This is a genomic window from Bisgaardia hudsonensis, from assembly GCF_004345785.1.
In the GTDB taxonomy this organism is placed as follows: Bacteria; Pseudomonadota; Gammaproteobacteria; order Enterobacterales; family Pasteurellaceae; genus Bisgaardia; species Bisgaardia hudsonensis.
Map to the genome: position 1 here is coordinate 1 of NZ_SLXI01000006.1, position 96,725 is coordinate 96,725.

Genomic DNA, 96,725 nt, shown 5'->3' on the forward strand with positions numbered 1-96,725 from the left:
ATTCACAACGTGGTCCTGCAGCAATTGATGTTGCTGTTATCTAAATCAAATAAGATTTTAGATTAATTAGATAAAAGCTCCTTATTGGAGCTTTTGTGGTTTTAGGTATTGTTAATATAAAAATTATTAACCTTATTAATATATATAAGATCAGGCTTATAGTAATTGGTTCAGGCTATTTAATTTTTTTGATAAAAAAGAAAAAATATCTTATTGATACTAATGAAAAATTATTAATTTTTAGCTATCTTTTTTATTTTGGAATGTTTCTTCTATCTTTTATTGTTCATAGAGGAAACGCAAGTGAATTAGATAATCCAAGTCGTTTAATTCTACTTCTCCCATTGTTACTGTTGTTTTACCAGTATCAAATCCGTTTTAAAGTTTTACTTTATAGTATTCCTATTGGCTCTGTCATTGTGGGGCTAGTAGCATTGTATGATCGATTTTATTTAAATGTCCCTAGAGCTTTCTCTCCTAGAATTATGGCTATTCAAGGAGGGGATATAGCTATGTCTTTAGGAATGTTTTCTTTGGTAATTGCACTTTATTTTCTATCAAAAAAAGAATATCGTTTTACAGTATTTTGCCTTATTGCTACTTTGTTTGGTATGTTAGGTAGTTTTTTATCTACCGCAAGAGGCGGTTGGATTGGCTCACCTTTTATTATTGGGTTTATTTTATTTACATATAGAAAAACTTTATCTAAAAGATTTTTTATTATTATTGGTAGTTTAATGATTATTTCTGTTGTTAGTATATCGTTAATACCAAAGACACAGGTTATATCAAGGATTAATTTAGCTAAGAATGAAATGGTTGCTTATTTTGAGAAGGATAGAGCGAATACTTCTTTGGGGGCTCGTTTTGAAATGTGGAAAAGTGCTGTTCTAATGGCGAAAGAAAAACCTATATTAGGTTGGGGGCAGCAGGGGGTCATTGAAAAACGTAAGCAACAAGCAAAAGAGAAAATTATTCATCCGACAGTCGCAAGATTTGATCATGCCCATAATCAATATTTAGATGATCTATCAAAACGAGGAGTTTTAGGATTATTGGCGTTATTAGGCATTTTACTTATGCCACTCTGGTTTTTTATAAAAAGCTCAAAGTCTCATAATTTAGAAATACGTAGTGTGGTAATATTAGGAATTGTGCATATTTCATCAGTGATGTTCTACAATCTTAGTCAAGGATTTTTTACGCATAACTCAGGGAATATTTTTTATTTCTTTTTAATTATTGTATTTTATGCAATGATAAAAACATTAAATTTAAAGTCAGAAAATAACTGAATAAATTAGGGGAATATTCCCCTTATAATATTTCTTTCAACAGATTAAATACTTCATTAACACTAATCAGTTCCATTTTTTCTTTTTTTAAATGAATTTGGTTTTTTCCGTATGTACCTATTAATTGGGGATCTGTTGCACCGTAAAGAGTAATATTTGTTTTATCTAATGCGGCTGCTAAATGTGCTAATCCCGTGTCAACTGAAATGATTGCTTGAGCATTAGCGATTTCATAAGCTAGTTGAGTGAGCGTTAATTTATTTAATACATGAGTATTTTCTATTTTTTCTGCAATTAAGTTTGCTTGTTGTTTTTCCTGCTCATTTCCCCAAGGAAGTTTTATATGAAAACCAAGTGCGGTAATATTTTGGGCTAATTCTTTCCATTTAGTATTCTGCCAATGTTTATCTTCACGTGTTGTCGCATGAATAAACATAATATAGGGGGGCTGTTCAATATTAGCTTGTTGAAATTGATTGAGAATTCCATAATCTGCCGCCGTATTTGGTTTTATATAATTCAGGCTTGATGCAAAAAGTTGTCTAATTCGTTCAACAGCGTGCTGTTGATAATCAATATAAAATTTTTTTTGATAGAAGCAACTAGCTAAGGGTTCTCTAGCACAATGCCTATCGTAACCATATTTTTTCCCCTGTGCTAACCTTGTGGCAAATAAAGCACTTTTAATTAATCCTTGTGCATCAATAATTACATCATATTGTTGTTGCTGAATCAAAGTGCGGTAGTTTTTCCACTCATTTTTTGTATTTACAGAAAAAATTTTTTTCCGCCAACGGCGTAAAGCAATAGGAATAACTTGATTAACGATCCCAGCATTTTGAAGACTATGCCAAAGAGGAATTTCGGTGAAATTTTCTTCTACAACCCAATCTACTCGTAGATTAGGTATTGCATTTTTCGCATCAGTGAGAGCAGGAAGCGTGTGAATAATATCTCCCATTGATGATGTTTTGATTAAACAAATGTTCATAGAATTAATTTCTCAAGTTTTTCCATTACCATTTCAGGCGTAATATCAATTAAACTTTGATGGTAACCTTCTTGACTATCTTGTCCTTTTCGTACTTTTATTAATCCCCCTTTGATTAGTCGGATAATTTCTGCGGTATCTGATAATGGAGGGGTATATTGAGGGCTTGTCGGTCCATATAGCGCCACTAAAGGGCATTTTAATGCCGCAGTAACATGCATTAATCCACTATCATTGGTTACAACTGCACGACAATCACCAATTAAATCTACCGCTTGATTTAATGAGGTTTGCCCCGCAAGATTGATACAATATGACTGTAACTCGTTTGCTAGGCTAAGGCGAATAGCCTCAGCAACTTGATGATCTTTTTCAGAACCAAATAATCGTATGCTATAACCTTTTTCTATTAATAATTGAGCTAATTTTCCATAATGGTAATGTGGCCAGCGTTTTGCTGGACCAAATTCAGCACCAGGACAAAATCCAATAGCGAGGCGATTATTTGTTAGTTGAAGTTGTTCCGAAAAATAGTTTTTAGTATTTTCTATTTCTTGTTTATCCAATATCAAATAGGGGGCGGGTATAGTTAAATCTTCCGAATTTGGTACCGCACTTTTTTCAAAACCTAAGGCAATATAACGTTGTACCATCATTGGATAATCATTTTTATTACTACGCAGATCATTTAAGAAACCGTAGCGACTTTCTCCTTTCCATCCTCGACGAATAGGGATTTTCGCAAAAGTAGGAATAAAAGCAGATTTTAATGAGTTAGGGAGAACAATCGCCATATCATATTGATTACGTAAACTTTTACCTATTTTATAACGTTCCATTAAGCCAAAAGTACCATGTCCAATTGGCATGGTTAATGCTTTGCGGATTTCTGGCATACGAGCTAATAAGGGTTTACACCAGTTAGGTGCGAGTACATCAATTTCACAATGTGGGTATTGTTGTTTTAGTACTTGATATAGGCTGTGGGACATTATCATATCACCAACCCAAGAAGGTCCAATAATTAAGATATTCATTATTTTAATAGTACTGTCAATTATTAATAAGGTCGATTATAACCAAAAAAAAGTAACTATCACACTCAATAGTTACTTGATCGTTAAAAAGTTAAATATGTTATTTAATTTTTAAAATGAAGAGCAGTTTTTTATCATAATAAGCTCTATTTACGATACTCTACCATTTTCAATTTTAATAACCTGATCACAAATTGCCATTGTAGAATTCCTATGGCTGACTAAAATAATTATTTTATTTGCTTTCTCTGTTAACAGCGATTGTAAAATAATCGCCTCATTTAAGCTGTCTAGGTTACTTGTAGGCTCATCAAGTAAAATAATTGGTGCATTGTGTAAAAAGGCTCGAGCAATACCGATACGTTGTTTTTCTCCGTCCGATAAGCTATTCCCTAATTCTGTTACTTTTGTATCGTAGCCCTCAGGTAAGCTCATAATAAACTCATGAATAGAGGCTTTTTTCGCAGCTTCTACGACTTGCTCTTTCGTTGCTTGACGGTTTGCCATGATGATATTTTCATAGATACTTTCATTGAAAATATAAGTTTGCTGGGTAATATAAGCTATGTTTTCGCGTAAATTATGGGTATTGATCAGTTTTAAATCAATACCACCAATTTTAATATTTCCTTCTTGAGGATCATAAAAACGCATCAATAATTTGAGCAATGTACTTTTCCCACTACCGCTACGTCCATGAATACCAAGAATTTGTCCTTTATTTAAGGTAAACGAAAGATGAGAAAGGATTGCTTCATTTTCATAAGCAAAACTAATATTTTCTACGATAATTTGATCCGCACTTTTCAAATTCTGACCATTTTCAACATCTTCTAAATCAGGTAATTCTGAAAGTAAACTTAGAACACGTTCTCCGCTTGCTAGGGTTTGTAACAGATTATTAGATAAATTACTTAAAGCAATGACAGGACCATAGCTAGACATTAATAAGATCACAGAAAGAAGCAAGCCTGTAAAGTTAATTTGTTGATAGTAAAATAAAATTAAGCCAATGAATAGAATAAGAATATTAAAAATCGAAACCGCAATTTCTGTATAGGAACGTACTTTCCCTTCTTGTAATTTAATTTTTAAAAAGGCTTTATCAATATTTTCACTACGTTGATTGATTTCTTTTAAACGTTCATTTTCATTACCAAATAACTGAATTTCTTTCATTCCTCGAATACTATCAAGAAAATAATCATTCATTTCACCCACTAATTCACGGTATTGGCGTCCATCTTCTCTAGCCATTTTTGTGGTAAAAACAGGTAGTAGAAAGCCAATAGTAAGATAGGCTAAAAGTGCAATAAAAGCTAACCATAGGGAAATATGGCTAAATACAGTTAATAAAATTAACGAAGTTAAGATTGCAATCATTACGGGGGCGATGGTATGAGCATAAAAAACTTCTAATAATTCAATATCATTGGTAACTAGAGATAAAAGTTGCCCAGATTGTTTTCCTTGTAATTTTACAAATGCTAGTTTTCTTAAAGAGGTAAATACTTTATCTCGTAATAGTGCTAGTAATTTAAAGGCAATATAATGCCCTGACATTTGTTCAAGGTAACGTAAAATACCACGAGCTACAGCAAGCACTACAAGTGCGGTCAAAATTGTTGAAAAACTGAGATGTGTTGGAAGATTCAAAAGATCAATCAAGCCCATAGCACCAAGAACCATAATGAAAATAGCTGAAAGAAAGCCTAATACGCCCATAATAATTGTAAATGCCATGATATGAGCAAGTGGTGTAACCAATTTCATTAGTTGCCACATAATGACAAAACCATTTTTACGCATGGCTTCCCCCTTTTCTGATATTTTCTAATTCTTTTTGTTGACTGAACATATTCTCATAAATTCCATTTTGTTCCATAAGCTGTGTATGGGTACCGTGCTCTGCTACCTGTCCTTTATCTAAAACATAAATCTGATCAGCTGAAACGGCATTGGCAAGGCGATGTGAAATCATAATGATAGTTTTTTCTATTTTTAAACGTTGTATAAACCCAAGAATGATTTCTTCGCTCTCAATATCAATGTTGCTAGTGGCCTCATCAAAAATATATACTTGAGCATTGTGTAATAAGGCTCTAGCTAAAGCTAAACGTTGGATTTGACCACCAGATAAATTACTACCACGACTGAGTAGTTTCATTTCTAAATCACCATTCTGGCGAACAAAATTACCTAGGTTTACTTCTTCTAATACTTGATAAATTTGCTCGTCAGTTGCATTAACTTGAGCCATTAACATGTTTTCTCGTAATGTACCTTTAAAAATATAGCTATTGTGGCTAACAAGAGAGACTGTTTTATAGAAAGAATGACGATTAATTTGAGTTAATTCTTGTTTATTAAATAGAATTTTTCCTTGTTGAGCTTGATTAAATCCCATTAATAAAGACACTAATGTTGATTTTCCACAACCACTTTTACCAACAAAAACGGTTAAGTTTCTAGGTTTTATATCTAGGCTTAAGTCACTAATGGCTATTTTTTCTGAAGAATAAGCAAATTGTAAGTTTTCAATTCTAATTGCTATTTCATTTTCGTTTAAAAAATCTACCGCACTTTTATTTTCTTCTACTGGTGCATCTAATAATGTAAAGATTTTTTCAGAGGCTGCTTTACCATTCATTGCTACGTGAAAGAAAGAGCCGAGTAAGCGTAATGGAATAAAAAATTCTGATGAAAGTAAAATAAATAAAATCACGCCAAAAATTGTTATGCCATCATTTTGGAATTGTAATAATGCAGTAATAATACCTATTGCAGCACCACCATAAGCTAATAAATCCATAAGTGAAACGGAGTTTAATTGCATGGTGAGAACTTTCATGGTAATAGTACGAAAGTTTTCTGCTTCAATATCCATTTGTTTTGCTTTATAAGCATCATCTTGATAAATTTTTAAAGTTACTAATCCTTGTAAATTATCTAAAAAGCTACTACCCAACCCTACATAAATTGCCCAATATTTTTTTAGTAAGCGTTTGGCTATTTTATTCACCGCAATAATTGACATTGGAATAAGTGGTACACAAATAAGTAAAATAATTGCCGTTGGTGCATTAAAAAATACAAGAAAAATGAAAAGGGTAAGGGGAGCAAGTAAGCTATAAAATAGTTGCGGTAAATAACGTCCAAAATAAATTTCAAGTTGTTCTACTCCTTCTGATGCAACCTGAATAATTGAAGAAGTAGATTGTTGATTAACTTGATTTAAAGGCATTGATGAGATTTTTTGATAAATCAATGTACGAAGTTGATGTTTAACTTGTGTACTAGCTTTGTAAGAAGCTTGAACTGCTTTTTTACCTGCGAATGCTCTTAATGCAAGAGAAAGCAATAAAATAACCAAAAAAAAGACCGCACTTGATAAGTTTAAGGTATGATAAAAAGCTTGTTGCAAGCTGTATGCAAAAATAACTGCACTAATAATACCACCAATCAATGCTATCCAGTTCCATAGTACATTAATAGCGATCCATTTTTTACTATTAGAAACTGTATTAATAAGACGTTTATCTATCATCATAGAATCTTACTCCCAAATTTTATATTTATATTAAAGATAAAATAAGTTAGTGGATAAATTATCAATATATTTTAGTAGAAGAGTAAATGATATAGTTAACTAGAACTTATTTCAAATAAAAATAATTCTTGTTTAGTGTTTTGGTTGGCTTTAGAGATAAAAAAACGCACTTACATTTTATAGTAAGTGCGTTCTTAAGAATTCTATTGTTTAGGTCTAGATAACCATAACATCAATAGCGGCAGGTCCACGTTGTGAATCTTGTACATTATATTCTACGCGATCACCTTCATTTAAAGTTCTGTAGTTGTCACCGATAATACCTGAAAAATGAACGAATAAATCTTTACCGCCATCTTCTGGAGTGATGAAACCAAAACCTTTATCAGAGTTGAACCATTTTACTGAACCGTTTAATTTAGACATGTTGTCTTCCTTATATAATTAAATCTTAATTTGTACTTGAAAAATTTCAAGTGATAGTGCTAATAATTAGAATTTTAAATAGAGATGATATTGCGAGTACTTTCAAGAACAAATTTAAAACTTGTAAAACGAGGAAGAACTTTAAATAACGAACTTATCTAAACTGCTTTAGCTGTTAGTTATTAGAACACGTATAATAAAATAAAGCAAACTTTATTTTATATTTATTTTATCCCAGAGATTTTTAATAAAAAAAAGAGTGTTCTAATATATTCATATTAAACACTCTTTTTAAAGTTTTATTTAGATAAAGTCGCTAAGAAACTACATTATTCCTGAAATATATCTTAACATTACACCTGCTGCTATGGCAGAGCCTATAACACCTGCAACATTTGGTCCCATTGCATGCATTAATAAAAAGTTTTGATGATCCGCCTCTAAGCCGACTTTATTCGCTACTCTCGCTGCCATCGGCACGGCCGATACTCCAGCTGCGCCAATAAGAGGATTAACAGGATTCTTAGAAAAGCGATTTAATAATTTAGCCATTAAAATTCCACTTGCTGTTCCGATACCAAATGCAATGACGCCTAATAGTAGAATACCTAATGTTTGTGGTTGTAGGAATTTATCAGCCACTAATTTTGCACCGACAGAAAGTCCTAAGAAAATAGTAACGATATTGATTAGGGCATTTTGTGCGGTATCGTTTAAGCGTTCAACAACACCACTTACGCGCATTAAGTTTCCAAAGCAGAACATACCAAGTAATGGGGCTGCATCAGGAAGTAAGAGTGCAACTAAAACCAATAGTACAATAGGAAATAAGATTTTTTCACGATTGCTTACAGTACGCAATTGTACCATTTTGATTTTTCGTTCTTCTACTGATGTTAGTGCTTTCATTATTGGCGGTTGAATTAGGGGGACTAATGCCATGTAAGAGTAAGCCGCTACTGCAATTGCGCCTAGTAGTTCTGGGGCAAGTTTACTTGCAAGATAAATGGCTGTTGGACCATCAGCACCACCAATAATTCCTATTGCAGCTGCTTGTGGTAAAGTAAAATCAATAATACCCAGCCAGTTTAATCCCAATGCACCTAAAACGGTGGCGAATATTCCAAATTGTGCGGCAGCACCTAAAAGTAGTGTTTTCGGATTCGCAAGCAAAGGACCGAAATCTGTCATTGCGCCCACTCCCATAAAGATAATTAAAGGAGCAACTCCATAACCGATAGCAACTTTGTAAAATAGTGCTAAGACGCCAGAATTATATCCCATATCGCCAGCAAGCACTTCCAATTCATTTTGCAATGAAGGTACTGCGTTATTAAGTGCATGTTTTATTGCAATGGGATCGGCTATAGCGCCAAGTTTTCCTGCAATAATCGCAATTTGTTCTGCCGAGCCACTATGCAATAAATTATCTAAGGCAGTCATTGCCAGACCTGCTTCAGGAATATTGGATAATAAGCCACCAAATCCTATGGGTAAAAGCAACAATGGTTCAAATTTTCGAGCAATGGCAAGCCATAATAATACTAAACTAACAGCAATCATAATTGCTTGTCCTAGTTCAATATGCATTATGCCCATTCCTCGTATTAACGAGAATATACTTTCCATAATTGCCACCTATGCAAGAGTCAGTAACGTGTCACCTACAGCCACTGCGTCTCCAGCTTTTACAGTTATATTTTGTACTGTACCAGCTTGTGACGCACGAATTTCTGTTTCCATTTTCATTGCTTCTAGAATTAATAATACATCACCTTCTGCGACTTTTTGCCCTTCTGTTGCTACAACTTTCCAAATATTACCCGCCATTGGCGCGGTAACTGGTATGGTATTCGCTGCTGGAGAGGTAGCGGCAGTTGGTTGTGTTACCGTTGGTGTTGTAACTGGTGTAATATTACTAATATCACCACCTTCACTCACTTTCACTACAAAGGCTTTACCTTCTAGTTCTACTGTATAAACTGAAGCTCCACTCGTTGCTACTGGTGCTTTTGTTGGTGTTGTCGGTTTAGCTTCTTGTTTTTGAATGGTTGGAGCTGGTTCAAAGGCATCTGGATTACCACGGTTTTCTAAGAATTTTAATCCAACTTGTGGGAATAATGCCATGATTAATACGTCGTCAATCTCGTTTTCAGATAATGTAATACCTTTTTCTTTAGCTGTTTGTTTTACTTCTGCGACTAATTTATCCATTTCGGGCTCTAAATGGTTTGCTGGTCGATCAGTAATTGGTTGTTCTCCATTTAGCACTTTGGCTTGTAATTCAACGTTTACTGGTGCTGGTGTACGCCCATATTCCCCTTTTAGAATACCAGCTGTTTCTTTAGCGATAGTTTTATAGCGCTCACCCATTAATACGTTAATTACTGCTTGAGTCCCAACAATTTGAGAGGTCGGGGTAACTAATGGAATATAACCTAAATCTTCACGCACTTTAGGAATTTCTTGTAAAACAAGATCTAATTTATCCGTTGCATTTTGTTGTTTTAATTGGCTTTCTAAGTTTGTAAGCATTCCACCTGGAACTTGAGCAACTAAAATACGACTATCAACACCTTTTAGTTGACCTTCAAATTTATGATATTTTTTACGGACTTCACGGAAATAAGCTGATATTTTTTCAATTTCAGAAATATTTAATTCGGTATCGTATTGTGTGTTTTGTAATGCGGCAACAATAGATTCTGTCGCAGGGTGTCCATAAGTACCACTCATAGATGAAATTGCAGTATCAACATTATCAATGCCAGCCTCAATTGCTTTTAACAAGGTCATTTCAGAAAGTCCCGTGGTTGCATGGCAATGTAAATGAAGACGTATATCATAGCGTTTTTTGATTTCACTCACTAATTTATAAGCTTCAACTGGAGTTAAGATACCAGACATATCTTTAATAGCGATAGAGTCAACTCCAATTTCAAGTAATTGTTCGGTCACATCTAACCAAGTTTCTAATGTATGAACAGGACTTGTGGTGTAGCTTAATGTTCCTTGTGCATGAGCACCATTTTTGCGAACAGCTTTTAATGCTTGTTGCATATTTCTTGGATCATTCATCGCATCAAAGACACGGAATACCGACATACCATTGGTTACAGCACGTTCTACAAAGCGATCTACAACATCATCAGCATAATGACGATAGCCTAACAAGTTTTGACCACGTAGTAACATTTGTAGCGGGGTATTTGGAATGGCTTTTTTTAATTCTCTTAAACGAACCCAAGGATCTTCGCCTAAAAAACGAATACAAGCATCAAAGGTTGCGCCTCCCCATGCTTCTAACGACCAGTAGCCGATCTTATCTAACTCTGCAGCAATAGGTAGCATATCATCTAAACGTAATCTTGTCGCAAAGAGCGATTGATGTGCATCTCTTAAAACAACATCGGTAATTGCTATTTTTTTAGGTTGAGTAGTCATTGTTTTCTCCAAATAAATTAGTTAAGGCCTTTTTGGCGACGATGATGAGCTATTGCAGCAACTATAATTGGACGTAAGTGATCTACGTCATTTTCTACTATAGACTGTGTTGGTTTAGCTGTAGGAGTCGGCGAGATTGGCTCTGGGAAATATTGATTAATTATTTTTGACATTAATCCTATTGCAAAGATCAATATAAGCAAAAAAACTAAAACAAATCCCATACCTGAGATCATTAAATTTATGCCTTCTTGCATTAGTTGTGCATTTGTCATTGTTATTTTTTCCTCTAGTATTTGAAAATAACAGGAGATATATTACCTCTTTTTAATAAAAAAATAATTGAACTAGATCACGTTGTAGCTAGCTATTTGATTGTGCAACAACACAATGATAATCTTTTTTTATTCGGATAGTATAGTAAAATAACATTTATTTTCTTTATTTTAGGTTATTTATGCTTATTTCTTTTATTTTTATCGCTTTTTTTGCGGGGCTTGCTTTTGCTACTCAGTCAGCAATAAATAGTCAATTAGCAAGTACTTTTTTAAATCAACCGATTGTTGCTGCCCTGATGTCTTTTTTAGTTGGAACCATTGTATTGTTAATTATATGTTTAATTAAGGTCGATTTCATTTCTACATTTCAACATTTCCCAAGACAATCTTGGTGGAAATTAATTGGCGGTGTTCTTGGTGCATTTGCAGTTATTGCAACAATTTTTTTAGCACCCAAAATGGGTATTACTAATATGTTATTTTTCATTATTATTGGTCAGCTAATTGGTGCTTTGGTTATTGATCATTTTGGGTTGATAGGTATGCCAAAACGCCCAATGGATTTATGGCAATTATTGGGGTTTTTTACTGTTGCATTAGGACTAGCTATTTTCTTTTTTGGGAAAAAATGGTTTATATAAAACCATTTTTTTATGTTGAGATTAAGCAGAAGTGCGGTCGTATTTTGTTAAATTTACCTAGTTTTCTAAATCAATACTGAGTACACCGGATTTTTCCCTTAATAATGTATAAACCCCTTGAATCATTGCTTTACTTGATATGTTACATTTTATGGTTAATTTTAAATTATTATTAGTTTGATCCTTAATGGATATATTTTCTATCAAGTAATTATTTTCCGTTAGAATTGATATTATCTCGCTAATTAATAATGGTGTTTCAATATGTAATATAATTTTGCTTTTATTCGTTGATTTTTTCCCACTTCTCACCAATTTACGGATTCTCGGGCTAATTCTAATTGCCATTAATATGATAATTGTTGCAATGAAGGCATCAAAAAAGAATCCTGCACCAGTTGCAATTCCAACACCTGCGGCAGCCCAAATAATGGCAGCTGTGGTTAAACCTGATATTGCATCATTAGTTTTTCGTAAAATAACACCCGCACCAAGAAAACCAATGCCACTGATAACTTGAGCAGCTAAACGCATTGGGTCAGTTCGTATATTTTCTGATACTTGAGCATAATGTTCTGCCGATTTAATGGATACTATGGTTAATATGCAAGTTGTTACAGCAATAATAATACAAGTTTTTATACCTACGGGCTTATGCTTTAACTCCCTTTCTAAACCAATAATCCCACCTAATGTCATTGCAAAAAACATTTTCATTAGAATATAAATATTTTCACTATGAATTAAGTAATCAAGCCAATAATTAATGTTTAACATCTTGTATCTCTGTATCGTAAAATTTTTATCCATTGTATCAGTCGTATTTTTTTTCGCTAGGCGAATTAATCAATCTTGTTTATTTTTTATCAATGAATTTATTTAGAGATAATATGATAAATGTCGCAATTTATGGTTATTTTTTGTAGAATTAGCCACTTTAATTATTATTGAGATATTTTTATGCGTTCTTCACCTAATATTGGCTTTGTTAGTCTTGGCTGTCCTAAAAACTTGGTTGATTCTGAAAGAATTTTAACAGAACTACGTGCTGATGGTTATAATATTATTCCTACCTATGAAGGGGCAGATTTAGTTATTGTAAATACTTGTGGGTTTATTGATAGTGCAGTTCAAGAGTCTTTAGAATCAATAGGAGAGGCTCTTGAAGCTAACGGTAAAGTAATCGTAACGGGTTGTCTCGGGGCAAAAGAGAATCAAATTCGTGAAGTGCATCCAAAAGTATTAGAAATTACTGGACCACATAGTTATGAGGCTGTAATGAAACACGTTCATAAGTATGTTCCAAAGCCAGAATATAATCCCTATGTGAACTTAGTACCTAAGCAAGGTGTTAAATTAACACCTAAACACTATGCTTATTTGAAAATATCAGAAGGTTGTGATCATCGTTGTACATTTTGTATTATTCCTTCTATGCGTGGCGATTTAGATAGTCGTTCTATTGTACAAGTTTTAGATGAGGCTAAACGTTTAGTTGATTCTGGGGTAAAAGAGATTTTAGTGGTATCTCAAGATACTTCAGCTTACTCTCTTGATAAAACCAAAGACAATAAATCTAAAACGGTATTCTGGAATGGTATGCCGATCAAAAATGATTTACTTACATTATGTGAAAAATTAGGTGATTTAGGTGCTTGGGTAAGATTACATTATGTTTATCCGTACCCTCATGTAGATAAATTAATACCATTAATGGCGAAAGGTAAGATATTACCATACCTAGATATTCCGTTACAGCATGCTAGCCCTAGGATTCTGAAAGCAATGAAACGTCCAGGCTCAATAGAGAGAACGTTAGATAGAATTAAACAATGGCGTGAAATATGCCCTGATTTAACCTTACGTTCTACATTTATTGTGGGATTTCCAGGAGAAACCGAAGAAGATTTTCAGCAATTACTTGATTTTTTAAAAGAAGCACAATTAGATCGTGTGGGATGTTTTAAATTTAGTCCTGTTGATGGGGCTATCGCAACGGATATGCCTGATCAAATACCTGAAGATATAAAAGAAGAACGTTATCATCGATTTATGCAATTACAGCAACAAATATCAGCAGAGCGTTTACTACAAAAAGTGGGACGTACATTAGATGTTATTATTGATGAGATCGATAATGAAGGAATAATAGGTCGTTCAATGGCTGATGCGCCAGAAATTGATGGTGTTGTCTATATTGATAATGTTTCAAATAAAAAAATACAGGTAGGTGAGATTATTTCAGTAAATATTATCCAAGCGGATGAATATGATTTATGGGCAACTTATTGATAATAGAAATGATTATCTGATATTTTATGTAGGTTAATTGGTTATATTTATTTCTAAGTAAATATGACCTTTTTTATTTTTAGAATATAGTAATTTGTGATCTGTCGCACGGTTATTAATTTTGAATTTTATTACAATCAATACCAGTTCAATTCGTAACTATTTAATAATAAGGAGTTATTATGTTTCCAGAATTTCGTGATCTGATCAGCAAATTAAAAAATGAAGATGCGCATTTTTCACGTTTGTTTGATAAACATAATGAATTAGATCAAAAAATTAAAAATTTTGAGGCAAATCTTGAATTAGCCACTCCAACTGAAATTGAGGATTTAAAAAAAGAAAAGCTACGATTGAAAGATGAACTGTATAGTATTTTGAAAAAGGCTGAATAGTTTAGTATCGGAATGTCTCTCGTTTATCGTATGGTGAGAGACATTCCTTTCTTTATTCAGCTATAAATTTTAGTGCAGTTTCAATAACTTCGAGACCTGCGTTTGGCTTGTGTGCATTTTCGCTAATATGTCGTCTCCATTGTCTAGCACCTTTGCATTTTTGAAAAGCACCTAGCATGTGCCTGACTATATGGTTTAAATAGACACCTTTTGAAAGTTGTTGTTCTATATAAGGGTACATCTTTTCAATGGCTTCCCTTGGCGATATTATTGGTAGATTTTCATCAAATAGTACGTTATCTATATAACCCAATAAAGAAGGGTTTTGATAAGCCTCACGTCCCACCATTACGCCATCGACATATTGTAAATGCTGTTTTATTTCTTCTATTGTTTTTATTCCTCCATTAATACTAATCATTAAATGGGGAAAATCTCGTTTTAACTGATACACTCGTTCATAATTTAGTGGTGGAATTTCTCGATTTTCTTTTGGGCTTAATCCAGATAACCACGCTTTTCTAGCGTGGATAATAAATTCGTTACAACCAGCTTGATGTGTTGCGTGAACAAACTCACAAAGAAATTCATAATTATCTTGCTCATCAATACCTATTCTTGTTTTGATCGTGACAGGAAGTGCGGTGGTATTTTTCATTGTTTTTATACAATCTGCCACTAACTCTTTTTTTGCCATTAAACAAGCGCCGAACATACCATTTTGTACTCGATCGGAGGGGCAACCAACATTTAAATTAATTTCGTTATAACCATATTTTTCAGCTAGCTTGGTGCAATATTCAAGTTCTTGTGGATTTGATCCACCTAATTGTAAAGCGACTGGTAATTCTTGTTGATGATAAGTGAGATGATCATACTTGGAATGAATAATTGCACCCGTTGTGATCATTTCAGTATAAAGTAGAGTATGTTGAGTAAATTGCCTATGAAAATAGCGACAATGCTTAGTTGTCCAGTCTAGCATTGGTGCAACGGAGAAACGTCCCCTATATAAAGTGTTACTTTGTGATGGCTTTTCCATAAAGTTGTATTATGAGTATTGAAAACGATGAATTGTACTATGAAATAGCTTAATTATCACTTCTATTATTTTCTTCTTTATTATTTTCCTGAACAAGCTGTCTAAAACGCATTGCCATAAAATGATAAAATGGTTTTGGATTAAATTGGCGAGAGGTAGTTGATGAAAATAAGCTACAAATGAGTAACCAAAATAATACTGGTTGTGAACCTGTCATCTCCATCACGACAACACTTGCTGTCACTGGTGATTGGGTTGCCCCAGATAAAAATGCTGCCATACAAAGTAATATTAATAAACGTTGATCAACTATACCACCAGTTAAAGTATGTATTTGTATGCCAATTCCTGCTCCCGTTGTTAATGCAGGAGTAAAGATACCACCAGCAATACCTGTCCAGTAAGTTACAACTGTTGCAAGTAACTTCATAATTCCAATGTTAGCATCAAGCTGTTCTCCAGCTAGGGCAGATGATACTACATTATATCCTGTTCCATAGGTTTGTCCTTTGGCACAGCTACCAATTAAAGCAAGAACTAATCCTAAAATAAATGATATATAAATAGGATGACGTCGAATAAATCCTCTTATTTTTGTTGGAGAAAATCCGGCAAGGCCTTTAGTTAATAGTCTGGCAAAGATTCCGCCTAATATTCCACAAGTTAATCCGCATAAGAGTATCCATAAAAACATATAAGGGACAGAAGTTTCTCCCTTATAATGAGGAAAATAAGGATTATTACCAGCAATAGCGATAATAATAAAACCACAAGCTAAAACACCTAATAATACTTTTCGCTCCCAGCGTAATAAAACCCCTCTTGCTAATTCTTCAATGGCAAATATAACACCTGCCAAAGGAGCATTAAATGCCGCAGCAAGACCACCAGCTGCACCGGTTGCCATCAGCTCATTTGCTCTTAAGCCAACAAAGGCAATTCCATATTTTCGGCATAAATTTCCCCAAGCAAGCATTGTTGCTGCCCCAACTTGAACAGAAGGTCCCTCACGTCCAACAGACGCCCCAAATAGCATTGCTAGAAAGGTCAGTGGTATTTTCCATAAGGTTTGTAAAAATGAGACTAATCGTGTTTTATTTGCACTGTGAGGTAAATTTATGGAGGCGATTACTTGAGGTATTCCACTACCAGCAACGTAAGGAGTATATGTTGTAGTAAACCAAGTAAGAAAAGACAATCCTAATGGAAGAATTATCCATATTGCATAAGGGTACTTATTCGTCCAATATATATTTAATTCTAATCCAAGATCAGCAAGTTTTGCAAAGCCAAAAGATAATAAAGCAACGAGTGATGAGCCTATTAGTAGGCAAGTAAATTCAATTGTTTTATGGGATATTCTATGTGTTTGGCGTAATTTTTTATGTAGTAAATAGCGGATCTTTGGAACGATATTAAGCATTTGTTACAAATTAAATAAATAGATATTGACTGTGATATGTGAGTGGTAATTATACAAGAAGATATATTGATTCGACAATTAAAAATTAATTATTAACTTAGGATTAGTTTGTTAGTTTGATAAAATAGATTTGCAATTTGTGAAATATATTGTATAATCCCAAAGCTATCAATATAAAGATAGGCATTCAATGTAATCATTTATTGAATGAGTGTTACGATAAGTAACACTAACAATGTTTTCAATTTGAAAACTATAAAAAGGTTAACTGCACTTCACTTGTTTGTTTTATTGTAAATACAAGTTGATGGTGTCGGTTTTTTTATTAGCTAATTTATTGGAGCTCTGGTCTAATGCAGAACCAAAGAATTCGAATCCGCTTAAAAGCATTTGATCATCGTTTAATTGATCAATCAACAGCGGAAATCGTTGAAACAGCTAAACGTACAGGTGCACAAGTTCGTGGTCCAATCCCTTTACCTACTCGTAAAGAACGTTTTACCGTGTTGATTTCTCCACACGTAAACAAAGATGCCCGTGATCAATATGAAATTCGTACACACAAACGTTTAGTAGATATAGTTGAGCCAACAGAGAAAACTGTTGATGCATTAATGCGTTTAGATTTGGCTGCCGGCGTTGACGTGCAGATCAGCCTAGGTTAATTAAGAGGTTATTACAATGATTGGTTTAATCGGTCGTAAAGTTGGTATGACTCGCATCTTTAATGAAGATGGTGTGTCCGTACCAGTTACAGTTATCGAAATTGAATCCAACCGTGTGACTCAAGTTAAAACTCTTGAAAACGATGGCTATACTGCAGTTCAAGTTACAACAGGTTCGAAAAAAGCGAGTCGTGTAACTAAGCCTGAAGCAGGTCATTTCGTTAAGGCAGGTGTTGAAGCTGGTCGCGGTTTATGGGAATTTCGTACAGAAGGTGAAGAATTCACTTTAGGTCAAGAAATTAACGTAGACATCTTCACAGATGTTAAAAAAGTTGATGTTACAGGTACATCTAAAGGTAAAGGTTTCCAAGGTGGTGTTAAACGTTGGAATTTCCGTACTCAAGATGCTACACATGGTAACTCTTTATCACATCGTGTGCTTGGTTCTATTGGTCAAAACCAAACTCCAGGTCGTGTGTTTAAAGGTAAAAAAATGGCAGGACATTTAGGGGCTGAACGTGTAACTGTTCAATCACTTGAAGTTGTTCGTGTAGATGCTGAACGTAAATTATTATTAGTTAAAGGTTCTGTTCCTGGTGCAACTAATAGTGATGTTATCGTAAAACCAGCAGTAAAAGCATAGTCTAGGAGATAGAGATGGAATTAGTAGTAAGAGATGCACAAAGTGCATTAACTGTTTCTGAAACTACCTTCGGACGTGAGTTTAACGAAGCATTGATTCACCAAGTTGTTGTTGCTTATGCAGCAGGTGCTCGTCAAGGTTCTCGTGCACAAAAAACTCGTGCTGAAGTGTCTGGTTCAGGTAAAAAGCCTTGGCGTCAAAAAGGTACTGGTCGTGCACGTGCTGGTGATGTTAAATCACCAATCTGGCGTTCAGGTGGTATTACTTTTGCAGCTAAGCCACAAGATCATAGCCAAAAAGTAAACAAAAAAATGTACCGTGGTGCAATTAAGAGCATTCTTTCCGAACTTGTTCGTCAAGATCGTTTAGTTGTTCTTGAAAAATTTGAAGTTGAAGCACCTAAAACTAAAGTTTTAGTACAAAAGTTAAAAGAATTAGCGCTTGAAGATGTGTTAATTATCACAGCAAGTTTAGACGAGAATTTATTCTTAGCCGCACGTAATCTATATAAAGTAGATGTTCGTGATGTTCAAGGAATTGATCCAGTTAGCTTAATCGCATTTGATAAAGTCGTTGTAACTGTTGATGCTGTGAAACAAATTGAGGAGATGTTAGCATGATTCACCAAGAACGTTTGCTAAAAGTGTTAAAAGCACCACATGTCTCTGAAAAAGCAACAAATAATGCTGAAAAATCAAATACTATCGTTTTCAAGGTTGCTTTAGATGCAAATAAAGTTGAAATTGCAAACGCTGTATCGCAATTATTTGAAGTAAAGGTTGACTCTGTCCGTACAGTGGTTATTAAAGGTAAAACTAAACGTCACGGTGCTAAATCAGGTCGTCGCAGTGACTGGAAAAAAGCTTATGTTACTCTTCAAGAGGGCCAATCATTGGACTTCGTTGAAGGTGCAGCAGAGTAATTTCGGAGGAGAAAAAATAAATGGCTATCGTTAAATGTAAGCCGACCTCCGCTGGTCGTCGTCACGTTGTTAAAATCGTAAACGCTGAATTACATAAGGGAAAACCTTACGCTCCATTATTAGATACTAAATCTAAAACTGGTGGTCGCAATAATTTAGGACGTATCACTACTCGTCATATCGGTGGTGGTCACAAGCAACATTACCGTTTAATCGATTTTAAACGTAACAAGTTAGATATCCCAGCGGTAGTTGAGCGTCTTGAATATGATCCAAATCGTTCTGCAAATATTGCTTTAGTGCTTTATAAAGATGGTGAACGCCGTTATATTTTAGCACCTAAAGGTCTAAGTGTAGGCGATCAAATCCAATCAGGTATTAATGCGCCAATTAAAGCAGGTAATTCATTACCTATGCGTAATATTCCTGTTGGTTCAACAGTGCATAATGTTGAATTAAAACCAGGTAAAGGCGGTCAAATTGCTCGTTCAGCTGGTGCCTATGTACAAATTATCGCTCGTGAAGGTAATTATGTAACTTTACGTCTTCGCTCAGGTGAAATGCGTAAAGTATTATCTGAATGTTCAGCTACTATTGGTGAAGTTGGTAATTCAGAGCATATGCTTCGCGTACTTGGAAAAGCTGGTGCTACACGTTGGAGAGGTATTCGTCCAACAGTTCGTGGTACAGCAATGAACCCTGTTGATCACCCACATGGTGGTGGTGAAGGTCGTAACTTCGGTAAACATCCAGTTACTCCTTGGGGCGTTCAAACCAAAGGTAAGAAAACTCGCCATAACAAACGTACTGATAAATTTATCGTACGTCGTCGTGGTAAATAATTTTAATTAGATAAAGAGGATAAGCCATGCCACGTTCTCTCAAGAAGGGTCCATTCCTTGACCTACACTTGTTGAAGAAGGTAGAGAAGGCGGTGGAAAGCGGGGATAAAAAACCAATCAAAACTTGGTCCCGTCGTTCAATGATCATTCCGTCAATGATCGGATTGACCATCGCAGTCCATAATGGTCGTCAGCACGTCCCAGTTTATGTATCAGATGAAATGATTGGTCATAAATTAGGTGAATTTGCACCGACTCGTACTTACCGCGGTCACGCTGCGGATAAGAAAGCTAAGAAGTAAGGGGTAAAAGATGGAAACAATAGCTAAACATCGTTACGCTCGCACTTCAGCGCAAAAAGCTCGCTTAGTTGCGGATTTAATCCGTGGTAAAAAAGTTGCTCAAGCTTTAGAAATTTTAACTTTCACTAACAAAAAAGCATCTGCTTTAGTTAAGAAAGTGCTTGAGTCTGCTATTGCTAATGCTGAGCACAATGATGGTGCAGATATCGATGATCTTAAAGTTACGAAGATTTTCGTAGATGAAGGCCCTAGCATGAAGCGTGTTATGCCACGTGCTAAAGGTCGTGCAGATCGTATTTTAAAACGTACAAGCCACATTACTGTGGTTGTGTCAGATCGTTAATAAGTAGAGGAATAGCAATGGGTCAAAAAGTACATCCACATGGTATTCGCCTTGGTATAGTTAAGCCTTGGAGCTCTACTTGGTTTGCGAATACACAAGATTTCGCTGATAATTTAGACGGCGATTTCAAAGTACGTCAATTCTTATATAAAGAATTAGCGAGTGCTTCAGTTTCACGTATTACAATTGAACGCCCTGCTAAGAGTATTCGTGTGACAATTCACACTGCTCGCCCAGGAATCGTAATTGGTAAAAAAGGTGAAGATGTTGAGAAATTGCGTAATGCCGTTGCAAATATTGCCGGTGTTCCAGCTCAAATCAATATTGCTGAAGTTAAAAAACCTGAATTAGATGCAAAATTAGTTGCAGATAGTATCGCTTCTCAGTTGGAACGTCGTGTTATGTTCCGTCGAGCTATGAAACGTGCAGTACAGAACGCAATGCGTTTAGGTGCTAAAGGTATCAAAGTTGAAGTAAGCGGTCGTTTAGGTGGTGCAGAAATTGCACGTTCTGAATGGTATCGCGAAGGTCGTGTACCATTACATACATTACGTGCGGACATCGATTATAACACTGCTGAAGCTAACACTACATACGGAATTATCGGTGTGAAAGTGTGGATCTTCAAAGGTGAAATTTTAGGTGGAATGGCTGCAATTGCACAACAACCAGAACAACAACCTACCGCGCCTAAAAAGGCACATCGCGGTAAAGGTCGTAAGTAAGGAGAATTGCTAAATGTTGCAACCAAAACGTACAAAATTCCGTAAAGTCCACAAAGGTCGTAATCGTGGTATTGCAAGTGGTACAGAAGTTAGCTTCGGTACCTTCGGTTTAAAAGCAATTGGCCGTGGTCGTTTAACAGCTCGTCAAATAGAAGCCGCTCGTCGTGCGATGACACGTGCTGTAAAACGTCAAGGAAAAATCTGGATCCGTGTATTCCCAGATAAACCAATTACAGAAAAACCATTAGAAGTCCGTATGGGTAAAGGTAAAGGTAACGTTGAGTACTGGGTAGCTTTAATCCAACCGGGTAAAGTACTTTATGAAATGGATGGAGTGTCTGAAGAGATCGCAAGAAATGCATTTGCATTAGCTGCTGCGAAATTACCTATCAAGACCACATTCGTAATTAAAACGGTGATGTAATGAAAGCTCAAGAACTACGTACAAAATCTTTTGAAGAGCTGAATGCTGAATTGGTTAACTTGTTAGGTGAGCAATTCAAATTGCGTATGCAAGCAGCCACCGGTCAGCTTCAACAAACCCATCAGTTAAAACAAGTGCGTCGTAGTATTGCACAAGTTAAAACTGTGTTAACCGAAAAGGCGGGTGAGTAATGACTGATAAAATTCGCAGTGTGCAAGGTCGTGTTATAAGCGATAAGATGGAAAAATCTTTTGTTGTCGCTATCGAACGTAAGGTTAAACACCCACTATATGGTAAGTTTATCCGTCGTACAACTAAATTGCACGTACATGATGAAAATAATGAAGCTAAGTTAGGTGATGTAGTAGAGATTCGTCAATGTCGTCCTCTATCAAAAACCAAATCTTGGACTTTAGTTCGTGTAGTTGAAAAAGCAGTTATTGCTTAATTTTCAGTTACAATATTAAAAAGCTCAGCTTAGGCTGGGCTTTTTTATTTTATAAATATTTTAAATTTACCACCGCGCTTTTTAAACTCTCCTTTTCTAAAATTCTCAAATTTTTAACCAGTATACTGGTTTTCTCTTTTATTGACATAAAAGAGAAACTAATTCTGTTAAAAAATATTTTAGGAGAATATATATGGATTATTTTAGTCGATTTAATATGCGTTATGGAACTGAATATATAGAACCAAATAATTATCTATCTCAAAAAGTACCCTTAGTATATTTTTGTGATTATCTTAGAGCTAAAGAACCTAGTAATCCTAATTTTCTTTTAGTGTTTAAAAATAAAGATAATATACAACCAATTCCGATGCTTGAAAAAGCATCATCTATTTTAAATTTAATTTTAGAATTTACGTTTTCTGTTCATTTTGGCAAATTGAATTATACTCAGAAAGCTTCTAAGAATAATCTTGTAATGGTTTGTGTTCCTCGTTCAAGAAAAGAAGGCGAATTAACTGATACACAGAAATATTTTAGGAAAACAGTCTCAGATTTTGCAAAAAATCATCCATTAATAGGGGATGCAACATCAGCTATCATAAGAATTAAAAATACAGCGACGACTCATTTGAGTCGTGGTGCATATGCCACTGATGGTAATATGCCTTATCCAGGTATAACAAAAGATACTTGTTATATAGATGAATCTCAAATTAAGGGAAAATATGTAATTTTAGTAGATGATATATATACTAAATCAGTGAATGTTGTAGAGGATTGTGCTCAAGCATTGTTGGATTATGGTGCTTATAAAGTTATGGTTTTTACAATTGCTAAAACTAAAAAATTTGAGGTGAATTTAGATGAATTATTCTGATTTAGCGTTAAAAGTATTAGTTGCTAAAGAACGCGGTATTATCACATCAAAAGCGGATTTTTGGAAAAATTATATAAATGAATGTGATTTTTTAGAAAAAATTAGTAACGACTTTAGTTTTAATGAGAAGCTTGAAGAATTACAGTTGGCATTAGTTGATGACAGAAGTATGGATGGATTTATTTGTTATTATGACGATGATTTTCCTGTAATAAATAAAAAAGTAACAAAAAATAGCGAAAAACCATTTTTGTTATTCTATAAGGGAGACATTTCGTTATTATCTGATCTTAATAAAAATGTAGCTGTAATTGGTTGTATAGATCCAACTGAAAATATTATTAATCGAGGACGCCGTTTTGTTGAAAAGTTAATTGAGCAAGATTTAGTGGTTTTAAGTGGTTTAGCTTTAGGATGCGATACAGTTGGTCATCAAGTGTCTGTCGAAAATAATAAAAAGACGATAGCAGTGTTACCAAGTCGATTAGCAAATATTTTACCTGTAGAAAATAGAGAATTAGCTAATAATATTGTTGAAAAAGGAGGATTATTAATTACTGAGTATTACAAAGAACCTAAGAATAAGTATGAAGCAATTAATCGATATATTTCTAGAGATTATTTGCAAGCAATGTTTTCTAAATCTGTTGTTTTAATAGCAAGCTATCAACAGGGGGAAGGTGATAGTGGTTCAAGGCATGCAATGGATGCTGGATATAGGTATGGTTTACCTTGTTATGCAATGTTCAATATCGCAACTGATAAAAATTCTCCTCACTTTGGGTTAAATAGAGAGTTAATAGAAAATAAAAAAGCACAAATACTATTACCCAGTTCTGTTTTAGACATTGTACATACTCAAAATTATAGTCTTACTAAAGAATTATCTCTATTTTAGGAAAATCTTTATGCTTTATATTTTTGATTTGGATAATACTTTGGTGTTCACTGATACTCTTAATAATATCGGATATAATCAAGCATTACAAAATATGAAGTTATCACCAATTATAGATAAAAAGAGAATTACTAGAAAAGATTTGGATAAATATTCTATAGATGAAAAAACAAAGCAAAAAATAATCCAATTTAAGTTAGATTATTTTTTATCTCATTTGTTTAAAACAGAATTAAATAGGCTCTTATATAGAGTAGTGATTTCATCTGCGGTAAAAAAAGTATTGTGGACAAAAGCGGAGCCTAAACGAGTTATTGCTATTTTAAAATACTATAAAATAGAACGTTGTTTTTCTAAAATATATTTTTTTAAAAAGGAAAATATTCAAAAAGAACTAGTTATTATTTGCCAAGAAAATAATCAAAAAACAGTGAGAGACATAATAGTTTTTGAAGATGATAGTTGGATTCTTCATCAGCTTGCATTACTTAAAATTAGATATGTAATTTGCAAATAGTTTTATTGTTTTAGGGATTTTAATTAATAAATTGAGGAGAGTTATAAAACAAATATTAATTGTAGAAGATCGAACTTAATCTGAAAGTTTCCCATTTGAAATAGTATGACTGGCAGATAAATTTGAGTCTAAATTCGTTTTCCATTTATAATATGTTCATCAGTGTTCTACTACAACATATTTTCTCTTGATGAGTTCGATGATGGATTATAATAGACTAACTATTCATCAAAGTCAGTTTGTAAATCTGTTTTCTAATAACCTGATAAAACTTTTGTAAAATCGTCTTATGAAAAGGTTCACAGATTTTCTTTTTTGTTGGAGCATATCAAAATTAGAGAATTTTATCATTTAACATATTAGAAATTACAGTCACTATTTTCATTGTATAGAATTTAGCAAAAGAAACACTTTGCTACAAGTATCCACGTTGATAAATCTGCCCGATACCTTTCAGGTTACTTATATAGAACATATTTTGTGAACCTAAATAGTTAGGATGAACGATATTAATTAGCAATATTGTCTTTTTTCTTACACTTTAAGGCTTATACTTGCTGTTCATTTAAGAGCATTCCTTTTTCTACATTTCTTTTTCAAGAGAGTTAAAAGTTGTTTAAGGTTAGCAAAATTATGGTGAATCTAAATAGAACGAATACAGCCTGTTAAAATTTTATTACACCATTCATTACTTATTCTTGCCTGTTTATAAGCGGAGAAGTCCAATGCAAATTTTATTAGTGTTTATTCAATGTTTTCATCGATACAATTTTTAAGGTTGAGGACTTTCCGATTTTAGGTTAATTAAAACATGCTATACTGATTGCTTACAGCGATAGAAAGTATCTGACTTAAAATTTTTCCTTCTTTACTTCGTCCCACAATAGATCCATTTCAACTAATGATGTCTCTTCAAAAGATTTTCCTGAATTTTGTAATTTTTTTTCAATTTTTCTAAAACGGTTTTCAAATTTTATGTTGGCTTTTCTTAGACTCTCTTCTGGATCGCATTTTAAATGGCGACTTAAATTTACGACGGAAAATAATAGGTCCCCTATTTCTTCTTCAATTTTATTTTGTACTTTCTCTGGTTGTTTTAGCTCTTCTTTTACCTCTTCTAATTCTTCCTCTACTTTAGCAAAAACATCTTTTATATCATTCCAATCAAATCCTATTTTGGAACAACGTTTTTGTAATTTTTCGGCTCTAGTTAATGCAGGAAAGGCAAAGGGGATATTATCTAAAATAGATGTGTATCCTTTTTGTTTATTTTCTTGAGATTTTACAGTATTCCAATTTTCTAATGCTTCTATCTCATTGTTTGCCTTATTTGTACCAAAAACATGGGGGTGACGACGAATAATTTTTTCATTGATATTATGAACGACATCTTCAAAATTGAAGATATTATCTTCTGAGGCAAGCTGGCTTAAAAAAACAACTTGTAATAATAGATCGCCTAGTTCTTCTTTTAATTCACCATAATTGTTTTTTCTTATTGCTTCTACAACCTCATAGCTTTCTTCTAATAAATATGGAATCATAGTTTGATAATTTTGTTTTAGATCCCAAGGACAACCATCATTTGGATCTCTTAATTTTGCGATTGTTTTAATAAAATCTTGAATTGAGTAATACATTATCTATATCCTTTGCTATAAAAATTGTTAGATAGTATAGACTTCATTTGATAAAAAAAGAAAAGTTTTTTAAAACGTGATCTACTGCATACTTTTTGATAAAAAGGAATGTTATCATAATTAAAACACAGAAATATAATCCCTGATAATAAGGAGTTAGCTATGTATAAACATATATTAGTTGCAGTCGATCTTTCAGAAGAGAGCAAGTTTTTATTAGAGAAAGCTGTAGGAGTAGCAAAACGTAATGATGCTAAGTTATCTATTATTCACGTTGATGTTAATTTCTCTGATCTTTATACAGGATTGATTGATGTTAATATGTCATCAATGCAGGATCGTATTTCAAATGAAACCCATCAGGCATTAATTCAACTTTCAGAACAAGCAAATTATCCTATTACAGAAAAATTAAGTGGTAGTGGAGATTTAGGACAAGTACTAGTAGATGCTATTGAGCAATATGATGTTGATTTATTGGTCACAGGTCACCATCAAGATTTTTGGAGTAAATTAATGTCGTCTACTCGACAAGTGATGAATACGATTAAAATTGATATGCTTGTTGTGCCGTTAAGAGATTCGGAATAGGCTTGTAGTTTGTCATATTTAGACCCGAAATATTAAGGATCGAAAATAATATAAGATTTTCGATCCTTTTTGTTTTTTAGAAAATCCTTATGTTTGATTTAAGTAGATTAAATTAGCAGATCAGAAAAAATTATTTTTATAAAAATATAAAAATATGCAACAATAGAAAGAATTTGTATATCGTTAAATTTAATAGAAAAACAAGGTTTATAAATGAAAACAACAGCAGATATTAGACAATCTTTTCTGGATTTTTTTCACAGTAAAGGACATCAAATCGTAGAAAGTAGCTCTCTTGTACCTGATAATGATCCGACATTATTATTTACTAATGCGGGAATGAATCAGTTTAAAGATGTTTTTTTGGGAGCAGATAAACGTAACTACACAAGAGCGACAACTGCACAGCGTTGTGTTCGTGCTGGGGGTAAGCATAATGATTTAGAAAATGTAGGCTATACTGCTCGTCATCATACATTTTTTGAAATGTTAGGTAATTTTAGTTTTGGTGATTATTTTAAACAAGATGCGATTACTTTTGGCTGGGAATTTTTAACCTCTCCTAAATGGCTTGGTCTACCTAAAGAAAAATTGTGGGTAACAGTGTATCAGACTGATGATGAAGCATATGATATTTGGCATAAACAAGTAGGTATTCCTGCTGATCGTATTATTCGTATCGGTGATAATAAAGGTGCGCCCTATGCTTCAGATAACTTTTGGCAAATGGGGGATACCGGTCCTTGTGGTCCTTGTACTGAGATTTTTTATGATCACGGTGATCATATTTGGGGAGGACCTCCTGGCTCGCCAGAAGAAGATGGTGATAGATATATTGAAATTTGGAATATTGTCTTTATGCAATATAACCGTTTTTCTGATGGCACAATGGAAAAATTGCCAAAACCATCTGTTGATACAGGAATGGGATTAGAACGTATTACTGCTGTAATGCAACATGTTAATTCAAATTATGAAATTGATATATTTCAGACTTTAATTAAAAAAGTTTCAGAATTAACAGGAGAAAAAGATTTAAATAATAAATCCTTACGAGTTATCGCAGATCATATTCGTTCTTGTGCTTATTTAATTGCTGATGGAGTTATTCCTTCTAATGAAGGGCGTGGGTATGTGCTTCGTCGTATTATTCGTCGTGCTGTTCGTCATGGAAATTTATTAGGTGCTAAAGAAGCATTTTTCTATAAATTAGTTCCTACATTGATAGAAGTAATGGATAGTGCAGGTAAAAATGTTAAGGAAAAGCAGGCGGATGTTGAAAAATTATTGCGTTTAGAAGAAGAACAATTTGCTCGTACTTTAGAACGCGGATTAGTTTTACTTGATGAGGCATTAGTAAATGTTAAAGATAATACATTATCAGGTGAAGTCGCATTTAAACTATATGATACATATGGTTTTCCATTAGATTTAACTGCTGATGTTTGTCGTGAGCGAAATATAAAAATTGATGAAGTTGGTTTTGAAAGAGAAATGGAAGCTCAGCGTCAAAGAGCTCAATCTGCAAGCCAATTTGGACTAGATTATAGTAATGTTATTCGTGTTGATGGCACAACAAAATTCGAAGGTTATACGGAATCAGAAAGTCTTGCGAAAATTACCGCACTTTTCTGTGATGGCAAATCTGTTGATAGTATTGCGCTTGGACAAGAAGCTGTTGTTATTTTAGATAATACACCTTTTTATGGGGAATCAGGCGGACAAGTAGGGGATAAGGGAACACTATCTGGACAACAATTTATCTTTGATGTAAAAGATACCCAGAAATATGGTCAAGTATTTGGACATATTGGCGTATTAACAGAAGGTGAATTAAAAGTTGGACAATCTGTCAATGCCGTAGTTGATATAGAACGACGCCAGAAAATTTCATCAAATCATTCAGCGACGCACTTGTTACATGCTGCATTACGTCAAGTTTTAGGAGAACACGTTGCACAAAAAGGCTCGTTAGTTGCCGACAATGTATTGCGTTTTGATTTTGTTCAACCTGAAGCAATTACAAAATCACAGCTTATTGAAATTGAGCATTTAGTGAATAAACATATTCGAGCGAATCATCTTGTACAAACAGAAATTATGCCAATTGATGAAGCGAAGAAACGTGGTGCAATGGCATTATTTGGTGAAAAATATGGCGATATGGTTAGAGTGTTAACTATGAGTGATTTTTCAGTTGAGTTATGTGGTGGTATCCATGTTAAGCGAACTGGTGATATAGGATTGTTTAAAATTATTTCTGAATCGGCGATCTCGGCTGGAATTAGACGAGTAGAGGCGATTACTGGTGAAGCTGCAATAGACTGGTTACATCAACAACAACAATTACTTAACCAAAGTGCTGAATTACTTAAAACAGATAATCATTCTATTGTTGATAAAATTCGCCAATTGCAAGAAAAATCGAAGAAAGCTGAAAAGGAATTACAACAATTACAGCAAAAATTAGCATTACAAGCAGGTTCTGTTCTTGTTAAAAGTGCGGTTAGAATTAATGGTGTTTCTGTTATTTTACAACAATTAGACGGAATCGATTCTAAGGCATTACGTGTAATGGTTGATGATCTAAAAAATCAATTAGGATCTGGTATTGTTGCTTTTGCTTCTGTTGTTGATTCAAAAGTGAATTTAATTGTTGGTGTAACATCAGATCTTACGAATCGGATAAAAGCGGGAGAAATTGTCAATATTATGGCGCAAGAAGTTGGTGGAAAAGGCGGTGGTCGTCCTGATATGGCGATGGCTGGCGGATCTCAGCCAGAAAATGTGGCAAAATCATTATCATCTTGTTCTAAATGGTTGCAAGAAAAATTAATCTAATAAAAATTTGTGGGATACATCACAACTTTAATGTTTAGTCATGATTTTTTTTATAGATTAAGTAAACTACTATAAGTTGATGAAAGTAACACTAATTGAAATATGATAGAGAAATGTTCTCATATCATAAAAATATAAGGGGGAATAATGCTTATATTAACCAGAAAAGCAGGTGAAAGTTTGCTTATCGGTGATGATATTTCAATTACAATATTAAATATACGGGGCAATCAAGTAAAGATAGGTGTTAATGCACCAAAAGAGGTCTCTGTTCATCGAGAAGAAATTTATCAAAAAATTAAAGAATTGCAAGATGAAGAGAATTGCTAATCAGCTTTAGTATTTATTTTAGAATGGAGAAATTATGAATAAACTAACTTGTTTTAAAGCCTATGATATTCGAGGTCGTTTGGGTGATGAACTTAATGTTGATATTGTTTATCGTATTGGTAGGGCTTTTGGTGAATTTTTAAAACCTAAAACAATTGTTGTTGGTGGTGATGTTCGTTTAACCAGTAAAGAACTAAAAAGCGCGGTTACAAATGGATTATTAGATTCAGGTGTTAATGTTATCGATCTTGGTGAAACTGGCACAGAAGAAGTTTATTTTGCTACTTCATTCTTAAAAACTGATGGTGGAATTGAAGTTACCGCTAGTCATAACCCTATGGATTTTAATGGTTTAAAACTTGTTAGGGAAGGTTCTCGACCAATTAGTGCAGATACTGGTTTAGCGGATATTCAACGTCTTGCTGAAGAAAATAATTTTTCAGAAGTAACTAAGAGAGGAGAATATAAGCAGTTGTCTGTATTAGGTGATTATGTTGAACATTTACTCTCTTATATTAATTTAAATCATTTAAAGCCTATGAAGTTAGTGATTAACTCTGGCAATGGTGCGGCAGGTCATGTAATTGATGCTATTGAAGCGCAATTTAAAGCAAAGCAGGTGCCAGTAGAGTTCATTAAAGTACATAATAATCCCGATGGGACATTCCCTAATGGTATTCCTAACCCAATTTTACCTGAAAATCGTCAAGATACCATTGATGCTGTATTGAAACATAAAGCAGATATAGGGATTGCTTTTGATGGTGATTTTGACCGCTGTTTTTTATTTGATGAAAATGGTGGCTTTATAGAAGGATACTATATTGTTGGTTTATTAGGACAAGCATTCTTACAAAAGAATAAAGGTGCTAAAATTATCTACGATCCACGTTTAATTTGGAATACAGTGAAATTAGTAGAGGAAAATGGTGGCACAGCAGTAATGTCTAAATCAGGTCACTCATTCATTAAAGAAAAAATGCGTGAAGTTGATGCGGTTTATGGCGGTGAGATGAGTGCGCACCATTATTTCCGAGATTTCTTCTACTGTGATAGTGGCATGATTCCTTGGTTATTAGTTATTGAGTTACTTTCTACTACAGGTAAAACATTAGGTGAACTTGTTGGTAATAGTATAGATACTTATCCATCACCAGGTGAAATTAATAGTAAATTAACTGATGCAAAAGCTTCTATTGCTCGTGTACTTGCAGCTTATGAAAAAGAAGCGTTAAGCGTGAATGAAATTGATGGTATTAGTGTTGAATTTCCTAATTGGCGTTTTAATTTGCGTAGTTCAAATACTGAGCCCGTCGTTCGTCTTAATTTAGAAACTCGAGGTGATAAGAAATTAATGGACGAAAAAACAAATGAAATATTAGCACTATTACTATTGCGTCAATAAATTACCTCAAAAATAACCCCACTTAGTTGTACTGAGTGCGGACTTTGTTATCAAGATTTAAGGATACATAATGAAAGCAATTATCCCTGTCGCTGGACTTGGTACGCGAATGCTCCCTGCGACGAAAGCAATTCCCAAAGAGATGCTTACATTAGTGGATAAACCATTAATTCAATATGTTGTCAATGAATGTGTTGCAGCAGGAATTAAAGAGATTGTTCTTGTAACGCATTCTTCAAAAAATGCTATTGAGAACCATTTTGATACTTCTTTTGAATTAGAAACAATGTTGGAAAAGCGAGTTAAGCGACAGTTACTTGATGAAGTGCGTTCTATTTGTCCTAAAGATGTAACTATTATGCACGTTCGACAAGGGCATGCAAAAGGATTGGGACATGCTGTTCTATGTGGTAAACCTTTGGTTGGGCGTGAGCCTTTTGTTGTTGTATTACCTGATGTTTTATTGGCCGATTTTTCCGCAAACCCAAAAAATGAAAATTTAAGTGCTATGGTAAAACGTTTTAAGGAAACTAACCTGAGTCAAATTATGGTTGCACCAGTAGCAAAAAATGAAGTAAGTAGCTATGGTATTGTGGATTGTAATGGAGCAGAATTATCGGGTGGAGAGAGCATAAGAATCCAATCTATAGTCGAAAAGCCAAGTATTGAAGATGCTCCTTCTAATTTAGCTGTTGTTGGTCGTTATGTCTTTTCTGAAAAGATTTGGGATTTATTAGAGAAAACACCTATAGGTGTAGGAGATGAAATTCAATTAACTGATGCTATTGATATGCTGATAGAAGAAGAGTCAGTAGAAGCTTTTCATATGACTGGTAAAAGTTTTGATTGTGGCGATAAGATAGGTTATATGGAAGCTTTTGTAGAATATGGCTTACATCATCCATCCTTGTCAGAAAAATTTAAAACTTATTTAAAAGAACTTGCTAAAACTTTATAACGTTATATTAGATATCTAGGTATCTAGATTGCTAATTTTTAAGTTTTTTATTAAAATGCTGGTTTCATTATTATTACTTATAAGGTTATTAATATGGTAGATTGGGACGGTAAATATATAAGCCCTTATGCAGAGCACGGCAAGAAAAGCGAGCAAGTAAAAAAGGTGACAGTTTCTATTCCTCTCAAGGTATTGGAAATTTTAACAAATGAACGTACTCGCCGGCAAATTCAAAATTTGCGTCATGCTACCAATAGTGAGTTGTTATGCGAGGCTTTTTTACATGCGTTTACTGGTCAACCTTTACCTACAGATGAAGATCTATTAAAAGAAAGGCATGATGAGATTCCTGAGGAAGCTAAAGAAATTATGCGATCTTTAGGAATTGAGCCAGATAAATGGGAATATTAGTGTAAACTGATGATATGCGATCTTAGTAGGTCGCATTTTTTATTCGTATTAGTTAGTGAGAAATATGGATTAGAGTGCTACAATTCAGCACATTAACGTAATAAATCAAAAGAGATAATAATTTATGGCTCGCCAGAAAAAAACAAGACGCGTTACTGATGTTATGCCTGCTCGTAAGGCTGATAATCAAAAAGAAACACCTAAACGTCTAGGTAGTAAATCAACTCGTTATGAATTAGATATGTTAGCTAGAGAAGATAAGAAAAAGAAAAAACATAAGGGATTAGCCTCAGGATCACGTCATAATGTGATGGATACTACACAAAATGTTCAATCTAGTTTAAATAAAGATCCTCGTGTGGGAAGTCGTAAGAAAATTCCTTTATTTGTTGAGTTTATTAATAAGCCAGAAAAAGGGATGGTTATCTCATCAGAGCAAAAAAATATTAAGGACAATATTCTTGATCCTATGTTGGAACTAGAGCAATTAGAAAATAATGAATGCTTAAATCAATTATTAGATGATTTAGATAATGGCAAAAAAATTACGCAAGATGATCAGAAATTTGTTGATGAATGTTTAGAACGTATTGCTAATTTAATGAATGAATTGGGTATAGAAGAAGAAAGTGAGGAAGATTTATACCGCACTTTTGAAAAAATTGACATCAATCAGTTTAAATAATTATGTGGATAAAGATTTTACTTATTTTAGGAATAGCCATCATTGTGGCTATGATAGGTTATACTGTTCGTTTGTTATCAGCATTACAAAAACAGAAAAAGAAATTTAAAGATGCTCAACAAGCGAGAATTTTAAGATTAAAAGAAAGTATTGTCATTATAGCTAAAGCTATGCAGACTAATGAATGTAATCATTCGGAGGGGGTTATTCGTCTAAAGATGCTATTAGACCCTCTAGGTAAGAGATTAAGCGATTATCAAGCTATGTTTAGCTTATATGAAGTTGTAATGGATATGCCTACTCATGAGGCTCGTAGAGAGTTAAAGAAAAATGAGCGTATGCGTTTAGATATAAAACGTGAAAATGCAGAGGCTAGTCTTGAAGAAAGCATTATGTTGGAGTTACGTCAATTATTAATTGATATAGAAAATTATTAAGGAAGCAATATATGTCAGATATTACTTGGGATTTAGAATTAATTAAAAAATATAATAATTCTGGACCAAGATACACGTCCTATCCTACCGCATTAGAATTTAGTGATAGTTATACGAATGAAGATTTTAAAGAGGCAGTAAATCGTTATCCAGAACGTCCCCTTTCGTTATATGTACATATTCCGTTTTGTCATAAGCTTTGTTATTTTTGTGCATGTAATAAAACTATTACAAGACATCAGCATAAAGCAGATATTTATCTAGATTATGTAGAAAAAGAAGTGAAACAGCGAGCTAAATTATTTCAGAATAGGCTAGTTACTCAAATTCATTGGGGAGGTGGAACACCTACTTATTTGACAGAAGAACAGTCGGCTCGTTTAATGAATATGTTAACCGATAATTTTAAAATTGCTGATGATGCCGAAATTAGTATTGAAATGGATCCTAGAGAAATTGAACTTTCAATGTTGGATCATTTACAAAATATCGGTTTTAATCGAATTAGTATGGGTATCCAAGATTTTAATAAAGCGGTTCAACAAGCAATTAATCGTCAGCAAGATGAAGCTTTTATTTCTCTACTTATTGAAAGGGCAAGAGCGTTAGGCTTTCAATCTATTAATTTAGATTTAATTTATGGATTGCCATTGCAGGATGTGGAAAGTTTTATGTTTACTTTAAAAAAAGTAATCGATCTTAATCCTGATCGTTTAAGTGTATTTAATTATGCTCATTTACCATCAAGATTTGCAGGGCAAGCAAAAATTAAAGATGCACAATTACCTAGTCCAGAAACAAAATTAATTATTTTACAAAAGACTATTGAAACCTTGAGAACAGCAGGTTATCGTTTTATTGGTATGGATCATTTTGCGAAACCTGATGATGAATTAGCCATTGCTCAAGAGAAAGGTATTTTACATCGTAATTTCCAAGGCTATACCACACAGGAAGAATGTGATTTGTTGGGATTGGGTGTTTCTGCTATTAGTTTACTTGGTGATCATTATGCTCAAAATCAAAAAGAATTAAAGCACTATTATGCAAGTATTGAAGCAACGGGAATTGCTTTGCATAAAGGGTTAAAAATGACTAATGAAGATTGTTTGCGTCGTGATGTGATTAAACAATTAATTTGTAATTTTAAACTTGATTACAAATCAATTGAAAATTTATATCATATTAATTTTAAAGAACATTTTAAAGAGGACTTAGCATTACTTGCTCCACTAGTTGAAGATGATTTGTTATCAATTAGTGATGAAGGTTTACAAGTATCTTCAAAAGGGCGGTTGTTAATTCGGAATATTTGCTTATGTTTTGATACTTATTCAAGACAGCAAGCAAAGAGACAACAATTTTCAAGAATTATTTAGTTTTTATTTATATAAAATAGCACTTAATATTAAGTGCTATTTTCTAAAGTAGTATACTGTTTGAAATTATATATTAGTTATCATTAATAAAACATTGGTTCATTTCGAAGGCTGGCTTTGCCGTTTCCTCTTTTCTAATAACTTTGGCTGGAACACCTGCAACCGTGGTATATTCTGGAACCTCTTGTAGCACAACTGAATTTGCGCCAATTTTAGCATATTTACCTATTTCTATATTTCCTAATACTTTAGCTCCAGCACCAATCATCACACCTTCTCTGATTTTGGGATGTCTATCACCTGTTTCTTTTCCGGTTCCTCCAAGTGTTACACCTTGTAGAAGAGATACATCATTTTCAATAACAGATGTTTCTCCGATAACAATTCCTGTTGCATGGTCAAACATTATTCCATGACCAATTTTCGCTGCTGGGTGAATATCAACATCAAACGCAACAGATATTTGGTTTTGCAAATAAATAGCGATTGCTTTGCGACCTTGTTGCCAAAGATAATGCGTTATTCGATAACTTTGTAGTGCTTGATATCCTTTTAAATAGAGGAGTGGTGTAGAATAGCGATCAACAGCGGGATCTCTATGTCGTACAGCGTGTATATCATAAGAAGCACTGATAATAATACTTGGTTTAGATTGATATGCCTCCTCAATAATCTCACGTAGTGCGATTGCAGGCATAATTGGGTTTGCCAACTTATTCGCTAGAATATAGCTTAACGCATTACCTAGATTATTATGTTTCAGAATTGTAGAATGGTAGAAACTTGCTAGCATTGGTTCTTCTTTGACTAACTCTTCAACTTCTTGACGAATTTCCTCCCAAAGCTCAATAGGCATATTGCTATTCTCCTTTTTTCTCTCTTGATAACAACGATTTTGCTACATCTTGAGCATTTTTACCACAAAATAGCACTTGATATATTTGTTCTGTAATTGGCATTTCAATTCCTTGACGTTTTGCAAGCAAATGGGCTTCCTTTGTATTGTAAAATCCTTCAACAATCTGACCTATTTCCTCCATTGCTTTTTGGGTATCAATACCTTGTCCTAACATTAGTCCAAATCGACGATTACGAGATTGATTATCTGTACAAGTTAGTACTAAATCCCCAAGACCAGACATACCCATAAAGGTTTTAGGATCAGCACCTAAAGAAAGCCCTAGACGACTAATTTCTGCTATACCTCTTGTAATTAATGCTGTTCTTGCATTAGCTCCAAACCCCATTCCATCGGACATTCCCGCACTAATTGCAATGACATTTTTTATTGCACCACCTAGTTGAACGCCGATCATATCGTTGTTGATATAAACTCTGAAATTTTTACTACAATGAATGCGATGTTGTAGTTCAAGTGCAAATTCTTGATTATTTGATGCTAAAGTTATTGCTGTTGGCATACCTATTGCAAGTTCTTTTGCAAAGGTTGGACCCGATAAGACTGCAAGGGGATAGTTTTTACCCAACTTATCCTCTACGACTTCTTGCAATAATCTGCCAGTATTTCGCTCAAGTCCCTTTGTTGCCCAAGCAATACGATGATCTTTGTTTAAGTGCGGTTTTATTTTGTCAATTATTTCACCAAATACATGGCTTGGAACAACTATTAGTAAATCTCGAGAGGCTTGGATTACCGAACGGAGATCTGACTCAATGACTAATTCATCGGGGAAGATGATATCGGGAAGAAAAGCTTGATTTTTACGGGTTTTAGATAATTGCTTGCAAGTTTCGGGATTATGACCCCATAGATATGTAGTTCCGCCATTGCGAGAAAATGCAATAGCTAACGAAGTACCATAAGATCCTGCCCCTAAAATACTAATAGGTGTTGGTATTACTCTATTTTCTGAATCCATTTTGGTCTTCCAAATAGTCGATATTGCATGAGAGAGTTAGTTTCTCTCATGCTTTAGCAAGATTAATGAATTTCTTTGCTATTTTCTTCTTTCTCTTCTACTTTTTCAGCTTGATCTTGTTGGCGTTGTAAATAGTCTAGAAATAACGCATCAAAATTGACTGGAGAAAGATTTAGTGCAGGAAACGTTCCTCTGTTAACAAGATTTGCAATTAATTCTCTTGCATAAGGGAATAACATATTTGGGCATTGTGATGTTAAACAATGCGCCATTTGCATATCATCTAAACCACTAATTGTGAATACACCAGCTTGTTTTACTTCACAAATAAATGCAACATCTCCGCTATCTTCTAATGTTGTTTCTGTTGAGATATTTAAGCATACCTCATATAGATCTTCGCTTAATTGAGTTGCTTCCGTATTTAAATCAAATTTTAATTGTGGTTTCCATTCTTGTTGGAAAATATGGGGTAAATTAGGCGCTTCAAAAGAGATGTCTTTTACATAAATACGTTGAATTTCTAAGGTTGCTTGTGTACCTGAATCTTCACTTTCAGTTGCTACGTTTTGTTCATTTTTTTCAGACATGATTTTTCCTTATTTATGTTTTCTTGTTAATGGTAAGTTTGCAGTATTCCAACCATTAATACCTTCTTGCAGAGAATAAACATGGTTAAAACCTTGTTTAGCTAATAATTCTGCAGAGGTTTTTGCTGATAAACCTGTTGCACATACCACGATAACAGGCTTTTCTTTATGGTGTTCTATTTTACCTATATTATGGTTTTTGATCTCTGTTGGTAATATATTTAGACTATTGATGATATGTCCTTTTTGAAATTCCTCGATACTGCGTAAATCAATAACAATAGCATCTTCATTATTAATTAGTGAGATTGCTTCATTATTGTTGATGGTTTTAGTTTTACTCATTGCTGATTGTACAAAGGTATAAATAACAGCAAAAAATACAGCGAACCAACAAATAACCATTAAACTATGATTTTTTGCAAAATTGACTACCAAAGGTAAATATTCTTCCATGTTTTTTCCATACTTTAAAGTGATTAGAATAGAGAGACTAAGTATAACCGCTCTTTAGTTATCTTTCAAAATTTTTCAGAAAAACTATTCCTATTTAATTTGATCTATATTATAGCGACTGTATTTATTTGCTGTTATATTTGCAATAAAATTAGCCCACTTGTTACATTGATTGTTTGTATTATATAACAAGCTAATTAAATTTATGTGTTATGAATAAGTTACGATTATTCGTAATGTGATTATTGGTTCAACAAGCAGGAGAGTATTATGTTTTTTCTTCAATTTGCAATTGTATTAATTTGTATTTTAATCGGTGCCAGAATTGGTGGTATTGGATTAGGGGTAATGGGTGGTGTTGGACTTTCCATCTTAGCGTTTGGATTTGGTTTAGAACCAGGCGGATTGCCTATAGACGTTATGTTAATGGTAATGGCTGTTGTTGCAGCCGCTGCTTCTATGCAAGCTGCTGGAGGCTTAGATTATATGATCAAAATTGCTGCCAGTATCTTACGTAAGCATCCAAAATATATTACTTTTATGGCACCTGCGGTAACTTGGATTTTTACCGTTTTTGCAGGGACAGGACATGTCGCTTATTCAGTATTACCTGTTATTGCTGAAGTGAGTCGTCATAATGGTATTCGTCCTGAACGCCCATTATCAATGGCAGTTATAGCTTCTCAATTTGCGATTGTTGCTAGCCCAATCGCTGCTGCAGTGGTTTCTGTTGTTGCATTTTTGGAACCACAAGGTATCACGTTAGCTGATATATTAATGGTAACAATGCCATCTACTGTATTAGGTATCTTTTTTGCTTGTATTTTTGTTAATAAAATGGGGAAAGAGTTAAAAGATGATCCTCATTATCAAAAATTATTACAAGATCCTGAATATGTTAAAGAAAACCATATTGATACAAATCCAATTGAAGCTGAAGTCTCTAGCTCAGCTAAAGTTTCTGTCGGATTATTTTTATTTGGTGCATTATTAGTTGTTGTGATGGGAGCGTTTCCATCTTTAAGACCTGAATTCAATGGTAAAGCGATGGCGATGGCTCATACTATTGAAATAATTATGTTAGCTATTGGTGCGTTAATTATTTTAGTATGTAAACCAAATGGTAATGCGATTACGCAAGGTTCAGTATTCCACGCTGGAATGAGAGCGGTAATTGCTATTTTTGGTATAGCTTGGTTAGGTGATACCCTAATGCAAGCACATATGGGAGAGTTAAAAGAAGCAGTTAAAACATTAGTTGAAACCGCTCCATGGACTTTTGCATTTGCATTATTTTTACTTTCTGTGTTAGTAAATAGTCAAGGCGCAACAGTAGCAACATTATTCCCTGTTGGTATCGCATTAGGTATTCCCGTACCTGTTTTAATTGGTGTATTTGTTGCCGTAAATGGCTATTTCTTTATTCCCAATTATGGACCAATTATTGCCTCTATTGACTTTGATACCACAGGAACAACAAGAATTGGTAAATACATCTTTAACCACAGCTTTATGTTACCAGGTTTATTGAGCATGGCATTTAGTATCGGTTTTGGATTATTGTTTGCTAATTTATTTTTATAAAAATTAAAAACTAATTTAAAAATTACCGCACTTTATTTGAATAATGAGCAAAGTGCGGTATTTTTTTATTTTGCAATCTATATCAATAAAGTACACAATATTGATCAATCCTATTTTTAATAACATTTACTATTTATTTTATAAAATTAACATAATGATATTTTTTACAAATTTAACGTTGAAACGTGGACAAACATTATTGCTAGAAGAAGCGAGTGCTTCGATTAATCCTGGGCAAAAAGTGGGATTAGTGGGTAAAAATGGTTGTGGTAAATCCTCCTTATTCGGTTTATTAAAGAATGAAATGGTGGCGGAAGGTGGTGAAGTTAATTTTCCTAACCATTGGAAATTATCTTGGGTAAATCAGGAAACCCCAGCATTAGAAACTCGTGCTGTAGATTATGTTATAGAAGGGGATAGAGAATATTGTCGCTTACAAAAAGAGTTAGAACTCGCCAATATCAATAATGATGGCAATGCCATTGCTCATATTCATGAACAACTCGATAATATTGATGCTTGGACAATACAAGCAAGAGCCTCAGCTTTATTACATGGTCTAGGTTTTGAACAAGAACAGTTACAATATCCTGTTAAATCTTTTTCAGGAGGATGGAGAATGCGTTTAAACTTAGCGCAAGCATTACTCTGTCCATCAGATTTATTATTATTAGATGAGCCGACAAACCATTTAGATTTAGAAGCGGTGGTTTGGTTAGAACGTTGGTTGGTACAATATCAAGGTACTTTGGTACTGATTTCTCATGACCGTGATTTTCTTGATCCCATTGTTAATAAGATCCTACATATTGAAAATCTAAAATTAAATGAATACACCGGAGATTATTCGTCTTTTGAAATTCAAAGGGCAACCAAGTTAGCACAACAATCGGCATTATATCGTCAGCAACAACAAAAAATTGAACATTTACAACAATATATTGATCGTTTTAAAGCTAAAGCTACAAAAGCAAAGCAAGCTCAAAGCCGTGTTAAAGCATTAGAACGAATGGAGTTAATAGCCCCAGCTTATGTAGATAATCCATTTACATTTAAGTTTAGGGATCCTATTTCCTTGCCAAATCCTTTAGTATCAATGAACAAGGTTGCTGCAGGTTATGGTGAACAACAAAGTGCGGTAGAAATTTTACAAAAAATTAAGTTAAATCTTGTTCCTGGCTCTAGAATTGGATTATTAGGTAAAAATGGAGCTGGTAAGTCAACACTTATTAAATTATTAGCACAAGAATTGCAACCATTATCAGGTGAAGTAACTTTAGCAAAAGGTGTTGAATTAGGTTATTTTGCTCAACATCAGCTAGATACTTTGAGAGCAGATGAAAGTGCATTGTGGCATTTGCAACACATTGCACCAGAGCAAACAGAACAGCAAGTGAGAGATTATTTAGGAAGCTTTGCTTTTCATGGTGACAAAGTTAAGCAACAAGTGGCTTCTTTTTCAGGTGGTGAAAAAGCACGTTTAGTATTGGCATTAATAGTTTGGAAACGTCCGAATTTATTACTACTTGATGAACCTACAAACCATTTAGATTTAGATATGCGTCAGGCATTAACGGAGGCGTTGGTCGATTATCAAGGATCTTTAGTTGTGGTTTCCCATGATCGCCATTTATTGCGTAATACAGTGGAAGAATTTTATTTAGTGCATGATAAGCAAGTAGAAGAATTTAAAGGGGATTTAGATGATTATCAAAAATGGTTAAGTGAAATTGACATAAGATCTACATCAAAAGATATAGAAAATACAATCAATAATAACGAGAATACTAACTTAAATCGCAAGGAACAAAAGCGTAAAGAAGCGGAGTTCCGTCAACAAACAGCACCATTACGCAAGAACTTAGAAAAGTTAGAAAAAGAATTAGATAAACACTCATCATTGTTGAATGACATAGAAGTACAATTGGCAGATCCATTATTGTATGATACAGAAAATAAAGAAAAATTAACCGCACTTTTAGCTGAACAAGTGAAGTGTAAGAAAAGTCTAGAAATAATAGAAACAGAATGGATGGAAACACAAGAAATTTTAGAAAATATGCAACAAGCATAATTATAAATTTTGGAATGAGTATCACAAAATTTAAAAAAGATAAAAAATATGCTTGATACTGTATATTAATACAGGTATTATTATTTGAAAATTTATATAAACAAATTCTGAGGTATTGAAATGGCAACGGCAGAAGAAAAAGCAAAAGCACTTGAAGCAGCATTAGGGCAGATTGAAAAACAATTTGGTAAAGGATCAATAATGAAATTGGGGGAAACTCAAACTCTCGATATTGATGTGGTTTCCACTGGTTCTCTTGGGCTTGATGTTGCGTTGGGTATTGGTGGATTGCCAATGGGGCGTATTGTTGAGATTTTTGGACCTGAATCTTCTGGTAAAACAACCCTTACTTTATCAGTTATTGCTCAAGCACAAAAAGAAGGAAAAACTTGTGCATTTATTGACGCAGAACACGCATTAGATCCGATTTATGCTGCGAAACTAGGAGTCGATGTTAAAAATCTTCTTGTTTCTCAACCGGATAATGGTGAACAAGCATTAGAAATTTGTGATGCCCTTGTTCGTTCTGGTGCTGTTGATGTGGTTATTGTTGATTCTGTTGCAGCTTTAACACCAAAAGCTGAAATTGAAGGGGATATGGGTGATTCTCATATGGGATTACAGGCTCGTCTTATGTCACAAGCCTTGCGTAAGTTAACTGGACAAATTAAAAACTCGAACAGCTTGGTTATTTTTATTAACCAAATTCGTATGAAAATAGGGGTAATGTTTGGTAATCCTGAAACGACAACTGGTGGTAATGCACTAAAATTCTATGCTTCTGTGCGTTTAGATATTCGTCGTGTCGGTGCAGTAAAAAATGGTGAAGAAATCATTGGTAATGAAACGAGAGTCAAGGTGGTTAAAAATAAAGTGGCCCCTCCATTCCGTCAAGTTGATTTTCAAATTCTTTACGGGGAAGGTATTTCTAAATATGGTGAGCTAATAGATTTAGGGGTAAAACATAAATTAGTCGGAAAAGCTGGGGCTTGGTTCTCTTATGAAGGAGAAAAGATTGGGCAAGGTAAAGCGAACGCTAAGGTATGGTTAATGGAACACCCAGAGAAAGCGCAGGAAATAGAAACAAAATTACGGGCGGAGTTATTAGCAAATCCAGATCAGACTTTATTGGCTGATATAGAGGAAGTTGTACAAGATGATGCATCAGTTAAAGATTTAGATACTGATTTTTAATTTATTTTGTGCTCTCAGTTTTTAAAAGTGTGGTTGAAAAGTGGATAATTTTAACCGCACTTTTTTATAGCACTAATTTCTCTATACTCGTATATCAACAATGATAGAAATATTTTATATGACATATTGATGAAACATAGGAAAAAGAAATGTCGTCATTAGCTCTTGGATATGTATTAGGATTGCTTGCTAGAAGAGAATATAGCGAGTTTGAAATTCGTTGTAAAATGCAAGAAAAGAATTTTACAGAACAAGAAATAGAAGAAACACTTTTGCATTGTCAACAAAAGAATTGGCAGAATGATAAGCGATTTACCGAAAATTACCTTTATTCGAAATCTAAAAAAGGTTATGGACTTAATCGTATTAAACAAGAATTAACTCAGTTAAAAGGTATTCAATCTGAAACAATTAACAAGGCAATCATGGAAAGTGATATTGATTGGGGTAATATTGCCTTTGCTGTATTAAGTAAAAAATTTCCTTCCTTTCAAGAAAAACAAGATCTAAAAAGTAAGCAAAAAATTTGGCGCTATATGCTTTCGAGAGGATTTACAAAGGATGAATTTGCTCATTTCATTAATGAGGAACAAGATGATTGGTAGTGCCAAATTAGTTTAATAAATATTAACAGCAATACCTCTATTATTCTTCTTTATGCCCGCTCATCTCAATGGTAAACTAGCAACAATTTTTTATTTAAAAATACTTTTACAATTTTATTGAATATAGGAATAACAATGAGAGCAAGTAAATATTTATTCTCCACTTTAAAAGAAACACCAAATGATGCACAAGTTGTTAGTCATCAATTAATGTTAAGAGCAGGGATGGTTCGCCCATTAGCCTCAGGACTTTATAATTGGCTACCAACGGGACTGAAAGTCTTAAAAAAAGTTGAAAATATTGTGCGTGAGGAAATGAACAAAAGTGGTGCGATTGAAGTTGAAATGCCAGTAGTACAACCTGCTGAATTATGGCAGGAATCTGCTCGTTGGGAGCAATATGGACCAGAATTATTGCGTTTCAAGGATCGTGGAAATCGTGATTTTGTTTTGGGACCAACTCACGAAGAAGTGATTACTGATTTAGTTCGTCGTGAAGTCAGTTCTTATAAGCAGCTACCATTAAATTTATATCAAATCCAAACTAAATTTCGCGATGAAGTTCGCCCTCGCTTTGGTGTAATGCGTGGTCGTGAATTTTTAATGAAAGATGCTTATTCTTTTCATACAACAAAAGAATCATTACAAGAAACCTATGAGGTAATGTATCAAACTTATAGCAATATTTTTAATCGTTTAGGATTGGATTTCAGAGCGGTTCAAGCAGATACTGGTTCTATTGGTGGTAGTGCCTCTCATGAGTTTCAAGTATTAGCACAAAGTGGCGAAGATGATATTGTTTTCTCTACTGAATCTGATTATGCCGCTAATATTGAATTAGCAGAAGCAATTACTGTTGGTGAGCGTCAAGCTGCAACAGCGGTAATGGAATTAATTGATACGCCAAATGCAAAAACCATTGCAGATTTAGTTGAGCAATATAATTTGTCTGCCGATAAAATTATTAAAACGCTTGTAGTTAAAGGTGCAACAGAAGCACAACCTTTGGTCGCATTAATTATTCGTGGTGATCACGAATTAAATGAGGTAAAAGCACAAAAATTACCAGAAGTTGCCGAACCATTAGAATTTGCTGATGAAGTAGTAATTAGAGAAAAAATAGGTGCTGGCGTGGGTTCATTAGGACCAATTAATTTAACTATTCCAGTTATTGTTGATCGTTCGGTCGCTATTATGAGTGATTTTGTTACAGGTGCAAATATTGATGGTAAACATTATTTCAATGTAAATTGGGAAAGAGATGTTCCTTTACCTAAAGTAGCTGATTTAAGAAATGTTGTTGAAGGTGATCCTAGTCCAGATGGTAAAGGTACCTTATTAATTAAACGTGGTATTGAAGTTGGACATATTTTTCAGCTTGGTGATAAATATTCAAAAGCAATGAATGCTACTGTTCAAGGGGAAGATGGTCGTTTAGAAACGATGATTATGGGCTGTTATGGTATTGGCGTTAGCCGTGTAGTTGCGGCTGCTATTGAGCAAAGTAATGATGACAGAGGAATTATTTGGCCTACCGATGCTATTGCGCCATTCACAGTAGCTATTGTTCCAATGAATATGCAAAAATCAGAAAGCGTTGCTAAATATGCAGAAGAATTATACCGCACTTTATTATCTCAAGGTGTAGATGTTATTCTAGATGACCGTAAAGAGCGTCCAGGCGTAATGTTTGCGGATATGGAATTAATTGGTGTTCCGCATATGATTGTTATTGGTGAAAAGAATTTAGCTAAGGGTGAGATTGAATATAAAAATCGTCGTATTGGCGAAAAACAAATGATCAGTAAAGATCAGTTGTTAGATTTTATTAAATCACAAATTAATAAGTAATATTTCATTATAAAAAAGTCCAATATATTTACAAAAGATATATTGGACTTTTTGTCAGTTGTATTATTTTGTTGTATCAAATAATTCGTTATATTTTTTCTGTAATTTTACTATATCAGGTTTAAATGTCATATTTTGATTTGCTCTTTCAAGGAGTTGTTCTGCCATTGATTTTGCAGCAGAACAAATCTCTGGCTCTATTGGCAAATGATAAATACCTGAAAGTACTTTTAACATAACTAAGTTTATTTCTAATATTGAAGATCCATCTCTTGAAATTGGTGAAAAGCTATCAAAAATGAGATTTTTAGTTTTTAGAGGGATAATAGATAAGCGGTTATAGTCTTTTTGCCCAATATCTTCTGGGTCAGGTTTTGCATCAGCTAAGATCGACATTATTCCGGTCATCACTCGCATAGCCGTACCAGGATCATTGATAGCAGGTGATAACGCACGTTGTGCAGCCTCACTTAAAACAATAAATCCCCAATTAGGATCTTGGCTAAAATTTCTTTCTCTTTCAACGATAAAACTATTGGTTATTTTTTCGGTATTTTCTGGTTTATCTTGTAGATAAGCTAGAACAGTATGCGGCATAATAAAATCACCCGGACGTACAAGTATATGAATATAAGTTTCTTCATCTTCTGCATAGCGTTGTAATGATGCCATATCAATATGCGTAAGATAACCATTTTTATCTGAAATAATCGGTGTGATATTACCTGTTAGCTGAGCTTTCCAAGTTGCCCCCATATTAGGTTCTTCACGATAATGTGTTAATGATTGTTGTACAATATTCTGAATTTTATCTAAGGTGTTACTTAATCTTCCTAGTTGAGATAATGTAGAAACCCAACGGATTAAGGTTACAATTAAATAGACTAGTACAATAATTGTACTGATAAATAGTACAAATTTCCCATTCTGTTCATAAAAACCTGTACCTAAAGCTGTTTTGGCAATGATTGCATAAATAAAAGCGGAAATAAAACTTGCAATAGCTTGTCTTGTCGCTCCGTCATTCATCAAGACATCTGTTGCTCTTGGGGTCACGCTATTTGCAGCAGAGGAAAAAGCAGAAACCATAATAGAAAGTGAAAAGGTGCTTACTGCTAGCATACTGGATGCAATTATTGCTAAAAGATCATCGAGAGTAGAGAGTTTTATCAAGGGTAAAATATCTTGAGGGAGAAAAATACCGGCTAAACGAGCAGCGAAGGCAAAAAAGACCGCAAAAATAGCGGAATAAGTTGGTGTTACCCAAAGTTTATTACTTGGTTTTTTTAGAATTAATAGTAAACGATACATCATATTTTATTTCTCAGTAATAATAATGTTGATATTTTAGAAGATTATATATTTAATTACTATCAAGCCACATATTAAATAGGAAATGTAGGAGGGATATTGGTATTTTTATAGAATATCTGCAATATATTATAAAAAAGAGTGATAATTTTGACTATTATCACTCTGATACTATTTCAGTCTATCTTAAAGAATAAAACGACTTAAATCTTCGTTTTCTATAATTTCACCGAGTGCTTCTGTTACATAATTAGCATCAATAATAACTTTCTCACCATTCATATCACTCGCATTAAATGAAATTTTATCCATAATGCGTTCCATTACAGTGTGTAAACGTCTAGCGCCAATATTTTCTGTTTTCTCATTTACTCTAAATGAGGCCTCAGCAATTTTTTTAATCGCATCTGGTGCAAACTCAATATCAACACCTTCAGTTTTCATTAATGCTTGATATTGCTCCGTTAAAGAGGCGTGTGGTTCAGTTAAGATTCGTTCAAAATCATTTGCGGTTAATGCTGAAAGTTCAACACGAATTGGTAAGCGTCCTTGTAACTCTGGAATTAAGTCTGACGGACGAGCAACCTGAAAAGCACCTGATGCAATGAATAGGATATGATCAGTTTTTACCATACCGTGTTTAGTATTAACAGTTGAACCTTCAACTAATGGCAATAAGTCCCGCTGTACACCTTCACGAGAAACATCCGCACCACTATATTCCCCTTTTTTACAAATTTTATCGATCTCATCAATAAATACGATACCATTTTGTTCTACTGCCGTGATAGCTTGTTGTTTTAGTTTGTCTGGATTAATTAATTTAGCCGCTTCATCATCAATTAACACTTTTAACGCATCTTTTATTTTCATTTTGCGTTTTTTAGTTTTACCACTAGAAAGATTTTGGAACATTGATTGTAGCTGGTTTGTCATATCTTCCATTCCTGGGGGGGCCATTATTTCTACTCCAACAGATGGGCTAGCAACATCAATTTCTATTTCTCTGTCATCAAGTTGTCCTTCGCGTAATTTTTTTCGGAAGATCTGACGAGTAGTATTATTGCTAGAATCTTGAGTTTCCTCTACTTCTCCCCATTGATTTTTAGCTGGGGGAATGAGGGCATCAAGTACTCTTTCCTCTGCCATTTCCTCTGCTCGAAAACGATTTTTTTCGATCTCTGTTTGACGAACGAGTTTCATCGCACTATCTGTTAAATCTCGAATAATTGAATCAACCTCTTTTCCCACATAGCCAACTTCAGTAAATTTAGTTGCTTCAACTTTAATAAAAGGTGCGTTAGCTAATTTTGCTAAGCGACGAGCAATTTCAGTTTTACCGACACCAGTTGGTCCTATCATTAGAATATTTTTAGGTGTTACTTCGTGGCGTAATGGTTCTTGTAACTGCATTCTTCGCCAGCGATTTCTTAATGCTATAGCCACAGATCTTTTTGCTTCTGCCTGCCCGATAATATGTTGATCAAGTTCAGAGACGATTTCACGAGGGGTCATTTCAGACATAATTTATTCCTTTTTTATTTATTGCGAAGCCAATTTTAAGGTAATTACACCCGCAATAATCATTAATACACCAATAGTACGCCAGAAAGTTATTGCATCGTTATAGAACAATATTCCGACAATAAATGCACCAGCGGCACCTATACCTGTCCAAACAGCATAAGCTGTTCCCATAGGAATTGATTTTTGAGCAATCCACAGTGCTATTCCACTACCTGTAATACAAGTGATAGCAATAACTGTACCGATAATACGTGTTTCAATATTGCCCGCTATTTTTAAACCAATAGGCCAACCGATTTCGAGTAGCCCAGCAATAATTAAGTATATCCATGCCATTATTTAAGGTAAAACTTCGATAGTAAAGTTAGTATTGGTAAATACGCAAATATCACCAGCAATTTTTAGTGATTTTTCTACTATTTCTTTTGCAGATAATTCCGTATTATCAACTAATGCTCGAGCTGCGGATAAAGCAAAATTTCCACCTGAGCCAATCGCAAGAATTTGATCTTCTTCAGGTTGAACTACATCGCCATTGCCAGTAATAATAAGACTTTCTTTTTCATCAGCAACAATTAGCATTGCTTCTAATTTACGCAATGCTCTATCCGTTCGCCATTCTTTTGCTAATTCCACCGCACTTTTCAATAAATGCCCTTGATGCATTTCTAATTTTCTTTCGAATAATTCAAATAAGGTAAAAGCATCTGCTGTTCCTCCAGCAAAGCCTGCTAAAACTTTATTATTATATAAACGGCGTACTTTTTTGGCATTCCCTTTCATCACTGTATTGCCGAGTGATACTTGACCATCTCCTCCTACGACAACTTGCCCATTACGGCGTACGCTGACTATTGTAGTCATAATTTCTTCCTTTTTAATTTATAAACTTGTTTATCTATATGAGTGTAAAAATAGTATTTTCAAGATAATGTTAATTTATTTTTTATGTTAAGTATAATTTTCGATACGATAATTTTATTGAAAGTTGTTAAATATTCGCTAAATTTTTTGGAAAACTTTATAATAAAATTCTCTTTTTTATGATGGTAGAATAATATGGAAATAATTAAACAAGATGATATAGGATTTTGGTTATTCACTCGCGATTTTCATATTTATTTAGTAAATGGTAATTTACCTCAAGGAAGAGCAGATGATTTTGAGCTAGTGAATCGAAAAGCAATGTGTATTGGTAAGTGGCAAGGGTTACCATTAATGCTTGTTGAGGAAATAGAAAATGATAATCGTGAATATGTTTCATTAAGGGATTTGCTTTATCTGCCTGAAAAACAATTTAATTTGTTAAATCGTGGCATCGAATTAAATTATTTTTTAAAAAGTCACCAGTATTGCGGAAAGTGTGGTAGTAAAAATAATCTTACCCAAGATGAATGGGCGGTTCAATGTAGTAATGTAAGCTGTAATTATCGTTGTTATCCCGTTATTTGTCCTTCAATTATTGTTGCTATTCGTCGTAATCAAGAAATTTTATTAGCAAATCATGTTCGGCATATTGATGGAATGTACACGACTTTGGCTGGATTTGTTGAGGTTGGTGAACGTTTTGAGGATACGGTAGAACGGGAGATTTTTGAAGAAACGGGATTAAAAGTTAAGAATATTCGTTATTTTGGTAGTCAGCCTTGGGCATTTCCTAATTCTGAGATGGTTGGGTTTTTGGCGGATTATGATAGTGGTGAAATTTGTTTGCAAAAAGAAGAGTTACGAGATGCAAGATGGTTTCGTTATGATGAAGAATTGCCAATATTACCACCAGAGGGTACTATTGCATTAAAACTGATTCAAGCTACATTAGAAATTTGTAAAAAAGAAGATAAATTAAGTTAATTACACTATGTGCTGAACAATTTTCATTCAGCATAAACTAAAAAGGATATATAAAAGAATGGCAACATTAAAAAATGATCGTTATATAAAAGCATTATTACGTGAACCGGTGGATATGACGCCTGTTTGGATGATGCGTCAAGCTGGTCGATATTTACCAGAGTATAAAGCAACGAGAGCAGAAGCTGGTGATTTTATGTCATTATGTCGTAATGCTGATCTTGCTTGTGAAGTTACTTTACAACCTTTACGCCGTTATGATCTTGATGCTGCAATTCTTTTTTCAGATATTTTAACTATTCCTGATGCAATGGGATTAGGCTTAAGTTTCGGTGTCGGAGAAGGTCCTAAGTTTGCTCATCCTATTGAGACTAAAACTGCGGTTGAAAATTTACCTATTCCTGATCCTGAAGTTGAATTGCAGTATGTAATGAATGCGGTACGAACTATTCGCAGAGAGTTAAATGGTGAAGTGCCATTAATCGGTTTTTCTGGTAGCCCATGGACGCTAGCTACTTATATGGTAGAGGGTGGAAGTAGTAAAGCTTTTACAAAAATTAAAAAAATGATGTACTCTGATCCAAAAGTATTACACCAGCTATTAGATAAGCTAGCTTACTCAGTAAGCCTATATTTAAATGCTCAAATTAAAGCAGGCGCTCAGTCTGTGATGATTTTTGATACCTGGGGAGGCGTGTTGGGACATCGTGAGTATTTGGATTTCTCGTTGCAATATATGCATAAAATTGTGGATAATTTAATTCGAGAGAATGAAGGAAACAAAGTACCTGTTACATTATTTACTAAGGGTGGTGGATTGTGGCTTGAAGCTATTGCTGATACAGGTTGTGATGCGATAGGTTTAGATTGGACAGTCAATTTAGCTGATGCGAAAGCTAGAGTGGGTCATAAAGTCGCGTTACAAGGAAATATGGATCCTTCAGTTTTATATGCACCAGCAGAAAGAATTGAGCAAGAAGTAAAACAAATATTGGCTGATTTTGGTAAAGGTTCTGGTCATGTATTTAATCTTGGTCATGGAATTCATCAAGATGTACCAGAAAATAGTCCTCATATTTTTGTTGAAGCTATTCATCAGTATTCTCAACCTTATCATAAATAAGAGAGGGGAATTAAAATGATAAAAAATCCAATTCATAAGCGTTTAGAAAAATTAGAAAGTTGGCAACATATTACATTTATTACTTGTTTATGTGAAAGAATGTACCCGAATTATCATTTATTTTGTCAAGTTACTAATCAGCAAGAAAACGCTAGGATTTATCATAATATCCTTAATCTTGTTTGGGAATATTTAACAGTAAAAGATGTAAAAATTAACTTTGATAATCAGTTAGAAAAATTAGAAAATATCATTCCTGATATTAATGATTATGATTTTTATGGTATTGTTCCTGCTGTAGATGCTTGTGAGGCATTATCAGAATTGCTTCATACCATTATTGCAGGTTCTACATTAGAACAAGCCGTTAAAGTCAGTCAACTCTCAATTCAAACTGTTGCCATATTTTTAGAAACAGAGTTGGAAAGAGAATTATCAGAGCAAGAGCTTAAAAATTCAGATGAAATTGAACAAGAATTAGATATACAGTGGCAAATATATCGTTTGTTAAATGAATGTGAGAAAAGAGATATTTCATTAATTAGTGGTTTAAAAACTGACCTAAGAGAGCAGATGATATCTAATATAGGGATTAAAATTGACTGCTAATATGATTTAGTTAACAATTTTTAAATATATTGCTTTGTTTTATTTGAAACTTAGATTATCCTTTAGGCACTGTGCTAACAGTCTTTAAGAGCAATAAGAATAAAAATTTATTTTATTCTATCTTATTAATTTTTTTGAATAGAAGGTACTAATTTATGAACAAAACAGATTTAGTTGATGCTATTGCAAGTGCGGCAGATTTAAATAAAAAACAAGCTAAGGCCGCTTTAGAGGCAACTTTAGAGGCTATTGGTGGTAGCTTAAAAAAAGGTGAACCAGTACAATTAATAGGTTTTGGTACGTTTAAAGTAAATGAACGTAAAGCTCGTGTTGGTCGTAATCCAAAGACTGGTGCTGAAATTAAAATTGCTGCATCTAAAGTTCCTGCGTTTGTTGCTGGTAAAGCATTAAAAGATTCTTTAAAATAATCTACAATTCCTCATTTATGTAAAATTATAATCCTATACATATGTATAGGATTTTTTTTAGTTTACAAATACCTAAAATGTTATATAATTTCGTTTCGAAACTTAAATTTACTTTTTATTATGAAACGAAATAATCAACAAAGGCGACATCTTATTATGCAACTTCTCCAAAAAGAAGGAGAAGTAACAGTCGAAGCGCTAGTTAAACATTTTAATACATCCGAAGTGACTATTCGTAAAGATCTTAGTGCATTAGAAAGTGATGGTTTTTTATTACGCCGTTACGGTGGCGCAGTGTTAATGCCAAAAGAATTTATTGAAGAATCAACAGATAATTATCTTTCGGAACGAAAGTTTGCGATTGCTAAAGCCGCTGCTGAACGTATTTTGGATCATAATCGAATCATTGTTGACAGTGGCAGTACCACCGCTGCATTAATTAAGCAATTAAATCATAAACAAGGTTTGGTGGTGATGACAAATTCCTTATATGTCGCCAATGAGTTACGTTCCTTAGAAAATGAACCCACGTTATTGATGACAGGGGGAACTTGGGATAGTGGATCTGAATCTTTTCAGGGAAAAATAGCTGAACAAGTATTGCGTTCTTATAATTTTGATCAATTATTTATCGGGGCTGATGGGCTAGATTTAGCACGAGGCACAACAACCTTTAATGAGTTGGTGGGGTTAAGTCAAGTAATGGCGGAAGTTTCTCGTGAAGTTATTGTTATGGTGGAATCACATAAAATTGGTCGAAAAATGCCTAATTTAGAGCTTGTTTGGCAACAAATTGATGTGTTGATTACCGATGATTTATTGTCAGAAGATATAAAAAAACTAATAGAACAACAAAATGTTGAAGTAGTTTGTGCAAACACGGATTGACATCATTAAGATGAAAAGTGCGGTTAAAAAATAATTAGATTTTAGAAAAGGAATAATTATGTGTGGAATAGTTGGGGCGGTCGCTCAGCGAGATGTTGCTGAAATATTAATTAATGGATTACATCGTTTAGAATATCGAGGATATGATTCGGCGGGGATTGCGGTTGTTAATAATAAAAAACAATTACAACGTGTACGCAGTCTTGGAAAAGTACAAGAATTAGAAAATACACTTGAGAAACAACCACTTTTAGGGGGAACAGGTATTGCACATACTCGTTGGGCAACCCACGGTGAACCTTCTGAAAATAATGCCCATCCTCATATTTCAGGCAATTTTGCCGTTGTTCATAATGGTATTATTGAAAATTACGAGATACTACGTCACAGATTACAAGAAAAAGGTTATATTTTTTCATCACAGACTGATACGGAAGTGATTGCTCATCTTATTGAATGGGAAATGCGTTCTTCAGAAACATTGTTGGATGCGGTTAAAAAAGTCGTGCCACAATTAATTGGTGCCTATGGTATGGCTGTGATTGATAGCAATGATCCAGAGCATTTGATTGCAGCACGTTCTGGCAGCCCATTAGTGATAGGATTAGGAATAGGCGAAAATTTTCTTGCCTCTGATCAACTAGCACTCTTAAGTGTAACTCATCGTTTTATTTTTTTAGAAGAGGGGGATGTTGCCGATATTTCTCGTCGTCAAATTAATATTTATAATCGTAATGGTGAAAAAGTAGAACGTCTAGCTCATAATGCAAATATAGAAGCAGATGTCGCTGATAAAGGTCAACATCGACACTTTATGCAAAAAGAAATTTTTGAGCAACCGACCGCACTTATTAATACTATGGAAGGACGTTTGAATCACGATAGTATTATTGTTGAAAGCATTGGTAATGGTATAAATGAGATTTTAAAAAATGTTGAAAATATTCAAATTGTAGCCTGTGGCACTTCATATAATGCCGGTATGGTGGCACGTTACTGGTTTGAAAATTTAGCGGGTATTAGTTGTAATGTAGAAATTGCTTCAGAGTTTCGTTATCGTCAATCGGTATTGCGACCAAATAGTTTATTAATTACTCTTTCTCAATCCGGCGAAACAGCGGACACTTTGGCTGCTTTACGTTTGGCAAAAGAAAAAGGATATATGTCCACTCTCGCCATTTGTAATGTGGCTGGCTCATCTTTGGTTAGAGAGTCTGATTTTGCATTTATGACAAGAGCTGGTGTTGAAATCGGTGTCGCTTCAACAAAAGCATTTACTACACAATTGGTTACAATGCTTATGTTAGTAACCGCAATGGGAAAACTAAATGGGCATATTTCTGTTGAAAAAGAAAAATTAATTATTAAAGCATTACAAGCTCTTCCAAAAGATATTGAAAATGCTTTAGGAATTGATGAACAAATTAAGATTTTATCAGAAGATTTTGCCGAAAAACACCATTCACTTTTCTTAGGGCGTGGAGAATATTATCCTATCGCAATGGAAGCAGCATTAAAATTAAAAGAGATTTCTTATATTCATGCAGAAACTTATGCAGCAGGTGAATTAAAGCATGGCCCATTAGCACTTATTGATGCCGATATGCCTGTAATTGTGATCGCACCGACCAATGACCTACTGGAAAAATTAAAATCCAATATTGAAGAAGTCGCTGCTAGAGGGGGGCAATTATATGTCTTTACAGATAGAGATGCTAATTTTAAAGAGAGTGAAAATATTAAAGTAATTACTATGCCAGAAGTAAACAATATAACGGCACCAATTTTTTATACAATTCCAATGCAGTTATTGTCTTATCATGTCGCTTTAATCAAAGGAACAGATGTGGATCAACCTAGAAATTTGGCTAAATCGGTTACTGTCGAGTAAATTTTATTATCAATTTAAAGGCTAATATATCTTTAGCCTTTATCATAAATGTGTTAAAAAAGCACCGCACTTTATTTCATTGTTATTTGTATTGCCTTATACTTATTTACCTTAATATTGTTGAGCTATTATTCTAATAATAGACAAGAAGGCTTATATGGAATTATTCAAATCAGCAAAAAACTATATCCCAAAACGACCGCACTTTTTAGGAATCGTTGCCACATTAGTTTGGGGCTTATTTTGTTTATGGATTAATCAAAATTTATCAAATTGGACAAATGGGCATACCTTTGGAATGTCTTCTTTAACCTTGGCTATTTTGATTGGTATTTTAATTGGTAATACTTTTTATTCTGGAATAGAAAAGCCGCTTAGTGCTGGTGTTGGCTTTGTAAAAGGGCAAATCTTACGTTTAGCGATAATGCTTTATGGTGTTAAATTAACGTTCATTGACGTGGCTAGTGTAGGAATGCCCGCTATTTTTAGCGATGTTCTCATTTTATCCTTTACTTTTTTACTCACTTATTGGCTTGGGATAAAGCTGTTAAAAATGGATAAACAGATCACTATTTTAATGGGAGCGGGTGCAAGTATTTGTGGAGCAGCAGCGGTAATTGCAACTGAACCTGTTGTAAAACCTGAACCTTATAAAGTGACTATTGCTGTGGCAACGGTGGTTGTATTTGGTACCATCGCAATGCTTGTTTATCCAATGTTATACCAAATAGGGTGGTTGCAACCTTGGTTGAGTACGCAAGATTATGGGATTTATATTGGCTCAACAGTACATGAAGTGGCACAAGTGGTGGTAGCTGGGAATGCCGTTGATACCAGTGTTACTAGTACTGCAGTGATTACTAAAATGATTCGAGTGATGATGTTAGCCCCTTTTCTACTTGTTTTATCTTTTGTTTTGGTAGGGAATCAGCAATCTCAGGAAATCGCATTTAATCAAAGAGTGAAACAGCTCCAAGTGCCTTGGTTTGCTTTTATTTTTATCTTTATTGTGCTACTAAATACTTGGTTATCTTTACCAAAAAATATTTTGTCTGTCTTAGTATTTATTGATAACCTACTGCTGACTATGGCAATGTTTGCTTTAGGGTTAACCACTCATTTGAGTGCGATTAAACAGGCGGGAATTAAACCCTTAATTTTAGGGGCGATAATTTTTGTTTGGTTAGTTGTTGGTGGTGGATTAGTGAATGTAATTATTCAAAGTATATTCGGTTAACATAGAAAATTCGGCTCATATTATGTGAGCCGAATGTCAAATGAATTATAGGGTAATCACTAATTTTTCATAAGCACGTTTTACTTTTTCCAAAGCTAATTCAGCACTTTCATCTCTTGCGAGAATAATGCCCATACGACGATGTCCATCAACTTCACCTTTACCAAACAAACGAATATTGGTATTTTCTTCACTTAATACTTGTTCTAAATTACCAAATTGCACTTGGTTAGATTTACCTTCTACAACAATGGCTTTCGAGGCTGAAGGACTAATTAGGTTAATATTTGGAATAGGTAAACCTAAAATTGCACGAGCGTGTAGTGCAAATTCAGATAATTCTTGTGAAATTAAGGTTACCATACCTGTATCATGTGGACGTGGAGAAACCTCGTTGAAAATAACGTCATCGCCACAAACAAACATTTCTACTCCAAAAATACCACGACCACCAAGTGCGGTAGTAATTTTTTCAGCAATTTGTTGTGCTTTTGCTAAAGCGATATCCGACATTTTTTGTGGTTGCCAAGATTCACGATAATCGCCATCTTCTTGTCTATGCCCAATTGGTGCTAAGAATGACGTGCCACCAATATGGCGAACAGTAAGTAAAGTAATTTCATAATCAAATTTAACAAATCCTTCGACAATAACTCTACCAGCGCCTGCTCTGCCACCTTGTTGAGCGTAATCCCAGGCTTTTTGTATATCATCTAAGGATTTTAAAATACTTTGACCGTGGCCAGATGAAGACATAATTGGTTTAACCACGCAAGGAATACCAATTTTTTCGACCGCACTTTTGAAGTCTTCAAAATTATCAACAAATTGATAGTTTGATGTTGGTAATCCCAATTCTTCAGAGGCTAAACGGCGAATCCCTTCTCTATTCATTGTTAATTGGGTCGCTTTTGCCGTAGGAATAACATTAAAGCCCGCTTGTTCTAATTCAACTAACGTAGCGGTTGCAATGGCTTCCACTTCAGGAACAATATAGTCAGGTTTTTCTTTTTCGACTAATGCTTTCAATGTTTTTCCATCAAGCATTGAAATAGTATAAGCTCGGTGAGCAACCTGTTGAGCAGGAGCGTTTTCATAACGATCTACTGCAATTACTTCAACCCCTAAGCGTTGTAATTCAATCACTACTTCTTTACCAAGTTCACCTGAACCAAGCATCATTACTTTTGTTGCTTTTGATGTTAATGCTGTGCCTAATGTTGTCATTTACTATCCTTTTAAACTAAAAATATTTTATGGATTAATTAGATTTTCATCTAACAATAAATCATCATTTTTATTTACACCAATACCACGCTCAATAACTTGTTGAGCAATAGCTTTGGCTTCTTCTAGAGAATGTTCCGTATATGTACCACATTGATATTCGTTTAACTCTGGTATCTCATCTTGAGATTTTACATTTAGAATATCTTTCATTGAAGCAAGCCACGCCGTTGCAACTTGTTGCTCGTTAGGTACACCAATTAAAGACATATAAAAACCAGTACGGCAACCCATTGGTGAAATATCAATAATTTCAATTTCTGAATTATTGAGATGATCACGCATAAATCCTGCAAATAAATGTTCTAATGTATGGATACCTTTTGGAGGTAAATTTTCTTTATTAGGAATGGTAAAGCGTAAATCAAATACCGTAATACTATCTCCTTTAGGAGTACGCATTGTTTTGGCTATTCTCACCGCTGGAGCATTCATTCTTGTGTGATCCACTTTAAAACTATCAAGTAATGGCATTTTATCTATCCTTATTGTAAATTTATGTAAAAGAAAATAAGTTTTCTAAGCTATTTGTCGTTTATGTGATATTGACTGCTTAATACTAACATTTTTTATAGTAGCTTTTTTTATTTATTAAACGGTATGATACCTAAAGGTAGTACTACGATACCATCATTTTTAAATAATATAGAAATTAAAAGAGAAATTTTGTAAATTTATGTAAACTTTTTTGGGGTTTTGTGCTATCATGCCTCTCATAAAAAGCTGTCAAGTTGTATGTATTTGCAGTTGTTATAATAAATTTGGTTCCTTAGGTTATTTGCCACCTTTTATGGTGGCTTTTTTTTGCTTATTATTATCTTGTTCTATATGTTATGAGTTTATTTATTCTTACATCAAAAACATCCATTTTAGCTTTTAATGCAGACTCTACTCCAAGATCGGCATCTTCAAAAACAATACAATTTTTAGGGTTAAGTCCGCAGAGTTTGGCACAACGTAAAAAAGTATCTGGCGCTGGCTTATGATTTTTTACATCTTCAGCAGCAACTACGGCATTAAAATAATGGTGTAATTCAAATTTATTAAGTAGCATTTCTACGACATTACGGTGAGAGCCTGTACCTAATGCCATTGGTTTTTTATTTAAAAAGAATTTTACTACATCAAATGCTGGTAAAAGAGTAGCATGTTTCATAATAAGTTCTATACCATATTGTTGTTTTAATTTGAGCACTTGTTCAAGTAGATCCATTGGCATATCACTTCTTTTCATCATTTCCATAGCTATGGTTCCTACTGGTGCACCGCCTAATTCATACATTATATTGCCATCTAGCGGATAACCTAATTCAATACCGACTCTATCCCAGGCTTTCTTATGGCTAGGCATTGTATTTATAAGTGTGCCATCCATATCAAAAATTAATCCCTCATATGTTTCAAACATACTAAAATCTAACATATATTTTCCTTCATTTCTTAAAATATCTCGTTTTATTATTACATAATATTAAGAATATTTATTAAATAATTTTTGAAATCAAAAAAGCCACTACATTTAATGTCGTGGCAAATGAAAAAGACGTTGTATTTATATTATTTTGAAGAAACTTGTTTTAAAAATATTTGACGAGGTGAGGTTAATCCTAATTTTTCAGCCTCATTAACTAAATTTAATGCTTTATTTATATCGTTTGCTTTTAGAGCCTTAGCTACTGCCTGATTAAAATACTGTTCTGTATCTTTATCTACGGGGATATTTATTGCCTTATTGCTATTATTTCTTACTTCAGTATTAGCCGATTTTCCTACAACTGTTTTTTTTGGTTTAGATGTCGAAAATATGGTTGTGGGTAATCCAACAAAACGTGTTCCATCAGTATCATTCACAGAGATATTAATTTTTCCATTAAGACTATGGGTAACCTCAATATCTGCAATAGCTGGAGGTTGTTTTCCTGTTGCTTTTGCATAAGCTTTGGATGGATGAGGGAACTTTGTTTTTTGTGCTAAATCTTTGTCGGTTGTATATATCAATAAATAGATATAATCCTGTTCCGCTGTTGGTGTCAAATTTAACTCAGCTTCAAATCTGTTTCCTTTAAACCCTCGCTCTTCTTGTACTTTAAAAGCAGATGATGGATAAGTCGTTGCTACATTAAAATGACTATCTAAAACAACCGCACTTGGTACAAAAATATGTTTATCTACAACAGGGCTTTCAATAGTAATATTTAATGAACTTGTTGTGGTAGGAATTTTGTATGCAGCCACAGGGCTTGCGATTCCCGCAAAACTTTTTGTAAATTCTTGTTTTTGTTGCTCTGATAAAATGGTATTAATTGTTTGAGAAGGTTCAATATTTTCCCATTTTATTTGAGATAGGCTTGTAGAATTAATATGAATTGTCTCAGCATAACTTGTTGTTATTCCAAGCATATTCGCCAGTAAAAAAGAAGCTAAAAATATTTTTTTCATATTATCCTCAAATTAATTGGTTTATTAAGATAGGGGAAGGTAACTTCCCCTTATATTTACTTAATATATTATGAATTACCACCAAGCCTCAAATTGAACACCAGCGATAAATTCTCCATCTTTTGCTTTGTAACCAGCTTTAGTACGATTGTCTTGGTTAAATTTGTCATTCCAGTGTGCATAAGTTCCGAATACACGGATTGCTGGACGTGCCCAGATACTTGATCCAGCTTGCCATTGTTGAGCTAAAGTGACTTTAGTTAGAGAGTTTTTCTTACCAGTTGCTTGATCTTTAATACGATCATAACCAAGTTCAAGTAATGTGCTCATGGTATTATTCCATTTATACATTGGACGAATCCCTGCAGAGTACCAAGTGTTACCAGCTTTATTTTTTAAGTCTGTTTTTTGGTAAATTAAAGCATACATCACTTCAACTTTGTCAGTTGGTACCACAACACCTTGATTGATTAGACGGAGCATCTTACCCCTATTGCCAGCTTGCCCCCCTTGTGCATGACCATTATTCCAAGATGTCATTGCATCAGTCGCATATTGAACAGTAAATTTATTGAAACCACCAAAGAAGTTACCTTGAGTATGTTCTGCTGTGATCATATAGCCATTTTTTGTCGCATTTTCTACACGGGAAGCATGGTTTTTAGTGTGAGAACTACCGTAATCAACACCAATTTCTAAACGTCCATTTTCGCTTACTTTTAAATCAGCTAGGCGAACATCAATAATATCGTTATAAACATTTTCTTTTATATTTTCATCTGATTTCCAAGATTTTTTGATAGGGTCATAAGTCCAACCGTAAGCTCCACCTGTTTCAGTATCACGTGTTACAGCTAAAGAAAGTTTACCAAAGCCTAGATCAATATTTTCAACCCCAGCACCTGGACCAGAAATATCCCAGTAGTAGAAGTCATTCATATGAACATCATGACGTTGGTAAAAACGTTTACCTGCCCACAATGTTGCTCCCGGTAAGCTCTCTGCAAAATTTTTGAATTGAACGTTGATTTCTCTTAATGCTGGACTAGTAGATTCCCAGTCATTTTGTTGTAAGATACCACCATAGGCAACATTTGAGTCTAAATAAATAGTTTTTTCGCCGTCTTTAAATAACTCTTGACCTAATTTGAATTCAACATAAGTATCATTTTCATTACCTAAACGATATTTAGAGCCCCCACCATTTACGGTAAATGCTGATTGTTCACCTCCTCCAGATGTCCAACCAATTCCTGAACGAGCATAACCATGAAATTCCACAGCGTGGGTAGTTGTCGCAAAAGTAGCACTAGCGATGATTAATGCTAATAATGTTTTTCTATTTTTCATATTTAACCTCTTTTTTAGACGTAAAAAACCATAACTATCTTTATTTCAAGTAGTTACTAATTGTGTATTTATTAAAAAATTATTGAGATAAATGGAAGACTATATTCCCTTTTCTTTAAATAATCGTTGGCAAGCTGTACCGTCATCTTTAAACAAATGACAACGTTCTGGTACTATACCTATACTCAAGGTTTCCCCTTCCTTAATTAACGCTACGTCATTTTGACGATATACTAAGGTTGGCTGTTTTATTTCTGGGATTTCGAGGTGTACCTGAGTTTCATTACCAAGTAATTCCACAACTTGAACTTTACCCTGTAAGGTTACAGTTGAGCTATCCGCAGGTACTAAATGTTCGGGGCGAATGCCTAAAGATAAGTTTTCTCCAATATTTACACCTTCGCCTGAGACTGGAATCCAAAACTTATGATGATTAGCATCAGGCAATTCTATTTGGACACGAACTGATTCAACGTCAGTTACTCTAACTGGGAGGAAATTCATTTTAGGTGAACCGATAAAGCCCGCAACAAAGCGATTTTCTGGGTAATGATAAAGTTCTAATGGTTTCCCTACTTGAGCAATCCCTCCTTTATTTAGAACAACAATTTTATCCGCTAATGTCATAGCCTCTATTTGATCATGAGTAACATAAATCATTGTTCTATTAAGTTTTTTATGTAACTTAGATATTTCAACACGCATTTGAACTCGTAAGGCTGCATCAAGGTTAGATAATGGCTCATCAAGTAGAAATACTTCAGGTTGTGATACGAGTGTACGACCAATTGCAACACGTTGACGTTGACCACCAGACAATGCTTTTGGTTTACGATCCAATAAAGGGGAAAGCTGTAGCACTTCAGCTACTTGGTTTACTCGATTATCGCGCTCTGCTTTATTTATACCTGCGAGTTTTAAACCAAAGGACATATTTTCTGCCACGTTGAGATGTGGATATAAAGCGTAGGACTGAAAGACCATTCCAATTCCTCGTTTAGCAGGAGGAACATCATTCATTAATTTATCACCAATATAAAGTTCACCGGTAGTGATATCTTCAAGTCCGGCTATCATTCGGAGTAATGTTGATTTCCCACAACCTGATGGACCGACAAAAACGACAAATTCTCCTTCATTTATTTCTAGGTTAATGTCTTTAGAAATATGTACGTTGCCGTAAGATTTTCCAACTTTTCTTAAGGATACATTTGCCATATCAGCCTCTTTATATATTTACTTAAATAAATTTGTTGAGATCTAAATTGTGCGGTTATATTTACTTATATTTCTCCAAAAGAAATCATCCTTTATTCTTTTTTTTAAGTATTAGATTAAAAATTTATTTTTTTATTATAATTTGATGAATTATTTTATTATCTAATTATTCTGTGATTTCGGTCACAAAACATACGTATTTTTTTGTGAGATAGCTCACGTATTTGGAAAAAAATAGAGAATTTGGTGTGTTTAAGGGTAGGGAGTAGATAAAAGGGGGATAACAAATGAGAATATTGTAGGATAATTTATATTGAATTTTTGTAGTTCATATTATGATATAAATCATCTCTATATAATTACAAAGATCTTTTAAAATTTAGACCGTACATTATTGAGGGAGTAATCTATGAATAAGAGAGTATTAGCTTTTACTTTAACGGCAGCAGCAAGTTTAATGATCTCATCATCTGTTATGGCAAAAATGACAGAGGGAAAACTTGTTATTTGGATTAATGGTGACAAAGGTTATAACGGTTTAGCCGAAGTTGGTAAAAAATTTGAAGCTGAAACAGGGATTGAAGTTTTAGTTGAACATCCTGATAAATTAGAAGAAAAATTTCCACAAGTCGCATCAACTGGTGATGGTCCTGATATTGTTTTTTGGGCTCATGACCGTTTTGGTGGCTATGCTCAAGCTGGATTACTAGCTGAATTACATCCAAGTAAAGAGTTTAAGGATAAATTTGCTGATTTTGCTTGGAAAGCGGAAACTTATAATGGAAAAGTTATTGGTTATCCTGTTGCAATTGAATCTTTATCTTTAATTTATAATAAAGATTTATTACCTAATCCACCAAAATCTTGGGAAGAAATTATTGAATTAGATAAAAAATTCAAGAAAGAGGGTAAAAATGCGATTATGTGGAACCTAGCAGAACCTTATTTCACATGGCCTGTTGTATCATCAAATGGTGGTTATGCATTTAAATACAATAATAATGCTTATGATGCGAATGATATTGGTGTAAATAATGAAGGTTCACAAAAAGGGCTACAATTTGTCGTTGATATGGTAAAGGACAAAGTAATTAGTGCTGATATGGATTACTCTGTTGCTGAGGCAAGTTTTAATAAAGGTGAAACAGCATTAACAATTAATGGACCATGGGCATGGGATAATATTGAAAAAAGTAATATTAACTATGGCGTTGCTGTATTACCGACATTAAATGGTAAATCTTCTCAACCATTTGTTGGCGTGTTGAGTGCGGCAATTAGCTCTGCTAGTCCAAATAAGGATTTAGCAAAAGAGTTCTTAGAAAATTATTTGTTAACGAATGAGGGATTAGCTAAAGTTAATAAAGATAAACCTCTAGGTGCGGTTGCATTAAAATCTTATCAAGAAACATTAGCAAAAGATCCACGTATTGAAGCGACTATGTTAAATGCTCAAAATGGTGAGATTATGCCAAATATTCCACAAATGAGTGCATTCTGGTATGCAGAACGTAGTGCGATTAATAATGCAGTAACTGGTCGTCAATCTGTTAAAGAAGCGCTTGATGATGCGAAAGCTAGAATCCAAAAGAAATAAGTTAATCAATTTTAATTAACCTAATTGTAGGGGGATATCCCCTACAATTTATTCTAAATAAGTTTTTTCTAGCATAATCATAATATTTGATATCCGTTCTTTTACTTTTCGAGGTGTATTATGCAACAAAATGGTTTACTGACCACATCGCAATCCTCTGTTAATTGGCTAAAATATATACTTGCAGGCTGTGTGTTATTAATTGATTTTTATTTTGTGTTTTTAATGTATTCACAAGGTGAATATTTATTTGCAATTTTAACATTAATTATTGTTAGTTCAGGCGTTTATATTTTTACAAGTAATAAAGTTTACTCTTGGCGTTATGTTTACCCTGGTATTATGGGAATGGTTATTTTTATTCTATTTCCTTTGGTTGCGACTATTGCGATTGCTTTTACCAATTATAGTGGAACGAATCAACTTGCCTTTGATAGAGCAGTGAGTGTATTAACTCAACAACGCTATTTTTCTGGTGAAAAGTACGACTTTAAACTTTATCCATTAGAAAATGATGAGTTTATTTTATCTTTGCATAGTGCTACAACAGAACAAAATTTTGTTTCTGAGAAAGTTAAATTTACGGATAACCAAGTTACTTTAATTGAAAAAGATGCGCCAAATAATACCCCCGCTCCTTTAAAATTTGTTATTCAAAATCGTAATTCCCTTCAAAATATGACCGCACTTTTGCCAAATGGTGAAGAATTACGAATGAGTTCATTACGCCAATTTGCACAACAGCAACATACTTATAAATTTGATGATATAAACAAAACGCTGATAAATAACCGAACTGGAAAAACTTATAAAGCGAATGAAGAAATCGGCTTTTTCCAAGAAATTGATGATAACGGACAATGGTTAGCGCAGAAATTAGAGCCCGGATTTACAGTTAGTACAGGTATTAAAAATTTTGTACGTATTTTTGAAGATGAAGGTATTCAAAAGCCGTTTATCCAGATCTTTATTTGGACAGTTGTTTTTTCTGTTTTAACGGTTGTCTTTACTGTTATTATTGGTATGGTGCTGGCTTGTATTGTTCAATGGGAGGCATTGAAAGGTAAAGCAATATATCGTTTATTACTTATTTTACCTTATGCTGTTCCAGCATTTATTTCTATTTTGGTGTTTAAGGGTTTATTTAATCAAAGTTTTGGGGAAATTAATATGATTCTTCATCACTTATTTGGTCTTCAACCAGAATGGTTTAATGATCCGTTTTTAGCGAAAATGATGATTCTTATCGTAAATACTTGGTTAGGCTATCCTTATATGATGATTTTATGTATGGGGCTATTAAAAGCTATTCCTCAAGATCTCTATGAAGCATCAGCAATGGATGGTGCATCAGTTATTCAAAATTTCACGAAAATTACAGTACCTTTATTATTAAAACCTCTGACACCTTTAATGATTGCTTCATTTGCTTTTAACTTTAACAACTTTGTGCTAATTCAATTATTAACAAATGGACGCCCTGATATGATTGGCACTACCACGCCAGCGGGCTATACTGACTTATTAGTAAGCTATACTTATCGGATTGCTTTTGAAGGTAGTGGCTCACAAGATTTTGGTTTAGCTGCTGCAATCGCTACCATTATCTTCTTATTAGTGGGTGGTTTAGCACTGTTAAATATTAAAGCAAGTAAAATGAAATTAGACTAATTAGATTAGGAGAATAGTTATGGCGATTGTACAACCTAAATCAATGCGTTATAGAGTGTGGGCAACGCATTTAGTGTTAATTAGTTTTTTGTGTTTGATAATGTTCCCATTATTAATGGTTATTGGTATCTCACTTCGTCCCGGCAATCTTGCTCTTGGTGATATTATTCCTACGGAAATTTCTTTTGAGCATTGGAAATTAGCTTTGGGATTCAGTGTAACCAATGCCGATGGCTCAATAACTAATCCGCCATTTCCAGTGTTGCTCTGGTTGTGGAATTCAATAAAAGTTGCTGTAGTTACTTCTGTTGGCATTGTTGCACTCTCAACAACTTGTGCTTATGCTTTTGCAAGAATGAAATTTAGAGGGAAGAAAACTTTATTACAAAGTATGCTGATTTTCCAAATGTTCCCAGCAGTACTTTCATTGGTGGCTTTATATGCTTTGTTTGATCGTTTAGGTCAATATATACCGTTCTTAGGGTTAAATACTCATGGAGGGGTAATCTTTGCTTATCTCGGTGGGATAGCATTACATGTTTGGACGATCAAGGGTTATTTTGAAACTATTGATGGTTCATTAGAAGAGGCGGCAGCATTAGACGGTGCGACACCTTGGCAGGCTTTTAGATTGATTCTGTTACCACTTTCTGTGCCAATTTTAGCGGTGGTATTTATTCTTTCATTTATTGCTGCGATTACGGAAGTACCTGTTGCCTCATTATTATTGCGTGATGTCAATAGTTATACGCTCGCTGTTGGAATGCAACAATATCTTTATCCACAAAATTATTTATGGGGTGATTTTGCCGCAGCTGCAGTGCTTTCTGCTATACCTATTACAGCGGTATTTTTAATTGCACAACGTTGGTTAGTTGGTGGTTTGACTGCTGGTGGTGTAAAAGGATAATTAATATTTATGTACCTTTATTGTTGGAGTGTTAATCTTATCAATAAAGGTACAGTAAAAATAAATTTTTTATTGAAAATTTTAACTGTTATAACCCATTAATTGCAGTAAATTTTTCGTGTAATTAATGGCTTCATTTCGGTTACTTACACCAATTTTTTGGTATAAATTACGAATATGCGTTTTAATTGTTGTTATTGCCACTTGTAATTCTTCAGAAATTTGTTCATTACTGTAACCAGAATAAATTAATCCTAAAACTTGCCATTCTCGTTGTGTTAATGGGCTTATTTTTAATAATTCAGGAACCTCAGGATTTTTTAATAAATTTTCAACAAATTGTTCATCAAAATGGGCAAATTTCTGACGTGCATGTTGGTTGATATTGCGTAAAATAAATTTTGCTTTATGGGATGCTAATTCATCAAGTATATTCATTTGTAATAAATGACGAATTTGCTGTGCCATTATTTCTCCTTCAATAACAAAAACACTAATAAAATTTGTTTGACGAGATAAGTTGAGAGCATCTATTAAATCTTTTTGTGCTTCAGCTTTTTTATTTTGTAAAAAATATAATCGATTTCGTAAAATTAATGCTCGATTAAGATCACTTATTAACTGAAGTTCTTCACCTGTTTTAATTACCCTATCTAAGATAGTTTGAGCTTGTTCAAATTGACCTAACATAATTTGAGCTCGAGCAATATTACGCCATTGTACTTGAGTAAAATGGTTTTTATCTGTGGTTGGATATTTATTTTGAATAAGCCATGCTTCTGTTGCATCAAGATCATTGGTCATTTGCCATAATACAATTTTTACTTGGTCAGCATTAGCGTTCCAGTCATAATGGTAATGATGAGCGTTTTGTAGCTGATTAATTTGTTTCAATAATCGAGAAGCATTATCTAAATTACCTCTTGCAATAGATATTTTACAAAGTAATGCGATACATTGTAGCCGTTCTTCATCTTTAGATAAGACTTCCATACCTGTACTTGCCATTGCTTCCGCTTTATCTAGATTGTACCAATCCCATAAAATTTGCCCTTTCAAACGTAATAAAAATTCATACATTGGGATTTTTTGTAAGTGATTGGTTTTCACAAATAACATCGCTTTATCTAACATATCATAACCCGCTTGTAGAAATCCTTGTGCAATAAGAATTTCAGCTTGTTGGAGTAATGACCAAAGAATATTATGAGAGGTATTATATTGATACCCCATTTTTTCTGCTTTTTTGAGCATAGTCAGTGCTTCATCAAAGTTTCCATGGCAATGGTATGCTTCACCGATGATAGAGGTTGCAACAATACGAGCATAGTAGGCATTTTCTGGTAAATGTTCTAGTGCTTTGGTGGCTAAGTCTAACGCTTTATTTTCATCACCTTGGTTGATGGCGACTTGGGCTCTGAGAGTATTAAATTCTGCTTGGTTTTCAATGCTTAAATGAACATCTTTTTGTTCAAAAATCACATCAAAATGAGCAAAGATTCCATTTACTTCATCATAGCGATGTTGGCTTTGTGCTAGCCATGCTTTTAGTAAGACTAAATTAGGATTGGAAACTAAATGAATATCTGGAATATGAGATAAACTTTCCTCCAGTAATTTTAATTCCCCTTGATGAAATAATTTCCAACCATGGCTAGAAAGAATGGTTAAAACTTCTTGATAGTTTTCCAGTTGATTGGCATGGTATAAGGCTTCAGTTACATAACCGAGTTTGAGCCAGGCTTTTGCTGCTCGTTGATGTAGTACTGGCAAATTTTTAGTAAATTGAATATGAGAACAGTAAGATAAAAATGAGGCAAAAAGTGGATGAAAACGCCACCAGTTATCCTCAGAATCCATACGTTGCAAGAAAAGCCCTTGTTTTTCTAATGCTTCTAATTTCGTTAAACTATTTTCACATCCAGTTACTTCTTTAACTAAAGTTTCATTCATTGTTCTGAGAACTGAACATTGTAGAATAAAAGACTTGGTTTCATCATCAACTGACTCTAATACTTCATCATTTAAATATTCGTTAATATGGTAATTATGAATATTTGATAGGCGTTTGGCAGCATCTTGGAGTTTTTTATTTTGTTGTTTGGCTGAAAGGCTAATTAGTTGTAACGCTGTTGGCCAACCTTCTACTTCATCACAAAGTGAGGTGATTTCATTTTCTGGTAATTGATCATTCAGCCGAGACTGGAAAAACTCAATACTTTCTTGGTGATTAAAAGGAAGATCTTGAACATCAATTTCCAGTATTTGCTCTTGAACTCGTAAGCTTGTAATACCTATTGGTGGTACAGAACGAGAAATTAAAATTAATGTCATGGACTCAGGTTGATGTTTTAACCAATATTTTAATGCTTCGTGAATTTCTTCATTATCAATTAAATGGTAATCATCAATAACTAAATAAAAATGTTGTTTTATGTCAGAGATATTAATTAATAGTTGGCTAAATAAAGATAATAAATTGGATTTACGCTCAATAATATTTATTTGAGGTAATAAATTACCAGTGGCATGCTCTAATGCCGCACCAAAATAACTGGCAAATCGTTCAGATTGATTGTCACTTTCATCTAAAGAGTACCAACCTACATTTTTCTGGTTTGTCATCCATTGTGAAATTAATGTCGTTTTTCCATATCCCGCAGGAGCATTAACTAATACTAGAGAATATTGCTCTGATTTATCTAGTTTTTTCAATAATCCCTGTCGTTTAACGCTATTTTTTAAACGATAAGAGCAAACTAACTTTGATGGAATTAACATATTTTAATAACCTATTTAGTTGATCGAAGAAATCATCCTTCAGGATGAAAATAACATACTTGTTGGTCATACTTGGAATAGTATAACAAGGATGATCTTGTTTTGTCTTGATTCTACATAATAAGTACTAGGAAATGAATAAAATTATCGACCATGAGGAATTATTATGTCTAACTTTTCTATATATGATATAGAGTTATTTAATAAGCAAGTACAAAAATACAGTAAATATTTTGATGTTGACTCGCCAAAACAATTTACTTTAGCACAATGGTATGAGGTTATTTCAAGATTCTCACTCGATATCCATTATGGTAAATCATCAGTTCAAGGGCGGGAGAAACGCCATGTTAATTATCTTTCAATGGAGTTCTTAATTGGGCGTTTGACGGGTAATAATTTAATGAATTTAGGCTGTTATGAACAGATTGCTACTTACCTAAAAAAATATGATGTAGAACTTGTTGATGTATTAGAACAAGAAAGAGATCCTGCTTTAGGTAATGGGGGGTTAGGTCGTTTGGCTGCTTGTTATTTAGATTCAATGGCTAGTATCGCTCAAAATGCTACAGGTTATGGTTTACATTATCAATATGGTTTATTTAAACAGTATTTTGAAAAAGGTGAACAAAAAGAAAAAGCAGATACATGGAATAGAGATCATTACCCTTGGCATACATTTAATTCATCTAAAACTCAAGAGGTATTTTTTGGTGGAAAAATTAAATTAGTAGCTGACGATAAATATGAGTGGGCACCTGATTTAGTGATTGAAGGTTATGCTTTTGATTTACCTATTGTTGGTTATAAAAATGATATTGTTCAGCCATTACGTTTATGGGAAGCTAATAGCGAGCAATCATTTAATTTAGAAAAATTTAATAATGGTGATTTCCTCAATGCAGATGAAGTCATTATCAATGCAAAATCATTAACTCAAGTACTTTATCCGAATGACAATCACCCTAACGGACAGAAATTGCGTTTAATGCAACAGTATTTTCATTGTGCCTGTTCAGTTGCAGATATTTTATCTCGCCATCTTGCTCAAGGACATACACTCTCTGAATTTGGTCAATATCAAGTTATTCAATTAAATGATACTCATCCAACCTTGGCAATTCCAGAATTGATGAGAATGTTGTTGGATCAGTATGATATGACATGGACGCAAGCGTGGAAAATTTGTAATGAAACCTTTGCTTATACTAATCATACTTTATTACCAGAAGCTTTAGAGCAATGGGATTTAGCCTTATTTAAAACACTTTTACCTCGCCATTATCAAATTGTTAAAAAAATTGACCGCACTTTTAAAGAAAAGGTAGTGGAAAAATTTGGTGATGATGAGCAAGTATGGGAAAAAGTAGCTATTTTAAATAATGATAAAATAAGAATGGCAAACCTATGTGTCGTTACTTGTTTTGCGGTAAATGGTGTAGCACAAATTCACTCTGATCTTATTGTAACGGATTTATTCCCTGAATATTATCAATTATTTCCAAATAAATTCTGTAATGTTACTAATGGTATTACGCCACGTCGTTGGATTAGACAAGCAAATCCTCAATTAAGTAATCTATTGGATCGCTCAATTGAGGGGGATTGGACAAAAGATCTTAATTTATTAAAAGGAATTGAAAAATTTAGTCATGATAGTGGCTTCAAAGAAGAATACTATCGTATTAAACAAAATAACAAAGCCGTATTAGCAGATGAAATCAAAAAAACATTAGGGCTATCTGTTAATCAAGAGGCAATTTTTGATGTACAGATTAAGCGTTTTCATGAATATAAACGTCAGCATTTGAATCTATTGAATATTATTGCAACTTATCAATCGTTAAAAGATAACCCTAATCAAGATTTTACGCCTAGATTATTTGTTTTCGCAGGGAAAGCTGCGCCAGGGTATTATCTTGCTAAAAATATTATTCATGCCATTAATAATGTTGCTGAGATTATTAATCATGATCCGATGATGAAAGGCAAATTACAGGTCGCTTTCTTGCCTGACTATCGTGTTTCTTTGGCAGAAAAAATTATTCCTGCAGCCGATGTGTCAGAACAAATCTCCATGGCAGGAAAAGAGGCATCTGGAACAGGAAATATGAAACTTGCTCTTAATGGTGCGTTAACTTTAGGGACGCTTGATGGGGCAAATGTGGAAATTGCCGAAATGGTTGGAAAAGAGCATATTTTCTTATTTGGTCATACAGTGGATAGTATTCGTAAATTGTTGGCTGAAGGTTATCACCCTAGAAATTATTATGATGAAAATGAAGTATTAAAAAATGCAATTGATTTCTTAGCTACAGGTAAAGCATCTAATGGAGATAAAACAACCTTTAATTTGATGTTAGACAATTTATTAAATCACGATCCATTCTTAGTCTTTGCTGACTTTGAAAGTTATGTTGATACACAAAAATATATTGGGGAAGCCTACTTAAATAAAGATAAATGGGTACACAGTGCTATTTTAAATACTGCTCGTTTAGGTATGTTTAGTTCTGATCGCTCTATCCGTGATTATCAACAACGTATTTGGTTGAAAAAGTAAATTTTTATTTTCCCTTTCCCCTTTAATAAAAATTAAAGGGGAGCTTACATGATTTTGTTGTGGAGGCACTGTGTCTATTTTATCAAAACAAGAAAAAGCATTTAGCAGAGTCGGCATTATGCCTTATTTTTTAAATGAGCGTGGTTTAAAAATTAGAGCGAGTACTAAAGTTAGAAAAATTTTTTATAAAAATCTTAAAAAAAGTGCTTTAAATCGCCGTTCTTTAATACCTACTGTAAAAATTTTTTACGAAAAACAACCGCACTTTTTACCTTTAGCTGTTGCGGATAAACAAAATTTATTGCAAGGTAAATGGGAATTAAAACTTGAGAATAATGTTCAGACTTATACTGGAAAAATTAAACGTAATTCTATTAATTTTCCTAGGGAACTACCTTTAGGCTATCATGATCTTTATGTCACACTTGGTAAAAAGCAGTTTCACTCACGTATTATTGTTGCTCCCAAAAAATGTTATCAGCCAGCAGAATTACAGCAAGGTAAAAAATTATGGGGAACATTTATCCAGTTATATACATTAAGGTCGGAGCATAACTGGGGAATAGGGGATTTTAGCGATTTAAAAGAGTTTTTATATTTAATTAAAGATTATCATGCTGATTTTGTAGGACTAAATCCTATTCATGCACTTTTCCCTGCAAATCCTGAATGTGCAAGTCCTTATAGCCCATCTTCAAGAAAGTGGATCAATATTATTTATATTGATGTAGAACAGATACCTGAGTTTCAAACTTCTGAAGTTGCGCAAAAGTGGTTTTATTCTTCAGAAGTACAACAATCATTAGATAATCTTCGTGCTTGTGAATTTGTTAATTATACAAAGGTCATCGAGTTGAAATTAAAAGGGTTAAAATTAGCGTTTGATTTTTTCCAAGAAAAAGCAAGTAATATTCGCCATAAACAATTTGAAAAGTTTATTCAAGAAAATGGTGAAAGTCTTCAAATACAAGGTACTTTTGATGCCTTACATCAATATTTTAGTCAAGAGTCTGGTAACAAGTTTGGCTGGGATTATTGGCAAAAAGAATACCAAGATTATCATTCTGATGCGGTTCAAGAATTTCGTAAACAACATATCAATGATGTTTTATTTTATATGTGGTTACAATTTTGTGCGGATCAACAATTAAAAGAATGTTACAATATTTGTCTTGAACAGAAAATGCCAATAGGGCTTTATCGAGATCTTGCTGTTGGCGTAACAAATAATGGCGCTGAAACTTGGTTTGATAAACAACTTTATTGCTTAAATGTGTCTGTAGGAGCCCCTCCCGATGTTTTAGCGCCACAAGGGCAAAATTGGGGGCTGTCTCCAATAAATCCGCATAAATTAAAGCAAAGAGCCTATCAACCATTTATTGAGTTAGTTAGAGCAAATATGAAGCATTCTGGTGCATTACGTATTGATCATATTATGTCTTTATTAAGATTATGGTGGATTCCTAAAAATAAAACAGCAAAAGATGGCGTTTATATTCGGTATCCTGTAGATGATTTACTGGCTATTTTAGCATTGGAAAGTCATCGTCATAACAGTTTAATTATTGGCGAAGATTTAGGTACGGTACCAAAAGAGATTATTAGTAAATTAAAAAATGCAGGAATTTTATCTTACAAAATTTTCTATTTTGAATTTGATAGTCAGGGAAATAGCCGAAATTTAAAAGATTACCCTTATCAAGCGATGACCACGTTGAGTACTCATGATTTACCAACAGTAAATGGGTATTGGCGAGGATATGATTTTGAATTAGGGCAAAGATTTGGTATTTATCCTAATTCACAGGTATTATCAAAATTGAAAATAGATCGTATATATGCAAAATCCAAAATATTAGAACGTTTGCAAGAGAATAACATAAATGTAGAAAGTGAAATTAATGAGACGTTATCTTCTTGTGTAAACAAAAAATTTAATCATCAATTACAACATTATGTTGCTAATGTTAGTAGTGCATTATTTGGTTTACAACCAGAGGATTGGTTAGATATGACGGAACCTGTAAATATTCCTGGTACAAGTGATGAATATGCAAATTGGCGTAGAAAATTAACTAAAACAGTTGCAGAAATTTTTTCAGATACGGAGATTAAATTACTGTTACAAGGTATTAGAAAGAAGCGTCATGTAGACTAAAATAGTAATTAATGTCAATAATAAAGGGGCGATAGCCCCTTTATTTTATAAATAAGTTTTATTAAATTATCTCGTGCCAAAAACGACGATTGTTTTGCCGTGAGCTGAGATTAAATGCTGATCTTCTAGCATTTTTAAGATACGCCCTACTGTTTCACGAGAACAGCCGACCATTTGCCCAATTTCTTGGCGAGTAATTTTAATTTGCATGCCATCAGGGTGTGTCATTGCATCTGGCATTTTAGTTAAGTTTAATAAGGTTTGAGCAATGCGACCTGTGACATCTAAGAAGGCTAAATTACATACTTGTCTTGATGTATTTTGTAGGCGTTTAGCGATTTGACCAGAAAGGTACATTAGAATGTCAGGATTGACTTGTACTAATTGGCGGAATTTTTTATAAGAAATTTCGGCAATTTCACAAGCATTTTTAGCTTTTATCCAAGCAGAACGAGGTTGACCTTCATCAAATAAACCGGCTTCACCAAAGAAATCCCCTTGGCTTAGATAGGTTAAGATCATTTCTTTGCCTTCTTCATCTTTTACAGAAACAGCAACAGAACCTTTGATTATATAATAAAGGGTTTCAGCTTTTTCACCAGCATGAATTAATGTACTTTTAGATGGGTATTTGTGGATATGACAATGAGAAATAAACCATTCCAAAGTAGGATCTGTTGGTTGTTTTGCTTGTCCTTGTTGCTCTTGCATTAGATTAAGGCTCCTATTTTAAAAAATCATTTCTATTTTTTATATCAATGGTTTCATGTAGTTCAGACCAAAAAATGATAGCACTACCATCATAAATTTTAGCCAATAAATTATTCTTTTTTTCTTCTAAAGAGAGTTCCTCAATACCATAGTCAGTACCTTCCCTTAAAATAAAACTTTCTACAATATTTATTAATGTTTCTTTTTCTAACTGTTGCCAAGGAATGATCATTGAAAGTCCCTAATCTTACCTAAAAAATTATATTATGCAAATAAAGGCTCAATAAATTTCCATTGATGCTCAAATCCTTGATTTTTTGAATAACGAAAGTTGGAACGGACATAACGCATAAATTGCCCTTCACATAAAGTAACAAGGTGAGCTGCAATGATATTTTCACTAATTGGAAAACTCTTTTTCTCCTTTAATTTACGCATTTGTAAGATATTCACAAACTGTATTTCTAGTCGGTCAAAAAACTGTGCAACTCTCTCTTGCAAAATGGCTTCTTCAAACATTAGAGCATGACCTGTTAGTACCCTTGTATAACCCGGATTTTTTCGTGCAAAATCTAAAATAGTTTGCATAATATTGTAAATTTGATTCTTTGTTGCTATCTCAGCTTGTTTTGAATTGGCAATACGAGTAAGTAAATTACTTTCTATTTCATCAATTAATGCAGTGAAAATAGCCGTTTTGGTATCAAAGTAGCGATATAATGCTGCCTGAGACACTCCCACCTCATCAGCAAGACGAGCGACTGTCATTCGTTCCATTCCTTTTTCTGAATGGAGCATATGAGTTAATACTGTTAAAACTTGTTGACGACGTTCTTTAACTGTTCGTTTTGCTGTTTTTTTCATTATTGTTTTCCTGAATGTCCAAATCCACCTTCGCCACGATCGGTTTCTTTAAATTCATTGACAATATTAAATTCAGCTTGGACGATAGGCACAAACACTAGTTGAGCAATTCGATCGCCTACTTCAATTTTAAAAGGCTTATCACTTCGATTCCACATAGATACCATTAACGGGCCTTGATAATCGGAATCAATAAGACCGACTAAATTTCCTAAGACAATACCATTTTTATGTCCAAGTCCTGAACGAGGAAGAATGACCGCAGCTAAATTAGGATCGGCAATATAAATAGACAAGCCTGTTGGAATGAGTTTTGTTTCACCTGGTTGTAATTCGAAACTTTCTTCTATCAAAGCGCGTAAATCTAATCCTGCTGAGCCTGTTGTAGCATAAGAAGGTAATGGAAAGTCCTTTCCAATACGTTGATCAAGGATTTTGACATCAATTTTTTTCATTTATAATTCCTTCTCGTTGTAGCGTAAAATAATTTGTTCAACTAATTGTTTTGCTAGATTTTTTTTATCATTTAAAGGTAAATGATAACTACCATTTTGCCAGAATAATTGTAATGAATTATTTTCTGCATTAAATACTTGCCCATTGGAAACATCGTTAGCACAGATAAGATCGAGATTTTTACGTTGTAATTTATCTTTTGCATATTCTGTTATATTTTGCGTTTCTGCCGCAAATCCTACCACAAAAGGTCGATGTTCCGTTAAGTTTGCTACTGAGGCAATAATATCTGGGTTTTTTACTAATTTTAAAGTAAGTACATCATTATCTTTAGTCTTTTTAATTTTTTGTTCTGATATATTTTCAGGTCGGTAATCAGCCACAGCAGCAGTTCCAATAAATAACTGATTTTTAACCGCACTTTTTATTGCTTCTTCATACATTTCTTGTGCAGAAATTACATCAATACGTTTAACATTATTAGGCGTTACTAGATTCACCGATCCTGTAATCAAAGTTACTTTTGCCCCTCTTTCTGCAAAGGCTTCTGCAATAGCAAAACCCATTTTTCCGGAGCTATGATTACTAATATAACGAACGGGATCGATAGCTTCTCTTGTAGGGCCAGCAGTTATTACGACATTTAAATGTGATAAATCTTGTTTGTTAGTTAATAAATCTAAAAGTGCGGTATAAATTTCTGAAGGTTCTGACATTCTTCCGAAACCTACATCACCACAAGCTTGCTCTCCTACATTAGGTCCAATTTGATGAATACCTCGTTGACGTAACTTAGCGAGATTTTTTTGGGTGATTTCCTGCTTAAACATTTGCTGATTCATTGCGGGGGCAATCAATATAGGTGCTTTTGTTGCAAGACATAATGTTGATAATAAATCATCAGCAAGTCCAGCATTGAGTTTTGCAATAAAATTAGCTGTAGTTGGTACAATAACAACTGCATCAGCCCACTTTGCTAATTCAATATGTCCCATCGCTAGTTCTGCTTGAGGATCTAAGAGTGATTGAGAAACAGGATTGCCTGAAATAGCTTGTAGTGTTAACGCGGTAACAAATTCAGTAGCTGAATCGGTTAATACCACCCGTACGTCAGCACCCGCTTTTTTACAAAGACGAATCAGTTCTATTGCTTTATAAGCGGCTATTCCACCCGTTATACCTACAACAATGTGTTTTCCTTGCATTGTTAGTCCTTAATCACATCAAAAGTGCGGCTATTTTACTTTAAATTTTGGCTAAAAAAAATTTAATTTTACGATCGATGACTCAAACATAAAGATAAGCATTATTTTTTTATCGAAAATAATCTAGGCTATTTATATTTTTTAATATGGGAATTATAAATGAACGAGATGATGCCTAGAGAAAAATTGTTAGAATGCGGAGCAGAAGCATTAGATGATAAAGAACTATTAGCCATTTTTCTAAGAACAGGGATTAAAAATTGCCCTATTATGCAATTATCTGAATTGGTAATTACTCACTTTGGTTCTTTAAGGGCATTAATTACAGCAAATAAACAAGATTTTTGTCGTGTAAAAGGCCTTGGCATTACACAATTTATTCAATTACAAGCTTGTACAGAAATGACAAAACGTTATTTACAACAAGAGCTTAGTTTGTCTGAAAATTTTACTAATCCGGAACAAGTAAGAATATATTTACAAGCAGAGTTAGAATCAAGAGAAAGGGAAATATTTGTGGTACTATTTTTAGATACGAAACATAGATTAATAAAAAAAGAAGAAATGTTTTTGGGAACAATTAATAGTGCTTCAGTTTATCCTAGAGAGATAATGAAGACCGCACTCTATTGTAATGCAGCGGCAATTATCCTTGCACATAATCACCCATCAGGTGTTTCAGAACCAAGTTTGTCAGATCGACAAATAACAGATAGAATACAAAAGATTGCAGAGTTTATGGAAATACGTGTTTTAGATCATTTTGTGATTGGTAAAGGAAATTATTTTTCTTTTGCTGAAAATGGCTGGATCTAAGATCTTTTTTGATCAAATATTCTTTTTAGATGTATTTTTTATACTTATTTTCGCTAAATTCCGCATTTCTACTTGAGAATAATACATAAAGGTCGTATAATTCACGACCTTTAATATAGTACGGGTCGGTTACAGTAGCGACCTGACGAGGTAGCTTAAAATTGAAATAATTTTGATGTTATCCGAACCCTAAGCTCGAGCTTATATTTGATTTATTGGAGAGTAATATGTCTAGAGTCTGTCAAGTAACAGGCAAGCGTCCAGCAGTTGGTAACAACCGTTCGCACGCATTGAATGCGACACGTCGTCGTTTTTTACCTAATCTTCACACTCACCGTTTTTGGGTTGAGAGTGAAAAACGTTTCGTTACTTTACGCTTAACAGCGAAAGGTATGCGTATTATTGATAAAAAAGGCATTGATGCAGTGTTAGCTGACATTCGTGCTCGTGGCGAGAAAATCTAAGGAGCTAAAACATGGCAGCTAAAGGTGCTCGTGAAAAAATCCGTTTAGTATCAAGTGCTGAAACAGGTCACTTCTATACTACAACTAAAAATAAACGTAATATGCCAGAAAAAATGGAAATCAAAAAATTTGATCCTGTTGTGCGTAAACACGTTATTTATAAAGAAGCTAAAATCAAATAATTTAGCTTTGAATGATTTAAAAAGCCCGACTTGTTCGGGCTTTTTTATATATAAAATCAATATTGGTTGATAAAAATATGCCTGAATTACCTGAAGTTGAAACCTCAGTCCGAGGTATTAGCCCTTATCTTAATGGTTTTATTATCGAACGTATTATTGTGCGTAATAACAAATTACGTTGGGATGTCAGTCCCGAATTAACTCAGTTAAACGATGTTAAAATTATTAATCTGGCTCGCCGAGCAAAATATATCATTATTCATACAGAAAAAGGCTATATTATTGGACATTTAGGTATGTCAGGTTCAGTTAGAATCGTTCCCCATCATAGCCCAATAGATAAGCATGATCATATTGATATCATTATGAATAATGGAAAATTATTACGTTATAACGATCCTAGGCGTTTTGGCGCCTGGTTGTGGACAGAAAGCCTTGAGGATTTCCATCTATTTTCAAAATTAGGTCCAGAGCCATTATCTGAAGAGTTTAATACCGATTATTTATGGAAAAAGAGCCGTCAACGTAATATTCCCATAAAGCGTTTTTTAATGGAAAATTCCGTAGTGGTTGGTGTGGGGAATATTTATGCCAATGAAACCTTATTTCTTTGCAATATTCACCCCAATAAATTAGCGAGTACCTTAACTAAAAAACAGTGCCAATTACTGGTTAATGAAATTAAAAATGTTTTGAGTATCGCCATTCAGAAAGGGGGGACAACATTAAAAGATTTTTTACAACCAGATGGACGTCCAGGTTATTTTGCCCAAGAATTATTAGTCTATGGTAATAAAGAGAAACCTTGCTCAAAGTGCGGTACAAAAATTAAAAGTTTAGTTATCGGACAACGCAACAGTTATTTTTGCCCTAAGTGTCAGAAGATGTAAATGGGTATTTTTTAAATTAAACTCATTTACTTATTTCTCAAGTCAAAAATAAATTTGTTGATATTATCAATAGTTTTATAGAATTCTCTTTTTATTTTTATTAACAGTGTTCTTTCTTTTTTACCTTTATCTACTGGAATATTAGATTCCATTGAGAAATTAGGTTCTAAACAGGCTGGAGAAATCGCCAAATAATGGAGATTATTTTCCCAATATCTATCCATTGTGATATCGGCATCATAGATCCATGTTGTTGTATATTCTAAAAGTTTTTTAGCTGCTTGAGGAGTAATAAAATACCCAGTTGCATTTCCCCACCCTTTATAATATTTCAAAACATTATGCGAAATATTTGGTATATTAAAAACAAGTTTTCCTTTTTGTCCTCTATTTACTGGTGCTGGGGGGCTTAGCCAAAAGAATTCAAAGTTATTTTGACTTGAGTTAATAAAATCATATACATCAATAAATGAATCATGAATTATTGCATCATCTTCTAAAATTATTATTGGCTGTTTTAATGTAAGACATTTCTCCCAGAGTAAATAATGGCTCGCAAAGCAACCTAGCTGAGAGAGATTCATTCTATTTCCTTTTCTTTCAAATCTTAAGGAATCATTATATTTATTAAAAAGAGGGTGATTAGGGGTTTCTTTACCATTTATTGCGACGAAGAATTCATAATTAATAGATTTTTGTGTTTGCTGAATCAAATCATCAAACTGTTTTTTTATAAATTCTTTTCGTTCAAGTGATCTTTTTAAATTAATAACAAAGATAGGGATGAGTTGAGATTGTTGTTTATTCATAATAAGTAGATTCCTATCTTTCTTTATTCTATTCAAAATATAAAAAAGTATTGTGATTAAATCAGTTTTAAGTATTTAGTAATCTTTTAATATATAGGTTGATGTTTTTACATAGTTGAATAGATTCAGGGATATTTGTTCTAACTCGTTTTAATATTTAAGATAAATACTTTCATCTTATGGATAAAACTTATTTGAAGTTACTATGTTGTTATTCTAAATTCAATTCCTTGTTCATACAATGTAGCTAACTTTAAACTATGAAATGATTACTTTTACAGCTTGCTGAATTATATAAAAAATAATCTATTTCATCAAGATAAATACGATTTGATGAAATGTAGTCTAAGTGTTAGACTACGGTTAGTTTGTTTTTATTATAATTTATATTATGTTACATTGTTATAATTATGTTATAAGCTTGTCTTCTGCTTTTGATAGAAGGAATCATATATTGAAGCAATTCTCGGAAAAAAATATTCCGTTTCATTTTTTTAATGCTATTGTTCCTGATGATAAGTTAATAGATAATTTGTTGCCCAATTTAAAAAATACTTCTCTAACTGTTGGTGAGAAAGGATGCTTACTCAGCCACTTAGTATTATGGAAAAAGTGCATAGATGATAATCTACCATATATAATTATTTTTGAAGATGATGTATTACTTGGCAAAGACGCCGATCTGTTTTTGTGTGATGATAGTTGGTTGACTGAGCGTTTTAATTTCAACGAAAATATTATTATTCGCTTAGAAACTTTTCTAATGCCTGTAAAATTAGATGAGAGTAGCTTATCCTCTTATTTGCAGAGGACTTTTCCAATATTAAAATCAGTACATTTTGGAACAGCTGGATATATTATTACTCATAAAGCGGCTAAATATTTACTGGAAGTTATTTCGTCTTTATCTGGAGATAATTTAAAAGCTATTGATAGAATCATCTTTGATAGTATGGTTTCTATATCTGATTTTCAGGTATATCAATTATCCCCAGCTATTTGTATACAAGAATTACAATTAAATCAATCAAATAGTAAATTAATAAGCCAAATTGAAACAGAGAGAAGAAAGATTTGGTTGGATTCCAAACCTAAAAGAAATTTTTTACAAAAAATTTTTAGAGAAATCTATCGTATCAAGCGTAGAAAGCAACAAGCTAGTTACAAAACAATTTATTTTGAATAATTAAATCTAATCTACATTAAGTATAGATAGGTTTTTAATATGGAAATAATGAACTTTTATTAGGATAATTATTTTATGTCTACTTTACTCTGTAAATTTATACCTGATTTATTTAAATATGAGATTAGTTTCCAAACTAATGAAAAGAAATATAATTTTTCTGCTGAATTTATTATTAATCCACCAGAAAATTTTGTATATAAACCTGTAACTGTTTATGATGGTTTTATCTTTGGCGTTATTTTTAAAGCGATGGAAGTTGGAGAAGACTTTATTGTTGATCTTCCTTTGTCTATAAAAGCAGTTCAAAATATAAATTATTTTATTGAGGCATGGGCTGATTTATGTCCTGATAAATATAAAAGAATAAAGTTTACAGCAAAAAATATTGTTTTATCTTCTAGTGAGCATTTTGAAAAATTAGAAGCTATTTCTGCTTTTTCTGGTGGAGTTGACTCTTGCTATACATTAATTAGACATAACGAACGTGATTGGGGAGAGGCTAGCTTTAATCTAAAGAATGTATTATGCATTCAAGGTTTTGATGTTCCCACTAATAAAACACAGGAGTATAAGAAATTAATTAGTAGAATTTCTCCAATTTATGAACAGTTTAACTGTAATAAATTTGAGGTTTGGACTAATTTAAAAGAAGTTTCGCAACAAGATTGGGAAATGAGCCATGGTGCTCAAATTGCTTGTTGTTTTCACTTGTTATCGGAACATTTTCAATTAGGATTATTAGGATCTTCTGATAATTATGCGAATCTTACGGTACCTTGGGGATCATCTCCAAGTACAGATTTTTTGTTATCGGGTAGTAAATTAACGATAGTTCATGATGGTTCTGGGGCAACAAGAACTAAAAAAGTTGAGAGAATATCTGGTAACGTGCTGGCAACTAAATTTTTAAAAGTTTGTTGGGAAAAAGGTTTGGAAGATAATTGCGGTGAGTGTGAAAAATGCTCTAGAACAAAATTAAATTTTTTAGCTGTTGGTATTAAAAATCCAGAATGTTTTGATGGTATTACTGATGTAGCTAAAATGAAGAATCTTCGTTTACGTAATGAAGTTAAGCTTTCAGAATTTTATCCAATACTAAAATATGCTAAAGAACATGGTATAAATGAAAAATGGCTTTATCAATTACGAGTAATTATTTTGAAAAACAAGATAAAGAATTTATTTCGGATAAAATTTAAAAAATAAAAATTTTGGTTATTTTACGATAAATTTTTATTTTTTCTTCGTCCACAGTTTATAGTAACTAATATTTTTTCCGTAAGAATTATCTAAAATTTTATTTTCAATCTCAAGAAGCTCGGATAGTATATGTCCGTGTAATCTATTAGTAACTATTTTATCATATTGCATAAATTTATTTACGGCTTGCTTTATAATATGTAATGAATATTGAAAATATAAATTATATACAAGGTTATTGAGGCTCTTAATTTTTAATAGTTTAGAAAATTTTATCAATATTTTTAGTGTTTTAAATATTTTTTTAGATAAATAACTCCTTTTTATCAGGGTATCCCAATCCTTCGTTTGAGAATCTATAGGTATTAAGTCAGAGTGGTCTACTTTTTCTATGTCATTGCGAATAAAATATAGTACATTATTAGTTAGATGAGAATTGTTTTTTTTATGTGGTAAAACGTTATACAACTCATGAGCCATATCTGGAGATAAGATAACTTTTTTAGAGAGTTGCTCAAATACTAACTGAGAATTTATATCTCTCGCTAGCAAGTAGCATTGGCTATGATTAGAGTATATATTTATGCAATTATTTAAATTATTATTATTTTTAAAAAATACAGTTTGTGGTAGTAGTATAATTCTATTTTTTTTAAAATTATTAATAATATCATATCGTAAATTTTGGTGAATTTCGTAAATATCACCGAAATTACCACCTCCATGACATAATATAGTTGTTTCAGGAGATATAAATTTTTTTAAATAACTAATATTGAAATCTATTACAGACATTCTTAATTTTATATTAATGTCATGATTGAGAAAAAATTGTTCTGTTCCATAGTAAATTAGTAAATCTCCTACGTTTGTATGAATAGGTATATCTACATATATAACATCATTTTTATTAATAATTAGATCAGCAATTTTATTTAGGTGATCTTTAAGTATTGTAAGATTATTTTCCATTTTACTATTTTTTCTTTAGCATCTTCTGTTCATTCTACTGTAAAAATAAAGACTTTCAAGTATTACAATTATGATTCTACAACAGTTTTAATAAGGAATAATATTTAGGAGAAGTAAAGATTGTTTATATTATAGATTGTATAAAATTATTTCAGTGATATTGCAATTAAGCTAATATTACCAATGATAAAAATCTTGAATTTACGGAAGGTAGATAAAATTAAACCCTTATTTTTAAGGGTTTAATTTTTATAAACTATTTAGAACCAGGGATACTGAAACGTTTGTTGAAACGTTCTACGCGACCACCAGTATCAACAACACGTTGTTTACCTGTGTAGAATGGATGGCAGTTGCCACATACATCTAAGTTAACGTCTTTACCCACAGTTGAACGAACTTTGATTACATTACCGCAAGAACAAGTTGCAGTGATTTCTTTATATTCTGGATGAATACCTTGTTTCATAGAAAACCTCAAGCTGAAGCCACTCCGCTCTCCAAAACTGAATTTGGCACCGAGTGTGGTTAATATTAAGCCAATAAGTATGGCAGTTTTAAGAGTGCAAATTATACAGTAAAAAAAGTAATATTCAAGCATTGTCATTATTCAGTTATAATGCGGATAAATAAAATTATGTAGAGTATTTATGAAGTTAGTTCGTGTCGCACTTTCCGTTCCATTATTTAAATTTTTTGATTACCTTTATGAAGGGAAGCAACCAGTTGTTGGTTCGCGTGTAATTGTACCGTTTGGGCGTCAAAAATTGGTGGGGATTGTGATTGAGATCCCTAAGGAAACGGTGATTACTCTGGAAAATTTAAAATACATTATTGAATCTTTAGATCAGGAAAGTATTTTTAGTGAGGAATTATGGTCATTACTTTATTGGTCAGCAGAGTATTATCAAGCACCTTTAGGAGAGGTGTTAAATGGGGCGTTACCTGTTAAATTGCGACAGGGTGAAAGTGCGGAGCAAAAAACAAAAACTTTTTGGAATTTGACCGCTCTTGGTAAGCAAGCATTAACTAATAATTTATTAAAACGAGCAAAAAAACAATTTGATGCATTAAATTCTCTTGATGTGCTTCCCTTAGAAAAAGGAAATAACCCTTTTAATTCTGGTATTTGGTCTGCTCTTAAGACAAAAGGATATGTAGAGGAAATAGAAGAAAAGATAAGATTAATCTCTTGGCAAGATCGTCTAGAAGAGTTGCCTATTGCTAAAGAATATGATCGATTAACGTTGAATCAAGAACAAGCGATGGCTTTGAGCCAATTGATTTTTGGGCAAGGCTTTAATGTGTGGCTAATTGATGGCGTTACTGGTTCGGGTAAAACAGAAATTTATTTACAACATATAGAAGAAATTTTAAAAAAGGGTCAACAAGTTTTAGTTTTAGTTCCTGAAATTGGTTTGACACCACAAACAGTGCAGCGTTTTCGTTCAAGGTTTAATGTTGAAATTGATGTGTTACATTCTAATTTAAATGATACTCAGCGTTTACAGGTATGGCAAAGGGCAAAAAATGCAGAAAGTGCGGTGGTTATTGGTACTCGTTCTGCTTTATTTACCCCTTTTCAAAATTTAGGATTGATTATTCTCGATGAGGAGCATGATAGTTCTTTTAAGCAGCAAGATGGTTGGCGTTATCACGCTAGAGATTTAGCGGTAGTTTATGGTAAACAATTAAATATTCCCATAGTGCTTGGCTCAGCAACGCCAAGCCTAGAAAGTTTACATAATGTGCAACAGGGTAAATATAAATCCATTATTCTGAAAAAAAGAGCGGGGAATTCAACCGCACTTCGTCATTTTGTTATCGATTTGAAGCAACAACGGGTACATAATGGGTTGTCTGAGGCATTACTTGATGAAATGAAAGAACATTTAGAAAAAGGCAATCAAGTATTACTTTTTCTTAATCGTCGTGGTTTCGCCCCTGTATTGCTTTGTCATGAATGTGGTTGGATCGCAGACTGTCAATACTGTGAAAAGCCCTATACTTATCACCAAAAACAGCGGGCATTACGTTGTCATCATTGTGGTTCTCAAAAACCAATAGTAAATCAATGTGCTAAATGTGGCTCAACAAATTTAGTCACAACGGGTATTGGGACTGAGCAAGTTGAGGCTACTTTAGAAAAATTTTTTGCAAATTATCTAATTACACGAATAGATCGGGATAGCACTTCAAGAAAGGGAGCATTAGAACATCATTTAAAGGATATTCAGCAAGGTAAAAGCCAAATTCTTATTGGAACACAAATGCTAGCGAAAGGGCATCATTTCCCAAATGTAACCTTAGTTGCCTTGCTTAACGTTGATAGTGCGTTGTTCTCTTTAGATTTTCGAGCAGAAGAGCGTTTGGCACAGCTTTATATTCAAGTTGCAGGACGAGCGGGGAGAGAAGAAAAGCAAGGTAAGGTAATTTTACAAACGCATTATCCAGAACATCCATTATTAGTGAGCTTATTAAGTCAAGGTTATAAGTATTTTGCAGAACAAGCATTAGGATTAAGAGATAAAATGGGGTTACCTCCTTTTTCTGCTCAAGCGATTTTCAAAGCTCAAAGTCGAGTGAGTACGGATGCGGAACTAGTTTTAAGTAGAATAGCGGAGAATCTTTATTCTTTTAATGTCCAAGATTTGCAAATATTGGGTCCGTTACCCTCTCCTTTTAGTAAAAAAGCGGGATTGTATCGTTGGCAATTATTATTGCAATCTCCTTCAAAAGTAAAATTACAAAAAGTTTTGCTACAATTGAGAGAGAATAATATTTCTATACCAAATAAAGTGCGGTTGATTTTAGATGTTGATCCAATTGATTTAAGTTAGTGGTAGAAAAGCAAACAAAATTTGAGTAGAATTCGGGGCTAATATTTAGCTATTTAATTATAAAAGTTATAAGGTTTTGTTGTGGCATCAAAAGATTATGTTTCACGTAGTAGTAAAAAGAAGAAAACGAAATCATCTCGTTCAGGTTTTTTAATTGTTATTGTCTTACTTATCATTGCGGGTTTTGGTACATCGCTTTATTTTCTCAAAGAGAAAGCGTCAGATGTTAAAGTAGAATTAGATATTCCCACTAAGAAAGAGACTCCTAAGGCTATTTTGCCTAGCCCACCTAAAGAAGTATGGAGCTATATTAAAGAATTAGAAACACGTATTGTTCCTGTGGATGAGAAATCATTAGATAAAAATGCACAACTTACAGAGGAACAAAGACGTGTTCTTATGGCGATGGAAAAAGAGCAGAGAGAAGCTGAGATTGCCCATTCAAAACAAATTCAAGAACAGATTTTAAATGAAACACAGGTGGATATTGAAAGGGAAGAGAAAGATAATATTGAAGAAAGACGAAAAGCGGCCGCAGAAAGAAAAAGACAAGAAGAGCAGCAAATGGCGTTAGAGCGTAAGCGAGCAGAAGAAAAGCAAAAAGAGGAAAAAAGAAAAACTACCGAACAATTGAATACAGAAGTACAAACAGTACAAGCGAAACCCGCTGCATCAGAAAAACAATTTGGCTTACAATGTGGTGCATTCAAAAATAGAGAGCAAGCCGAAAAGGTACAAGCTAGTTTAGCAATGTCTGGGTTTAATGCAAGGTTGACGACAAGTGCTGATTGGAATCGGGTCGTTATTGGTCCGGTTGGAAATCGTAATCAAGCTAATCAGCAATTATCTAGGGCGAAATCGATCACTAATTGTGTTTTAATTGCTATGTAGCCGTTGTTTTAGACTATTTTCAAAGTCGCCTTACTCTAATACTAGCCGTATTTATTAGATTGGGGCGATATTTTTATTTCTCATACCAAATACGATTAACGTATAAGGTTAGTAAGCCTGATGGCGTATTTACTTTTATTTCATCATCTACTTTTTTGCCGATTAATGCTCTTGCAACAGGACTATCAATGGAAATCCAGTTTTTAGCGGGATCAAATTCATCACAACCGACTATACGATAGCTTTTTTCTTCTCCTAATTCATCTTCTAGGGTTACCCAAGCACCAAAAAAGATTTTTCCTTCTTGTTTGGGGTGGTAATCAATAATTTGTAATACTTCAAGTCGTTTAGATAAAAAACGGACTCGTCTGTCTATTTCACGTAATCGTTTTTTCCCGTAGATATACTCTGCATTCTCGCTACGATCGCCTAAGGCTGCTGCATCGGATACAGCTTGTGTTACTTGAGGTCTTTCTTCTTTCCATAGGAATTTTAATTCTCTATCAAGTGCGACCCACCCATCTCTTGTTATATAGTTTGATTTTGTCATATTGAATTTTCTATTTAACCTACCTTAGAAATAATGATAACATAGCCAGCTCGTATATTTGGGCATATTAGCATAACTGCTGTGTTATGAATTATAGTAGATATAATATATCAATGAAAAAAGAATTTTAATCAATGTTAAATCAGCAAATTTCACAAATTATTGCAAGTGAACTGAATGTGCAAAAAACACAGATTTTATCTGCGATTCAGTTACTTGATGATGGAAATACTATTCCTTTTATCGCTCGTTATCGTAAAGAGGTAACAGGGGGATTAGACGATACTCAATTACGTCATTTTGAAACTCGTTTAATTTATTTAAGAGAGTTAGAAGATCGTCGTCAGACTATCTTAAAATCAATTCAAGAACAGGGTAAATTAACAGATGTTTTACAAGAAAAGATTGTCAATACACAAAGTAAAACAGAATTAGAAGATTTATATTTACCTTATAAACCTAAGCGTCGCACTAAAGGGCAGATTGCTATTGAAGCCGGGCTAGAACCTTTAGCTGATTTATTATGGCATAATCCAGAAAATAATCCTGAACAAGTTGCATTAGATTATATTGATGAAAATAAAGGTTTTACTGATAGTAAAGCGGTGCTTGATGGTGTTCGTTATATTTTAATGGAGCGATTTGCAGAAGATGCAGAATTACTCGCTAAAGTTCGTCAATATTTACAAAAAAGTGCGGTATTAATTTCTAAAGTTTTAGAGGGAAAAGAAAACGAAGGTGCAAAATTTAGTGATTATTTTGATCACAAAGAGTTACTTGCAAATGTACCTTCACATCGTGCATTAGCGATGTTTCGTGGTCGTAACGAAGGAATTTTACAATTAACACTCAATGCCGATCCTGATCAAGATGAAAGTATTCGTCATAGTTATTGTGAAGAGATTATTCGTGATCATTTAAATGTTCATTTTAATCATCAACCTGCGGATAAATGGCGTGAGCAGGTGATCAGCTGGACTTGGAAAATTAAAATTTCTCTACATCTTGAAACTGAATTAATGGCAACATTAAGAGAAAAGGCGGAAGAAGAAGCGATTAATGTTTTTGCTCAAAATCTTACCGCACTTTTAATGGCAGCACCGGCTGGTGCAAAAAATACAATGGGCTTAGATCCAGGATTGCGTACAGGGGTTAAAGTTGCGGTAGTCGATAGCACGGGTAAGTTGCTTGCGACGGACACCATTTATCCTCATACAGGGCAAATGGATCGTGCATTAGTTTCTATTTATCAATTAATTCAGCAACATAATGTGGAATTGATTGCTATTGGTAATGGGACGGCCTCAAGAGAAACGGAACGTTTTGCAAAAGATGTGATTAAGCAAATAAAAGGAAATAAACCGCAAACAGTTGTGGTGAGTGAAGCAGGGGCATCGGTGTATTCAGCCTCTGAATTGGCAGCAAAAGAATTTCCTGATTTAGATGTTTCTTTACGTGGAGCGGTATCTATTGCTCGCCGTTTACAAGATCCACTTGCCGAACTAGTTAAAATCGAGCCAAAAGCTATTGGTGTTGGTCAATATCAACATGATGTTAATCAAAACCAGCTTGCTCGCAAATTGGATGCAGTCGTTGAGGATTGTGTAAATGCGGTAGGCGTTGATCTGAATACTGCGTCGGCAGCATTATTAGCTCGAGTTGCTGGAATGTCGAAAACTCTAGCTCAAAATATTGTTGATTATCGTGATGAAAATGGTCGATTTGAAACACGAAATCAGCTTAAGAAAGTCGCACGTTTAGGGCCTAAGGCTTTTGAACAATGTGCCGGCTTTATGCGTATTGCAAAAGGGAAAAATCCTTTAGATGCTTCTGGTGTTCACCCTGAGTCTTATCCTGTTGTAGAGAAAATTCTTCAAGCAACAGAACAATCTATTCAAGATTTAATGGGAAATACAGCAGCAATACGCAAACTTGATGCACAGGAATTTACCGATCAAAACTTTGGTTTGCCAACTGTTAAGGATATTTTTAAAGAGTTGGAAAAACCAGGTCGAGATCCGCGAGGTGAATTTAAAACCGCTATATTTATGGACGGTGTTGAAACTATATCTGATTTGAAAGCAGGAATGATATTAGAAGGCTCTATTACTAATGTTACTAACTTTGGTGCTTTTGTGGATATTGGTGTGCATCAAGACGGATTGGTTCACATTTCATCTTTATCAGATAAGTTTGTGGAGAATCCGCATCAAGTTGTTAAAACGGGTGATATTGTTAAGGTTAAGGTTTTAGATGTAGATATTGCACGTAAACGCATTGCATTAACAATGCGACTAGATGAGCAAGCTACGGATAAAAAAGAAAAATCTATAAGCGATTTAACTCGAAAGCAACATACACAAGTAAATAAGCAAGGAAAGCAACATCATCATTCTCAAACACATAATGCAATGGGTAATGCCTTTGCTGATGCGTTGAGAAACTGGAACAAATAAACTAAAAAATAAAAGGTCATTATAATGAATAAAAATGTTTTTATCGTAGGATTTATGTTATTTGCTATCTTTTTTGGTGCGGGTAACTTAATTTTTCCACCTAGTTTAGGATTAAATAGTGGTGCTGATTTTTGGTCTGCTATCTTAGGATTTGTTTTGACTGGTGTGGGATTGCCGTTATTGGCACTTATTGTCGCTTCTCATTATGAGGGAGGATATAAGAAGGCATTAGAAAATATTAGCCCTATTATTTCCTTATTACTATTAGGTGCAATTTATTTAACTATTGGTCCATTCTTTGCAATTCCCCGTACCGCTGCAACTTCATATGATATGGCGGTATTGCCTTTCTTAGATGGAAATAGTTGGCAGTCATTGTTAATTTTTACCGCTGTTTATTTTGGTATTACTTTATGGGTAAGTTTGAATCCAACTAAAATGGTTGACCGTATTGGTTCTATCTTAACGCCAGTATTATTATTAGCTATTATTGCATTAGTTGTTAAAGCAATTATGATTTTCTCTGGTGTCGAAGTTGACAGTGTTGTAAAAACACACAATATGAACGCTCCTTTCTTTGATGGCTTTATTGAAGGTTATCAAACAATGGATGCGATTGCTGCCTTTGCTTTCTCAGTATTAGTTGTTAATGCAATTAAAGCAAAGAGTCAGAATACTGGATCTTTAATTAAACAAACTGTATTAGCTAGTTTAGTTTCTGCTGTTGCTTTAGGAGTTATTTATATTCTAATCGGTTGGATTGGAAATAATATTCCACTTACCGCTGCACAAATCGCGGAAGCTAAAGCAAGTGGACAAAACTTGGGTGCATTTATTTTAAATGAAACCGCCACAAGAGCATTCGGTGAACTAGGTAGAACAGTTTTAGGTGTGATTGTTACTTTGGCTTGTTTAACTACTTCTATTGGTTTAGTGGTTTCTACATCAGCTTACTTTAATAATGTTTTCCCTAAAATTTCTTATAAAGTTTATGCCGTTATTTTTACATTGATTGGTTTTGGTCTAGCAAATCAAGGATTAAACGAAGTAATTAAAACATCAATTCCTGTTTTATTAGTATTGTATCCGATCGCAATGACCGTGTTATTAGTATTACTTGTTAATATCTTTATCTCTATTCCTAGAGTTGCACAAGGGTTAGCGATTATTGTCGTAACCGTGGTGTCTATTTGTTCTGTAATTGGATTGGAATTTACGGCACAATTACCACTTAAACAATATTCAATGGAATGGCTTCCATTTGCGGTATTAGGGGTTATTATCGGATTGGTATTGCATTTTTTTACCAAAGAAAAACAACATTAGTCTTTTGTGAGTAATTATCCACATCTTGATTAATTCAAGATGTGGATTGCAAATCAGCAAGGGTATTCATATTGATGAATGCCTTTTTTTGTTCCGAAAAATCAACCGCTATGCCATTATTTTCTTTTAGAAATTGTAATACTTTACGATTACCTTCTTGTAAATAGAGATCAAGTTTATCAGTTAATTTAGTGGATACTAAACAACAGATTGGGTGTTCTCGTTCCCCATCATATACATAAGCAATCAAAGCATTGTGTTTTTCTATTGCACTTTGTAGCTTTTGGCATAGGTTTAAAGGGATAAATGGTGTATCGCAAGGTGTAAATAATACAAAATCAGTGGTCGCTGTTTTTAAAGCGGTAAGCATACCACTTAAGGGACCTTGAAAGCCTGATAATTCATCAGAAAAAACAGGCAACCCAAATTTTTTATAATCCATAATATTTCTATTTGCATTAATGGCAATAGCGGCTATTTGCGAGGATAAGCGAGTATAAATATGTTCAATTAAGCATTTGTTTTTAAATTGCTGTAACCCTTTATCTTGACCGTTCATTCTTCTTGCTTGTCCGCCAGCAAGAATTACCGCACTAATTGTGATTGTCATATTTTCTTCTTGAGTTAATTAACGTATGATCTATCATATCTCAAATTAAAAAATAAGGAAGATTTTATGAAATGTCATCGTTTGAATGAAGTATTGGAACTTTTACAGCCATATTGGTCTAAAGATCCAGATTTAAATTTAATGGAAATTTTACAGAAAATTGCACGTGAAGCGGGTTTTGAAAAATCAATTACGGAATTAACTGATGAGGTTATTATTTATCATTTAAAAATGTATGATTCTGATAAGAATGCACCAATTCCGGGTATTCAAAAGGATTATGAGGATGATTTTAAGACCGCATTATTAAAAGCTCGCGGTATTATTAAATAACTATATTATATAAGGATAACTATGAAAAAATTTCTTTTTGCATTAACATCTCTTTTCTTTGTTGCTACAAATGTACAAGCATTAGAATTAACAGAGGGAAAAGAATATATTGAATTAAACACGGTAAAGTCGGTTCAACCTGAGGTCATTGAGTTTTTCTCTTTTTACTGCCCACATTGTTATAATTTTGAGTATAAATATAATATTCCTGAGAAAGTCCAAGCCGATATTCCCAAAAATGTTGAGTTAAAGCAATATCATGTGAATTTTCTTGGTCGTCAAAGTGAAGATTTAACTCGTGCTTGGTCGTTAGCGATGGTGCTTAATGTGGAAACTAAAGTAAAACAGCCTTTATTTGAACAGGCTCAAAAAAATGCTATTAAATCAATGAATGATATTCGTCAAATTTTCTTAGATAATGGTGTTACCGCAGAGCAATTTGATGGTGGGATAAATAGTTTTATCGTAACAACTTTATTTAATAAACAGGTAAAACTTGCGGAACAGTTTAATGTTCATGGCGTACCTGATTTTTATGTGAATGGTAAATTTAGAGTAAATCCAGAAGGTTTTCCACAAACTGAAGATAAATTTATAGAAACCTATGTAAAAACTATTAAAGGTTTATTGCAAAAATAGTAAAAAATTGTTTTAATGCGTGCCGATTTTAGATAATTGATCATTGAGGGTGTTATGAGTACAAGTTTTAGTGTAACTCGTCGTTTTTTTGACGACAAAAATTATCCACGAGGTTTTTCTCGCCATGGAGATTATACTATTAAAGAAGCACAAACTTTAGAGCAGTATGGACAAGCATTTAAAGCGCTTGATTTAGGACAACGAGAGCCTGTAACTGAAGAAGAAGTTTCTTTTGTTGCATTTTGTCGTGGAGAGCGTTCTGCGGAAACGTTTTTTGAAAAAACTTGGGCAAAATATTGTTCAAATATTTCGTCAGTAAAACGTGTCTATACATTGTCTGCTGTTGTGGGAGCAGATAACATTGATGAGTTTACCGCTGAATAATAAACATTTTTCAGATTTTAAAAGGCTTGATTTTTCAAGCCTTTTGTTTTTATGGTAAACTCTTTCTTAATTAAGGCTTATTTAAATTATTATGCAAAAATTACCAATAGACCAATACTCCAATTTACTTTTAGAAAAACAGAAAAAATTAACCGCACTTTTATTACCTTTTAATGCACCAGAATTATCTGTATTTGAATCACCTAAAGAGCATTATCGAATGCGGGCGGAATTTCGAATTTGGCATGAGCAAGGTGATTTATATCACATTATGTTCGATAAACAAACGCGTCAACGTTATCGAGTGGATCAATTTCCTATTGCAAGTAAGTTGATTAATCAAATGATGCAAGCGGTATTGCCTTTGTTAAAACAGCAAGAGATTCTCACAAAGCGTTTATTTCAAATTGATTATTTAAGCACATTAAGCAATAAAATTATTGTGAGTTTACTGTACCATAAGACATTAAATGATGAATGGCAGAATGCGGCACAAATCTTGAGAGCCCAACTAGTTCAGCAAGGTTTTGATGTGCAAATTATCGGACGAGCCAGCAAACAGAAAATCTGTTTAGATAATGAATTTGTAGATGAAGAATTTTTGATTAATGGGCGAAATTATATTTATCGACAAGTGGAAAATAGCTTTACTCAACCCAATGCAATGATTAATTGTAAAATGTTAGAGTGGGCGATTGATTGTACTAAAAATAGTACGGGTGATTTACTGGAGTTGTATTGTGGTAATGGTAATTTTTCTATTGCGTTAGCTCAAAATTTTCGCAAAGTATTAGCCACAGAAATTGCTAAGCCTTCTGTAATGGCAGCACAATTTAATATTAAAGCAAATCATATTGATAATTTACAAATTATTCGTATGTCAGCAGAAGATTTTACCCAAGCAATGAATGGTGTTCGTGAGTTTTATCGTCTAAAAGGTATTGATTTAACTGCTTATGAATGTAATACAATTTTTGTTGATCCACCAAGAGCAGGATTAGATGAAGATACGGTAAAATTGGTGCAACAATATGATCGTATTCTTTATATTTCTTGTAATCCTTATACGTTGTGTGACAATTTACAAACACTTTGTCAAACACATAAAATTGAAAAAGCCGCACTATTCGATCAATTCCCTTATACAGAGCATATGGAAACAGGTGTATGGTTGATTAGACAAGAAACTTAACTTTGTAATGAGATAGTAAAAATGGATGAGTTGATTTTAAGATATAGCCAATTGCAAGAAAACCAATATTTTGATAGAAAAAGTGCAAGAATAAAACCAAAGGATATTATTAAGCACTTAGTTGCGTTTGCTAATGCGGAAGGTGGAAAATTAATTATTGGTATTGAAGATGATGGTCGAATCTCAGGATTCAAAACTCAAAGAGCTCATTGTATTGATGAATATAAAAATATTTGTCTAATAGAATTAAAGGAAACCCCATTAATGGTGCGTTTTGAGACTTTAGATGTTAAAAATGAAAATAATCAAGATGATAATATATTGATCATTTCAGTCGATATTTCAGCTAATCGAGTTATAAAAACTAATGATGGAAAAGTATATTTAAGGCAGAATGATAGTTCTCGGGAATTAAATTTTGAGCAAATACTCCAATTACAATATGACAGAGGACAGAGTTTTTTTGAAGATGAAGTGATTAGCGAAGCAACTTTAAACGATCTTAATGAAGAATTGCTTGATAATTATAAAGAGATTATGAAAGTGTCTAATCTTAGTAATGAAGACGTGTTAACAGCAAGAAATTTTATTATTAATGGACATATCACTAATGCCGGAATTTTACTCTTTGCAAAGAATCCTAGTCGATTTCTGCCACAAGCAAGATTAAAAGTAATTAAATATAGTGGAGTGAAGGCTGGTGTAGGGGTTGATATAAATATTATAAAGGAACAGATTTTTGATGACGCAATCCCAGTTATTATAAAAAAATCTAGAGAATTTATTAATTCTCAATTAAGAGAATTTCAATATTTAGATCAAGATGGCAGATTTAAAATAATGCCAGAATATCCTGAGTTTGCTTGGTTTGAAGGTATAGTAAATGCTCTAACTCATCGAAACTACTCTATTCGAGGAGAATATATTAAGGTATTAATCTTTGATGATAGACTTGAAATACAGAGTCCTGGATTATTACCCAATATAGTTACTATAGAAAATATATTAAATCAGAGATATTCTCGTAATCCCAGAATAGCCAGAGTATTAAGTGAATTTGGTTGGGTTAAAGAAATGAATGAGGGGGTAAAAAGAATATATTCTGAAATGGAAAAATTATTTTTAAATAAACCTCATTATTCTGAACCAAATAATAATGTACTTTTAACTCTAGAAAATAATATCTTAAATAGAAGTATGAGAGTAGATGATAAATTAAAAAAAGAAATTTCTAGTCAAAAGTTTGAAAAACTTTCTTCAGATGAAAGAATTATTCTACATTATATGTATAACACAGGTTCTAAAATGACGACAAAAATAGCAACAGATAAATTAGAAAAAAGTGGTACTTTTTGTCGAAAACTATTAAAAAATCTTCATAAAAAAGATTTATTAAAGTGGAATGGGACATCTGTAAATGATAAGACTCAGCATTATACCTTAAATTTTTAAAGTTGAGTAAAACAAAGAAGTGTTGAGTAAAACAAAGAAGTGTTGAGTAAAACAAAGAAGTGTTGAGTAAAACAAAGAAGTGTTGAGTAAAACAAAGAAGTGTTGAGTAAAACAAAGTATT

At 33.5% G+C, this 96,725-nt stretch carries 95 protein-coding genes and 1 pseudogene; 59 read left to right on the top strand and 37 right to left on the bottom strand.

Translation table 11 applies throughout. The annotated features are described in order from the left end of the window. Positions 1–263 precede the first annotated feature (263 nt). Entirely contained in the window at positions 264–1,295 is a 1,032-nt protein-coding gene (locus EV697_RS08120) for an O-antigen ligase family protein (RefSeq protein WP_132024696.1), read from the top strand. 22 nt (positions 1,296–1,317) lie between these two features. Here the strand turns inward: EV697_RS08120 and rfaC are convergent, their stop codons facing one another. The 8 genes from rfaC to EV697_RS08160 all read right to left on the bottom strand — a co-directional run bounded on the left by rfaC (position 1,318) and on the right by EV697_RS08160 (position 11,018). Beyond that, complete coding sequence (gene rfaC / locus EV697_RS08125; RefSeq protein ID WP_132024493.1) at positions 1,318–2,286, bottom strand: lipopolysaccharide heptosyltransferase RfaC; 969 nt, start codon at positions 2,284–2,286, stop codon at positions 1,318–1,320. Beyond that, a complete protein-coding gene (gene waaF, locus EV697_RS08130) occupies positions 2,283–3,323 on the bottom strand; it encodes a lipopolysaccharide heptosyltransferase II (RefSeq protein WP_132024495.1) in 1,041 nt (346 codons plus the stop codon). Before waaF ends, rfaC begins: the two co-directional genes overlap by 4 nt. A gap of 150 nt (positions 3,324–3,473) precedes the next feature. Next, positions 3,474–5,132 carry an amino acid ABC transporter ATP-binding/permease protein gene (locus tag EV697_RS08135; RefSeq protein ID WP_132024497.1) on the bottom strand — a complete coding sequence of 553 codons (1,659 nt, stop codon included), beginning with the start codon at positions 5,130–5,132 and terminating at the stop codon, positions 3,474–3,476. Next, positions 5,125–6,873 carry an ABC transporter ATP-binding protein/permease gene (locus EV697_RS08140; protein WP_132024499.1) on the bottom strand — a complete coding sequence of 583 codons (1,749 nt, stop codon included), beginning with the start codon at positions 6,871–6,873 and terminating at the stop codon, positions 5,125–5,127. Before EV697_RS08140 ends, EV697_RS08135 begins: the two co-directional genes overlap by 8 nt. Before the next feature lie 216 nt (positions 6,874–7,089). Further along, entirely contained in the window at positions 7,090–7,299 is a 210-nt protein-coding gene (gene cspE, locus EV697_RS08145; protein WP_132024501.1) for a transcription antiterminator/RNA stability regulator CspE, read from the bottom strand. A gap of 324 nt (positions 7,300–7,623) precedes the next feature. Further along, a complete protein-coding gene (locus EV697_RS08150) occupies positions 7,624–8,928 on the bottom strand; it encodes a sodium ion-translocating decarboxylase subunit beta (protein ID WP_132024503.1) in 1,305 nt (434 codons plus the stop codon). 9 nt (positions 8,929–8,937) lie between these two features. Next, the gene (oadA, locus tag EV697_RS08155) at positions 8,938–10,743 is read right to left on the bottom strand and encodes a sodium-extruding oxaloacetate decarboxylase subunit alpha (RefSeq protein ID WP_132024505.1); all 1,806 of its coding nucleotides are present in this window, start codon (positions 10,741–10,743) and stop codon (positions 8,938–8,940) included. A 17-nt stretch (positions 10,744–10,760) separates the two neighbouring features. Then, entirely contained in the window at positions 10,761–11,018 is a 258-nt protein-coding gene (locus EV697_RS08160) for an oxaloacetate decarboxylase subunit gamma (protein ID WP_132024507.1), read from the bottom strand. Between the two features lie 182 nt (positions 11,019–11,200). Here EV697_RS08160 and EV697_RS08165 point away from each other — a divergent pair, with 182 nt between their 5' ends. Further along, a complete protein-coding gene (locus EV697_RS08165) occupies positions 11,201–11,662 on the top strand; it encodes a DMT family transporter (RefSeq protein ID WP_132024509.1) in 462 nt (153 codons plus the stop codon). A 57-nt stretch (positions 11,663–11,719) separates the two neighbouring features. On the opposite strand, the gene EV697_RS08170 is transcribed toward EV697_RS08165, so the two are convergent. After that, positions 11,720–12,439, bottom strand: coding sequence for an MgtC/SapB family protein (locus EV697_RS08170; RefSeq protein WP_132024511.1), 720 nt, complete (start codon positions 12,437–12,439; stop codon positions 11,720–11,722). A gap of 183 nt (positions 12,440–12,622) precedes the next feature. Here EV697_RS08170 and rimO point away from each other — a divergent pair, with 183 nt between their 5' ends. Continuing rightward, entirely contained in the window at positions 12,623–13,954 is a 1,332-nt protein-coding gene (gene rimO / locus EV697_RS08175; RefSeq protein ID WP_132024513.1) for a 30S ribosomal protein S12 methylthiotransferase RimO, read from the top strand. A 182-nt stretch (positions 13,955–14,136) separates the two neighbouring features. Further along, positions 14,137–14,349 carry an HP1242/YdcH family protein gene (locus EV697_RS08180; protein ID WP_132024515.1) on the top strand — a complete coding sequence of 71 codons (213 nt, stop codon included), beginning with the start codon at positions 14,137–14,139 and terminating at the stop codon, positions 14,347–14,349. A gap of 52 nt (positions 14,350–14,401) precedes the next feature. On the opposite strand, the gene dusA is transcribed toward EV697_RS08180, so the two are convergent. After that, complete coding sequence (dusA, locus tag EV697_RS08185) at positions 14,402–15,391, bottom strand: tRNA dihydrouridine(20/20a) synthase DusA (protein ID WP_132024517.1); 990 nt, start codon at positions 15,389–15,391, stop codon at positions 14,402–14,404. Between the two features lie 49 nt (positions 15,392–15,440). Continuing rightward, complete coding sequence (locus EV697_RS08190; RefSeq protein WP_132024519.1) at positions 15,441–16,814, bottom strand: chloride channel protein; 1,374 nt, start codon at positions 16,812–16,814, stop codon at positions 15,441–15,443. A 353-nt stretch (positions 16,815–17,167) separates the two neighbouring features. Here EV697_RS08190 and rpsJ point away from each other — a divergent pair, with 353 nt between their 5' ends. The 14 genes from rpsJ (at position 17,168) to EV697_RS08260 (ending at position 24,423) form a co-directional block, all read left to right on the top strand. Further along, a complete protein-coding gene (gene rpsJ / locus EV697_RS08195; protein WP_001181005.1) occupies positions 17,168–17,479 on the top strand; it encodes a 30S ribosomal protein S10 in 312 nt (103 codons plus the stop codon). Between the two features lie 16 nt (positions 17,480–17,495). Then, entirely contained in the window at positions 17,496–18,122 is a 627-nt protein-coding gene (rplC, locus tag EV697_RS08200) for a 50S ribosomal protein L3 (RefSeq protein ID WP_132024521.1), read from the top strand. A gap of 14 nt (positions 18,123–18,136) precedes the next feature. Continuing rightward, positions 18,137–18,742 carry a 50S ribosomal protein L4 gene (gene rplD / locus EV697_RS08205; RefSeq protein WP_132024523.1) on the top strand — a complete coding sequence of 202 codons (606 nt, stop codon included), beginning with the start codon at positions 18,137–18,139 and terminating at the stop codon, positions 18,740–18,742. Beyond that, positions 18,739–19,044 (top strand): 50S ribosomal protein L23, encoded by a 306-nt coding sequence (gene rplW / locus EV697_RS08210; protein ID WP_132024525.1) that lies wholly within the window; start codon positions 18,739–18,741, stop codon positions 19,042–19,044. Before rplD ends, rplW begins: the two co-directional genes overlap by 4 nt. Before the next feature lie 20 nt (positions 19,045–19,064). Continuing rightward, positions 19,065–19,886, top strand: coding sequence for a 50S ribosomal protein L2 (gene rplB, locus EV697_RS08215; RefSeq protein WP_132024527.1), 822 nt, complete (start codon positions 19,065–19,067; stop codon positions 19,884–19,886). 26 nt (positions 19,887–19,912) lie between these two features. Then, positions 19,913–20,188, top strand: a complete 276-nt coding sequence (gene rpsS, locus EV697_RS08220) for a 30S ribosomal protein S19 (RefSeq protein ID WP_005539416.1) — start codon at positions 19,913–19,915, stop codon at positions 20,186–20,188. Positions 20,189–20,198: 10 nt separating this feature from the next. Next, positions 20,199–20,531, top strand: coding sequence for a 50S ribosomal protein L22 (gene rplV / locus EV697_RS08225; protein ID WP_132024529.1), 333 nt, complete (start codon positions 20,199–20,201; stop codon positions 20,529–20,531). A 17-nt stretch (positions 20,532–20,548) separates the two neighbouring features. Next, positions 20,549–21,256: a 30S ribosomal protein S3 gene (gene rpsC / locus EV697_RS08230; protein ID WP_132024531.1), complete on the top strand. Its 708-nt coding sequence runs from the start codon at positions 20,549–20,551 to the stop codon at positions 21,254–21,256. Between the two features lie 13 nt (positions 21,257–21,269). Continuing rightward, positions 21,270–21,680 carry a 50S ribosomal protein L16 gene (gene rplP, locus EV697_RS08235; RefSeq protein WP_132024533.1) on the top strand — a complete coding sequence of 137 codons (411 nt, stop codon included), beginning with the start codon at positions 21,270–21,272 and terminating at the stop codon, positions 21,678–21,680. Continuing rightward, positions 21,680–21,871, top strand: a complete 192-nt coding sequence (rpmC, locus tag EV697_RS08240; protein ID WP_132024535.1) for a 50S ribosomal protein L29 — start codon at positions 21,680–21,682, stop codon at positions 21,869–21,871. The genes rplP and rpmC overlap by 1 nt, the downstream gene beginning before the upstream one ends. Beyond that, positions 21,871–22,128 carry a 30S ribosomal protein S17 gene (gene rpsQ, locus EV697_RS08245; RefSeq protein ID WP_132024536.1) on the top strand — a complete coding sequence of 86 codons (258 nt, stop codon included), beginning with the start codon at positions 21,871–21,873 and terminating at the stop codon, positions 22,126–22,128. Before rpmC ends, rpsQ begins: the two co-directional genes overlap by 1 nt. Before the next feature lie 193 nt (positions 22,129–22,321). Next, on the top strand, positions 22,322–23,008 hold the full coding sequence (locus EV697_RS08250) for a hypothetical protein (RefSeq protein WP_132024537.1): 687 nt from the start codon (positions 22,322–22,324) through the stop codon (positions 23,006–23,008). Further along, on the top strand, positions 22,995–23,906 hold the full coding sequence (locus tag EV697_RS08255) for a DNA-processing protein DprA (protein ID WP_132024538.1): 912 nt from the start codon (positions 22,995–22,997) through the stop codon (positions 23,904–23,906). The genes EV697_RS08250 and EV697_RS08255 overlap by 14 nt, the downstream gene beginning before the upstream one ends. Positions 23,907–23,916: 10 nt before the next feature. Continuing rightward, the gene (locus tag EV697_RS08260) at positions 23,917–24,423 is read left to right on the top strand and encodes a hypothetical protein (RefSeq protein WP_132024539.1); all 507 of its coding nucleotides are present in this window, start codon (positions 23,917–23,919) and stop codon (positions 24,421–24,423) included. 851 nt (positions 24,424–25,274) lie between these two features. Here EV697_RS08260 and mazG read toward each other — a convergent pair. Beyond that, on the bottom strand, positions 25,275–26,063 hold the full coding sequence (mazG, locus tag EV697_RS08265) for a nucleoside triphosphate pyrophosphohydrolase (protein ID WP_132024541.1): 789 nt from the start codon (positions 26,061–26,063) through the stop codon (positions 25,275–25,277). A gap of 162 nt (positions 26,064–26,225) precedes the next feature. Here mazG and uspA point away from each other — a divergent pair, with 162 nt between their 5' ends. From uspA to hemN, 9 genes are all read left to right on the top strand, one after another. Beyond that, a complete protein-coding gene (gene uspA, locus EV697_RS08270; RefSeq protein WP_132024543.1) occupies positions 26,226–26,654 on the top strand; it encodes a universal stress protein UspA in 429 nt (142 codons plus the stop codon). A 213-nt stretch (positions 26,655–26,867) separates the two neighbouring features. Beyond that, positions 26,868–29,495: an alanine--tRNA ligase gene (gene alaS, locus EV697_RS08275; RefSeq protein ID WP_132024545.1), complete on the top strand. Its 2,628-nt coding sequence runs from the start codon at positions 26,868–26,870 to the stop codon at positions 29,493–29,495. A 147-nt stretch (positions 29,496–29,642) separates the two neighbouring features. After that, positions 29,643–29,825 carry a carbon storage regulator CsrA gene (csrA, locus tag EV697_RS08280; protein WP_132024547.1) on the top strand — a complete coding sequence of 61 codons (183 nt, stop codon included), beginning with the start codon at positions 29,643–29,645 and terminating at the stop codon, positions 29,823–29,825. 34 nt (positions 29,826–29,859) lie between these two features. Continuing rightward, complete coding sequence (locus EV697_RS08285; RefSeq protein ID WP_132024549.1) at positions 29,860–31,230, top strand: phosphohexomutase domain-containing protein; 1,371 nt, start codon at positions 29,860–29,862, stop codon at positions 31,228–31,230. Between the two features lie 70 nt (positions 31,231–31,300). After that, positions 31,301–32,188, top strand: coding sequence for a UTP--glucose-1-phosphate uridylyltransferase GalU (galU, locus tag EV697_RS08290; protein ID WP_132024551.1), 888 nt, complete (start codon positions 31,301–31,303; stop codon positions 32,186–32,188). Between the two features lie 93 nt (positions 32,189–32,281). Beyond that, positions 32,282–32,599 carry a met regulon transcriptional regulator MetJ gene (gene metJ, locus EV697_RS08295; RefSeq protein ID WP_132024553.1) on the top strand — a complete coding sequence of 106 codons (318 nt, stop codon included), beginning with the start codon at positions 32,282–32,284 and terminating at the stop codon, positions 32,597–32,599. Positions 32,600–32,723: 124 nt separating this feature from the next. Continuing rightward, entirely contained in the window at positions 32,724–33,284 is a 561-nt protein-coding gene (gene yihI, locus EV697_RS08300) for a Der GTPase-activating protein YihI (RefSeq protein WP_132024555.1), read from the top strand. A gap of 2 nt (positions 33,285–33,286) precedes the next feature. Beyond that, positions 33,287–33,721 carry a DUF2489 domain-containing protein gene (locus EV697_RS08305; RefSeq protein WP_132024557.1) on the top strand — a complete coding sequence of 145 codons (435 nt, stop codon included), beginning with the start codon at positions 33,287–33,289 and terminating at the stop codon, positions 33,719–33,721. An 11-nt stretch (positions 33,722–33,732) separates the two neighbouring features. After that, positions 33,733–35,100 carry an oxygen-independent coproporphyrinogen III oxidase gene (gene hemN / locus EV697_RS08310; protein ID WP_132024559.1) on the top strand — a complete coding sequence of 456 codons (1,368 nt, stop codon included), beginning with the start codon at positions 33,733–33,735 and terminating at the stop codon, positions 35,098–35,100. Positions 35,101–35,173: 73 nt separating this feature from the next. On the opposite strand, the gene cysE is transcribed toward hemN, so the two are convergent. The 4 genes from cysE to EV697_RS08330 form a co-directional block, all read right to left on the bottom strand. Next, the gene (gene cysE / locus EV697_RS08315; RefSeq protein WP_132024561.1) at positions 35,174–35,956 is read right to left on the bottom strand and encodes a serine O-acetyltransferase; all 783 of its coding nucleotides are present in this window, start codon (positions 35,954–35,956) and stop codon (positions 35,174–35,176) included. A gap of 4 nt (positions 35,957–35,960) precedes the next feature. After that, a complete protein-coding gene (gene gpsA, locus EV697_RS08320) occupies positions 35,961–36,980 on the bottom strand; it encodes an NAD(P)H-dependent glycerol-3-phosphate dehydrogenase (protein ID WP_132024563.1) in 1,020 nt (339 codons plus the stop codon). Between the two features lie 62 nt (positions 36,981–37,042). Then, the gene (gene secB / locus EV697_RS08325; RefSeq protein WP_132024565.1) at positions 37,043–37,570 is read right to left on the bottom strand and encodes a protein-export chaperone SecB; all 528 of its coding nucleotides are present in this window, start codon (positions 37,568–37,570) and stop codon (positions 37,043–37,045) included. Positions 37,571–37,579: 9 nt separating this feature from the next. Beyond that, a complete protein-coding gene (locus EV697_RS08330; protein ID WP_132024567.1) occupies positions 37,580–38,026 on the bottom strand; it encodes a rhodanese-like domain-containing protein in 447 nt (148 codons plus the stop codon). A gap of 270 nt (positions 38,027–38,296) precedes the next feature. Between EV697_RS08330 and EV697_RS08335 the strand changes: the two genes are divergently transcribed. The 5 genes from EV697_RS08335 to proS all read left to right on the top strand — a co-directional run bounded on the left by EV697_RS08335 (position 38,297) and on the right by proS (position 45,334). Then, positions 38,297–39,610, top strand: coding sequence for an anaerobic C4-dicarboxylate transporter (locus EV697_RS08335; RefSeq protein WP_132024569.1), 1,314 nt, complete (start codon positions 38,297–38,299; stop codon positions 39,608–39,610). 154 nt (positions 39,611–39,764) lie between these two features. Then, positions 39,765–41,684, top strand: a complete 1,920-nt coding sequence (locus EV697_RS08340; protein ID WP_132024571.1) for an ABC transporter ATP-binding protein — start codon at positions 39,765–39,767, stop codon at positions 41,682–41,684. Between the two features lie 120 nt (positions 41,685–41,804). Further along, positions 41,805–42,878, top strand: a complete 1,074-nt coding sequence (recA, locus tag EV697_RS08345; protein ID WP_132024573.1) for a recombinase RecA — start codon at positions 41,805–41,807, stop codon at positions 42,876–42,878. A gap of 149 nt (positions 42,879–43,027) precedes the next feature. Beyond that, positions 43,028–43,483 carry a recombination regulator RecX gene (recX, locus tag EV697_RS08350; RefSeq protein ID WP_132024575.1) on the top strand — a complete coding sequence of 152 codons (456 nt, stop codon included), beginning with the start codon at positions 43,028–43,030 and terminating at the stop codon, positions 43,481–43,483. 135 nt (positions 43,484–43,618) lie between these two features. Next, positions 43,619–45,334, top strand: coding sequence for a proline--tRNA ligase (gene proS, locus EV697_RS08355; protein ID WP_132024577.1), 1,716 nt, complete (start codon positions 43,619–43,621; stop codon positions 45,332–45,334). A gap of 63 nt (positions 45,335–45,397) precedes the next feature. On the opposite strand, the gene EV697_RS08360 is transcribed toward proS, so the two are convergent. The 4 genes from EV697_RS08360 to hslV form a co-directional block, all read right to left on the bottom strand. Then, on the bottom strand, positions 45,398–46,648 hold the full coding sequence (locus tag EV697_RS08360) for a DUF2254 domain-containing protein (RefSeq protein WP_132024579.1): 1,251 nt from the start codon (positions 46,646–46,648) through the stop codon (positions 45,398–45,400). Positions 46,649–46,831: 183 nt separating this feature from the next. After that, positions 46,832–48,169 (bottom strand): HslU--HslV peptidase ATPase subunit, encoded by a 1,338-nt coding sequence (gene hslU, locus EV697_RS08365; protein ID WP_132024581.1) that lies wholly within the window; start codon positions 48,167–48,169, stop codon positions 46,832–46,834. Between the two features lie 18 nt (positions 48,170–48,187). Then, positions 48,188–48,508 (bottom strand): DMT family transporter, encoded by a 321-nt coding sequence (locus EV697_RS08370; protein WP_132024583.1) that lies wholly within the window; start codon positions 48,506–48,508, stop codon positions 48,188–48,190. A gap of 3 nt (positions 48,509–48,511) precedes the next feature. Next, complete coding sequence (gene hslV / locus EV697_RS08375; RefSeq protein ID WP_132024585.1) at positions 48,512–49,036, bottom strand: ATP-dependent protease subunit HslV; 525 nt, start codon at positions 49,034–49,036, stop codon at positions 48,512–48,514. A 195-nt stretch (positions 49,037–49,231) separates the two neighbouring features. On the opposite strand from hslV, the gene nudC reads away from it, so the two are divergent. From nudC to EV697_RS08410, 7 genes are all read left to right on the top strand, one after another. After that, on the top strand, positions 49,232–50,023 hold the full coding sequence (gene nudC, locus EV697_RS08380; RefSeq protein ID WP_132024587.1) for an NAD(+) diphosphatase: 792 nt from the start codon (positions 49,232–49,234) through the stop codon (positions 50,021–50,023). A gap of 58 nt (positions 50,024–50,081) precedes the next feature. Beyond that, positions 50,082–51,146 (top strand): uroporphyrinogen decarboxylase, encoded by a 1,065-nt coding sequence (gene hemE, locus EV697_RS08385; protein WP_132024589.1) that lies wholly within the window; start codon positions 50,082–50,084, stop codon positions 51,144–51,146. Positions 51,147–51,164: 18 nt separating this feature from the next. Then, positions 51,165–51,755: a YjaG family protein gene (locus EV697_RS08390; protein ID WP_132024698.1), complete on the top strand. Its 591-nt coding sequence runs from the start codon at positions 51,165–51,167 to the stop codon at positions 51,753–51,755. Between the two features lie 155 nt (positions 51,756–51,910). Next, the gene (locus EV697_RS08395) at positions 51,911–52,183 is read left to right on the top strand and encodes an HU family DNA-binding protein (protein ID WP_132024591.1); all 273 of its coding nucleotides are present in this window, start codon (positions 51,911–51,913) and stop codon (positions 52,181–52,183) included. Between the two features lie 120 nt (positions 52,184–52,303). Then, positions 52,304–53,071: a DeoR/GlpR family DNA-binding transcription regulator gene (locus tag EV697_RS08400; protein ID WP_132024593.1), complete on the top strand. Its 768-nt coding sequence runs from the start codon at positions 52,304–52,306 to the stop codon at positions 53,069–53,071. A 58-nt stretch (positions 53,072–53,129) separates the two neighbouring features. Then, positions 53,130–54,962, top strand: coding sequence for a glutamine--fructose-6-phosphate transaminase (isomerizing) (gene glmS / locus EV697_RS08405; RefSeq protein ID WP_132024595.1), 1,833 nt, complete (start codon positions 53,130–53,132; stop codon positions 54,960–54,962). Positions 54,963–55,149: 187 nt separating this feature from the next. After that, the gene (locus EV697_RS08410; RefSeq protein ID WP_481748684.1) at positions 55,150–56,199 is read left to right on the top strand and encodes a YeiH family protein; all 1,050 of its coding nucleotides are present in this window, start codon (positions 55,150–55,152) and stop codon (positions 56,197–56,199) included. A gap of 45 nt (positions 56,200–56,244) precedes the next feature. Here the strand turns inward: EV697_RS08410 and purT are convergent, their stop codons facing one another. The 6 genes from purT to malK all read right to left on the bottom strand — a co-directional run bounded on the left by purT (position 56,245) and on the right by malK (position 62,493). Further along, complete coding sequence (gene purT / locus EV697_RS08415) at positions 56,245–57,426, bottom strand: formate-dependent phosphoribosylglycinamide formyltransferase (protein ID WP_132024599.1); 1,182 nt, start codon at positions 57,424–57,426, stop codon at positions 56,245–56,247. A gap of 27 nt (positions 57,427–57,453) precedes the next feature. Next, on the bottom strand, positions 57,454–57,960 hold the full coding sequence (gene luxS / locus EV697_RS08420; RefSeq protein WP_132024601.1) for an S-ribosylhomocysteine lyase: 507 nt from the start codon (positions 57,958–57,960) through the stop codon (positions 57,454–57,456). Between the two features lie 340 nt (positions 57,961–58,300). Continuing rightward, positions 58,301–58,909 carry a beta-phosphoglucomutase family hydrolase gene (locus EV697_RS08425; RefSeq protein ID WP_132024603.1) on the bottom strand — a complete coding sequence of 203 codons (609 nt, stop codon included), beginning with the start codon at positions 58,907–58,909 and terminating at the stop codon, positions 58,301–58,303. Positions 58,910–59,043: 134 nt separating this feature from the next. Continuing rightward, the gene (gene malM, locus EV697_RS08430) at positions 59,044–59,925 is read right to left on the bottom strand and encodes a maltose operon protein MalM (protein ID WP_132024605.1); all 882 of its coding nucleotides are present in this window, start codon (positions 59,923–59,925) and stop codon (positions 59,044–59,046) included. Positions 59,926–60,000: 75 nt separating this feature from the next. Beyond that, positions 60,001–61,275, bottom strand: a complete 1,275-nt coding sequence (locus EV697_RS08435) for a maltoporin (RefSeq protein WP_132024607.1) — start codon at positions 61,273–61,275, stop codon at positions 60,001–60,003. Positions 61,276–61,374: 99 nt separating this feature from the next. Next, the gene (malK, locus tag EV697_RS08440) at positions 61,375–62,493 is read right to left on the bottom strand and encodes a maltose/maltodextrin ABC transporter ATP-binding protein MalK (RefSeq protein ID WP_132024609.1); all 1,119 of its coding nucleotides are present in this window, start codon (positions 62,491–62,493) and stop codon (positions 61,375–61,377) included. Positions 62,494–62,902: 409 nt separating this feature from the next. Between malK and malE the strand changes: the two genes are divergently transcribed. The 3 genes from malE (at position 62,903) to malG (ending at position 66,671) form a co-directional block, all read left to right on the top strand. Then, entirely contained in the window at positions 62,903–64,090 is a 1,188-nt protein-coding gene (gene malE / locus EV697_RS08445) for a maltose/maltodextrin ABC transporter substrate-binding protein MalE (protein WP_132024611.1), read from the top strand. A 120-nt stretch (positions 64,091–64,210) separates the two neighbouring features. Continuing rightward, positions 64,211–65,761, top strand: coding sequence for a maltose ABC transporter permease MalF (malF, locus tag EV697_RS08450; protein ID WP_132024613.1), 1,551 nt, complete (start codon positions 64,211–64,213; stop codon positions 65,759–65,761). A 19-nt stretch (positions 65,762–65,780) separates the two neighbouring features. Next, positions 65,781–66,671: a maltose ABC transporter permease MalG gene (malG, locus tag EV697_RS08455; RefSeq protein WP_132024615.1), complete on the top strand. Its 891-nt coding sequence runs from the start codon at positions 65,781–65,783 to the stop codon at positions 66,669–66,671. Between the two features lie 81 nt (positions 66,672–66,752). Here the strand turns inward: malG and malT are convergent, their stop codons facing one another. Beyond that, complete coding sequence (malT, locus tag EV697_RS08460) at positions 66,753–69,452, bottom strand: HTH-type transcriptional regulator MalT (protein WP_132024617.1); 2,700 nt, start codon at positions 69,450–69,452, stop codon at positions 66,753–66,755. 166 nt (positions 69,453–69,618) lie between these two features. Here malT and glgP point away from each other — a divergent pair, with 166 nt between their 5' ends. Both glgP and malQ read left to right on the top strand, forming a co-directional pair. Further along, entirely contained in the window at positions 69,619–72,015 is a 2,397-nt protein-coding gene (gene glgP, locus EV697_RS08465; RefSeq protein WP_132024619.1) for a glycogen/starch/alpha-glucan family phosphorylase, read from the top strand. 76 nt (positions 72,016–72,091) lie between these two features. Further along, positions 72,092–74,173, top strand: coding sequence for a 4-alpha-glucanotransferase (gene malQ / locus EV697_RS08470; protein WP_418883962.1), 2,082 nt, complete (start codon positions 72,092–72,094; stop codon positions 74,171–74,173). 66 nt (positions 74,174–74,239) lie between these two features. Here malQ and crp read toward each other — a convergent pair whose 3' ends face one another. The 5 genes from crp to coaBC are packed head-to-tail and all read right to left on the bottom strand — an operon-like array spanning position 74,240 to position 77,409. Beyond that, a complete protein-coding gene (gene crp, locus EV697_RS08475; protein ID WP_132024623.1) occupies positions 74,240–74,884 on the bottom strand; it encodes a cAMP-activated global transcriptional regulator CRP in 645 nt (214 codons plus the stop codon). 13 nt (positions 74,885–74,897) lie between these two features. Further along, on the bottom strand, positions 74,898–75,116 hold the full coding sequence (locus EV697_RS08480; RefSeq protein WP_132024625.1) for a YheU family protein: 219 nt from the start codon (positions 75,114–75,116) through the stop codon (positions 74,898–74,900). Between the two features lie 32 nt (positions 75,117–75,148). After that, a complete protein-coding gene (slmA, locus tag EV697_RS08485) occupies positions 75,149–75,748 on the bottom strand; it encodes a nucleoid occlusion factor SlmA (protein ID WP_132024627.1) in 600 nt (199 codons plus the stop codon). Then, positions 75,748–76,203, bottom strand: coding sequence for a dUTP diphosphatase (gene dut, locus EV697_RS08490; RefSeq protein WP_132024629.1), 456 nt, complete (start codon positions 76,201–76,203; stop codon positions 75,748–75,750). Before dut ends, slmA begins: the two co-directional genes overlap by 1 nt. Beyond that, a complete protein-coding gene (gene coaBC, locus EV697_RS08495; protein WP_132024631.1) occupies positions 76,204–77,409 on the bottom strand; it encodes a bifunctional phosphopantothenoylcysteine decarboxylase/phosphopantothenate--cysteine ligase CoaBC in 1,206 nt (401 codons plus the stop codon). 159 nt (positions 77,410–77,568) lie between these two features. On the opposite strand from coaBC, the gene radC reads away from it, so the two are divergent. From radC to mutM, 4 genes are all read left to right on the top strand, one after another. After that, a complete protein-coding gene (radC, locus tag EV697_RS08500; RefSeq protein WP_132024633.1) occupies positions 77,569–78,225 on the top strand; it encodes a RadC family protein in 657 nt (218 codons plus the stop codon). Between the two features lie 227 nt (positions 78,226–78,452). Continuing rightward, a complete protein-coding gene (gene rpmB, locus EV697_RS08505; RefSeq protein WP_100289830.1) occupies positions 78,453–78,689 on the top strand; it encodes a 50S ribosomal protein L28 in 237 nt (78 codons plus the stop codon). A gap of 11 nt (positions 78,690–78,700) precedes the next feature. Beyond that, entirely contained in the window at positions 78,701–78,871 is a 171-nt protein-coding gene (gene rpmG / locus EV697_RS08510; RefSeq protein WP_047977607.1) for a 50S ribosomal protein L33, read from the top strand. A gap of 77 nt (positions 78,872–78,948) precedes the next feature. Further along, complete coding sequence (gene mutM / locus EV697_RS08515) at positions 78,949–79,761, top strand: bifunctional DNA-formamidopyrimidine glycosylase/DNA-(apurinic or apyrimidinic site) lyase (RefSeq protein WP_132024635.1); 813 nt, start codon at positions 78,949–78,951, stop codon at positions 79,759–79,761. Between the two features lie 26 nt (positions 79,762–79,787). On the opposite strand, the gene EV697_RS08520 is transcribed toward mutM, so the two are convergent. Beyond that, positions 79,788–80,570 (bottom strand): glycosyltransferase family 25 protein, encoded by a 783-nt coding sequence (locus EV697_RS08520; protein WP_132024637.1) that lies wholly within the window; start codon positions 80,568–80,570, stop codon positions 79,788–79,790. 391 nt (positions 80,571–80,961) lie between these two features. Here EV697_RS08520 and EV697_RS08525 point away from each other — a divergent pair, with 391 nt between their 5' ends. Next, positions 80,962–81,756, top strand: a complete 795-nt coding sequence (locus EV697_RS08525; RefSeq protein WP_132024639.1) for a glycosyltransferase family 25 protein — start codon at positions 80,962–80,964, stop codon at positions 81,754–81,756. Positions 81,757–81,831: 75 nt separating this feature from the next. Further along, positions 81,832–82,965 carry a hypothetical protein gene (locus EV697_RS08530; RefSeq protein ID WP_132024641.1) on the top strand — a complete coding sequence of 378 codons (1,134 nt, stop codon included), beginning with the start codon at positions 81,832–81,834 and terminating at the stop codon, positions 82,963–82,965. Positions 82,966–82,992: 27 nt separating this feature from the next. On the opposite strand, the gene EV697_RS08535 is transcribed toward EV697_RS08530, so the two are convergent. Together EV697_RS08535 and rpmE are read right to left on the bottom strand one after the other, a co-directional pair. Further along, on the bottom strand, positions 82,993–83,931 hold the full coding sequence (locus EV697_RS08535; RefSeq protein WP_132024643.1) for a polysaccharide pyruvyl transferase family protein: 939 nt from the start codon (positions 83,929–83,931) through the stop codon (positions 82,993–82,995). 256 nt (positions 83,932–84,187) lie between these two features. After that, positions 84,188–84,400: a 50S ribosomal protein L31 gene (gene rpmE / locus EV697_RS08540; protein ID WP_132024645.1), complete on the bottom strand. Its 213-nt coding sequence runs from the start codon at positions 84,398–84,400 to the stop codon at positions 84,188–84,190. A 181-nt stretch (positions 84,401–84,581) separates the two neighbouring features. On the opposite strand from rpmE, the gene priA reads away from it, so the two are divergent. Both priA and ftsN read left to right on the top strand, forming a co-directional pair. Then, on the top strand, positions 84,582–86,771 hold the full coding sequence (priA, locus tag EV697_RS08545; protein WP_132024647.1) for a primosomal protein N': 2,190 nt from the start codon (positions 84,582–84,584) through the stop codon (positions 86,769–86,771). Positions 86,772–86,852: 81 nt separating this feature from the next. Beyond that, positions 86,853–87,662, top strand: a complete 810-nt coding sequence (ftsN, locus tag EV697_RS08550; RefSeq protein WP_132024649.1) for a cell division protein FtsN — start codon at positions 86,853–86,855, stop codon at positions 87,660–87,662. Positions 87,663–87,735: 73 nt separating this feature from the next. On the opposite strand, the gene greB is transcribed toward ftsN, so the two are convergent. Beyond that, positions 87,736–88,212 (bottom strand): transcription elongation factor GreB, encoded by a 477-nt coding sequence (greB, locus tag EV697_RS08555; protein ID WP_132024651.1) that lies wholly within the window; start codon positions 88,210–88,212, stop codon positions 87,736–87,738. A 134-nt stretch (positions 88,213–88,346) separates the two neighbouring features. Between greB and EV697_RS08560 the strand changes: the two are divergent. Both EV697_RS08560 and brnQ read left to right on the top strand, forming a co-directional pair. Next, positions 88,347–90,522: pseudogene (locus EV697_RS08560) on the top strand (Tex family protein); the annotation flags it as partial. Positions 90,523–90,692: 170 nt separating this feature from the next. Beyond that, a complete protein-coding gene (gene brnQ / locus EV697_RS08565) occupies positions 90,693–91,994 on the top strand; it encodes a branched-chain amino acid transport system II carrier protein (protein WP_132024655.1) in 1,302 nt (433 codons plus the stop codon). Between the two features lie 34 nt (positions 91,995–92,028). Here the strand turns inward: brnQ and mobA are convergent, their stop codons facing one another. Beyond that, positions 92,029–92,604 (bottom strand): molybdenum cofactor guanylyltransferase MobA, encoded by a 576-nt coding sequence (mobA, locus tag EV697_RS08570; protein WP_132024657.1) that lies wholly within the window; start codon positions 92,602–92,604, stop codon positions 92,029–92,031. 66 nt (positions 92,605–92,670) lie between these two features. On the opposite strand from mobA, the gene EV697_RS08575 reads away from it, so the two are divergent. The 5 genes from EV697_RS08575 (at position 92,671) to EV697_RS08595 (ending at position 96,604) form a co-directional block, all read left to right on the top strand. After that, positions 92,671–92,937 (top strand): YihD family protein, encoded by a 267-nt coding sequence (locus EV697_RS08575; protein ID WP_132024659.1) that lies wholly within the window; start codon positions 92,671–92,673, stop codon positions 92,935–92,937. Positions 92,938–92,958: 21 nt separating this feature from the next. Further along, positions 92,959–93,576, top strand: coding sequence for a thiol:disulfide interchange protein DsbA (gene dsbA / locus EV697_RS08580; RefSeq protein ID WP_132024661.1), 618 nt, complete (start codon positions 92,959–92,961; stop codon positions 93,574–93,576). Positions 93,577–93,630: 54 nt separating this feature from the next. Continuing rightward, the gene (locus tag EV697_RS08585) at positions 93,631–93,960 is read left to right on the top strand and encodes a MaoP family protein (protein ID WP_132024663.1); all 330 of its coding nucleotides are present in this window, start codon (positions 93,631–93,633) and stop codon (positions 93,958–93,960) included. 88 nt (positions 93,961–94,048) lie between these two features. Then, positions 94,049–95,152 (top strand): tRNA (uridine(54)-C5)-methyltransferase TrmA, encoded by a 1,104-nt coding sequence (gene trmA / locus EV697_RS08590; RefSeq protein ID WP_176672811.1) that lies wholly within the window; start codon positions 94,049–94,051, stop codon positions 95,150–95,152. 21 nt (positions 95,153–95,173) lie between these two features. After that, complete coding sequence (locus EV697_RS08595; RefSeq protein ID WP_132024667.1) at positions 95,174–96,604, top strand: ATP-binding protein; 1,431 nt, start codon at positions 95,174–95,176, stop codon at positions 96,602–96,604. The last annotated feature ends 121 nt before the right edge of the window (positions 96,605–96,725 follow it).

Bases quoted from the DNA above. Each gene is read 5' to 3' on its own strand.
- EV697_RS08120 (WP_132024696.1), top strand. From the start codon at position 264: ATGTTTCTTCTATCTTTTATTGTTCATAGAGGAAACGCAAGTGAATTA.
- rfaC (WP_132024493.1), bottom strand. From the start codon at position 2,286: ATGAACATTTGTTTAATCAAAACATCATCAATGGGAGATATTATTCAC.
- waaF (WP_132024495.1), bottom strand. From the start codon at position 3,323: ATGAATATCTTAATTATTGGACCTTCTTGGGTTGGTGATATGATAATG.
- EV697_RS08135 (WP_132024497.1), bottom strand. From the start codon at position 5,132: ATGCGTAAAAATGGTTTTGTCATTATGTGGCAACTAATGAAATTGGTT.
- EV697_RS08140 (WP_132024499.1), bottom strand. From the start codon at position 6,873: ATGATGATAGATAAACGTCTTATTAATACAGTTTCTAATAGTAAAAAA.
- cspE (WP_132024501.1), bottom strand. From the start codon at position 7,299: ATGTCTAAATTAAACGGTTCAGTAAAATGGTTCAACTCTGATAAAGGT.
- EV697_RS08150 (WP_132024503.1), bottom strand. From the start codon at position 8,928: ATGGAAAGTATATTCTCGTTAATACGAGGAATGGGCATAATGCATATT.
- oadA (WP_132024505.1), bottom strand. From the start codon at position 10,743: ATGACTACTCAACCTAAAAAAATAGCAATTACCGATGTTGTTTTAAGA.
- EV697_RS08160 (WP_132024507.1), bottom strand. From the start codon at position 11,018: ATGACAAATGCACAACTAATGCAAGAAGGCATAAATTTAATGATCTCA.
- EV697_RS08165 (WP_132024509.1), top strand. From the start codon at position 11,201: ATGCTTATTTCTTTTATTTTTATCGCTTTTTTTGCGGGGCTTGCTTTT.
- EV697_RS08170 (WP_132024511.1), bottom strand. From the start codon at position 12,439: ATGTTAAACATTAATTATTGGCTTGATTACTTAATTCATAGTGAAAAT.
- rimO (WP_132024513.1), top strand. From the start codon at position 12,623: ATGCGTTCTTCACCTAATATTGGCTTTGTTAGTCTTGGCTGTCCTAAA.
- EV697_RS08180 (WP_132024515.1), top strand. From the start codon at position 14,137: ATGTTTCCAGAATTTCGTGATCTGATCAGCAAATTAAAAAATGAAGAT.
- dusA (WP_132024517.1), bottom strand. From the start codon at position 15,391: ATGGAAAAGCCATCACAAAGTAACACTTTATATAGGGGACGTTTCTCC.
- EV697_RS08190 (WP_132024519.1), bottom strand. From the start codon at position 16,814: ATGCTTAATATCGTTCCAAAGATCCGCTATTTACTACATAAAAAATTA.
- rpsJ (WP_001181005.1), top strand. From the start codon at position 17,168: ATGCAGAACCAAAGAATTCGAATCCGCTTAAAAGCATTTGATCATCGT.
- rplC (WP_132024521.1), top strand. From the start codon at position 17,496: ATGATTGGTTTAATCGGTCGTAAAGTTGGTATGACTCGCATCTTTAAT.
- rplD (WP_132024523.1), top strand. From the start codon at position 18,137: ATGGAATTAGTAGTAAGAGATGCACAAAGTGCATTAACTGTTTCTGAA.
- rplW (WP_132024525.1), top strand. From the start codon at position 18,739: ATGATTCACCAAGAACGTTTGCTAAAAGTGTTAAAAGCACCACATGTC.
- rplB (WP_132024527.1), top strand. From the start codon at position 19,065: ATGGCTATCGTTAAATGTAAGCCGACCTCCGCTGGTCGTCGTCACGTT.
- rpsS (WP_005539416.1), top strand. From the start codon at position 19,913: ATGCCACGTTCTCTCAAGAAGGGTCCATTCCTTGACCTACACTTGTTG.
- rplV (WP_132024529.1), top strand. From the start codon at position 20,199: ATGGAAACAATAGCTAAACATCGTTACGCTCGCACTTCAGCGCAAAAA.
- rpsC (WP_132024531.1), top strand. From the start codon at position 20,549: ATGGGTCAAAAAGTACATCCACATGGTATTCGCCTTGGTATAGTTAAG.
- rplP (WP_132024533.1), top strand. From the start codon at position 21,270: ATGTTGCAACCAAAACGTACAAAATTCCGTAAAGTCCACAAAGGTCGT.
- rpmC (WP_132024535.1), top strand. From the start codon at position 21,680: ATGAAAGCTCAAGAACTACGTACAAAATCTTTTGAAGAGCTGAATGCT.
- rpsQ (WP_132024536.1), top strand. From the start codon at position 21,871: ATGACTGATAAAATTCGCAGTGTGCAAGGTCGTGTTATAAGCGATAAG.
- EV697_RS08250 (WP_132024537.1), top strand. From the start codon at position 22,322: ATGGATTATTTTAGTCGATTTAATATGCGTTATGGAACTGAATATATA.
- EV697_RS08255 (WP_132024538.1), top strand. From the start codon at position 22,995: ATGAATTATTCTGATTTAGCGTTAAAAGTATTAGTTGCTAAAGAACGC.
- EV697_RS08260 (WP_132024539.1), top strand. From the start codon at position 23,917: ATGCTTTATATTTTTGATTTGGATAATACTTTGGTGTTCACTGATACT.
- mazG (WP_132024541.1), bottom strand. From the start codon at position 26,063: ATGTATTACTCAATTCAAGATTTTATTAAAACAATCGCAAAATTAAGA.
- uspA (WP_132024543.1), top strand. From the start codon at position 26,226: ATGTATAAACATATATTAGTTGCAGTCGATCTTTCAGAAGAGAGCAAG.
- alaS (WP_132024545.1), top strand. From the start codon at position 26,868: ATGAAAACAACAGCAGATATTAGACAATCTTTTCTGGATTTTTTTCAC.
- csrA (WP_132024547.1), top strand. From the start codon at position 29,643: ATGCTTATATTAACCAGAAAAGCAGGTGAAAGTTTGCTTATCGGTGAT.
- EV697_RS08285 (WP_132024549.1), top strand. From the start codon at position 29,860: ATGAATAAACTAACTTGTTTTAAAGCCTATGATATTCGAGGTCGTTTG.
- galU (WP_132024551.1), top strand. From the start codon at position 31,301: ATGAAAGCAATTATCCCTGTCGCTGGACTTGGTACGCGAATGCTCCCT.
- metJ (WP_132024553.1), top strand. From the start codon at position 32,282: ATGGTAGATTGGGACGGTAAATATATAAGCCCTTATGCAGAGCACGGC.
- yihI (WP_132024555.1), top strand. From the start codon at position 32,724: ATGGCTCGCCAGAAAAAAACAAGACGCGTTACTGATGTTATGCCTGCT.
- EV697_RS08305 (WP_132024557.1), top strand. From the start codon at position 33,287: ATGTGGATAAAGATTTTACTTATTTTAGGAATAGCCATCATTGTGGCT.
- hemN (WP_132024559.1), top strand. From the start codon at position 33,733: ATGTCAGATATTACTTGGGATTTAGAATTAATTAAAAAATATAATAAT.
- cysE (WP_132024561.1), bottom strand. From the start codon at position 35,956: ATGCCTATTGAGCTTTGGGAGGAAATTCGTCAAGAAGTTGAAGAGTTA.
- gpsA (WP_132024563.1), bottom strand. From the start codon at position 36,980: ATGGATTCAGAAAATAGAGTAATACCAACACCTATTAGTATTTTAGGG.
- secB (WP_132024565.1), bottom strand. From the start codon at position 37,570: ATGTCTGAAAAAAATGAACAAAACGTAGCAACTGAAAGTGAAGATTCA.
- EV697_RS08330 (WP_132024567.1), bottom strand. From the start codon at position 38,026: ATGGAAGAATATTTACCTTTGGTAGTCAATTTTGCAAAAAATCATAGT.
- EV697_RS08335 (WP_132024569.1), top strand. From the start codon at position 38,297: ATGTTTTTTCTTCAATTTGCAATTGTATTAATTTGTATTTTAATCGGT.
- EV697_RS08340 (WP_132024571.1), top strand. From the start codon at position 39,765: ATGATATTTTTTACAAATTTAACGTTGAAACGTGGACAAACATTATTG.
- recA (WP_132024573.1), top strand. From the start codon at position 41,805: ATGGCAACGGCAGAAGAAAAAGCAAAAGCACTTGAAGCAGCATTAGGG.
- recX (WP_132024575.1), top strand. From the start codon at position 43,028: ATGTCGTCATTAGCTCTTGGATATGTATTAGGATTGCTTGCTAGAAGA.
- proS (WP_132024577.1), top strand. From the start codon at position 43,619: ATGAGAGCAAGTAAATATTTATTCTCCACTTTAAAAGAAACACCAAAT.
- EV697_RS08360 (WP_132024579.1), bottom strand. From the start codon at position 46,648: ATGATGTATCGTTTACTATTAATTCTAAAAAAACCAAGTAATAAACTT.
- hslU (WP_132024581.1), bottom strand. From the start codon at position 48,169: ATGTCTGAAATGACCCCTCGTGAAATCGTCTCTGAACTTGATCAACAT.
- EV697_RS08370 (WP_132024583.1), bottom strand. From the start codon at position 48,508: ATGGCATGGATATACTTAATTATTGCTGGGCTACTCGAAATCGGTTGG.
- hslV (WP_132024585.1), bottom strand. From the start codon at position 49,036: ATGACTACAATAGTCAGCGTACGCCGTAATGGGCAAGTTGTCGTAGGA.
- nudC (WP_132024587.1), top strand. From the start codon at position 49,232: ATGGAAATAATTAAACAAGATGATATAGGATTTTGGTTATTCACTCGC.
- hemE (WP_132024589.1), top strand. From the start codon at position 50,082: ATGGCAACATTAAAAAATGATCGTTATATAAAAGCATTATTACGTGAA.
- EV697_RS08395 (WP_132024591.1), top strand. From the start codon at position 51,911: ATGAACAAAACAGATTTAGTTGATGCTATTGCAAGTGCGGCAGATTTA.
- EV697_RS08400 (WP_132024593.1), top strand. From the start codon at position 52,304: ATGAAACGAAATAATCAACAAAGGCGACATCTTATTATGCAACTTCTC.
- glmS (WP_132024595.1), top strand. From the start codon at position 53,130: ATGTGTGGAATAGTTGGGGCGGTCGCTCAGCGAGATGTTGCTGAAATA.
- purT (WP_132024599.1), bottom strand. From the start codon at position 57,426: ATGACAACATTAGGCACAGCATTAACATCAAAAGCAACAAAAGTAATG.
- luxS (WP_132024601.1), bottom strand. From the start codon at position 57,960: ATGCCATTACTTGATAGTTTTAAAGTGGATCACACAAGAATGAATGCT.
- EV697_RS08425 (WP_132024603.1), bottom strand. From the start codon at position 58,909: ATGTTAGATTTTAGTATGTTTGAAACATATGAGGGATTAATTTTTGAT.
- malM (WP_132024605.1), bottom strand. From the start codon at position 59,925: ATGAAAAAAATATTTTTAGCTTCTTTTTTACTGGCGAATATGCTTGGA.
- EV697_RS08435 (WP_132024607.1), bottom strand. From the start codon at position 61,275: ATGAAAAATAGAAAAACATTATTAGCATTAATCATCGCTAGTGCTACT.
- malK (WP_132024609.1), bottom strand. From the start codon at position 62,493: ATGGCAAATGTATCCTTAAGAAAAGTTGGAAAATCTTACGGCAACGTA.
- malE (WP_132024611.1), top strand. From the start codon at position 62,903: ATGAATAAGAGAGTATTAGCTTTTACTTTAACGGCAGCAGCAAGTTTA.
- malF (WP_132024613.1), top strand. From the start codon at position 64,211: ATGCAACAAAATGGTTTACTGACCACATCGCAATCCTCTGTTAATTGG.
- malG (WP_132024615.1), top strand. From the start codon at position 65,781: ATGGCGATTGTACAACCTAAATCAATGCGTTATAGAGTGTGGGCAACG.
- malT (WP_132024617.1), bottom strand. From the start codon at position 69,452: ATGTTAATTCCATCAAAGTTAGTTTGCTCTTATCGTTTAAAAAATAGC.
- glgP (WP_132024619.1), top strand. From the start codon at position 69,619: ATGTCTAACTTTTCTATATATGATATAGAGTTATTTAATAAGCAAGTA.
- crp (WP_132024623.1), bottom strand. From the start codon at position 74,884: ATGCAAGAGCAACAAGGACAAGCAAAACAACCAACAGATCCTACTTTG.
- EV697_RS08480 (WP_132024625.1), bottom strand. From the start codon at position 75,116: ATGATCATTCCTTGGCAACAGTTAGAAAAAGAAACATTAATAAATATT.
- slmA (WP_132024627.1), bottom strand. From the start codon at position 75,748: ATGAAAAAAACAGCAAAACGAACAGTTAAAGAACGTCGTCAACAAGTT.
- dut (WP_132024629.1), bottom strand. From the start codon at position 76,203: ATGAAAAAAATTGATGTCAAAATCCTTGATCAACGTATTGGAAAGGAC.
- coaBC (WP_132024631.1), bottom strand. From the start codon at position 77,409: ATGCAAGGAAAACACATTGTTGTAGGTATAACGGGTGGAATAGCCGCT.
- radC (WP_132024633.1), top strand. From the start codon at position 77,569: ATGAACGAGATGATGCCTAGAGAAAAATTGTTAGAATGCGGAGCAGAA.
- rpmB (WP_100289830.1), top strand. From the start codon at position 78,453: ATGTCTAGAGTCTGTCAAGTAACAGGCAAGCGTCCAGCAGTTGGTAAC.
- rpmG (WP_047977607.1), top strand. From the start codon at position 78,701: ATGGCAGCTAAAGGTGCTCGTGAAAAAATCCGTTTAGTATCAAGTGCT.
- mutM (WP_132024635.1), top strand. From the start codon at position 78,949: ATGCCTGAATTACCTGAAGTTGAAACCTCAGTCCGAGGTATTAGCCCT.
- EV697_RS08520 (WP_132024637.1), bottom strand. From the start codon at position 80,570: ATGAATAAACAACAATCTCAACTCATCCCTATCTTTGTTATTAATTTA.
- EV697_RS08525 (WP_132024639.1), top strand. From the start codon at position 80,962: ATGTTACATTGTTATAATTATGTTATAAGCTTGTCTTCTGCTTTTGAT.
- EV697_RS08530 (WP_132024641.1), top strand. From the start codon at position 81,832: ATGTCTACTTTACTCTGTAAATTTATACCTGATTTATTTAAATATGAG.
- EV697_RS08535 (WP_132024643.1), bottom strand. From the start codon at position 83,931: ATGGAAAATAATCTTACAATACTTAAAGATCACCTAAATAAAATTGCT.
- rpmE (WP_132024645.1), bottom strand. From the start codon at position 84,400: ATGAAACAAGGTATTCATCCAGAATATAAAGAAATCACTGCAACTTGT.
- priA (WP_132024647.1), top strand. From the start codon at position 84,582: ATGAAGTTAGTTCGTGTCGCACTTTCCGTTCCATTATTTAAATTTTTT.
- greB (WP_132024651.1), bottom strand. From the start codon at position 88,212: ATGACAAAATCAAACTATATAACAAGAGATGGGTGGGTCGCACTTGAT.
- brnQ (WP_132024655.1), top strand. From the start codon at position 90,693: ATGAATAAAAATGTTTTTATCGTAGGATTTATGTTATTTGCTATCTTT.
- mobA (WP_132024657.1), bottom strand. From the start codon at position 92,604: ATGACAATCACAATTAGTGCGGTAATTCTTGCTGGCGGACAAGCAAGA.
- EV697_RS08575 (WP_132024659.1), top strand. From the start codon at position 92,671: ATGAAATGTCATCGTTTGAATGAAGTATTGGAACTTTTACAGCCATAT.
- dsbA (WP_132024661.1), top strand. From the start codon at position 92,959: ATGAAAAAATTTCTTTTTGCATTAACATCTCTTTTCTTTGTTGCTACA.
- EV697_RS08585 (WP_132024663.1), top strand. From the start codon at position 93,631: ATGAGTACAAGTTTTAGTGTAACTCGTCGTTTTTTTGACGACAAAAAT.
- EV697_RS08595 (WP_132024667.1), top strand. From the start codon at position 95,174: ATGGATGAGTTGATTTTAAGATATAGCCAATTGCAAGAAAACCAATAT.